The following is a 112,620-nucleotide window of genomic DNA, read 5'->3' as shown; positions in this document are numbered from 1 at the left end:
GCTGGCACATGGCGGTATCGTTGTTTGCGTAGTTCAAGCCATAGCCTAACGCCTGGCGCGGCAGCTGCAAGCACAATGCGGGGCAACGGCAAAAAAACGGAACACACCAATGCCCATCCTTTGTCTGCATACGGCGCACAGCAACGCCGTGATCTTCGAGCAGGCTGCTGCCGAACTGGGCTGGCCGGCCCACTCAATCGTTCATCAGGTGCATGAGGAACTGCTGTTGGAGGCGGAGGCTGCTGGCGGCATGAATGCGTCGCTTCGGCAGAAAACGGCAGGGCAGCTCGATGCGCTGGCAGATCCTGCCGATATCGATGCCGTGCTGCTGACCTGCTCGACCCTGGGCCCGGCCGTGGCGGATTGCCGCAGTGGCAAGGTCTGGCGTGCCGATGGCATGCTGGCCCGCAAGGTGGCCGCTGCCTTGCAAAATGACCCCGAATCGCGCATTGCACTGCTGTGCGCCGCTCCCACAACGTACGAAGCCACGCGCAATCTGTTCATGGGAGAACTGCAGCAAGGCAACGCAGATCAACGCATGCAGCTGCAGTGTGTTGAAGGGGCCTGGGCTCTTTTTCGCAGTGGTGATGTCGCCGGCTATGTGGCGTGCATGGCCGATGCGGCTGTTCAGGCCCATGCTGCCGGTGCTACCCAGGTGGCCCTGACCCAGGTGTCCATGGATGGCGTTGCCAGGCACTGGAAGCCAGATGCCTCCATGCCTGTGCCCTGGACGGTGGCAGGGAGTGCACTGCAGGCACTCATGGAAATACGGGATTAAAGACCAGTTTTCATGAAAAAAGGCAGCCAAAGCTGCCTTTTGCATGCATTGAGCGAAAGATCCTCAGCTGCGTTCGGACCAGAGCTTGCCGCCTGTGGCCCAGTTTTCGCGCTTGATGTCGGTGATCAGGATGTCCACCGATTCGGGCGAGCCACCGAGGACTTCGACCGAGACGCGCGTGATCTCTTCGACCAGCTTGCGCTTTTGTTCGACGGTGCGGCCTTCCATCATTTCGACGTGGTATGTGGGCATGTCAATCTCCTCAGGGATCAAGTTCTAGGGGGTTGGGTCGGCGACATCATATCGGCCGACGCGGGTGGTCGAGGCTTGTCGGTGCCAAGCGCGCAGGCGGGGCACAGGCAGGCCTTGTTGCGCAGGGGCTCCGGAATGCGGGCCAGTGCATCGGGTGCCACCGGGGTGTCCATGCACCAGCAGTTCAGCGGATCAACGCCCGCAAGAATGGCGCATTGATTGCTGCGGCCGCACAGCGGACACAGGTTGGCATCGGGGGGAGGGGCGCTCATCGTGGTTCCGAGTGTAGGCCCATGAAAAAAGCACCTCAGGCAAGCCTGGGTGCTTTTGCAGCCTTGGGCGCCGCCAGGTGTCAGGCGGCTGCCTTGACCTTCAGGCGCCAGGCATGCAGCAGGGGTTCGGTGTAGCCACTGGGTTGCTCCTTGCCCTTGAAGACCAGGTCACAGGCGGCCTGGTAGGCCATCGAGGTGTCGAAGTGGCCGGCCATGGGCTTGTACAGTGCATCGCCCGCGTTCTGCTGGTCGACCACGGCGGCCATGCGCTCGAAGGTCTCGCGCACCTGGGCCTCGGTCACGATGCCGTGCTGCAGCCAGTTGGCGATGTGCTGGCTGGAGATGCGCAGCGTGGCACGGTCTTCCATCAGGCCCACGTTGTGGATGTCGGGCACCTTGGAGCAGCCCACGCCCTGGTCCACCCAGCGCACCACATAGCCGAGGATGCCCTGGACGTTGTTGTCCAGCTCCTGCTGCTTTTCAGCCGCGCTCCACTTGTCTTCCTTGACCACGGGCACCTGCAGCAGGTCGGCCAGGATGGTGGCGCGCTCGGCGTCGGCATTGGTCTGCTCCAGCTGCTTTTGCACTTCGGCCACGTTGACCTGGTGGTAGTGCAGGGCGTGCAGCGTGGCGGCCGTGGGCGAGGGCACCCAGGCAGTATTGGCGCCGGCCTTGGGGTGGCCGATCTTTTGCTCCAGCATGGCCTTCATCAGGTCGGGCATGGCCCACATGCCCTTGCCGATCTGCGCCTTGCCGCGCAGGCCCAGGCCCAGGCCCACGAGCACGTTGCTGCGCTCATAGGCGGCCAGCCAGGCGCTGCCCTTCATGTCGGCCTTGCGGACCATGGGGCCGGCATACATGGCGGTGTGCATTTCGTCGCCCGTGCGGTCCAGGAAGCCGGTGTTGATGAAGGCCACGCGCGATGCGGCAGCGGCAATGCAGGCCTTGAGGTTGACGCTGGTGCGGCGCTCCTCGTCCATGATGCCCAGCTTGACGGTGTTTTCGGGCAGGCCCAGGACCTTTTCCACGCGGCCGAACAGCTCGCTGGCGAAGGCGGCTTCCGCGGGGCCGTGCATCTTGGGCTTGACGATGTAGACGCTGCCCGTGCGCGAGTTGCGGATGCCGTTGGCGCCCAGACCCTTGATGTCATGGACGGCAATGGCCGTGGTGACCATGGCGTCCAGGATGCCCTCGGGAATTTCCTTGCCGTTGCCCCAGAGGATGGCCGGGTTGGTCATCAGGTGGCCGACATTGCGCACGAACATCAGCGAACGGCCATGCAGCTTGACGGGCTTGCCATCGGCGCCCGTGTACTCGCGGTCGGCGTTTAGGCCGCGCGTCATGCTCTTGCCGCCCTTGTCGAAGGTTTCGGTCAGCGTGCCCTTGAGGATGCCCAGCCAGTTGGCATAGCCGACCACCTTGTCCTCGGCATCCACGGCGGCCACGGAGTCTTCCAGGTCCAGGATGGTGGACAGGGCGGCTTCGACCACCACGTCGGCCACGCCGGCGGCATCGGTCTGGCCGATGGCCGTGGTCTTGTCGATGCGGATGTCGATGTGCAGGCCGTTGTTGAGCAGCAGCACGGAAGAGGGCGCTGCGGCATCACCCTGGTAGCCGACGAACTGGGCGGTGTTCTTCAGGCCCGTGGTGCCGCCGCTCTTGAGCGCGACGACCAGCTGGCCAGCTTCCACGCGATAGCCGGCGGCATCCTTGTGCGAGCCCGATGCCAGCGGGGCTGCCTGGTCCAGGAAATCACGTGCGAAGGCGATCACCTTGGCGCCGCGCACGGGGTTGTAGCCCTTGCCCTTTTCCGCGCCACCGTCTTCGCCGATGGCGTCCGTGCCGTACAGCGCGTCATACAGCGAACCCCAGCGCGCGTTGGCGGCGTTCAGCGCATAGCGGGCGTTGAGAATGGGCACGACCAGCTGGGGGCCGGCCTGGATGGCCAGTTCCGCATCCACATTGGTGGTGGTGGCCTTGGCATCCTTGGGCTGCTCGACCAGATAGCCGATCTGCGTCAGGAACTGCTGGTAGCCGGCCATGTCGGTGATGGGGCCGGGATGGGCCTTGTGCCAGGTGTCCAGCTCGGTCTGCAGGCGGTCACGCTCGGCCAGCAGGGCGGCATTGCGAGGAGCCAGATCTTTGACGATCGCGTCGAAGCCTTTCCAGAACGCCTCGGGAGCGACACCGGTGCCCGGGAGCACTTGTTCATTGATGAAACGGTGCAGCTCTGTAGCGACCTGCAGGCTGTGGGCTTGGGTGCGATCGGTCATGGTGGGAACCCCGGGTTGGATGGATGGAAAGGCTTGGCAGACCCTTTTCGGGCCTGACTATAAGGAATACTTTATTAGATTTATTTGCGTACATAAATAGACCATAAATCTTAAAACTCGTGACTTTTACGCAAAAATGTGGGAAGGTTATGCGCGCGCCAAAACCGGCCGGCTTTGGCGCGCAGCCCATGCATGGTGCACATGGAGGACAGCCAGTGCCCACTATGCAAAAAGGCGAGTCACAGGAGACGGGTGTGCGGTCGCATGCCCCACAAGAACACGGAAAAGAAACGGACAGCGGTCATGGACAAGCTCAAGGCATTCGAGTCATTCGTATCGGTGGCAACGCGCGGCAGCCTCACGGCAGCGGCCAAGGCGGAAGGCGTGGCGCCGGCCATCATGGGGCGGCGCCTCGATGCCCTGGAAGAGCACCTGGGCGTCAAGCTCATGGTGCGCACCACGCGGCGCATCTCCCTCACGCATGAGGGCAGCGCCTTTCTTGAGGATTGCCAGCGCCTGCTGTCCGATGTGTCCAACGCCGAGGCCAGTGTCAGCGCGGGCGGGGTCAAGGCCACGGGCCACCTGCGCATCACGGCGCCGGCGGGCTTTGGCAGGCGGCACGTGGCGCCCCTGGTGCCGCTCTTTCGGGATCTGCACCCGGATGTGACGATTTCCCTGAACCTCAGCGACCGCGTGGTCGATCTGGCCGGCGAAGGCTTTGACTGCGCGGTGCGCGTGGGCGATCTGCCCGACTCGGCCTTGGTCAGCGTGCGCATTGCCGACAACCGGCGCCAGTGCGTCGCCACGCCTGCCTATCTGGAGCGCCGAGGCACGCCGCGCCACCCCAGCGAGTTGACCCAGCACGACTGCCTGACGCTGTCCAGCGACGCCTCGCAGACGCGTGGCTGGGCCTTTCGCATCCCCCATCCCGACAGCGGCACCAGCGAGGTCGTGCACTTCAAGCCGGGCGGCCCGCTGGACTGCTCCGACGGCCAGGTACTGCACGACTGGTGCCTGGGCGGCTGGGGCATCGCCTGGCGCAGCACCTGGGAGGTCGAGGCCGAGATCACCTCGGGCCGCCTGGTGGCCGTGCTCGAAACATTCGCGGCACCGCCCAATGGCATTTTTGTCGTCTTTCCCCAGCGCAAGCACATGCCGCTGCGTGTGCGGCTGTGGATCGACTATCTCAAGCACCACTACGAGCAGCCGGATTTCTGGCGGCGTACCCACGCGGCCTGAGCGGGCCGCCCAGCAAGGAGGAATGAGCATGGCAGTGTCGATAGCGACGAAAGCGGTATCCGCAACGCAGGGCGCGGCCCCAGGACGGCGGCGCTGGATGCGCATGGCGCTGGGAGCCGCCTGCCTGGGCATGGTGGCGGGCTGCGCCGTCCAGGGGTCGGGGCAGGGCCGGCCGGACGGGATGCGGCAGGGCGCGGTGCCTGCCGGCATCGTGAGCGTGACCTTTGACGATCCTTCGCGGTTCGACGCCGGGCGCAACGGACCCCAGGAGTCCGAGAAGGCGCGCCGCGCCTGGGTCGATGCGCTGGCCCAGTTCCTGGCCGAGCGTGCCGCGCCCAGACTGCCCCAGGGCCAGCGGCTTGAAGTTCACCTCACCGATGTGCAGCGCGCAGGCGGCTTCGAGCCCTGGCGCGGGCCCCAGGCTGCCGATGTGCGCATCGTGCGCGACATCTACCCACCGCGCATCGACCTGCGCTTCAAGCTGCTGGGAGCCGATGGAAAGCTTCTGCGAGAAGGCAGCCGCCAGCTGCGCGACGCCAGCTTCATGATGCGCCCGGACCTGTATCCCAACGATCCCCTGCGCTACGAAAAGACGCTGCTGGACGACTGGGTGCGCGCGGAACTGGGGCGCTGACCGGACCGCAGTGGTCTACCGATTGCCTCGGACATCACGATGGCAGTCCCCGTTTCTGGCGTAATGGACACTTGGCCCAAGAGGCCCAATTTCTATACGGATTCCCCATGACGATAGAAGCCATCCTGGCCAGCCTCCACCTGCTGGCCATCCTCACCTTCGTGGTGTTCCTGTCCAGCCAGGCGGCGCTGTGCCGCAGCGAGTGGATGAACGCCGCCGTGGTGCAGCGCCTGGCGCGGCTGGACATGATCTATGGCCTTGCCGTGGTCTTCCTGGTGCTCACCGGCATCGCCCGTCTGGTGTGGGGCGTCAAGGGCATGTCCTGGTACGTCTCGCAGCCACTGTTTCATCTGAAGATGACTTTGTTTGTCGTCGGCGCGCTGCTGTCGATCAAGCCCACGCTGGCCTTCCGGCGCTGGCGCCGCGCGCTGGATGCCGGCCAGGGCCTGCCCCAGCCGGCCGAGGTCGCCAGCACGCGCCGCTGGGTGATGTGGCAGGCCCATGTGGTGCCCGTGATCGCCGTCGTCGCGGTGTTCTGGGCGCGGGGCATGTAGGCTCCGTTTCCCTGTCCGGCGGCACGGGGTGGGCCTGCCACGTAGAATCCGCCGATGCTCTCCGTCAAACAGGAACTGCTCGCGGCTCTGGCCGGCGAGCTTGAAACTTTGTCGCCCGGCGCCGGTGCCCGTGCCGCTTTTGAATCCCCCAAGGTGGCTGCCCATGGCGATTTCGCCTGCACGGCCGCCATGCAGCTGGCCAAGCCGCTCAAGCTCAACCCGCGTTCGCTGGGCGAGCAGCTCAAGGCTGCGCTGGAGGCCACGCCGTCCTTCCAGCGTTGGGTCGATGCCATCGAGATCGCCGGCCCCGGCTTTCTGAACATCCGCCTCAAGCCCGCCGCCAAGCAGCAAATCATCCGCGAAGTGCTGGAGCAGGCCGAGAAGTTCGGCTGGCTGGCCGACCGTGGCGCAAAGATGCTGGTCGAGTTCGTCTCCGCCAACCCCACCGGCCCGCTGCACGTGGGCCATGGCCGCCAGGCCGCGCTGGGCGATGCCATCTGCAACCTCTATGCCACCCAGGGCTGGGGCGTGCACCGCGAGTTCTACTACAACGACGCGGGCGTGCAGATCGACACGCTGACCAAGAGTACGCAGCTGCGTGCCAAGGGCTTCAAGCCCGGCGACGAATGCTGGCCCATCGATCCCGAGAATCCGGCAAGCAAGGCCTTCTACAACGGCTCCTACATCCAGGACATCGCCGACGACTTCCTGGCCCGCAAGACCGTCAAGGCCGATGACCGCGAATTCACGGCCAACGGCGATGTCGAGGACTACGACAACATCCGCCAGTTCGCCGTCGCCTATCTGCGCAACGAGCAGGACAAGGACCTGCAGGCCTTCAACCTGCACTTTGACGAGTACTACCTCGAATCCAGCCTCTACACCAATGGCTATGTCGAGGACGCGGTGCAGCGCCTGATTGCGGGCGGACACACCTACGAACTCGACGGCGCGCTCTGGCTCAAGTCCACCGACTACGGTGACGACAAGGACCGCGTGATGCGCAAGCAGGACGGCAACTACACGTACTTCGTGCCCGATGTCGCCTACCACATCCAGAAATTCAAGCGCGGCTACTCCAAGGTCGTCAACATCCAGGGCACGGACCACCACGGCACCATCGCGCGCGTGCGCGCCGGCCTGCAGGCCGCCGACGTGGGCATCCCTGCCGGCTATCCCGACTATGTGCTGCACACCATGGTGCGCGTGGTGCGCGGCGGCGAGGAAGTCAAGATCAGCAAGCGCGCCGGCTCCTACGTCACGCTGCGCGACCTGATCGAGTGGACCAGCAAGGATGCGGTGCGTTTCTTCCTGCTGTCCCGCAAGCCCGACACCGAGTACACCTTCGACGTGGACCTGGCCGTGGCCCAGAACAACGACAACCCCGTGTACTACGTGCAGTACGCCCATGCGCGCATCTGCTCGGTGCTGGCCGCCTGGGGGGGGGACGCGGCCACGCTCAAGGACGTGGACCTGTCGGCGCTGGAAGGCCCGCAGGCCCAGGCGCTGATGCTGCAGCTGGCCAAGTACCCGGCCATGCTGACCTCGGCCGCAGAAGGCAATGCACCGCACGACGTGACGTTCTACCTGCGCGAACTGGCCTCGCTGTACCACAGCTACTACGACGCGGAACGCATCCTGGTGGACGACGAAAAGGTCAAGCTCGCCCGCCTGGCGCTGATCTCGGCCACGCGCCAGGTATTGCACAATGGCCTGGCAGTGCTGGGCGTCTCGGCCCCGCAACGCATGTAACTTCGAGCGACAAGCGATCTATGAAGACACAGCAACGTGGGGGCACCGTCATCGGTCTCATCATCGGCATGATCGTCGGGCTGGCAGCAGCCCTGGCCGTCGCCGTCTATGTGACCAAGGTGCCCGTGCCCTTTCTCTCCAAGGGCGGCAAGACGGCCGACCAGGACGCGGCCGAGGCCCAGCGCAACAAGAACTGGGACCCCAACGCGCCGCTGCAGGGCAAGAACCCGGCGCCGCCACCACCGGCCGCCGTCACGCCCAGCCTCCCTGGCAGCACCGCACCAACCGCCCCCACCCCGCCCGCCGTGGCAGGAGGCGTGACTCCGCCACCCGCGCCCGTGGACCCGGCCAAGCCGCCCGCCAAGCCCGAAACCAAGGCCGATGGCAAGAGCTCGGCCGATCCGCTGGGTGACCTGGTCAAGTCGCGCTCCGCCGCTGCCGAGAAGGCGGAAAAGGCAGAAAAGGCCGACGCCGCCTTCAACTACTTCGTGCAGGCCGGCGCCTTCCGCAGCCAGGGCGATGCCGATGCGCAGCGCGCCAAGCTGGCCATGCTGGGGTGGGAGGCGCGCGTGAGCGAGCGCGAGCAAAACGGCATCACCATCTTCCGCGTGCGTGTGGGTCCGTTCACCAAGCGCGACGATGCCGAGCAGCTCAAGCAAAAGCTCGATGGCGCCGGGGTCGAGTCCACGCTGGTGCGCGCCGCACGCTGAAAGCGCGTTGCAACAAGAGCGCTGAACTTTTGGCGGGCCCCTGCCTCCTAACCTGCAGCATTGAACGAGGAGTTTGTTTTGATGAATCGCCGCGACTTTTCCCTGGCTGCCTCGGCAGCCGCTGCCAGCGCACTGACGCTGGGCACTTCCGCCGCCCAGGCCCAGGCCGCAGCGCCCAAGGAGGGCAAGGACTACATCAAGCTGGCCAAGCCCGCACCCACCAGCGCCGGCGCCGGCAAGGTCGAGGTGGTCGAGTTCTTCTGGTACAGCTGCCCGCACTGCAATGCGTTCGAGCCGACCTTTGCCGCCTGGAAGAACCAGGCCCCGGCCGACGTGGTCGTGCACCGCGTGCCCGTGGCCTTCAACGCCAGCTTCGTGCCCCAGCAAAAGCTCTACTACGCCTTCGAAGGCATGAACCTGCTGGACACCATGCATGCGCGCGCCTTCCACGCCATCCATGTGGAACGCAACCGTCTGGCCAAGGACGAGGACATCTTCGCCTGGGTGGGCAAGCAGGGCGTGGACGTGGCCAAGTTCAAGGAGGTCTACAACTCCTTCAGCGTCTCCAACCAGGTTCGCAAGGCCACCCAGCTGCAGCAGGACTATGACGTGGAAGGCGTGCCGGCCATGGGCGTGGCGGGCCGTTACTACACCGACGGCACCAAGGCCGGCAACATGACCAATGTGCTGCGTGTGGTCGATCAGCTGATCGCCACCAGCCGCAAGGGCTGAGGCCCGGGCCTCGGCCCAGCCAAGCCGCGACAGGCCCGCCATTGCGCGGGCCTGTCGCTTTTGGAAACCTCTTTTTGTGCCTTTGTGTCAGCGCTTTCCGTGCGCGTTGAAAGACGCCAGGAACGGTTGCGCGCGACACCCCCTACAATGGATGCAAGAAGCGTGCCCTCCATGAAACAACGACTTTCCTCCCTCCTGCTCGCCGCCGCCCTGGCGGCTTTCGCCGGTATGGCCCAGGCCGAAAAGGCCGACAGCACCAAGCCCATGAACATCGAGGCTGATGCGCTGCGCCATGACGAACTCAAGCAGACCAGCGTCTTCACTGGCAACGTGGTGATGACCAAGGGCACTATCGTGCTGCGCGGCGCCCAGCTCGATGTGCGGCAAGACCCTGAAGGCTTTCAGTACGGCGTGGTGACGGCCGAGGCGGGCAAGCGTGCCTTCTTCCGCCAAAAGCGCGATACCGTGCCGGGCCAGCCCGAGGAGTTCGTGGAAGGCGAGGGCGAGGTCATCGAATACGACGGCAAGGCCGACCTCGTGAAGTTCATTCGCCGCGGCGAACTGCGCCGCTATCGCGGTGGCCAGCTCAGCGACGAGATCACCGGCTCCATCATCGTCTACAACAACCTCACCGACGTGTTCACCGTTGACGGGCAAAAGACCAGCGGTGGCCAGCCCAGCTCCACGGCCGGCCAGGGCGGGCGCGTGCGCGCCGTGCTGGCGCCCAAGGAAGGCACGCCGGGCTCGCAGCCGCGCGCCCCCGCAGCGGGCACGCCGGGCACGTCCCTGCAGCCCAGCAACAGCCTGGACAGCCTCGGCGGTACCAAGCGATGAGCGGGCAAGCCGCAGCCCCGGCTGCCACTGCACGCGCCGACCAGGGCAGCAGCCTGCAGGCACGCCATCTGGCCAAGTCCTACGGCAGCCGCAAGGTGGTCAAGGATGTGTCGCTGTCCGTGAAAAAGGGCGAGGTCGTGGGTCTGCTGGGCCCCAACGGCGCGGGCAAGACCACCTCGTTCTACATGATCGTGGGCCTGGTGCGCAGCGACGGCGGCGACATCTTCATCGACGGTCAGGCCGTGGGCAACATGCCCATCCACCAGCGCTCGCGCCTGGGCCTGTCCTACCTGCCGCAAGAGGCATCGATCTTCCGCAAGCTCAGCGTCGAGGACAACGTGCGCGCCGTGCTGGAGCTGCAAAGGGACGAGCAGGGCCGGCCGCTGGCGCGCAGCGTCATCGAGGAGCGCCTGACGGCGCTGCTGCAGGAATTGCGCGTGGACCATCTGCGCGCATCGCCTGCGCTGGCGCTGTCGGGCGGCGAACGCCGCCGCGTCGAGATCGCGCGCGCCCTGGCCACGCAGCCGCGCTTCATCCTGCTGGACGAGCCCTTTGCCGGCATCGACCCCATCGCCGTGATCGAGATTCAGCGCATCATCGGCTTTCTCAAGGCGCGCGGCATCGGCGTGCTCATCACCGACCACAACGTGCGCGAGACGCTGGGCATCTGCGACCATGCCTTCATCATCAGCGACGGCCACGTGCTCGCCCAGGGCACACCCGAGGAGATCGTGGACAACGCCGAAGTGCGGCGTGTCTACCTCGGCGAACACTTCCGGATGTAGCGCCATGCCCTGCCTGGCCCGTCTGCGAGACTGTCTGCGCGAAGGAGCTGCCGCTTGAAGCCCGGTCTGTCGCTGCGCGTCTCCCAGCATCTTTCGCTCACTCCCCAGCTGCAGCAGTCGATACAGCTGCTGCAGCTGTCCACGCTGGAGCTGGCGCAGGAAGTGGAGCAGATGCTGGGCGACAACCCCTTCCTGGAGCTGGCGAACGAGGAGGGCGATCACGATGCGGCTGCCGGCACCCGCGAGCCTGCCGCGCCCGGCGCCGAGGCCACGGAGTCCTTCCAGGAAAGCCGCGCAGACCAGCCTTCGGCGGCGGTGGAGTGGGAGCCCTCGTCGGACGCATCCTCCGGCGATGCCGTGGAGACTTCCGGCACGGCCGAGTCCCTGAGCTGGGAAGGCGACGGCCAGACCACCTCGGGCAACGATGACCGCGACTGGGGCAGCGATGCGCCCTCCAGCCGCACGCGCGGGCAGGGCGAGGAAGACGAGGCCGATGCCACCGAACTGGCACGCAGCGCCGAAAGCCTGACCGACCACCTGCACCGCCAGGCCCTGAGCCTGCGCCTGGGCGAGGTGGACCGCGCCGCGCTGCGCTTTCTGATCGAGAACCTCAACGACGACGGCTACCTGGAAGACCCGCTCGACGAGCTGGCACAGGGCCTGGCGGGCGACGATCTGGAGGAGTGCGAGGAACTGGTGCACCGCTTCACCGTGGCGCTGCGCCTGCTGCAAAGCCTGGAGCCCGTGGGCGTGGGCGCGCGCGACCTGGCCGAATGCCTGACGCTGCAACTGCGCGACCAGCTGGCCGATGCCGAGCGCGAAGGCAACGGCAGTGCCGAGGACGAAGACCGGCAGGCCGTGCTGCGCACCGCGCTGGACATCTGCGCCCAGCCCATGGACCTGCTGGCGCGGCGCGACCTGCGCAAGCTCGCCAGCCTGTGCGGTGCGCGCGAGGAGCGGCTGCGCGAGGCGCTGGTGCTGATCACCCGGCTGGAGCCACGCCCGGGCCGGCGCTTTGCCGACGTGCAGCGCCAGATCGTCGTGCCCGACGTCATCGTGCGCCCCGTGCGCAGCGGCGCGGGCCGCATGGACTTCAGCGTGCAGCTCAACCCCGACGTCATGCCCAAGCTGCGCGTGCACGACATCTATGCCAGCGCGCTGCGCAGCCACAGGGGCAGCGAAGGCCATGCAGCGCTGCAGCAGCGGCTGCAGGAGGCGCGCTGGTTCATCAAGAACATCCAGCAGCGCTTCGACACCATCCTGCGCGTGTCGCAGGCCATCGTGGAGCGCCAGAAGAACTTCTTCGTGCATGGCGAGCTGGCCATGCGCCCGCTGGTGCTGCGCGACATTGCCGATGCGCTGGGCCTGCATGAATCCACCATCAGCCGCGTGACCACGGCCAAGTACATGGCCACGCCGCAGGGCACCTACGAGCTCAAGTACTTCTTCGGCTCGGGCCTGGGCACCGAGGCCGGTGGCAATGCCTCCAGCACGGCCGTGCGCGCGCTGATCAAGCAGTTCGTCGCGGCCGAAGACCCCAAGAAGCCGCTGTCGGACAACCAGCTCGCCGACATGCTCAAGGAGCAGGGCATCGAATGCGCGCGGCGCACGGTGGCCAAGTACCGCGAGCTACTCAAGATCCCGCCGACCACGCTGCGCAAGGCGCTGTAGCCCAGGCGCGCAAACTCGCCATCGTGGTGTCTATGGCGTTCGGCCGGCCACGTCATCCCACTTCAAGCCGAATTTCAGCAGGTACTTGCGCAGGCGGTCGGCATCGTTGACCACGCTGCGCTGGGTGCGTGACCGGTCGAACAGGCGGCGCCCCGCATCGGACAGCGAAGGCGACTCCCGGCACACGCGCAGCACCGCTTCGAGCTGCATGCGGTCGAACAGATCCAGCGGCTCCAGCACTTCGGCAGACAGCAGGCTTTGCAGGCTGGCGCCGGCCGGTTGCACGGCATCGCCTCTTTGCCACAGCCACTTCAGGCGCTGGATCTCGGCATCGACCAGGGCCGTGGAGATGCGCCCCCCGTCGGCCAGCGTGGCCAGGCGCGTCATGCTGGCCGACAGGTCGCGGAAGTTGCCGCTCCACAGCGCCTCGGGCGAGCGCGCAAAGCGCAGATAGCGCTCGCGGGCCTCCACGTTGAAGCGCACCATCTGGCCGGTCTCGTCGGCCGAGCGCGCGAGCAGGTGGTCCATGTTGGGTTCTATGTCCTCGGGGCGCCCGGCCAGGCCCGGCAGCGCGTAGGACCACAGGTTGATGCGCGCGAACAAATCCTCGCGAAAGCGCCCCTGCGCCACGTCGATGCGCAGGTCGCGGTGCGTGCCGGCGACCAGTTGGAAGTCGCTGCTGACCTCGCGGTCGCTGCCCATGGGATAGAAGCGCTTTTCCTCCACCGCCTTGAGCAGCATAGCCTGTTCGTCCAGGCCCAGCTCGCCGATTTCGTCCAGGAACAGCACGCCCTGGTGCGCGCTGCGCAGCAGGCCGGCGCGGTCGGCCGCAGCGCCCGTGAACGCGCCCTTCTTGTGGCCGAACAGCACCGAGGCCGCACCATCGCCGCGCAGCGTGGCGCAATTGACCTCCACGAAGTCGCCCTGGACCTGGTGCCTGGCCTTCTTCAACTCGTACATGCGCCGCGCCAGATGCGACTTGCCCGCGCCCGTGGGACCCGTGAGCAGGATGGGCGCGCGCGAGCGCACGGCCACGCGCTCGATCTCGTCGATCAGCGCGTTGAACCCGGCATTGCGCGTGGCGATGCCGCTCTTGAGAAATTGCACGGCCTCGCTCTGCTCGGCGCCGAAGCGCTGGGCGATCACGTCGTAGCGCGACAGGTCCAGGTCGATCAGCGCATAGCTGCCCGGGTCGCCCATGCGCTGGCGCCGGGGTGGCGAGGTCTGGGCCAGCACGCCGGGAATGCGGCGCGACTCCACCAGCAGGAACAGGCAGATCTGTGCCACGTGCGTGCCCGTGGTGATGTGCGTCCAGTACTCCTCGCGCTCGGGGTCGAAGCGATAGGCCTGCGTCCAGTCGAACAGCCGCGCATAGACCTCGCCGAAATCCCAGGGATCGGCAATGTCCATGGGCACGAGGTTCACCTGGGTCTCGGGCGATGCCGTGGCGATGTCGCCCTGCAGTAGCTGCGCCAGGGCCAGATGGGGCGGCGTGTAGAGCAGCTCCAGCCGCTCCACCACCAGATCCTCGTGCTGCATGAGGGAGAGGGTCGGCCGCCATTTTTCCCAGCGCCCCGCGCCCCTGCCGGAGTCCAGCTGCGTACCCAGAAAGCCGATGACGACCTTTTTCTTTTCCATGTTTTTGTCTAGTTGAATAGCTGAAATTCTAGTTTCTTTGGATCGAATAAGAAATCAAGAAAAGTGTGATTTGAGATTTATCCAAATAAATCAATGGGTTGAAGAATTGTCTGGCGCCTGATGCCAGGCTGGCACGCATCTCGCAATAACCAAGGCATCCAGTGCAAGCGGTGACCGCTCACAGGCCGGGGTTGGGGCAAAGGCCCGCCCCGCCGGTGCCGGAAGTCCGGGCCCCCAGGGGCTTGTCGATTTCCCGCATGCCGCACGCCGCAGGCGCTGGGTAACGGCAAGGTTGTGGAAACCGTCTCGCAAGGGACGCCTGGTTCGACTCCAGGCTTGCCAGCCACTGGTAGCTCAGTCTGGTAGAGCACCCTCGCAAGAGGACTGTCGCAGGTTCGATTCCTGTCCACTCTTCCGGCCGCAAGGCCGGGCTATTGAAACGGTCGAAAGACCACCCGCCGAACGCGGGAGGTGGCCACCGGGTTGCGATGCAGCCCAAGGCCGCCACCCGTCAGCGGCGGCGGCTGTGCCAGGTCCCGGCACGGTCCGCGCCCGCAGCCAGCCACGCTGCAACCTGTTTCCAGGGTTGCCGCCACGGCGCACTGCAAGGCCCGGGCCGTGCCCCCTGGAACCCCGCCGCTGCTGTAACGGCACCCCTATTGATTGCGGCGAAGACGCCGAACGAGGAGAAGAAGAAATGCTGAAGATCCAACGCATCACCGTCAAGAAGAACGAACGCGCCCTGCTGCTGCGCAATGGCGATTTCGAGCGCGTGCTGCACAGCGGCCGGCACTGGCTGGTTGCCGGCACCGACCAGCTGCGCGTGGAAACCTTTGCCCTGGAGCAGCCCGCCTTCACGCACGGCCTGGCCGACTACCTGATGGCGCAGGAGCCCGCCGTGGTGGCCGCCGAATTCCTGCGCGTGGAACTGTCCGAGACCGAGGCGGGCCTGCGCAGCGAAAACGGCGTGCTGGTCGAGATCCTGCCGCCTGGCACGCGCCGCCTGTACTGGAAGGGACTGGTGGATGTGAGTGTGCAGGTGGTCGACCTGCAGGCCGGCGCCGAGCTGCCCGCCGCCCTGGCGGCGCGCCTGACCCAGACGCAGCTGCGCCAGCGCAGCGTGTCCGGCCTCAACGGCGTGCTGCAGGTGCAGGTGCCCGCAGGCCAGTGCGCGCTGCTGACCATCGACGGCAAGGTGGACCGCCTGCTGCAGGCCGGCAGCCATGCGTTCTGGAAGTTCGGCCGCAGCATTGCCGTGGAGCTGGTGGACCTGCGCCTGCAGGCCGTCGAGGTCTCGGGCCAGGACATCATGACCCGCGACAAGGTGAGCCTGCGCCTGAACCTGAGCGCCACCTATCGCCACACCGACGTTCTGCGCGCCTTTGCCCAGCTGCAAAAGCCTGCCGAGCACCTGTACCGGGAGCTGCAGTTCGCGCTGCGCGCCGCCGTGGGCACTCGCACCCTCGATGAGCTGCTGGAGAACAAGACGGTGATCGATGACGTGGTGACCGCGCACATGGCGGCCAAGCTGCAGCCCTTCGGCATGGTGGTGGAGAGCGTGGGCGTGAAGGACATCGTGCTGCCCGGCGAGATGAAGGCCATCCTGACCCAGGTGGTGCAGGCCGAAAAGCAGGCCCAGGCCAACGTGATCCGCCGCCGCGAGGAAACGGCGGCCACGCGCTCGCTGCTCAACACCGCCAAGGTCATGGAGGACAACCCCGTGGCCCTGCGCATGAAGGAGCTGGAGACGCTGGAACGCGTGGCCGAGCGCATCGACAAGATCTCCGTGTTCGGCGGGCTGGATCAGGTGCTCAACGGGCTGGTGAAGATGCGTTGACCGGCAGGCTGGTCGGGGCACAACGGACAACGAAGAAACTAAAGAGAGGTACGGCCATGGCCGCATTCGAAGAACTATGGAGCTATGAGGTGGGCAAGGCGGGCTGGGCGACGTTGAAGTTCAGCACGCCCGAGGAGGAACTGGTGTGTGCCGTGTCCTACCTGCACGATTCGCTGGGTGATCTGGCCGCCATGGCGTTGGCTTTGGCCAAGGGCGCGCACCGGGCTGCCGCCGTGTTCATGGACGAGCCCGGCGAAGTGCACCTGAGCATGGAGGGTGACCGCGACACCCTTTCATACGAGCTGCGTCAGTACGCGGACTGGGCCAGCTGGGGCATCACCGCCATGGATGACTATGAAGTGCTGGCCCGTGGGCAGGTGGCCCGCGAGGACGTGGTGCGCAGCGTGTACCGCGTGCTGGACGGTATTTATTGCGGCATGGGTGTCGAGGAGTACCGAAAGCGCTGGCTGGAGCATGAATTCCCGCTGCGGGACTATCAAAGCCTGGGCAGCGCCATCCGCAAGCGGGACCTGTCTCGCCTGATGCGTGGATGAGCCGGGCGACAGCAAGACCTAAACAAGACGAACAGACAAGAAGACTGAAGGACAACGCAATGAACTACCTGCAACACAACGTGGAAAACGGCGTCCCCATCAAGATGTGGACCAAGGGCGTGCCCGTGGAGGACGAGGCGCGCAGGCAGCTGGAGAACGCCGCGCGCCTGCCCGTGGTGTTCAAGCATGTCGCGGCCATGCCCGATGTGCACCTGGGCATAGGCGCCACCGTGGGCTCGGTGATCCCGACCATCAAGGCCATCATCCCGGCGGCCGTGGGCGTGGACATCGGCTGCGGAATGATGGCCGCCAAGACCACGCTGCGCGCCGAGGACCTGCCCGACAACCTGGGCCCGCTGCGCTCGGCCATAGAGCAGGCCGTGCCGCATGGCTCGGTGCCGCGCCACCGGGGCCGCGATCCGGGCAGCTGGGAGAACCCGCCCGTGTCGGTGGACCAGGTCTGGGCCACGCTGGCCGATGAGTTCGACCTGCTGTGCGAGCTGCATCCGCGCCTGGCCAACACCAACAACCGCAAGCACCTGGGAACGCTGGGCAGCGGCAACCACTTCATCGAGATCTGCCTGGACGAGTCGGGCTTCGTGTGGTTCATGCTGCACTCGGGCTCGCGCGGCGTGGGCAATGCCATCGGCACCCATTTCATCGAGCTGGCCAAGAAGGACGCAGAACTCCATCAGCGCAACCTGCCCGACAAGGACCTGGCCTACTTCGAGGAAGGGGCCCGCTACTTTGGCGACTATGTGCGCGGCGTGTCCTGGGCGCAGAAGTTCGCCATGCGCAACCGCGAGGTGATGATGGCCAACCTCATCGCCACGGTGCGCAAGGTGATCGCCAAGCCCTTCGAGTCGCATGTGGAGGCGGTGAACTGCCACCACAACTATGTGCAGCAGGAGCGCCATTTCGGCCAGGACGTGTTCATCACCCGCAAGGGCGCGGTGAGCGCGCGGCGCGGCGAGCTGGGCATCATCCCGGGCAGCATGGGCGCGCGCAGCTATATCGTGCGCGGCCTGGGCAACCCGGAGAGCTTCGAGAGCTGCAGCCACGGTGCGGGCCGCGTGATGAGCCGCACCAAGGCCAAGAAGATGTTCAGCGTGGAGGACCACATCAAGGCCACCGAGGGGGTGGAATGCCGCAAGGATGCCAATGTGGTGGACGAGATTCCCATGGCCTACAAGGACATCGATGCGGTCATGGCCGCGCAGCAGGATCTGGTCGAGGTGGTGCACACCCTGAAGCAAGTGGTGTGCGTGAAAGGGTGAGTGGATGAGGGCCCAGGCTCTCATCCTCCAGAAAAGAAAGCAGGATGAGAGCATGAGGGAAGAGAAGGTATTGAGCGCGCATCCGGTCTCCGACGCCATGCGCGCCACGGTGCTGGCCAACCTGGCCGAGGTGGAGCGCAGGCACGAGGTCACGGTGCTGTTTGCCTGCGAGTCGGGCAGCCGGGGCTGGGGCTTTGCCTCGCCCGACAGCGACTACGACGTGCGCTTCATCTATGTCCACCGCCTGCCCTGGTATCTGACCGTGGCGCCGGGCCGCGATGTCATAGAGCAGCCGCTCAGCGGCGAGCTCGATGTCAGCGGCTGGGAGCTGCGCAAGGCGCTGGGGCTGCTGCGCGCCTCCAACCCCACGCTGCTCGAATGGCTGCGCTCGCCCGTGGTCTACCGGCAGGAGCAGCCCTGGGCCGAGCGCCTGCATCTGCTGGCCGAGCAGGGCTTTTCGCCGGTGCGCGGCTACCACCACTACGTGGCCATGGCGCGCAAGAACCTGCGCGCCCACCTGCAGGGTGATGTGGTGCGCTACAAGAAGTACTTCTACGTGCTGCGCCCCTTGCTGGCCGCGCGCTGGATACGCGAGGGGCGTGGTGCGCCGCCCATGCGCTTTGCGCAGCTGGCGGCGGGCACGCTGGAGGATGCAGGCCTGCTGGCCGAGCTCAACGAGCTGCTGGAGCTCAAGATGCGCCTGGGCGAGGCCGCCAAGGGGCCGTGCCGGGTGCGGGTCCATGATTTCCTGGAGCGCGAGCTGGCCCATGCCATGGCCCATGCGCCCGATCCGGGGGAGCAGGCCGATGCGGCGCCGCTGGACCGCTATCTGCGGGATGCCGTGGCGCGCTTTGGCGGCAATGAATGAAAGAGAAAAATGAAAGTGATCGAGATCGACGGCTCCGCCGGGGAGGGCGGAGGCCAGATGCTGCGCAGCGCGCTGGCGCTGTCCATGTGCACGGGTCAGCCCTTTGCCATGCAGCGCATCCGTGCCGGGCGCGCCAAGCCGGGCCTGATGCGCCAGCACCTGGCCTGCGTCAATGCCGCCGCCGAAATCTGCGGCGCGCAGATGCAGGGCGCCGAGATGAATTCGCAGACGCTGCAATTCACACCGGGGCCGGTGCGTGCGGGCGAGTACCGCTTCGTGATCGCCTCGGCGGGCAGTTGCACCCTGCTGCTGCAGACGCTGTGGCCCGCGCTGATGCTGGCCGATGGCGAAAGCCGCCTGACCCTGGGCGGCGGCACCCACAACCCGGCCGCGCCGCCCTTCCACTTCCTGGAGCGCAGCTATGCGCCGCTGCTGCACAGGCTGGGCGCGCGCTGCGAACTGCGGCTGCGCCGGCTGGGCTTTTATCCGGCCGGTGGCGGCGAGATGGACGTGACGATCACGCCGGCAGCCAATGGGCTGGTGCCTTTCGATATCACCGAACGCGGTGCCCCCGTGGCCAGCCATGCCGAATGCTTTGCGCCCGCGCTGCCACGCGCGGTGGCCCAGCGCGAACTGGACCATCTGGGCCAGGCCCTGGGCTGGTCTGGCGAGCAGCTGCAGGTGGCTGCGGTGCGCCAGAACGAAGGCCCGGGCAACGCGCTGCTGGCCACGCTGGCCTATGAGCACCTGAGTGAAGTGTTCACGCAGTTCGGCATGAAGGGTGTCAGCGCCGAAAAAGTGGCGCATGACCTGGCGCGCGAGGTGCGCCGCCACCAGGGCAGCCAGGCCGCGCTGGGCCCGTACCTGGCCGACCAATGGGCCCTGCCGCTGGCGCTGGCCGTCTGGCGCAGCGGGCGCGGGGCCAGCTACACCTGCACGGAACTGACGCCGCATGCGCGCAGCAATTTCGAGGTGATCGAGCGCTTTGTGCCTGTGCGCTTTGTGCCCGTGCGCTTTACCACGGACGCAACGGGTGACGGCTGGCGTGTTTCGCTCTCGCCAGCCTGAGCGGCCTCAGCGATCGGCCCGCACCAGCGTGCTCTTGCCGAACAGGCTCTCCAGCAGGTCCACCACCAGTTCGGCCGTCTGGTTGCGCACATCCAGCGCGGGATTGAGCTCCACCAGATCCATCGAGCCCAGGCGTCCTGTGTCGGCCAGCATCTCCATGCACAGCTGGGCCTCGCGGTAGCTGGGGCCGCCGCGCACGGGGGTGCCGGTGCCGGGCGCGATGTCGGGATCGAGGTAGTCCACGTCGAAGCTCAGGTGCAGGTGGGTGTCGCTGCCTTCCAGGTCTTCCAGCGCGCGGCGCATGACCTCGCGCATGCCCAGCTCGTCGATGGCGCGCATGTCATAGACCTCCACGCCCAGCGAATGCAGCAGGCGCTTTTCCTGGTCATCCACGCTGCGCAGGCCGATCTGGCACAGCGAGGCGGCTGCCAGTGCCGGATCGCCGCCCTGGGACAGCGCGGTGAGCGCCGCGGGCCCCAGGCCGCACAGGCTGGCCACGGGCATGCCGTGCAGGTTGCCGCTGGGCGAGATATCGGGCGTGTTGCAGTCGGCGTGGGCGTCCAGCCAGATCACGCGAAGCGCGCGGCCCCGTCGGCGGCAGTGGGCGGCCACGGCGCTGATCGAGCCCATGGCCAGGCTGTGGTCGCCGCCCAGCATCAGCGGCAGCTCGCCATCGTCCAGCGCCTGGCCCACGGCCTGGTGCACGGCGTCCATCCAGGCGCGGGCCGGTGCGAGGTGGCGCAGCCCCTGCTCGGGCGGTGTCTGCGGATTGGGCGGGCCTGCCAGATTGCCGATGTCGCTCACCTGGCAGCCCAGCTGGCGCAGCGCCGGGCCCAGGCCGGCCACGCGCAGTGCGTCCGGCCCCATGGCGCTGCCCAGGCGGCTGGCGCCGATGTCGGTGGGCACGCCTATGAGTCTCAGGGCGCGTGCGGTCTGCGGGGTCGTATGGGTGTTCATGCTCATGGGACCCATGGTATGCAGTCCCCGTGTCAGCCAAAGCCGCGTTCTGCCTGCCCGGCCTCGCGCACCAGCCGGTACAGGTCGCGGGGGTCGGCCAGCGCAGGCACCAGGTCGATCGACTGCATCAGTCCGGTGTCGTGGGCCAGCGCACGCAACCAGCGCAGGGCCGAATAGTCCTCCAGCGCAAAGCCCACGGAGTCGAACAGCGTGATCTCCGTGTCATGCCCGCGGCCCGGCGCCTGGCCGTTGATGACCTGCCACAACTCGGTCACGGGCGCGTCGGCGGGCAACTGCTGCAGCTCGCCTTCCACACGCGTCTGGGGTGTGAATTCCACGAAGATGCGCGCGCGCCGCAGCAGTGCCAGGGGCAGCTCGGTCTTGCCGGGGCAATCGCCGCCGACGGCGTTGATGTGGGTGCCCGGGCGCACGTCGGCATCGGCGATCACGCAGGCGCGGTGCTTGGCGGCCGTCACCGTGGTCACGATGTCGGCGCCCTCCAGGGCCTCGGCGCTGCTGGCGCAGCAGGTGATGCGCTGGGCCGCGATGCCCGCATGGCCCAGGTTGTCCACGAGTTTGCGCATGGCCTGGACATCGATGTCGAAGATGCGCAGCCGTTCCACGCCCAGCAGGTGGGTGAAGGCCAGGGCCTGGAATTCGGACTGCGATCCTGCGCCGATCAGCGCCATGCTGCGGCAGCCCGGCCGTGCCAGCCGGCGCGCGGCCAGCGCCGAGGTGGCGGCGGTGCGCAGCGCCGTGGCCAGCGTCAGGTCGGACAGGAAGACCGGCAGGCCCGTGGCCACGTCGGCCAAGGCGCCGAATGCCATCACCGTGGGCAGGTCCCGATCGGCGTTGTCCGGGTGGCCGTTGACGTACTTGAAGGCGTAGTCGAGCGCATCGGACACGGGCATGAGCTCGATCACGCCGCCGGGCGAATGGTGGGCGATGCGGGCCGATTTCTCGAAATCGGGCCAGCGCGCGAAGTCTTCCTCGATGGCATCGGCCAGGCCGGCCAGGCAGGCGGCAACGCCGACCTGCGCCACCAGGCGTGCGGCCTGCGTGGCGCCGAGGAAATCCGTGTGGACGGGCGTGGTTCGAGGCTTCATGGTGCTCTCCCTCGCGGTTGCTTCCACTGTAGGCCCGGGCCGAAGCGCAGGCAAGCGGGTTTCGGCTGGCGCCTGCGCGGGGAATCGCGGTGCGCGTATGCTCGGCACCCAAGCTATGAACCAACTGCATCTGTTTTTGCCCTGCGCCGCCGGCGTTGAGGGATTTCTGGCCGACGAGGTCCACGCGATCACCGGCCTGAGCGGCCACGACCTCATGGTGGGCCGTGGCGGCGTGATGGTGCGCGGCCTGTGGCGCGACGCCCTGCTGCTGAACCTGCACAGCCGACTGGCCCAGCGCGTGCTGGTGCAGCTGTCGCAGACCCTGTACCGCAACGAGAACGACCTGTACCGCGCCGCCAGCGAAGTGGCCTGGGAGATCTGGTTCTCCCCGCGCGAGAGCTTCAAGATCGAGGTCACGGCCCAGCACAGCCCGCTGACCAGCCTCAACTTCGCGGCGCTGCGCGTCAAGGACGCCATTGCCGACCGCTTCCGCGACAGGAAGGGCGTGCGCCCCGACGTGGAAACGCGCCACCCCGACGTGCGCGTGCACCTGCACCTGACGACCGACGAGGCCACCATCTACATCGACACTTCGGGCGAGGCGCTGTTCAAGCGCGGCTGGCGCGAGGACAAGGGCGATGCGCCGCTCAAGGAAACCCTGGCCGCGGCCATGATCGCCGCCACGGGCTGGGACCCGCATGGCGACGATCCCCAGCCACTGTACGACCCCTGCTGCGGCAGCGGCACGGTGCTGATCGAGGCCGCGCAGATTGCACGCCGCATTCCGGCCGGCATCCTGCGGCGCTTCGCGTTCGAGAAGCTGGTGCCCTTCCAGAGGCATGTGTGGGAAGCCATGCTGGACGAGGCCGAGGCCGCCATCCTGCCCGACAGCCCCGTGGCCATCTATGGCTCCGACGTGTCCCACCGCATGGTGGACTTTGCCCAGCGCAACGCCGAGCGTGCGGGCGTGGGCCAGACCGTGCAACTGCGCGGTGGCGACGCGCTGCAGCGCATGCCGCCCTGCGAGCAGCCCGGCCTGATGCTGCTGAACCCGCCCTATGGCGAGCGCATTGCCGCAGCCGGCTCGGCCGGCCGCAGCGCCGGCGAGCGCATGGAGGTGGTCGAGCGCGCGGGCCGCGAGACGGCCCAGACCGAGGACGGCGTGGAATTCTTCAGCCAGCTGGCCACCCACTGGAAGAAGAACTACAGCGGCTGGAGCGCCTGGATGCTCACGCCCGACCTCAAGCTGCCCGGCAAGATGCGCCTGAAAGAGGCACGCCGCACGCCCATGTGGAACGGCCCCATCGAATGCCGGCTGTTCCGCTTCGACATGATCCGTGGCGCAGTCAAGCCCAGAAAGGCCGCCGAAGGCCCGGCAGAGGGCGCCGCGCCATGAAGATCGTGCTGCGCTGGCCGCAGTGCAACGACGGCTACGAAGGTCCCCTGCCCCGGCCCGTGGTGCTCGATACCAATGTGGTCCTTGACATGCTGATCTTCGACGATCCGCATGTTCCGCCGATCCGCGAACTGGTGGAGCAGGGACAGATGCGCTGGATTGCCGACCAGGCCCAGCGCCTCGAGCTCGAACGCGTGCTGCACTACAGCCAGATCGCGCCGCGCGTGGCTTTCTACGGCAAGACGGTCGAGGGCGTGCTCTCGGCCTTTGACGGAGCGGTCGAGTACGTGGCCGATGCGCCGCGCATCCGCTTTGCCTGCACCGACCCCGACGACCAGCATTTCCTGGACCTGGCCAGCCAGCACCAGGCGCTGCTGATCAGCAAGGACAAGGCCGTGCTCAAGCTGCGCAAGCGCGTGGCCGGCCTGGGCGCCACCGTGGGCAACATCCTGCTGGCCGAGCAGGAAGAGGCGCTGGCCGCCTGACGCCCTGGCCGCTGTTGTGCAGCAACCACCCAGGCGGCAACGGGGCAACAGCCTGGGTGCGGCCCACTGGACGGCTTTCTCCTAAACTGGCGGCCATGCAGCAAGGCGCAAGCCCTTCTGCCAGGAGGACGGCCTCCCCCACATCGGGACATGCATGCGCCGGGACGACCCGGCTCCACAAGGAGTTTTCCATGGCATGGGTCTATCTGTTGGTGGCGGGGCTGCTCGAAGTGGTCTGGGCGTTCTCGATGAAGCAATCGCACGGCTTCACGCGCCTGGTGCCCAGCGCCATCACCATCGTCACCATGATCGCCAGCTTCGGCCTGCTGGCCGTGGCCATGCGCAGCCTGCCGCTGGGCACGGCCTACACGATCTGGACCGGCATCGGCGCCGTGGGCGCCTTCCTGGTCGGCATCACGGTCCTGGGCGAGCAGGTCAGCGCCATGCGCATCGGCGCGGCCGTGCTCATCGTCTCGGGCCTGGTGCTGATGAAGCTGTCCTCGGACTGAGCGGGGCCGCTCCCTGCCGGCCAGGCCGGCAGGAGGTCAGGGACCGGGCTCAGAACCTGGCTCAGAAGCGGTATTTGACGCCCACCATCAGATTGCGCGGCGTGCCGTAGTGGCTGTAGTAGCCCGCGTAGCTGAAGTACTTGCGGTCCAGCGCGTTGTTCAGGTGCACCGACGCACTCCAGTGCCGGTCGATGTCATAGCGTGCCATCAGGTTCACCACGGCATAGCTGGCCTGCCGCACCGTGGCGTCGCCTACCTCGCTTTGCCAGTTCACTCCGCCGCCCAGTGTCAGCCCCTGTAGTGCGCCGCCCAGGCGGTAGCTGCTGAAGAGCTTGACGCTGTTGCGCGGCAGCATGGTGTTGATGCGCTGGCCCTCTGCATTCGTGGTCAGGGTGTTGGCATAGCCGGCAGAGACCTGCCAGCCCGGCGCCAGCTCGCCGCTCAGTTCCATCTCCAGCCCCTGGGAGGTGGTGTTCTGCTCGGCCTTGTAGACATTGCTGCCCGGGAATTGCGCCTGCCACACCGCCAGGTTGTCCTGCTTGAGGTTGAACAGGGCCAGGCTGGAGTTGAGCTTGCCGTCCAGGTGCCTGCCCTTGATGCCGACCTCCAGTCCCCGGCCTTCCATGGGCGCCAGCGTGGCATTGTTCTCGTCGCGCACCCAGGAGGCCTGGGGATTGAAGATCTTGGTGTAGCTGGCGTACAGCGCCCACTGGGGCGTTATGTCGTAGACGGCGCCCACGTAGGGGATGAAGGCGCCGTTTTCCCGGGCGCGGGTGGCGGTGGCCTCTCCGGTGTCGGGCGTGCTGGCGGTATCGCGCCCCCAGTAGATCTGGCGGCTGCCCAGGATCAGGCGCAGCGGCTCGGAGATGCGGAAACGTCCGGTCAGATAGCCTGCGTACTGGTGCTCCCTGGTGGAGAACCGGCCGCTGGTCGCGAAGTCGGGCACGGGATTGCTGCCGTCATAGGTGAACAGGTTGTCTATGCGGCCTGCGGCCGAGCCGGAGTAGTCGTAGAGCCAGCTGCCGGAGGTGGGTCCCTTGTCCTCGAAGCGCGACAGCGTCAGGCCGGCGATCAACTCGTGCTCGCGGCCGAACAGCTTGAGCGGGCCGGTCAAGTACATGTCGAGGTTGTGCTGGCGCGGCTGGCCCTGAAAGCGCACGGGCAGCAGGCTGGTGCCGCTGCCATCGGCCTGCAGCGTGCCGTTGAGGTAGGTGTAGACCGAGTCGTAGCGGTCCTGGCCGTAGGCGTACTCGACCTTGCCGGTCCAGCCGCCGCTCAGCTCGCGCTCGATGGAGGTGAAGAAGCCGCTTTGCTCATGGTTGTTGTACGACCAGTTCGGCGATCCGTTCAGGGCGCGGGGCAGCCGGGTGGCACTGCCGTCCGGAAACCGCGACGGCAGGCCCGAGCGCATCGGCGCATCCACATCGTTGCGCAGGTAGCTGAAGCCCACGGTCCACAGGGTCCGGTCGTCGAGATCGACCTCGGCGATGCCGTACAGCAGGCGCGAGTCCTGGTGGTAGCGCTCCAGCCAGGCATCGCCCGATTGGTAGTCCGCAACCAGGCGCGCGCGGGCCGAGCCGTCCTGGTTCAGCGGGCGGGAGATGTCCAGGCCCGCGCCTCGGCGTCCCCAGCTGCCGGCATCGACATTGAGTTGCGTCTGGGGCCTGGCCGTGGGGCGCTTGCGGATCAGGTTGATGGTGGCCGAGGGGTTGCCCATGCCGCTGATGAGGCCCGTGGCGCCGCGCACGATCTCCACGCGGTCGTACATGGCCATGTGCTGGGTGTATTGGTTGAGGCCGGCGGCCGTGGGCACGCCATCGATCTCGTAGTTCTGGATCTCGAAACCCCGCGACCAGTAGCCGTCGCTTTCGGCACCCAGGCCGTCGCGCGTGACGATGATGCCGGGCGCGGCCTCCAGCATGTCGCTGAGCCGCGTGGTGCCCAGATCCTCCAGCCGCTGGCGCGTCATCACGGTCAGCGCCTGGGGCGTCTCCTGGGGAGCCAGGTTCAGGCGCGTGGAGCTGCTGGACGATGCCGTGGTGTAGGAGTCCGTGCCCTCCGTGGTCGAGCCCGGGGCCTTGCCGGACACGGTCACCGTGGCCAGGCTGACGCCTTGCTCCGGCAAAGGCGCTGCCGACGCAGGCAGGGCGCTGGCCTGGGGCGCTGGCCGCACGCCGAGCACGCCCTGGGCATCGCGCGTGAGCACCAGGCCGCTGCCGGCCAGCGCGGCCTGCAGCGCCTGCTCCGCCGTGTAGTTGCCCTGGATCGCCGGCGCCTGCTTGCCCGAGGCCAGGGCGGGGTCCAGCGACAGCGTGCGGCCGCTGTGCTGGCCAATGGCCAGCAGCGTCCGGGCCAGTGGCCCGGCTGGCAGGTCATAGCGTTGGCGCTGGCCGGCTTCGGCGCCGGAGGCTACCGCGGCCTCCTGGGCGGTCTGGGCCTGGGCGGGCAGGGTGGCGATGAGGGCGGCCAGGGCTGCGGCATGGGCCACGGGGCGCCATGCGAAAAGAGAGCGGGACATGCTTGTGGACTCCGGAGAATGGGGGATGACACAGGACATGTCGCGCGAGCGGGCCGGATGTGATCACCCCTGGCGCAGTTTTTTTTGGAGCCCCGCGTTGACCGGGCCTCAGGCCGCATCGATCAGCGTCAGCCAGCCGCCGCGATAGCGCGTCACGCGGATGGGCAGGCTGCTGGCCAGCGCCTGCAGCGCACGGTCGGTATCGTCCAGCGGGAAGGTGCCCAGCACGCGCAGCCGGGAGGCGGCAGGGGCGACGCGCAACAGGCCGGTCCGGTAAGGCCGCAGGGCGTCGACCACCGAGTCCAGCGGCCAATCGTCCACGGCCAGCATGCCGCTTTGCCAGGCCGCTGCCGCCTCGGCGCGCGCCAGGGCCTCGGAAATGGCGGCCCCGTCCATCCAGGCGCTGGCGCCGGCCTGCAGCGGGGACTGTGCGCCCAGCCGTGTGTGCAGGTCCACGTCCTGCGCGAGCGCGGCCACCTGCGTGCGCTCTTCCTGCAGGCGCACCATGAAGCGCGCGCCTTGCGCTGCCGGCACCTGGGCCTGGCCATGCCGGGTCTGCACGGTGAAGGGGCTGCCGGCCGGCACCTGCGCGATCAGCGCGCCCTGGCGCAGATGCACGCGGCGGCGGTCGGCGCCCAGGTCGATATCGATGGCGCTGCGCGCGTCCAGCAGCAGCCGGCTGCCGTCGGCCAACTCCAGGCTGCGCCGCTCGGCCGTGGCGGTATGGGCATCGGCCAGCAGGCCGGGCAAAGGCGTGAATCGGTGGGCCACCAGGCCTCCCAGGGCCGCGCCCGCAAAGGCCAGTGCGCCGCCAGCAATGCGCCTGCGGCGGCGGTCGGGCTGCAGCAGTGCGTTCAGCGCTGCATCGGCTGACGCATGGCTGGAGGTGTGGGGCGCCAGCGGTTGGAGCACGCGCTCCAGCGAGCCGCTCACCTGGGACCACGCGGCTTCGTGGGCCGGGTCGGCCTGTCGCCAACGGTCCAGGGCCTTGCGCTGGTGCTCGGTCATGGCTCCCGAGCGCGACTCCACCAGCCAGGCGATGGCCTGCTGGCGCAGGGCGGCGGCCGAGGTGGCACTCATTGCGGCAGCGCCGTTGCGCAGTCCAGTGCGCAGCAGGCGGCTATGGCGCGCCCCATGTGGCGCCGCACGGTGATCTCGGCAATGCCCAGGCGCAGCGCGATCTCCCGGTAGGGCATGTCGTGCAATTGGTTGAGCAGCAGCACGCGGCGCGTGGTGGGTGGCAGCGACTGCAGCACGCGGTCCACGGCCTGCAGCGCCTGCACGAGGGCATAGCGCTCCTCTTCCGAGGGCTGGTGGACGGCGGGCTGGGCCGCCAGCGCCTCCAGGTAGGCCTGCTCCAGGTCGCGCCTGCGCCAGAAGGAGAACAGCGTGCGCTTGGCCATGGTGGTCAGGTAGGCGCGCGGGTTGTCCAGCGGTGGAAGGTGGCGGGTGGTGAGCAGTTGCACGAAGGTGTCGTGCGTCAGGTCCTGCGCCTGTGCGGTGTCGCCCAGCTTGCGGCGCAGCCAGCCTTGCAGCCAGCCATGGTGGTCTGCGTAGAGCACGGCGACGGGAGGTGGCGGCAGGGGATGGGCGGGCATGCGGCGAGACAGGTGATGGGATGGGAATGCGTCTCAATTATCACGCCATGCCCTCATTCCCCGTGATTCACCTCGCCCGCGAGGCCCTCAGCGGCCCGTGCCCAACTCCAGCGTCAGGCGCAGCATGTCGCGGTGCTGCACGCCGCGCTCCCACAGCTGGGTGGTGTAGTGCCTGAGGAAGAAATCCCGGTCTATGCCCGTCACGCGAAAACCCGCGCGCTGGTAGAAGACCAGCTGGTCGCCGAAGCTGCCCGTGCCGACCTCGATGCGCGGCGCTCGCTGGGAGCGCGCCCATTCGATGGCACGCCGCAGCAGGGCGCTGCCCAGGCCCCGGTGGTGCAGCGATTCCGCGACCGCGATGTTCATCAGCTCCCAGGCGGGTGGGCCTGAGGCCTCATCGCCGCTGGCGCGCAGCGGCACCAGCACGCACATGCCCAATACCTCGCCGCGCCCGCCGGGACGCGGCGGCTGGCCTTCGCGCTGGAAGGACTCGCGCGCGGCAAAACAGGTGGAGCCCGCCAGATAGCCGCGCACCTTCTCCCGCGACGGATCCGCCGACAGCAGCAGCGGCCACGGCGCTTCGGCCGGGTTCAGCGGCTCTATGTGCCAGGGTGCGAGAGAAACGGAAGGCGCGGTCATAAGCCTGAATCATCCCATGCCTGACATTGGGACGCAGTTGGGCGCCTCTGCGGGATCTTGACGTGCGCTTACAACTGTGCCTTTGCATGGGCGGATCTAGTGGTTTATACTTAGATCTAGGGTAAACGCTTAGAGGGTTTTCCCGGCATTCGCGGCACTTGAGATGCATGCCGCCAGTGATTGTTGAGCGTCTCAGTAAGGAAGTTCACCATGCGCCAAGCAATCTATTCCCTGATCGATTTCATCCAGCAAGCCCGCAACGCCGAGCTCGAAATCGCCAACCAGTAATCCGGTTGGAGGCAGGTGCGCCCCGAAGCGCGCCCACCGATGCGATCGCCCCATTGCCGATGATGGCCTTGGGGCTTTTGTGTTTCTGGGCGCCGGGCTGCCCGAACCCTGGCTACAGGCCCAACACCAGCCTGCCGCTCCTGGCGCGCGAGCAGCAGCTCATCATCTTGGTGCAGGCCGCGCGCTCGCCGCGCGTGAGCACCATGTCGCGGTGGTCCACCTCGCCGTCGAGCACGGGCACTTCGCAGGACCCGCACAGCCCTTCCCGGCAGTCGCTTTGCACTTCGATCTTCGCGCTGCGCAGGGCGTCCAGCAGCGTCTGGTCGTTGCGCACCTGCAGCACAAGGCCCGAGGCGCGCAGTTCCACCTCGAAGCCCTGCTCCCTGGCAGGGTCCAGCGCCCCCACGGTGGAGACGAAATGCTCCACGCGCAGGCTGTCCTCGGGCCAGTGGCGGCTGGCCGCCTCCAGGCCGTCCAGCAGGCGCGCCGGTCCGCAGGCATGGATGCGGGCTCCGGCGCGCGGCGTGGCCAGCAGGGCGGCGTAGTCGGCGCGCCGGCCTTCCTCCGCCACGTACAGATGCAGCCTGGCGCCATGCTCGGCCAGCAGCGGCGCCAGCAGCGCCATGCCCGCGCGGCGCCGGCCGCTGTAGTGGATCTCATAGGACAGGCCCAGCGCCCTGGCGCGCCGTGCCATGGTCGAGATGGGCGTGATGCCGATGCCGCCGGCCACCAGGATCAGGTGGCTGGCGCCTTCGTCCAGCGGGAAATGGTTGCGCGGGCCCCGCAGCTGTACGGTGGCGCCGCGGTGCAGATGCTTGTGCACCCAGGCCGAGCCGCCACGGCCGTTGGCCTCGCGCAGCACGGCAATCTCGTAGCTGCCGGTGTCCTGCGGGTCGCCGCACAGCGAGTACTGGCGTGACAGGCCCGTGTCGCCGCATTGCAGGTCGATGTGCGAGCCCGGCGTCCAGCGCGGCAGGGCGTGTCCATCGGCGGCCTTCAGGCGCAGGCGCAGCACGCCTTCGGCGGCAGCCTCGGCCTCGGCCACGACCATGGGCCGGCTGGCGCCGCCCTGCAGGGCTTCGCCGATGCGCACGGGCTGGCGCGCCTGCAGCAGGGCGGGACGGGCGCGCTCGGGGTTGAGGGCCGGGTCCCACTCCACCCACAGGTGCTCGGGGCCCCGGAACGAGGTGTTGGGCACGTAGGTGAACCGCTGCTCGGCCAGCCGCATGTGGGGAAGGCGGCGCGTGAACTCCTCCAGGAAGATCTGCATCTCCATGCGCGCCAGGTTCTTGCCCATGCACTGGTGCGAGCCATAGCCGAAAGTCAGGTGGTCGCCGGCGTTGTCGCGGTGGATGTCGAAGAAGTCGGCATCGGCGAAATGCCGCTCGTCGTGGTTGGCCGACGAGGTCACGATGAGCAGCTTCGAGCCTGCGGGCACGGCCACGCCGCCGATCACCACGTCGCGCGTGGCCAGGCGCCGCCAGGCGGCCACCGAGCCGTTGTGGCGCAGGCATTCCTCCACGGCATTGGGGATCAGCGCGGGGTTCTCGCAGATCTGCTTCCAGGCGCCGGGATGCTGCAGCAGCAGCTTGACGGCGTTGGCCGTGGCATTGGCCGTGGTCTCGTGCGCGGCCACGATGCCGGCCATCATCATGGAGTGCAGGTAGGAGTCGGTGACGACCTCGGGAAGCTCCTTTTGCTTGCGTATGCCGTATTGCATCCAGCCCGGCGCATCGGGGTTCTCGCGCATCTTGGCCAGCACCTTGCCGGCCAGCTGCCAGAAGTTGCCCACCGCATGGGCCACGGCCACCTGCTGCTCTGGCCGGGGCCGGCCCCAGGTGTTGACGGTGTGGGCGATGGAGTACTCGCGCAGCCTGTCCATGTCCTCCTCGGGCACGCCGAGAAAGTGCAGGGCCACGGTCAGCGGCACCTCCCACAGCATCTGGTCCACAAGGTCGGCGCGGCCGTCGTCGATGAAGCGGTCCACATAGGCGCGCGCCAGCTCGCGCACCATGGGCTCGTGGTGGCGCAGCTCCTCGGGCGTGAACGGGTCCATCAGCGCGCGGCGGCGCGGCATGTGGGCGGGCTCGTCCTCGTTGACCAGGGTGCGGTTCAGCGCGAAGCCGTAGGAGGCCAGCACGGCATTGGCCTCCTCGCCCGTGGGCGTGATCTTCTCCAGCGCGATCGAGGGACTGAAGGCGATGTTGTCGCGGAACACCGCCTTGATGTCGTCGAAGCGCGTGACCACCCAGTAGCCCAGTTGCGGGCTGTAGAACACCGGCTCCTGCTCGCGCGCCCAGCGCACATATTCGGGCGGGTCCTGCTGGTAGCCGTCGCTGAACGGGTCGAAGGCCGCGGCACCCGCGCTGACGGGGCAGCCCGTGGGGCCGGTCTGGCCGCTGGGCTGGCGGTGGTCGAAGGGGCAGCGCGCGGAGGCTGGCGCAGAGGTGGAAGGGGTGGCGTTGGAGGCAGCGGAGGCAGTCATGGCAGGTTCGCAGGCAGGCAGGCGCGGAGGGTCAATCCAAAGTGATGTTCTGGTCGCGGATCAGCTGGTGCCAGCGCGTGCTTTCGCTGGCCAGCAGCGCGGCGAACTGCTCGGGCGTGTTGCCCACGGGCTCCACACCGAAATCCACGAGCTTCTGGCGCACGGCGGGCTCGTTGATCGCGGCCACGACCTGCCTGTGCAGGGCCGCGATGACCGGGGCCGGTGTCCTGGCGGGCGCCACCAGTCCCACCAGGGCGGCGGCCTGCACCTTGGGCAGGCCCAGCTCGGCGAAGGTGGGCACGTCGGGCAACTGGGGCAGGCGCGTGGCGTTGGCCACGGCCAGCGGGCGGACCTTGCCGCCCTTGATGAAGCCTGCGCCCGCGGCCAGGTCCACCATCATCACGGGCACCTGGCCGCCGGCCACGTCGCCCAGGGCCGGTGCCGCGCCCTTGTAGGGGGCGTGCACCAGCTTCAGGCCGGCCTCCACCCTGAGCAGTTCCATGGCCAGGTGGTGCGGGCTGCCGGCGCCGGCGGAGGCGTAGTTCACGCCGTCCTTGCTGGTGCGCGCCTGGGCCAGGAAGTCTTTGGCCGTGGCCGCTGCCATGCCGGGGCCGGCCACCAGGATCATCGGGAAGCGGCCCATCAGCGTGACCGGCGCGAGGTCCCTGGCGGGGTTGTAGCTGAGGCTCTTGTAGAGCACGGGATTGAAGACCAGGGTGCCGTTGTCGGCCGACAGCACGGTGTAGCCATCGGCGGCGGCACGCGCGGTTTCCGAGGCACCTATGGCCGTGTTGCCGCCCGGGCGGTTGTCCACCACGATGGGCTGGTGCACCTGGCCGCCCCAGGCCTGGCCTATGGTGCGGGCCAGGAAGTCCGAGCCGCCGCCGGCCGCGTAGGGAACGATCCAGCGCACGTTCCTGCTGGGGAATCCGTCCTGGGCCAGCGCGCCGGGCAGGGCGGTGGCCGATAGCAGGCCTGCGGCCAGTGTGGTGAGGAAAAGGCGCTTGTGCATGGGGCTTGTCTCCGGTGAGGCCTGGGTGGAATCCATGGAATCTTGTTTTGCGTAATTTTTCTACGCATTGCGTAAAAACACCGCCCGGGATTACCCGCAAGCTGCGGCACAATGCCCCGCCAGCCCTTAAAACAGGCCTTTCCAGACCCGCCCTGCCGCCATGACTTCCACTGCTGCCTCCGAGATTGACGAGCCCGCGCCGCCGCGCGAAAGGCGCCAGCGCGTGCAGGCCGCCGAGACCTGCCTGGCCGTGCTCAAGGCGCTGGCCACGCTGGGCGGACGCGCCAGCCTCACGGCCATCGCGGGCGCGGTGGAGGAAAGCCCGGCCAAGGTCCACCGCTATCTGGCCAGCCTGATGGCCGAGGGGCTGGTGGAGCAGGACCGTGGTGGCACGCAGTACGCGCTGGCGGCCGAGGCCATGCGCGTGGGCCTGGCCGCCATGCGGCAGTCCGACCCCATCCGCCTGGCCGAGCCGGCCCTATTGCACCTGCGCGAGGCCTTGCAGGTCACCAGCTTCGTGGCCGTGATGGGCAACCTGGGGCCGACCATCGTGCGCTTCGAGGAGCCGGGCCTGCCGGTCACCGTCAATGTGCGCGTGGGCTCGGTGATGTCGCTGCTGTGGTCGGCCACGGGGCGCGCCTTCTTCGCCTTCATGGACGACGATGCCCGCGTGGATGCGCTGCTGGCCCGGGAGCTGGCCGAGGCGCCGGCCGCGCGGCGCGCGCTGCTCGATGGCGCGGACCCGCTGGGCACGCTGCGCCGCGAGATCCGCGCTGCGGGCTGCGCCTCGGTGCGCGACGTCAACCTGCCGGGCATCAGCGCTGTGGCGGCGCCGCTGCACGACTACACGGGCCATGTGGTGGGCGTGCTGTGCGCGCTGGGCGCCAGCGGCGGCTTCGACCCGGAGCCGCAGGGCGCAGTGGCCCGGGCCCTGCGCGCCGAAGCGGCGCGCGTCAGCGCCTCGCTGGGCCACCTGCACGGCTGAAGCCCGGCTGAGGCCCGGCTGAGGCCTGCAACCCGCTGCCGCTACGGCGTCACCAGCGTGTAGGCCATGCGCACGCGCTGCATGTCGCGGCCCAGGCGGCGGCTTTCGGGCAGGCGGCGCACCCAGGCCAGCTGTTTCACGGTGCGCGCCATCAGGGCGCGGGTTTCGGGCTCCATGGACTGCACGAAATCCCGCCAAGCCGTGCGCGCGGTCTGCATGGCGCCGGCCTGCTCCAGTATCCAGGCCGTGGAGTGGGCGTAGCACAGGGCATCGCGCACGCGGCACAGCGCCAGGGGCAGGTGGGCGGCAGGGTCGTCCTCGAAGTCGATGAAGCCGATCACGCCATCGGCACAGCAGACCATGTTGCGCGCAAAGGCCTGGCTCAGGCAGTCGCCGCTGCCATGCACCTGCTGCAGCGTCTGCAGGCCCTGCAACCATAGCGCCAGCGTGCTGCCGTCGCCCCGGGGCAGGGCGGCTTCCATGGCATTGCCCAGCGAGGGCGCTTCCACGCCGGGGCTGCCCAGGTGGCGCATGGCAAAGCCGTCCTCGCACTCGGCCAGCACGGCAGGCACGCGCAGGCCGCGTTGCGCGAGCTGGCGCAGGCGGCGTACCTCGGTGCGGATGGCTTCGTGGCCGCCGGGATTGGGCACGGGCCGCAGCACGGGCAGGCGCAGGCACAAGGCGAGCAGGGCCAGCGCGCGATAGCGCCATGCCGGGTTGCTGGCGCCCGCGCGCTTGACCCAGATGGTTTCGTCTTCCCGGTCATAGCGCTGGATGCTGAGGGGCTGGCTCAGCACATGGGCGCGCAAAAAGGCGTCGTAGTCTGGCGGCTCGGGAGGCGGGACGGCGGAGGACGGTTCGGACACGGCAGGCTCTGGAAAGTGAGTGGCTGGCGCGCAACGCCAGCCGGATGCGGCAATTGTGCCGTGCCAGGACTTGCCGCTTGCGCCGGCCGGCGGTGGCGCCAGGGTTTGCACTGCGGCAAGGCCGGTGGATTTGCCGCTTGGCAGCCGGAAAATTGAGACAATCGTTTCATCTTTAGCAGTGCCGAAAACCATTCATGAACACAGAAGACAGTGGCAAGCTGGTGGCCGCCCTGGTGCGCGGCATCTCCGTGCTCCAGTGCTTTTCCAACAAGCACCAGGAACTCAGCGCCCGTGAACTGATGGACATGACGGGCCTGCCCAAGCCCACGCTGTTCCGCCTGATCGACACCCTGTGCGAACTGAACCTGATGCGCTACTCCGAGCGCCTGTCCAAGTACGTGCCGGGCGTGGGGCTGCTGAACCTGTCCTCGCCCGTGCTGGCGCGCATGCACATGCGCCAGTTCGCGCGGCCGCACATGCAGGAGCTGGCCAATCACCTGGAAGGCCAGATCCAGCTGGCCGTGGGCCACGGCCGCCAGCTGTGCCTGGTGGAGCTGGCCAACGGCCTGACCAACAAGGTCTTCCTGCCCGAGATCGGCGTGCACATCTCGCTGTCGCGCACCGCCACGGGCCGCGCCTACCTGCTGAGCCTGCCCGAGCCCGAGCGCGAGGCCTTCATCGCCGAGCTGCAGGCCGACGATCCCGCACGCGCCCAGCAACTGCGCGAGCGGCTCGACGATGCGCGGCGCGACCTGGCCGAGCACGGCTTTTGCCGCAGCCACGGCGACCTGCACCGCGAGATCCAGTCCATTGCCGTGCCCATGTCCACGGCCAAGGACGGCGAATACTGGGTGTTCTCGGTCTCCCTGCCCATCTACAGCCCGCAGAGCCGCGCGCTGGAAAGCGATGCCGGGCCGCGCCTGATCACGCTGGTGCGCCTGGTCGAAGGCATGCTGGGCGCCTCCAGCCTCTCGTGAATCAGCGGGCGCTGCGCCAGACTTCCTGCGCGCGGCCTGCGCTCACCTTCTCCCGCACGCTGGCGGTGTCGGAGCCTGCGGCATTTGCAGGACCCGGCGCATAGGCCTGGCCGTCAAAGCGCGGCGCGGGGCTGGCCTGCAGGGCGCCGCCTTCGGGCTGCAGGTAGACGCCGCGCGCCTGCAGGTGCGGGTGGCGGGCTGCTTCCACAGGGCTGAGCACGGCGCCGAAGCAGGCATCGCTGCCCTCCAGCAATTGCTGCCAGTGCGCGCGGGGCCGGGAGGCGAACAGCGCCTGCAGCTGCGCGCGCCGCGCCGGCCAGGCGGCGCGGTCCCACTGCGGGCCCTGGAACGCAGCGGCACCGGCCAGGCCCAGCCTGTCCAGCAGCAGGGCGTGGAACTGCGGCTCGATGGCGCCCACGGTGATGAAGCCGCCATCGGCACAGGCATAGGTTTCGTAGAACGGTGCGCTGTCATGGATGCTGTGGCCGCGCTCGTCGGCCACCAGCCCGCGCTGGCGCGCATGCAGCATGAGGTTGAGCATGTGCGCCGCACCATCGACGATGGCCGCGTCCACCACCGTGCCGCGCCCCGTGGCGCGCGCCTGCACGATGCCGGCCAGCAGCCCCGTCATCAGGTACATGGCGCCGCCGCCGATGTCGCCCAGCGTGGCAAACGGCGAGACCGGCCGGGCATCGGCCGGCGCGCATCCCCACAGCGCGCCCGAGACGGCCGCATAGTTGTTGTCGTGGCCAGCTGCCTGGGCCAGCGGGCCGTCCTGGCCCCAGCCCGTCATGCGGCCATAGACCAGGCGCGGGTTGAGGGCCTGGCAGGCCTCGGGTCCCAGGCCCAGGCGCTCCATGGTGCCGGGCCGCATGCCTTCGATCAGCGCATCGGCATCGCGCACCAGGGCCAGCACCAAGTCACGCCCTTCGGGCGACTTGAGATCGGCGAACACCGAGCGCTTGCCGCGCGACAGCGCGGAGGCGCCCGCAGCAGGTCCGGTCTCGGGCCGCACGATGGACACCACATCGGCCCCCAGGTCCGCCAGATGCATGGCGCAGAACGGCCCCGGGCCGATGCCGCCAATCTCCAGCACGCGCACGCTGTCCAGCACCTTCATGGCGTCTCCGTCGAAAACAGTTCAGTCGAGTTGCAGCTGGCGGCTGGTGATCAGCGCGCCCCAGCTCTTGCGGTCGTTGTCCACCAGCTGGATGAACTGCGCCTGGGGCATGCCGCCGGGGCGGCCGCCGAGCTCGCGGTAGCGGCGCGCCACCTCGGGGTCCCGGAGCACGGCGACAAGGCCGTCGATGAGCTTGCGCACCACGGCGGGCGGCGTCTGCGCGGGCAGGAAGAAACCCATCCAGCCGACCTTGTCGAAGTCCTGCAGGCCCAGTTCGGTGGTGGTGGGCACGTTGGGCAGCTCGGGCTCGCGCTGCGCGCCGGTCACGGCGATGGGATGCAGCTTGCCCGCCTTGATATGCACCAGCGATGCCGTGAGGTTGTCGAACATGAACTGCGTTTCTCCCGAGACGATGGCCGCCGTGGCCGGTGCCGAGCCGCGGTAGGGCACATGCACCACGTCCACGCCCGTGCGCTCGCGCAGCAGCTCGCCCATGAGGTGCGTGGTCTGGCCCACGCCGGCCGAGGAGAACGACAGCTTGCCCGGCGCCTGCCGCGCGGCCTTGAGCAGATCGTCCAGCGAGCGCACCGGCGATGCCTGCGGCACGACCAGCACGTTGGAAAACGAGATCATGTCCGTCAGCGCCACGAAGTCCTCTGGCCTGTAGGGCAGCTTCTTGTAGGCCGTGTAGTTGATGGCGTTGGAGCCCGTGTTGCCCACCAGCACCGTATAGCCGTCCGGCTGCGCGCGTGCCACCTGGCTGGCACCGATGGAGCCGCCCGCGCCGGGCCTGTTGTCCACGATGACGGGCTGGCCCAGCCGCTCGCCCAGCTTGAGCGCCAGCAGCCGCGCGGGAATGTCGGTGGAGCCCCCGGCCGCGCCCGGCACGACCAGGGTGATGGGCCGCGTGGGCCAGGCATCGGCTGCAATGCCTGCCGTGGCGCACAGCCAGGCGGCAGCCGCCAGCGTGAGGCGTTTGAACATGGTGTTTCTTCTCCGCGCGTGTGCTGGGCCAGGGCGCTTCTCAGCGAGGACTCATCCGAATGGCACCGTCCAGGCGAATCGTCTCGCCATTGAGCATGGGATTTTCAAGAATGTGCAGCGCGGTCATCGCGTACTCGGACGGGTGGCCCAGGCGTGCGGGGTTGGGCACGGAGGCGGCCAGCGACTGGCGGATGTTGTCGGGCAGCTTGGCCAGGATGGGCGTGTCGAACAGGCCCGGCGCAATGGTGCACACGCGGATCATGCGCGTGGCCAGGTCGCGCGCGGCGACGATGGTCATGCCGATGATGCCGGCCTTGGCCGAGGCATAGGGAATCTGGCCGATCTGCCCCTCGTAGCCCGCCACCGAGGCCGTGAGCACGCAGGCGCCGCGCTCGCCTTGCACGGGCTCGTTGCGCGCCATGCTGGCGGCGGCCAGGCGCAGCGTGTTGAAGGTGCCGATCAGGTTCACGCGCACGATGCCCGTGTACTTGTCCAGCGAGCCGGGGCTGCCGTCCTTCTCCACCAGCCGCACCGGCCCGCCCACGCCCGCGCAGTGCACCAGGGCGCGGAACTCGCCGAAGTCCTCGGCGGCCGCAATGGCGGCGGCCATCTGGTCGGCGTCGGCCACGTCGGCCTTCACGAAGCGCAGGCGGCTGCCGTGGCGCTGGCGGGCGGCGTCCACCATGGCCGCGCCGCGGTCCTCGTTCAGGTCCACCACCACCACGTTCAGGCCGCGTTCCAGCAGCGCCTGGGCCGATGCCTCGCCCAGGCCCGATACGCCGCCCGTCACCAGGGCCGTCATGTTCTCTTGCAGTTGCATGGATGTGTCTCCCGTGCCTGGCTCACAGGCGTTCGATGATGGTGGCGTTGGCCATGCCGCCGGCCTCGCACATGGATTGCAGGCCATAGCGCGCGCCGCTGTCCTCCAGCGCGTGCAGCATGGTGGTCATCAGGCGAATGCCCGAGGCCCCCAGCGGATGGCCCAGGGCGATGGCGCCACCGCGCGGGTTCAGCCGCTCTGGGTCGGCGCCCAGTTCCTTTTGCCAAGCCAGCGGCACGGAGGCAAAGGCCTCGTTGATCTCGCAGTGGTCCATCTGCTCCAGCCGCATGCCGGCCTTGGCCAGCACGCGCCGCGTGGCGGGAATGGGGGCCGTGAGCATGTACAGCGGATCGTCGCCCACCACGTCCAGCGCCACGAAGCGCGCACGCGGGCGCAGGCCCAGTTGCTGGGCGCGCTTTTCGCTCATCAGCAGCATGGCGCTGGCGCCGTCGGTCATCTGCGAGGCATTGCCCGCCGTGGTGTGCCAGCGGATCTGCGGAAAGCGCGCCGACAGCTCGTCGTTCTGGAACACGGCCTTGAGCGCGCCCAGCTTCTGCGCCGTGGTGCCCGGGCGGATGGTCTCGTCGGCCGTGACGAGGCCGGCAGGCGTGGTGATGCCCACGATCTCGCGCTCGAAGTGCCCGGCCGACTGGGCCGCATGGGCGCGCTGGTGCGATCGCGCGGCATAGGCATCCAGTTCCTCGCGACCCAGGCCCCAGCGCGCGGCCACGAGGTCGGCCGACACGCCCTGGCCCACCAGCCCCGGCGCAAAGCGCGCATCGAAGCGCGCGCCCGTGGTGTTCTGCCCCATGCGCGAGCTGCCCATGGGCACGCGGCTCATGGACTCCACGCCGCAGGCGATCACCATGTCCTGCGTGCCCGACATGATGGCCTGCACGGCAAAGTGCACGGCCTGCTGGCTGGAGCCGCACTTGCGGTCGATGGTGGTGGACGGCACATGGGCCGGCAGGCCTGCGGCCAGCCAGGCCAGGCGGCCCGGCGTGCCGGCCTGCTCGCCGGCCTGGCTCACGCAGCCGGTGATCACATCGTCCACCGCGCCGGGGTCGATGCGGTTGCGCTGCACGAGCTGCTCCAGCACCTGGCTGAGCAGATCGACGGGGTGGAGCTGGGCCAGGGCGCCATCGGGCTTGGCCCGGGCCATGGGACTGCGGATGGCATCGACGATGACAGGAGTGTTCATGCGGATTTAATGAGACTGGAGGTTCATGAAATGAATGATAAGTCTCGAAATTTGCATTGAACAAAGCGTTTTCCCGGATGAAAAACCGAGCGTAAACAAAAATACTTGCTGAAAACCCGATGAATTCGAGACGGCGGATTCAAAAAAGCAAAGGAGACAGGCGTGCATGACTTTCACAGCTGGGCCGATGCCCGGCCCGACCGCGTTGCGCTGACCATGGGTGACAGCGGCCAGCAGCACACGGCGGGCGCGCTGGCGCAGCGCTCGCGCGAGGTGGCGCAGTGGATGGCCGGGCAGGGCCTTGCGGCCGGCGACACGGTGGCCGTGCTGATGGAAAACCGCGTGGAGATCCTGGAGCTGGTGCTGGCCGCGCGCCTGGCGGGCCTGTACGCGGTGGTCATCAGCACCCACCTGACGGCGCCCGAGGTGGCCTACATCCTGGGCGACAGCGGGGCGCGCCATGTCTTTGCCTCCGCCGCCACGGCGGCGCAGCTGCCGGCCGCGCTGGCGGCCACCGTGCATTCGGTGGACGGAGACTGCGCATCCACGGGCCTGCCGTCGCTGGCCGATGCCCTGGCCGCCTGGCGTGCGCAGGCGCCCGCGCCCATCGATCTGTCAGGCCGTCCGCTGGGGCGCGACCTGCTGTACTCCTCGGGCACCACGGGCCGGCCCAAGGGCATCAAGAAGGCGCTGCCGGCGGCGCTCTACCGCACGCAGGCCGATCCCGAATTCCTGGCCTGGCAGCGCAACATGGGCTTTGATGCCGACACGGTCTACCTCTCGCCCGCGCCGCTGTACCACGCAGCGCCGCTGCGCTACTGCCTGCGCACGCTGGACGGCGGCGGCGCGGTGGTGATCACGGCGCGCTTCGACGCTCAGCAGGCGCTGGCCATGATCGAGCGCTACCGCATCACCCACAGCCAGTGGGTGCCGACCATGCTGGGCCGCCTGCTGCAGCTGCCCGAGGAGGTGCGGCACGGCTATGACCTGTCCAGCCACCGCTGCGCCATCCATGCGGCCGCGCCCTGCCCGGTGGCCGTCAAGCAGGCGTTGCTGGACTGGTGGGGCGACATCCTGCTGGAGTACTACGCAGGCTCCGAAGGCTGCGGCATCACCCTGATCAACTCCGCCGAATGGCGCCGGCGCCCAGGCTCCGTGGGCCGCGCCAGCTACGGGCGGCTGCGCATCGTGGGCGACGACGGGCAGGAGCTGCCTGCGGGCCAGATCGGCCGCGTGTTCTTCTCGGACGTGGCGCCCTTCGCCTACCTCAACGACCCCGCCAAGACCCGCGAGGCCATCGACGAGCGTGGCTGGGCCACCTACGGCGACCTGGGCCATGTGGACGAAGAGGGCTACCTCTTTCTCAGCGACCGGCGGGCCGACCTCATCCTTTCGGGCGGCGTCAACCTCTATCCGCAGGAGATAGAGAACGCGCTGGCCACGCACCCGGCCGTGCAGGAGGTGGCCGTGGTCGGCGTGCCCGAGCCCGATTTCGGCGAGCAGCCCATGGCCGTGGTCGTGCTGCGCCAGGGCCATGCGGCAAGCGCCGAGATGGCGCGCGCCATCGTCGCCGAGGCCGGCGCCACGCTGTCGCGCCTCAAGCGCCCGCAGCGCCTGCAGTTCGTGGACGAGCTGCCGCGCCTGCCCACGGGCAAGCTGCTGCGCCGCGTGCTCAAGGACAGGCTGCGCGAGCAGCCCCACGCGGGCTTCAACCTGCGCAGCGCCTGAACGGCCCTTCACCGTCTTTCCTCACCGACAACCACCGGATACCGACCCATGCAAGACCTGACCGAGCGCTCCGTCTACCGCGAAGACCATGAACAGTTCCGCGAGCAGGCCCGCCGCTTCTTCGAGCGCGAGATCGTCCCCCACCATGCCGAATGGGAGCGCCAGGGCATCGTGCCCAAGGAGGTCTGGCGCAAGGCCGGGCGCGAAGGCCTGCTCAACCCCATGCTGCCCGAGCCCTACGGCGGCGGCGGCGACTTCGGCCATGCCGCCGTGCTGCTGGAGGAGATCGCGCGCACGGGCGCCAGCGGGCTGGGCTTTCCGCTGCATTCGGACATCGTCGCGCCCTACATCCATGCCTATGGCAGCAAGGCCCAGAAGGACCGCTGGCTGCCGCGCATGGCCGCAGGCGAGCTGATCGGCGCCATCGCCATGACCGAGCCCGGCGCGGGCAGCGACCTCAAGTCCGTGCGCACCACGGCGCGGCGCGAGGGCGACCACTACGTGCTCAACGGCCAGAAGACCTTCATCACCAACGGCATCAATTCGGAACTGGTCATCGTCGTCGCCAAGACCGCGCCCGAGATGGGCGCCAAGGGCGTGTCCCTGATCGTGGTCGAGGACGGCATGCCCGGCTTCTCCAAGGGCCGCAAGCTCGAGAAGATCGGCCTCATGGCGCAGGACACCTCGGAGCTGTTCTTCGACAACGTGCGCGTGCCGGCCGACCACCTACTGGGCGAGGAGAACGCGGGCTTCAGGTATCTGATGCACGAACTGGCCCAGGAGCGCCTGGTGGTGGCCGTGCGCGCGGCCGCCTCCATCGAGGCCTTTTTGCACAAGACCATTGCCTACACGCGCGAGCGCAAGGCCTTCGGCCAGCCGGTGTTCGACTTCCAGAACACGCGCTTCAAGCTGGCCGAGGCCAAGGCCAAGGCCACCATGCTGCGCGTCTTCGTGGACGACTGCATCGCCCTGCACCTGCGCCGCGCGCTCGCCCCCGACCGCGCCGCCATGGTCAAGCTCAATGCCACGGCGCTGCAAAACCGCCTGCTCGACGAATTCCTGCAACTGCACGGCGGCTACGGCTACATGACCGAATACCAGATCGGCCGCGCCTGGACCGATGCGCGCATAGGGCGGATCTACGGGGGGAGCGACGAGATCATGAAGGAGATCATCGCAAGGACTCTGTGAACCCCCTGAGCCGCTGCGCGGGCGTGAGGCGCCCTGATCCGGGGGCGGCCAGCCGGGGCGATGTGTGGCGGCAGCACATCATGAAGGCCTTTGCTCCGGCCGCTTGTCCTAGGCTTTTCCCAAGCCCGTTCCGGGTGGGAGAGTCGGCAACTTCCCTTTGGCAATCCTATTTTTCGGCAGAAACTGGAATTTCCATGGGGCGGCTCATTCTTCCATGATCTTTCCGTATCGAAAGACCGGGAGGGCGCCCCGACAGGGCGCGAGCACCAATGACACGCCGAGTCACCATCCATACGCCATTGGGCGATGAATTGCATTTCCGTGAATTGCGCGGCCCGGAAAACATCAGCCAGCTCTTCAGCCTCGATGTGGAAATGCTCAGCGAAAGCGAAAGCATTGATCCCAAGGCCCTATTGGGCAAAAACGCCACCATAGAAATAGAAACCCAGGGCGGCGGCAGGCGCTTCATCGACGGCATCGTCACCCGCTTTGGCATGCAGGGCCAGGACCACCGCCACTATGCCTACAAGGCCCGCCTGAGCCCCTGGCTGTGGCTGGCCACGCGCAAGAGCGACTTTCGCATCTTCCAGAACCAGACCGTGCCCGACATCATCGAGCAGGTATTGGGCGTCTATGGCCATCCCCTGCAAAAGAAACTCACGCGCGCCTATCGCAGCTGGGACTATTGCGTTCAATACAACGAAAGCGATTGCGACTTTGTCTCGCGATTGATGGAGCACGAAGGCATCTACTACCACTTCGCGCATGCCATGGGAGAACACACCCTGGTGCTGTGCGACGACATCATTGCCTCTCACAGCGCATTGCCAGGCGGCGAATCCATTCCCTTCTATCCCCCCGAAAAAGCCGCTGCAGGCGACCAGGAAAACATCCACGCCTGGCAGCTGGAGCAGGAAATCAAACCGGGCCGCCATTACAGCGACGACTACGACTTCAAGAAGCCCCGGGCCGACCTCACCCACCTGCGGCGCGACCCACCAGGCCATGCGCACGACGGCCATGAAACCTACGAATGGCCGGGCGGCTACACGGAGTACGGCGATGGAGATGCCTACATCCGCGTACGCCTGAAGGAAAGCCTCACGGGCCACAGCCGGGTGCGGGGCCATTCCTGCCACCGGGCGCTGGCCACGGGCTACACCTTCAGCCTCTACAACTATCCGCGCGGTGACCAGAACCAGCAATACCTGATCACCGGCCTGAGCTACCACCTGAAAGAAAACCCTCGCGTCAGCACGATCACCAGCGTACGTGGCGCCCCATCCGCACCGAGTGCCCGGGACGGCGGCAAGGAAGAAGGCTCCTTCCAGCGCTACGAGTTGCAGGCCCAGCCCACGAGTCTTGCCTACACGCCCGCGCGCACCACGCCCAAGCCGCGCACCACCGGCCCGCAGACCGCCGTCGTCGTGGGCCCTGCTGGACAGGAGATATGGACCGACGAATACGGCCGCATCAAGGTGCAGTTCCACTGGGACCGCCTGGGCAAGAAGGACCAGAACTCCGGCTGCTGGATACGTGTTGCCACCCAATGGGCGGGCACAGGCTTTGGCGTTGTCTCCATCCCGCGCATCGGCATGGAAGTCATCGTGGACTTCCTCAATGGCGACCCCGACTACCCCATCGTCACGGGCTGCGTCTACAACGCGGCCAACATGCCGCCCTGGGCGCTGCCGGCCAACGCCACGCAATCGGGCATCAAGACGCGGTCGAGCAAGGGCGGCGCACCGGGTGCCGGCATGAAGAACGGCCCGGGTGACGCCAACGCCATCCGCTTCGAGGACAAGGCCGGGCAAGAACAGCTGTGGCTGCATGCGCAAAAGGACCAGCTCACCGAAGTCGAGAACGACGAGGACAAATGGGTGGGCAACGACCGGCGCAAGACGGTGGACCGGGACGAGACCAGCGTGATCCACCGCGACCGCACGGAGACCGTGGGCCGCAACGAGAAGATCGACGTGCATGGCTGGCGCACGGAGGTGGTGGACCTGGACGAGACCCTCACCGTCCACCAGAACCGCACGCGCACGGTGGACCTGGATGAAAGCATCCGCATCTGCAAGAACCGCACGAAAACCGTGGATGCCAATGGGCGCGACAGCATCGGCCGCAACTGGACCCTGGCCACGGGGCGCATGAAATCCGAAACCGTGGGCATCGGCTACACGCAGGGCACGGGCCTGTTCAAGATGGTCACCGTGGGGTGCGCCTACAACCTCAACGTGGGCGCGGTGCTGATGAGCAACGTGGGTGTCCTGCGAAGTGACAGCGTGGGGATGGACTGGAGCCGGACCGTGGGGCGCAACCGCAGCGCGCAGATTGGCAACGATGAAGGCCTCGTCGTGGGCCACAACCGCAGCAGCACCATCCAGAACAACGACAGCACCGAGGTAGGGCAGGACCAGGCGGTCAACGTCGGCAACGACCACGCGCTGCGGGTGGGCGCCAACAGCCTGGTCGATGCGGGCGGACAGCTGGCCCTGGCGGCGGGCACCACGCTGACGGTCGATGGGCAACAGGTCATCGTCACCGGCACCCAAAGCATCCGGCTGCAATCGGGGGCGAGCTCCATCGAGATCTCTCCGGCCATGGTCGAGATCAAGTCGCCGCTGGTGAAGATCAACTGCTGAACCCGGGGCACTCGCATGGGACAACCTGCAGCAAGAGTGGGCGACGTGCACGCCTGCCCCGCCCACGGGGGCGGGGCCATTCTCTCCGGCCAGGCCGATGTGCTCATAGGCGGCATGCCGGCGGCCAGGGTCACGGACCAGGCGCTGTGCCCCCGTTCGCCGCCCGACGCCATTGCCGAAGGCGAAGCCACGGTACTGATCGGCGGCAGGCCCGCAGCCCGCATGGGGGACAGGACTGTGCACGGCGGCGTGGTCGTCTCGGGCTGCACCACCGTCTGGATCGGTGCGAATGCGGGCCGGTGCCTGGCCGAAGCCGCGCAATCGGGGGCCGCCTTCGTGTCGGCCATGGAGGACTGAATCGCCATGTCCACCTTGATCCCCTCAGGCCCCGGCACGCCGGACGACCTCCAGATGGCACGCCAGGCCGTGCTCGAAAAGGTGGCGGCGACCTATGACGGCCTGCTCTACGCCATCGTGGACGCGGCGGCGGATGAGCACCTGCATGACGCCCTTCTGGCCGAGCCGCCGCAGTCGTGCATCACCTGCCTGTATGACGGCATGCCCGCCGCCCGCTATGCGCGCTACGCGCCCTATCTCATGCGGGTGCATGCAGGCAGTCCGCTATTCCAGCGCTGGCCGCTGGAGGGCTGGCAGGCGCACTGGGGCATTTTCCTGATCAGCCGGCTGCCCGCCCCTGCGCTCAAGCGCCATCTCAAGCGGTTTCTGCAGGCCAGGGGAGACGGCGGCCAGCGGCTGTGGCTGCGCTTTTACGACCCGCGCGTGCTGCCTCGCCTGCTGGCGCAGTTCGACCCGGCGCATCTGGGGGACTGGTTCCGCGGCCACAGCATCCTCGCCTGCCTGGCACCGCATCCCGAGGGGATCTGGGTCGGCATGGCGCAGCGCAAGTTTCTGGACCATGTCACAGGCCTGGCGCGCCTGGACAACAGGCAATGGGAGGTGCCTTCGCCATGATGGAAATTTCAACCCTGGAAATGCAGCGCACGCGGCGCCGCAACCTGGTGCCCAGCGAGGGAGGGATTGCCGCCATCGTGCGGCAGACCTGCCATCTCAGTGAGCAGGATTGGCCGCATGACAGGCTGCTGACCCATACCCGGCGAGGCCTTGACCGTGCGGTGGGCTGGGGCCTGTCGACGCCGGACGATGTCATCGGCTTCCTGGCCTTGCGCCACCAGTTTGGCGAGCGCTTCGACGAATTTCCCGCCGTGCGCAAGTTTCTCTCGCGCACCGACCTGCCGCCTGACGGACGCATCCAGTTGATGATGCTTGAACTGCCGATGGGCATCTGGGACGTGGTGCGGCGGCGCACACCTGCTGGCGAATCCTCCTCGCCCCTCGGCGGGCCTGGCGCATGAGCTGCGAACAACTGGTCCCCGCCTTCATCGCCCTCAACCGCCTGAAGCGGTCCAGGCAGCTGTGCAAGGCCGTCGTGCTCATGGGCTTTGACAAGGTATGCGGCACCCGGGACTTCGACAACGAACTGGACCGCAGGGCGCTGTGCGAGCTGTTTTGCTGCTGCATGACTGGCGGCCTGGGCCAGCGCTGCGTGGCCGGCGTGGTCATGCAGGCCGACGGGTTTGAAGGCTACCGGGGCTACTACAAGCAGGAAGTACCGTACCTGAACAAGACCCCCGTCATGTCGCGCAACGAGCCCGTGCGCCCCACGCGCAGCCGGCCTGCGGGCTCGCGCATCCCGGATGTGGTCGTGGTGAAGAACCCGCGCCTGCCGCCTGTGCTGGACAACGTGCAGCGGGTCTATGAGATGAAGTTTCCGGGGGATGGCTTTTCCAATGCTGAAGGGCCAGACGGCAAGAGTCAGTTTCATGCGTACCGAGAAATTTTCGAAGACAAGTTTCTCCAGAAGGCCTTGGACGCCGGAAGCTGCGCTTGCGACAGCGATGGAGAAAAGTCGAACGAAAGTGTGTTGAACCAGGCAGCGCGATGGCAGGCCAACAGGGAAAAGGCCATCTCTTTGGCAGAGCGGGTGAATGCGGATACGTCGGCTGCGGTGGGGGCTGCGGCCGGTGCGTCCGCACTGGGGCGGGTACTTCGAGGTGTAGGCGCGGTAGGGACTGCACTGGCAAGAGTCCTTGGGTTGTCATTCTGAAACGATGGCTTCGGTACGGTGAGATATGGAGGATGAATATGGCAAAAGATTTCAAAAAACCTTTGAGCACCAGAGAGCTGCAAAAAGCCACCGTGGCGACGATGGATATTCTCAAGGCGCTGGTACTGTGCAATCAGTTCGGTGATGTCTGTGCAAGAGCCGGCTGGACCATTGAAATGGTGTTCCATGAGGGAGATTCCTTGGCTGTGCGTGAACGTGCATGGAAAGTGGTTGATCTTTTTTGTGAGGCCGTAGGGAAGGAGAAATTGGTTTATTGGTATGACGGAATGCCTGCCATGCTGACCAGCGCAATGGCACAAAAGAAGTTGACCGCGAAGAAGCAGAAGAGCCTAGACAATCCTAAAGATTATGCACTGATTTTTCATATGGCTTCCGGAAAGCCAAAGCCGCCTGAACTGTGGGAAAACAATGCACAAGACTTTCGCCTTTACTGTTGTATCAACAACGACGAAGGGCTTTGGATGAAGGATCGCTATCAATCACCTGGAATAGGGCCTGCCATGTCTTTCATCCGCATGGCATTTCCTGCATGGTGGGTTTTGAATCAACCGTCCGAGCGCAATGTCGGTTGGATCACCTCTCAAGTGGTGGAATTGATGCAGCCTTTCTGGGCTACGGCGGGTTGGGGCATCATGTCTGCTGTGGAAGAGCGCAATATCGATCCCGACGGAAAAGGTCAGCAAATACTCTATCCTTATCTTCAGCGATTTCCAGGCTTGAATGCTTTAGGTAGCCACGCCTTGCAGAGTCATGACTTCAACAACGCTATGTACAGCATCAACTGGCTGAGTTTTGTCAGCGATGCATTGCTGGAGAAACTGGGTGGGCGGGAGGCCGTACGAAAGAAGGTGCAGGCCAGCCAATACCTTTCCGCCGGGGATGTGGGCAACTGCCTGGGGATTCGTGCAGGAGACTTTCCGGGGCTTGGGGATATGGACCAGGGGCTGACGCTGCCCGCCTTTGGCGAGGCGGCTCGCCTGCTCAAGCCGGCTCGTGCCAAATTTCGGCTCAACAGTTTTGTTGCCCCACCGCCTTCCGGCTCTAACGATGAACATGCATGGCTGCTGGCATGCGATGCCTATATGAGCCGGTTTGATTTGTTCTGATTTCTGGTGTTTTGAAGTAATGGAGAAGATAGCGATGGCTGCGGAACATGATTTCAACTGGCCTTGCGGCAATGATAAAGCGAATGTTGCCACCGTGGCGACGATGGATATTCTCAAGGCGCTGGTATTGCAGAACCAATTTGGGCGCATTTGTGCAAGAGCAGGCTGGACCATCGAGATGGTGTTCCATGACGGGGATTCATTGGCCGTGCGTGAGCGTGCATGGAAAGTGATTGATCTGTTTTGTGAGGTTGTTGGCGCAGACAAGCTTGCAATATGGTGGGGTCTGGCGCCTATGTCACTGACCAGCAAGCAAGCACAAGCGAGAATTGCCAAACACAAGCCGAGTACGCTTAACAATCCCGAAGGGTTTGCGATGATTTTTGATCTAGCTTCGGGAAATCCAAAGCCACCAGATGACTGGGTTGAAAATGCTCAAGACTTTCGACTTCACTGCCGTATAAACAACGATGAAGGTATTTGGCTACATGACCGCCATATCTCGCCTGGCATAGGTCCTGCCATGTCTTTCATTCGCATGGCATTTCCAGCATGGTGGATTCTTGACCAGCCACCTGAGCACAACGTGGGCCGGATCACTACCCAGGTGGTGGAGTTGATGCAACCCTTCTGGGCTATTGCCGGATGGGGTGTCATTCCTGCAGTGGAAGAACGCAATATCGGACCTGTTGGCAAGGGCCAGCAAGTGCTATATCCCTATCTGAAGCGGTTCCCAGGATTGAATGCCATAGGAAGTCTTGCATTGTTCGATCATGATTTCAACAACGCCATGTACAGCATCAATTGGCTCAGTTTTGTCAGCGATGCATTGCTGGAGAAACTGGGTGGGCGGGAGGCCGTGCGAAAGCAGGTGGAGGCCAGCCAATACCTTTCCGCCGGGGATGTGGGCAACTGCCTGGGGATTCGGGCAGGAGATTTTCCGGGGTTGGGGGACATGGATAAGGGACTGACACTGCCAGCCTTTTGCGAGGCAGCGCGCCTGCTCAAGCCGATTCGTGCCAAATCCCGGCTCAACAACTTCATCGGACCGCCGCCTTCCGGATCCGACGACGAAGACGCGTGGCAATTGGCATGCGATGCCTATATGAGCCGGTTTGACGGGTTTTGAATGGAAAGCACCATGAAGCCACAGCCCATCGCCCCGTTGATGGATGCCGTGTTGCGCACGCTGGGGCGGCATAGCCGGCAGGACTACCTGCGCCTGGCTCTCCGCCAGGCGGGATTGAGCGATGCGCACCTGCTGAAGATCGATCACGCCCCGCCTTACCCGGTGACATGGGCGGAGAGGGGGCTGGGCCTGGTCCTTCAACGCCTGGCCTGGGGCGACATGCCAGGCGCTCCGACATGGGGCGTGCACAGCGTGACCCTGGATGCGCAGCGCTGGAAGGGGTCCTGGCCCATGGGCCTGGATCGGGAGACCGTGACCGCGCAGGAATTCGTCAGCCTGCTGGCTCAGGACCCGGCCGAGGCGCTGTGCCTGCCCCAGATGGCCTGCTGCACGACCCGCGGTTTCGACGAGCAGACATGGGCACTGGTGGCAGTCTTTGGCGGCGCCAGCGGCGCTTTGCAGAATTTGACGATGAGCCGGGTCGGGGAATGGGTGGGGCTTTCCATGCTCGCGGCCTGGCAGGGAGCCGGGTAGCGGGTGGGCCATGTGGGCCATGTAGGCGATAGGGCCCCGTGGGCGCCAGTTCCGACCGGGCGCCACGGGCATGGCGGCGCGGCTACACTGCGGGCCATTCATTCGAGGGGCTGGCCGTGGCCGGTTCCTTCTCCCTGTTTTCCCTAGAGATTTCCGCCATGTCCAACGACGCCCACGAAGCCACCGCCCTGCCCGACGAGCCTGCCCTGACGCCCGAGGCGCTGGAGGAGCTTGACGATCTGCTCGACGAGCTGCGCACGCGCGGCGAGGAGATTCCGCAGTGGGAGTTCTGCGACGGTTTCCTGACGGCGTTGATCTGCACGCGCCGCGAGGTGCCGGCCGCCGAGTGGCTGCCCATGCTGCTGGGCGACGGCGGCACGCTGGAGGTGGCCGAGGGCCAGCCGCTGCCGCTGATGGAAGTGTTCAAGGACGCGGCGCAGCAGGCGCGCTTTCTGGAGCTGGTGGGCCTGCGCATGGACGAGATCCGCACCCAGCTGGACGCCGACGTGAAGACGCTGGAAGACGACCGCACCTTCCAGCCCGAGGCCATGGACATGCGCGGCGCCATCCTGTCGCTGCCCGAGGAAGAGCGTCCCGATGACGGCGAGATTCCCTCGTTCGGCCAGATCTGGGCGCTGGGCTTCATGTTCGTGGTCGAGAACTGGGCCGAGGAATGGGCCGCCCCGCGCGACAAGGAAGCCGCCGGCTGGCTCAACGAGGCGCTCAACGCCGTCGTGGCCCTGACCGAGGACGACACCGGCAAACCCGAAGTCTGCATGTACGACGAGGACGGCCCCGCCAGCACCAGCCAGGAGCGCGTGGAGCAGTTCGGCGAGGCCATCTGGGCGCTGTACGACCTGCGCCAGATCTGGAAGAGCATGGGCCCGCGCCAGGAAACCATCGTCAAGGGCGAGCAGCCGGGCCGCAACGACCCCTGCCCCTGCGGCAGCGGCAAGAAGTTCAAGAAGTGCCACGGCGCCTGAGCGCCCGCGCCACAGGCTTTGGATGCACGGGCCATGAGACATATCGGTGAACGCATACGCGCCCGCCGCGCCGAACTGGGCATGACCCAGGGCCGGCTGGCCGAGGCCGCAGGCATCACGGCCTCGGCCGTGTCGCAGATCGAATCGGGGGCCATCCGCACCCTCAAGAACGACACCCTGGCCCGCGTGGCCCTGGCGCTGCAGACCACGGCGCTGGAGCTGACGGCCGGCCTGGAAGACGACAACGCGCCGCTGCCCGTGGACGAGCAGCGCCTGCTGGAAAGCTACCGCGCCCTGCCTGCACCGCTGCAGGAGATCGCGCACAAGCTCATAAAAGCCTTGCGCTGATCAGCGCATTGAGGCGCTGCAAGGCATGGACCACGGTGGCCTGGCGCACGGCGGCGCGGTCGCCCTCAAAGCGCAGGCATTCGCTGTGCGTGGTGCCGTACACGTTCCAGCCGAACCAGACCGTGCCCACGGGCTTGGCGGCGCTGCCGCCGCCCGGCCCGGCCACGCCTGTCACGGCCACGCTGCACTGCGCGCGTGAGTGGGCGATGGCGCCTTCGGCCATGGCGCGCGCCACGGGCTCGCTCACGGCGCCGTGCTCGGCGATCAGCGGCTCGGGCACGCCCAGCAGGTCGTGCTTGGCCGCGTTGGAGTAGCTGACAAGGCCGCGCTCGAACCATTCGCTGGAGCCGGCGCGGTCCGTGCAGGCCGCAGCGATCATGCCGCCCGTGCAGCTTTCGGCCGTGGCCAGCATCCAGCCGCGCTGCAGCAGCAGGCCTGCCAGGGTTTCGACGAGTTCGTTGGATGCGTTCATGCCCGTTCCTTCAGCCAATGAAATGGCGCCACAGGGCGATGACCAGCAGCGTGCAGAAGGCGGCCACCAGGTCATCGAACATGATCCCCCAGCCGCCGCGCCAGCCGAAGCCCTTGAAGCACCGGTCGGCCCATTTGACGGGCTGGGGCTTGGCGGCGTCGAAGAAGCGAAACAGCGCAAAGGCGATGAGCTGGCCCCAGAAGCCCGTGGGCATGACCAGCCACAGCACCAGCCAGAAGGCCACGATCTCGTCCCAGACCAGGTTGCCCGGGTCGGCCACGCGCATGTGGCGCGCCGTGACCGTGCAGGCCCACCAGCCCAGGGGAATGCTGCCCGCGATCAGCAGGCCGATCTGCTGGGGCGTGAACCAGTGCTGCAGCAGCAGGAAGGACAGCCAGGCCCACAGCGTGCCCACGGTGCCGGGCGCGATGCGCCCCAGCCCCGAGCCCAGCCCCATGGCGATGAAGTGGGCTGGGTGGGACATCATGAATTCCAGCGTGGGGCGAGCCATGCCGCCCTGCGGCGGGCCTTCCGGTGGGCGCGCCGCAGAGGCAAAGGTGGGGGTAGCAGGATCGCCGGAAACCTCCGGCCGCAGCGGCGCGTCACTCATGGGGCCAGATCATAAGCGCGGCCCTGGTGCTTCACTGACGCTCTTCGACCGCCAGATCCTGCGGATGGCGGATCTGGTGGCGGGCCTCGAAGCTGGCGCTGGCGCCAGCGGCCAGCGGCTGCTGCCAGGCGATCATGCCGTTGCGGTCGTTCCAGCGCGTGGTGGCCGGCTGCGGGTTGTATTGGGACTGCACGCGGATCTGGTCATTGCGCGAGATGGGTGCGGCGTCCACCACCTGCAGCTCGATGGCGCGGTCATGGCGGTTGTCCACCTGGAAGCGCCGCGTGACCTGGCGTTCGGTGCTGCTGCTGAGCAGGCCACCACTGCCCGTGGCCGAGTCCACGGGCAGGTTGCGCACGACCACCTTGTCGTCACGGCCGAAGGACAGGCCCTGGGCCAGCGCGGCGGCGTTGCCGAAGTCCAGCCGGCCCTGGCCGGCGAAGGCGCCGTCGCGGAACAGGGCCACGGGGCCTGCGGGCCAGACGCCGGCCGGCACGGCCAGCTGGGCCACCAGGTAGGCGGCCTCTTCCACGGCGGGCGCCGTGCGCGTGAGCAAGGTGGCCGGCAGGTTCTGCGAGCCCAGGGCCAGGGTCACGCGCTCGCTGCTGGAGGGCACGCTGATGCGGTAGGGCACGGAGAACTGCGTGGCGTAGGCGGTGTTGAGGCTGGCGACATCGAGCACCGGCAGTTCGGCGGCCTCGCTGCCCGCCCCGGGCTTGCGGGCGCGCTCCAGCATCATCGCAGGGGCCGCCGGGGCCGGCGCTGGCGGAGGGGCCATGGCGGCCACGGGGCGGGGCCGTTCCACATCCAGCGTCCAGGGATTGGGCAGGCGTGCCTGCGTGCTGCGCGAAGGCTGGCCGGTGGACAGCAGCAGCTGCACCTGGCTCCAGTCCTCGCCGCTGTTCTGGGCCACCAGGGCCAGGCGTTCGATGGCCACCGTGCCCTTGGCCGGGTCCAGCTGGGCGCGGTAGGTGGGCTGCCAGCTCGGGCCGCGCACCTGGTAGGTGAGCTGCACATTGGCATCGGCCGGGCTGGCCAGTTGCACGGTGACCTTCATCACCTGGGCGTTGCCTGCGCCCGTGCGGTCGCGTTCGAGCTGCAGCGGCCTGAGCTGCTCCTGCAGCGCCTGCTTTTGCCGCAGGATCTGGTGGGCGCGCAGCGTGTTGCCACGGCTGGTGCTGCGCAGCGCCTCGGTGGCGGCGCCCAGCTGGCTGGCGGCGGGCAGGGCGGGGGCTTTGGCGTCATCGCCGGGCTTGGCCAGGCCCTGCAGGTAGTCGCCCACGAGCTTGGCGGCGGACTCGTCGGCCTCCAGCGCGGCCAGCTGGTCTTCCAGCGTGCGGATCTGCTGCTCCAGCGGGCTGGCGCAGGCCTTGGAGGCCAGTTCGCGCGGCTGCGACTGCAGCTTGTAGTCGCCCAGGCGCACGCCGGCATCGGCGCTGACCTGCAGGCTCTGCGGGTCGATGGAGCCGGGCAGGCACTCGAACACCAACTGGCGCGTGGCGGCCGTGATGCGCGCCGTGCGCTCCACCGAGGCCACGCCCGCATACAGGGTGACGCGCGCGATGGGGGCGCGGGCGATGGTGGCTTCCTGGGCTTGTGCCTGGGCCTGGACCGGGGTGCCTGCCAGCAGGAAGCAGGCGGCGGCCAGGGCAGAGAGGGCGGGCAGGGCGGAGCGTTGAACCATGGGCAGTCCTTCTCGGATGAAAGTGGTTTGGCGCGGCGTCAGGCCGCAGCGAAGTGGTCGAATGAGGTCCACCGGGGCGCCATGGCCGCTCCGTCCGGGCCGATCAGCCGCAGGCCTGGCTGCTCCTCGATGCAGCCGATGCGCGTGACGCGCGTGGCGCTGTCGCGGCCTGCGGCCTGCACGGCATCGCGCCGGTCGGCCGGGGCCGTGAAGCACAGCTCGTAGTCGTCGCCGCCGGACAGGGTGCACTGGTGCAGCAGGTCGATGGCCAGGGGCGTGTGCCGGCCGGCATCGAGCAGCGGCGTGATCAGGCGCGTGTCCAGGCTGGCTCCCACGCGGGATTGCTCGAGGATGTGGCCCAGGTCGCCCAGCAGGCCGTCGCTCACATCCAGCGCGCTGCTGGCAATGCCGCGCAGCGCCTGGCCCAGGGCCACGCGCGGCGTGGGCGCTTCCAGGCGCTGGCGCGCGGCGGCCAGCGTGCCGGGTGGCAGGGTGGTGTGGCCCAGCAGGGCTTCTAGCGCCAGGCGGGCATCGCCCAGGCTGCCGCTGACCCAGATGTCGTCGCCCGCGCGCGCGCCGCTGCGCAGCAGGGCCTGGCCGGGCGGCACCTCGCCGAAGACGGTGATGCAGATGTTCAAGGGCCCCTGGGTGGTGTCGCCGCCGACCAGCTCGCAGCCGTGGGCGTCGGCCAGGGCCAGCAGGCCGGCTGCAAACGCCTCGGTCCAGGCCGCATCGGCACGCGGCAGGGACAGGGCCAGGGTGAAGGCCAGCGGGCGCGCGCCGCAGGCCGCCAGGTCGGACAGGTTCACGGCCAGGGATTTGTGGCCCAGCAGGCGCGGGTCCACGTCGGCGAAGAAATGCCGGCCCTCGACCAGCATGTCGCTGGAGACGGCCAGCTGCATGCCCGGCGCCGGGGCGAGCAGGGCGCAGTCATCGCCCACGCCCAGGGCGGCGCGGCGCACGGGGCGCTGGAAGAAGCGGCGGATCAGGTCGAATTCACCCACGGTGGCGGCTTTCGGATGCGTTTGGCGATCGGGCTATTGTGCTGCGAGGTTCGTGCTGCCCCGTATCAGGTGGTCTCGCCCGCACCGGGCCGATGCTCCAGCGCCAGCGCGTGGAAGGCCTGGGCGGCCGGCGACAGGCTGCGCTGGCGCCTGCGCACCAGGTACAGGTCGCGCCGGCGGTCGGCATCGGCCAGCGGGCGCGTCACCAGGCCAGGCTGCACGAAGTGGAACAGCGCCAGGGCCGGCACCACGCTGATGCCCAGGCCCGCGCGCACCATGCCCATCACGGTGGCCAGGTGCTCCACTTCCAGCAAGGTGTTGAGGGGCGGGGCCTGCTCCTGCGATTCCAGGTACTGGCGCACGCTGCTGTGGCGGGCGAGCTGGATGAAGGGCTGGTCCCGCAGGTCGGCCATGGTCGGCGCGGGCAGGGCCGCCAGCGCATGGTCGGCGCGGCAGACCAGATGCAGCCGGTCGGCGCAGAACCATTCGGCCTGCAGCTCCTCGGTGTCGGCGCGGATGGCGGCCAGCGCCAGGTCGGCCTGGCCCGAGGCCACCTGGGCGATGCAGGACTCGGACAGCAGGTCCGACACCTGCAGCTGTATGCCCGGATGGCGCGCATGGAACAGCGCCAGCACGGGCGGCAGCCAGGCCGCCGCCAGCGAAGGCAGCAGGGCGATGGACACGCGCCCGCGCTGCAGCGCCGCCGCCTCGCGCAGGCCCTGCACGGCATCGCCCAGGTCGGCGCGTATGCGCTGCGCGGCATCGAGGAACTGCGCCCCCTCCTGCGTCAGCGCCACGTGGCGCGTGCTGCGGTCGAACAGGCGCACGCCCACGCCGTCTTCCAGCCCCTTGATCAGGGCGCTGAAGGCCGGCTGCGACAGATGGCAGCGCTGCGCGGCCAGGGTGAAGCTGCTGAGCTGGGCCAGGGCGATGAAGGCATCGAGCTGGCGGGAGGAGATATTCATCGAGTTTTTGGATGAGTTGATCCGAATAATCGATTTCACAGATTAGCAGCCCTTGCCTACATTGGCCTGCATGGACCACCTGGAAAACTCCTTTGCCCCGGACAAGCCCCCGCTGTGGGTGGGCTGCGCAGCCGGCTTCTCGGGCGACCGCACCGATGCCGCCGCGCCCGTGGTGCGCGCCCTGGCGGCCAGCGGCCAGAGCGCCTGCCTGATCTTCGAGACCCTGGCCGAGCGCACGCTGGCGCTGGCCCAACTCGCGCGGCGCGAGCAGCCCGACGCGGGCTATGAACCCCTGCTGGAGGACCTGCTGGAGCCCGTGCTGGCCGACTGCCTGGCGCATGGCATACGCATCGTCAGCAACTTCGGTGCGGCGAATCCCGAAGGCGCGGCGCGCTGCATCCAGCGGCTGGCGCAGCGCCTGGGCCTGCGCGTGCCGCGCATCGCCGTGGTGCATGGCGACGACGTCAGCGGCCCGGCGTACCGCGGGGCGCTGCGGGCCGCGCTGGGCGCAGAGTTCCCCGAGGATTCGCTGGTCAGTGCCAACGCCTACATCGGCGCGTGCGCGATTGCCGAGGCCCTGCAGGCCGGCGCCGAGATCGTGGTGGCCGGCCGTGTGTCCGACCCCTCGCTGACCCTGGGGCCGGCCATGGCGCATTTCGGCTGGGCCTGGGACGACTGGGACCGCCTGGCGCGCGCCACCATGGCCGGCCACCTGCTGGAATGCGGCGCCCAGGTCACGGGCGGCTACTTTGCCGACCCGGGCTTCAAGGACGTGCAGGGCCTGGCGCGGCTGGGCTATCCCATCGCCATCATCGAGCCCTCGGGCGACTGCACCATCACCAAGCCCGAAGGCACGGGCGGCCTGGTCAGCGAACGCACGGTCAAGGAACAACTGCTGTACGAGGTGCACGACCCGGCCGCCTACCTGACGCCCGACGTGGTGGCCGACCTGTCCGAGGCCGAGGTGCACCAGGTGGGGCCTGACGCCGTGCGCCTGAGTGGCGTGCGCGGCCATGCGCACAACGGCCACTACAAGGTCAATGTCTGCCATGCCTCGGGCTGGCTGGCCGAGGGCGAGATCTCCTATGCCGGCCCGCGCGCCCTGGAGCGCGCCCGGCTGGCCGGCGAGGTGCTGCGCGAGCGCCTGGGCGGCGAGGCCGCAGGCGACCTGCGCCTGGACTGGATCGGCGTGGCCAGCGTGCTGGGCGACGACGCCGGCCGCTGGCGCGACGCGCAGCCGGCCGGCGCAGCCGCCCCCCAGGACGTGCGCCTGCGCGCCGCCTGGCTGCGCCCCACGCAGGCCCAGGCGCGGCGCCTGCCGCGCGAGGTCAATGCGCTGTACACCTGCGGGCCGGCCGGCGGCGGCGGCGTGCGCACGGCGCTGCGCGCGCGGCTGGGCACGGTGTCCTGCCTGCTGGCGCAGCAGAGCGTCGCCACCGGGTGGAAGTGGGCCGAGGGAGAGGTCAATAAAGGAGTCGAGAAAGAAGCCGGGGAGCACGCCGCATGAACACACTGCCAACCACGATGCCCGTCACCGTGCCGTTGTACCGCCTGGCGCACGGGCGCACGGGGGACAAGGGCAACCGCTCCAACATCAGCCTCATCGCCTGGAATGCCGCCTGCTGGCCCGTGCTGGTGGAGCAGATCACCGAAGAGCGCGTGGCCGCGCACTTCGCCGCCCGGCGCCCGGCGCGCGTGCAGCGCTTCGTGCTGCAGCGCCTGCAGGCCATGAACTGGGTGCTGGACGCGGTGCTGGACGGCGGCGTCAACGACGCGCTCAACCTCGACAGCCACGGCAAGGCGCTGTCGTACTGGCTGCTGCAGATGCAGGTCCACATACCGGCTTCGCTGCTGCCCCACCTGGCGCCGGAGTAGCCGGCAGGACCCGCCCGTCACACATTCATCACAACAAAGGAGACAGACATGAACCTTTCGCACAACTTCCCCCGCCGCCATGCGCTCGTGCTGGCCGCCTGCGCGCTGGCAGCCGCCGCCGCACCGGCGCTGGCACAGGACTATCCGTCCAAGCCCATCACCTTCGTCGTGCCGTTTGCGGCCGGCAGCGCCACCGACCAGCTGGCACGGGCGCTGGGCCAGGCCGTGACCACGGCGACCAAGCAGGCCGTGGTGGTCGAGAACAAGGGAGGCGCCAGCGGCATGATCGCGGCCCAGCAGGTGGCGCGCTCGGCGGCCGATGGCTACACGGTGCTGATCACCACCAACACCACGCATGCGGCCAACCAGCATCTGTACAAGAAGCTGCCCTATGACGCGGTCAAGGACTTCGCGCCCGTGGCCGGGCTGGGCAAGGGCGGCCAGGTGCTGGTGGTGCGCGCCGATGCGCCGTACAGGAACGTGGGCGACCTGCTGGCGGCGGCGAAGAAGCAGCCGGGCAAGCTGTCGTTCGGCAGCGGCAGCTCCTCCAGCCGCGTGGCCGGTGAAATGCTCAAGCAGCTGGCCGGCGTGGACCTGATGCACGTGCCCTACAAGAGCAATCCGCTGGCCATCACCGACCTGCTGGGCGGCCAGATCGACCTCATGATCACCGACACCTCCACCGGCGTGCCCCAGGTCAAGTCGGGCAAGCTGCGCGCCCTGGGCTACTCCACCACCAAACGCAGCCCGCAGCTGCCCGAGGTGCCCACGCTGGAGGAAGCCGGCGTCAAGGGCTACGACATGGGCTACTGGTTCGCGGCCTACGCGCCCGCTGGCACGCCCGAGGCCGTGGTGGCCCGGCTCAACCGCCTTCTGTCCGACGCCGTGCACAGCGCGGGCGCCAAGTCCTTCTTCGAGATGTCCGGCTCCGAGGGCTGGACCGCCACGCCCCAGGAGCTGGCCGCCTTCCAGGCGGGCGAGACCCAGAAGTGGGGCCAGGTGATCAAGGCCGCCGGCATCCTGCCCGAGTAGGCCGTTCCCCGCTCTCCCGTTCCCTTTTTTTCCGAACCGTCCTAGGCCGCCGCAATGCACGGCGGCCAGGGCGGAGCCTTGCCTGTGCCATGACCCCAAGGAGACAACATGCACATCAGATCCACCCATCCACTGGCCCTTGCCCTGGCCGCATCCGGCCTGCTGACCGCCTGCGGCGGCAGTGACTCGCCCGCCGGCTCGCAGGCGCCGCGCATGCAACTGAGCATCAGCGCCACCGAGGACTTTGCCGGCAGCTACGGCAGTGTCGGCGCCTACGAGAAAGTGACCGGCGTGCTGCGCGGCGAGCTGGACCCGGCCGACCCGAAGAACGCCGTGATCCAGGACCTGGCGCTGGCGCCCGTCAATGCGCGCGGCATGGTCGAGTACAGCACCGACTTCGTCATGCTCAAGCCCAAGGACATGTCCAAGGCCAGCGGCGTGCTGCGCTATGACGCGCCCAACCGCGGCAACATCCTGACCATGCCCAACCCCACGGCCACGCCCGGCGATGCGGTCTACCTGGAGCGCGGCTATGTGCTGCTGTACTCGGCCTGGCAGGGCGACGTGCCCAAGTCCACGCCCGCGCGCCTGACGGTCACCGTGCCCGTGGCCCGCAACAAGGACGGCAGCAGCATCACGGGCAGCTACCGCACCGAGCTGGTCCCGGCCGCCGCCGTGCCCTCCATGACCCTGCCCGGCGGCGTGTTCAACGGGACCATGATCCCCTACGAGCCCGCCAGCCTGGAAAACACGCAGGCCGGCTACTCGCTCACGCGCCGCATCAACGAAGCCGATGCGCGCCAGACCGTGCCTGCGGGCGACTGGAAGTTCGCCAGCTGCGATGCCGCCGCCAATCCCTTCCCCGGCACGCCTGCGGCCACCAGCGTCTGCCTGAAGGGCGGGTTCGATCCGCAGTACCTCTACGAGCTGGTCTACGTGGCCAAGGACCCCAAGGTCATGGGCGTGGGCCTGGCCGCACTGCGCGATACGGTGAGCTTCTTCCGCGCCAAGTCGGCCGACGCCGACGGCAAGGCCAATCCGCTGGCCGGGCGCATTACGCACACCATCGGCCAGGGCACCTCGCAGTCGGGCAATGCCATGAAGACCTTCCTGCACCTGGGCTTCAACCAGGCGCTCGATGGCGGCAAGGTTTTCGACGGCATGTATGCCCACGTGGCCGCGCGCCAGACCAACATCAACACGCGCTTCGCCGTACCCGGCGGCGGGGGCGGCCTGCGCACCGACCACACGGCCTTCGGACAGACCGCGCCGCGTGGCCTGGACAAGGACTACAGCGACGAGGTCAGCGGCCGCCAGGGCGGCGTGATGAAGCGCTGCGAAGCCAGCAACACCTGCCCCAAGTTCTTCCTGGGCCTTTCGGGCACGGAGTTCTGGCAGCTGCAGGGCTCGCCCGTGCTGACCGATGCCAACGGCCTGCGCGACATCGCCCAGCCCGCCAATGCGCGCATCTACTACTACGCCAGCACCCAGCACGGCGGCGCAGGCGGCACGGCCAGCATCGGCTATGCGCCCACGCGCAATGTCTATCCGGCCGGCACCGTGGTGCAGTTCAACGACACGTTCCGCGCGCTGTTCATCGCGCTGGAGGACTGGGTGGTGCGCGGCACCGAGCCGCCGGCCAGCCAGGTGCCCAAGCTGGCCGACGGCACCCTGGTGCGGCCCGACAAGCTGGTCTTTCCCGCCATGAAGGGCCTGAGCTGGAGCGTGGGCGGCGTGCAGACCGCCATCCCCGAGTTCGGCTACCTGGCGCGCCACAACGGCTTTGCGCTGCTCGACTTCGGCCCGCAGTACGTGCCGCAGGACGAAAGCGGCATCGCCACGCTGCAGCCGCCGCGCGCCACGGGCAAGGACTACGCCATCCTCGTGCCCCAGGTCGATGCGGCCACCGGCCTCACGCGCGCCGGCATCCGCAGCGTGGAGGCGCGGGCACCGCTGGGGACCAGCATGGAGTTCAACTACGTGGCCACGCCGGGCATCGTGGACCTGTCCAACCTCACGGGCAGCTTCATCCCCTTCCACAAGACGCGCGCGGCGCGGCTGGCGGCCGGTGACGGGCGGCCTTCACTGGAGGAGCTGTATGTCGACCAGGCGGGCTACGTGAGCGCCGTCACGGCTGCGGCCCAGGACCTGGTGCGCCAGCGCCTGCTGCTGCAGCGCGACGCGGACGCGCAGATCACCGCCGCGCGTGCGGCGGCGGTGCTGCCTTGAGCCTGCGCTGAACGCCGCCCTCAGACGGCCTGGCCGCGAAAGCGCATGGCCGCCTGGCGCGAGACCTCGGCCAGCAGCTGCTCGCTGCGCTGGCGTTCGCGCAGCCAGCGGGCATCGTTGCTGCCGGCGGCCACGTCGCTGCGCAGCAGGTGCAGGGCGGGCGCGGCGCCATGGCGGGCCGCGTAGTCGGCCACGGCATCCATGGTCTTGAGGATGTGGTCGGCCAGCGGCATGTGCTCGCCCGTGGCCGGGTCCACGTACACGGCCTCCAGGCCGAAGCGGCAGGCCTGGAAGCGGTTGTAGGTGTAGACCAGGTAGTCGTCCTCCACGGGCGTGAAGGGCTGGGTGTCCATGAACCAGGCAGCCAGCGCCTGCACATAGCCGGACAGGGCGGCTGCGCGCTCGATGGTCAGCGGCGTGTCGAACACGCGGATCTCGATGGTGCCGAACTCGGGCTTGGGCCGGATGTCCCAGTAGAAGTCCTTCATGCTCTTGACCACGCCCGTGCGCGTCATCTTGTCGAAGTACTGCTCGAACTCGCTCCAGTGCAGCACGCAGGGCGCGCGGCCCGACAGCGGAAAGGCGAACACCGAGTTCAGCCGCGCCGAGTCGAAGGCCGTGTCGTGGCCCTGCACATAGGGGCTGGAGGCCGACAGCGCAATGAAGTGCGGGATGTAGCGCGACATGCGGTGCAGCATCAACAGTGCCGCGTCGGCGTCGGGGCAGCCGATGTGCACGTGCTGGCCGAAGATGGTGAACTGCTTGGACAGGTAGCCGTACAGCTGCGACAGCTCCTGGAAGCGCGGCTTGTCGTAGATGCGCCGCTCATGCCACTGCTGGAAGGGGTGGGTGCCGCCGCCCACCACGGCGATGTTGAGCTTGTCGGCGCTTTTGACCAGCGCATCGCGGATCTGGCTGAGCTGGCCCAGCACCTCCGAGGCCGAATGGCAGACGCTGGTGGAGATCTCGATCATGCTGTTCGTCATCTCGGGCACCACGCTGCCGGGCAGCGGGTTCTTGAGCATGAGGCGCAGCATGTCCTCGGCGTAGGGGGCCAGGTCGTAGTCGTGGGTGTTGACCAGCTGCAGTTCCAGCTCCACGCCCAGGGTCAGCGGTTCGGACGAGTTGAAGGCTTCAAGACTCACGTTCATCTCCTGCGGTATTCGTGCGGCTCAGCGGCTTCCAGGGACGGGAGCTTTCGCCGGAGCGGTAGATGGCCACGGTGGCGAGGGCGGCACCCAGCACCTCCATCACCAAAATGGTGGGCAGGGCCACGCCTGCGATCTGCGCGCCCAGCTCGGGCGCGGCGGCCACGAACTGCGATGCAATCAGCAGCGCCACCGATGACATGGGCGCCATCGCGCAGCCCACCCAGAAGGCCTGGCGCCAGTTGGCGCCCGTGCCCACATTGCCCACGGCCACGCCCAGGGTCTTGGCGACCAGGCGTGCCAGGATCACGGCGCCCACCACGCCGGCCACCGGCGCGCTCCAGTCGGCCTGCGCGGCCACGGTGGAGACCAGCACGAACATCAGCATGGTCAGCAGCGAGGCCGCCGTGCCCAGCTGGCGGGGCCAGGCCCAGGGGCGCGGGTTGAACTGCTTGAGCAGGATGCCGCCCAGCAGCGCCGCCAGCGGCGCCGAGCCGCCCAGGTAAGAGGCTACGGGCACGCTGGCCGAGATCAGGGTGAGAAAGAGGATGGAGGTGTTCTCGCTGGCCGGGCTCATGAAGCGCAGCGCCAGGCGCATCAGCACGGCCAGCACCAGGGCCACGGCCACCGAGACGCCCAGCACCACCAGCACCGGCATGATCGAGGCCACGAAGCCCGCCTTGGGCTGCGTCAGCATGCCCGCCTTGGCGCTGCCCAGGGCCAGCGCATACAGCGTGGACAGGGTGGCCAGCACCAGGCCGCGATCGGTCACGGCGCCTGCGGCACGCATGTCGGCCACCACGCGCGTCAGCACCAGGGGCGAGGCCGCCATGGCCACCAGGGCCAGCGGCCCGGCCACTTCGGGGGCCACGCCCAGCCAGCCCAGCACCAGGGAGACCAGCACATAGGTCAACGCGGATTCGGCCACGCTTTGCACCAGCACCATGGGGTTGTGGCGGAACCAGCGCAGCGTGATGCGCCCGCCGCATTCGAACAGCACGATGGCCACGCCCAGCTCCAGCAGGAACAATCCCGTGCCCTGCAGCGGCCAGGCGGTATTGGCGCCAAAGCCGATCAGCCCGGCAATGCCGCCCACCAGCGAATAGCCGACCACCTTGGGCAGGGCCGCATGGCGCTGGCAGGCGTAACCCACCATGGTGGCCACGGCCAGCAGCAGGGACCATTGCACCGTGGCCAACCCGGCCGATGGCCGCAGCCACGGTTCCCAGAAGCTCAGCATGTCATTCATAAGCGAGGTCCTTTGCGCGAGCCAGTGGCCCGCAAGCGAAGCTCCGCAGAGCCTTCCCTGCGGCGCGGGCAAGCCCGCGTCCCGTGCGCATGGCACGGGGACACTTCGTTGGCGATCCACTGGCGTGACTGCCGGGCTGCAAGGCCGGGCGGGCACGCCAGCACGTGGGTTCCGCGTGGTTCCCGAGGTCCCGCAGGCTCAGGGGCGGAAGAAACTCAGCGGCGCTGTGCGCAGACGGCGGCGGATGGCCGAATAGATGCGCGAGCGGTCGACTCCGCTGACATTGTGTGCCCTCATCGCAACGCGGAATGCCAGATAAAAGCTGACAGTGACATTCAACGCGCCATTGACCGGCAGTAGGGCAACCGCCCACCAGAACATGTCGGAGTGCAGCACCTGCCAGCCCAGGGCCGCCATGGAGGCACCGATCTGGCCTGCCGACAGCGTGACGTGGCGCACCTCCAGCCCCAGGCCGAAGAAGGCAGCGAACGCGGGCACCAGGCCCAGCATCATGCCCAGCGAGACGTTGGCGGCAAAGCCCGAAATGTTCTTGCGCCAGAAATGCGCCCAGCGGTCGGCGCGCTTGGCGCCCAGCCAGCGCGTGATGCCGGGGTTGTAGCGGATCACCGAGTCCAGCCGGCGCAGCACGAACCAGTTCTCGGCCCAGCCCGCGATCAGGCTGCTGGCGAACAGCAGCACGCCCGTGAAGGCCGCGAACAGCGGCGACATGCCCAGCAGACTCAGCGAGTCGAGCACGGCGATCGCATGCGGCCCGTCGATGGGCGTGTGGCCGAACAGCTGGGCATAGCCCAGCGACAGCAGCAGCACCATGGGCAGCACCACCAGCACGTTGCCCAGCACGGCCGCCACCTGCGAGCGCACCAGGTGGGCGACCTCGTCCACGAACTCTTCGATGGCCTCGCTGGCGCGCAGGTCCTTGAGCTTGGCGGCCATGGCCGGTGCCGTCATGGCCGGCTGCTTGGTCGCCACCGTGAAGTGCAGCAGCTGGATCAGCACAAAGCTGATGGAGTAGTTGATGCCCGCCGCCAGCCCGCCCCAGAACGCCGACAGCCCCAGCGCGTAGAGCGCGAACTTCAGCAGCGTGGTGAAGGCCATCACGAAGCCGCCGCCGGCGGCCTTGGTTGCCATGGACAGGTATTCGCGGCCGGTGCGGGTGATGTAGTGCTCGCCCGTCTCGGCGCTGCGCTCGGCCACCTTGGCCGCCAGCAGCGAGGTGTTGGTGGACAGCAGCGCGCGCAGGCTGCGCCGCTCTATGCCCACGGACACCAGGTTGGCCAGCAGGTCGGCCGTCTCGGTGGCGCGGTTGTCGGCCACCAGGCAGTCCAGCAGCCGCCTGACGCGCAGGATGCGCGCGCGCAGCTGGCGCAGGCGGAACACCAGGCCCACCGAAATCCCTTCAGACTCGAAATGGGTGTAGACCGATGTCACGGCCGCGCGGCAGGCATCCAGGCGCTCGCGCAGCCGGGCCTCGGCCGCATCGCGCCGGTCATTGGTGCGCAGCGCGTGCATCACCTCCACGCGCAGGCTCTCGGCGTCGTGGATCAGGGCGTGGAAGGGCTGGTCGTCGCGCGCCTGCTCGTCCATGCGCAGGCGCAGTTCGGGCGAAAAGCCCGTGGACAGGATCTGCCCCGTGCAATAGGTGATGGAGCCCAGCAGGCTGTTCTGCCAGAAGCTGCTGCCCTGGCCCTCGCTGCCATCGGTCAGCAGCAGCGCGATGCGTTCGAGCAGCGGCGCCTCCAGCGCGTGCAGCCAGCGCGCGTCGAATTCGTCGGGCATGGCCAGCATGAACAGCTCGGAGGCATCCACCGTCTCAGGCGTGCTGGGCAGCAGCTTGTAGCGTGCGCGCTCGGACAGCTCGCTGAACATGTTGGTGCGCGGCGCAAAGCCGAAATCGGCCAGCAGCGCCGTGATGTCCACGGTGTCGATGAAGCGCAGCCACCAGGCATGCAGGCGCTGGCGCACGGCCGGGTCGGCCTCCACGGCCTCCACCAGCAACTGCACACGCTGCACGGCGCCGTCCACCGATGGCTTGGGCGCGCGCACCCACTCCAGCAGGTGGATCAGCCAGATATGGCGGTGCGCGAGGTCGGCCTCGGGGTCGAGTGCGGCCAGAAGGCCGGGCAGGTCTTGGGTGATTCGCTTCATGTAGGGGTCTTGCGGCAGGGCGGAAGACTAGCGCCTCCCCCGAGGAACGCGCTCAGTGCAGCACGCGGTTGTCAGGGTCTGGAAAGCTGTCGCCGCCGGCACCGGATATCAGCTGGAATCGCGGAATGCTGCACTCGAAGACCTCGCCCTCGTGGCTGATGCACAGATAGCTGCCCTGCATGCTGCCGTTGGGCGTGCGCAGCTGGCAGCCGCTGGTGTACTCGAAGGTCTCGCCGGGCTGCAGCAGCGGCTGGCGGCCGATCACCCCCAGGCCCTTGACCTCTTCGACATGGCCCAGTTCGTTGGTGATGATCCAGTGGCGCGCGATCAACTGGCCCGGCACCTGGCCGGTATTGGTCACGGTGATCGTGTAGGAGAAGGCGTATACGCCCGCCGCTGGAGCGGATTGCTCTGGCAAAAAGGCGGGGCGGACCTGGACCTGGAACTCGTTCATGGGCATGGCGGCAATGGTAACTGCCCGCAATGTACCGGCTTGCGAACGTCCCCACGCGCCGCCGCCCATGGCTTTGTGCCGTCGCTGGTGCCGGCATGGGCTAGCTGCGACAATCGCAGGCCATGAGCCCCACCTACCGCATCGCCCCCTCCATCCTGTCTGCCGACTTCGCCCGTCTGGGTGACGAGGTCAAGAATGTGATCGCCTCCGGCGCCGACTGGATCCACTTCGACGTGATGGACAACCACTACGTGCCCAACCTCACGTTCGGTCCCATGATCTGCGAGGCCCTGAAGCCCCATGCGAAGACGCCCGACGGCCAGCCCGTGCCTATCGACGTGCACCTGATGGTCTCGCCCGTGGACGAACTGGCCACGGCCTTCGCCAAGGCCGGCGCCGACTACATCAGCTTCCACCCCGATGCCACGGCCCACGTGCACCGCAGCATCCAGAACATCCGCGCCCAGGGCGCCAAGCCCGGCCTGGTGTTCAACCCCGCCGCCCCGCTGGACGTGCTGGACTGGGTCATCGACGACATCGACCTCATCTTGCTGATGAGCGTGAACCCCGGCTTCGGCGGCCAGAGCTTCATCGACAGCACGCTGCGCAAGATCGAGGCCGCGCGCAAGCGCATCGAGGCCAGCGGCCGCGACATCCGCCTGGAAGTGGACGGCGGCATCAAGGAAACCAACATCCGCCGCGTGGCCGATGCCGGTGCCGACACCTTCGTGGCCGGCAGCGCCATCTTCGGCAAGCCTGACTACAAGGCCGTGATTGACGCCATGCGCGGCGCCCTGGCCGCCTGAGCTTCGGCCTGCCTCCAGCAACGAAAAGGGCCCGCGAATTGCGGGCCCTTTTTGTTGCCAACGGCGCTTTCAGCCGCCCAGCTCATGCTCTCCGGGCATGACGAAGATGCTCTTGCCCTGCGTGTCGAAACCGGGCGGCGCAAAGCGCGCCACCGGGACATGGTTGTGCTGGATGGAGCTGACCTTCCACGCGAATGTGCGGCCCTGGCTGGTGAAATTCACGGTTTCGCCGCAGGCGATATTGATGGGCGCTTTCTGCGATAGATCGACAGTACGGTAGACGCCCGCAGGCGCGGGCGATCCGTAATAGGATTTGCCGTTTGCAAAGCGTTCCGCATGGGCCGGCAATGCAGCCATGACGATTGCTGCGGTGCCCAATATGAATATGGATTTCATTGAATATGCCTCCGAAATAGGGCGGATACATGGGCGGATTCATGAAATCCGCCATGAACTGTATTCAGTCCATGGCGGAGACTGTAGAGTCATCGGCTTCTATATATCCGGGCAGCCGGATGACATTTCAGCCATATTGCCGCAAATGCGTGGAAATCTTCAGAAACTGTGGCGCATGCCGAGTTCAGCGCCTGTGGAGCTGCCGCCCGCAGCCAATCCGGTGGTGCCGCCATTGAGGCTGAAATTGGCCCCGCCCTTGTTGGTCACGCGTGCAAGGGTTCCGTACAGCGCCGTGCGCCGCGACAGGTTGTGCACATAGCCGATCGCATACCTGTTGGCATCGCTGCCATTGAAGGCCACCGGGCCACGGCGCGAATCGGTGCGCACATAGGAGGCGCGGATGTAGTTCGCCCCCACGGGCACGGTAAGGCCGACCTGCCAGCGGTCCTCGGAGCCCGCGATGCGGGTTCCATAGGTGCCATAGGGCAGGTCCTCGCGCTGGAAATACCCCATCAGCTTGGCAAAGCCGAAATCGTAGGAGGCGCCTGCGCCGTATTGCTTGAGCTTGGTGCCCGCAGCATTCACATCGGTCGAGCCATAGGTGAGCGCCAGGTTCAGAGGACCGTTGTCGTAGGTCAGGCGGCTGCCGAAATGGCGGCCGGCGCTGCTCACGGGGTCTTCGTCCAGGGCATACATCACTTCTGCCTGGAAACCGCTCCATTTGGGAGTGAAGTACTGGATGGCGTTGTCGCTGCGGTAGTAGTTCGAGAAGGTGCCGGGCAGGCGGCTGATGATGTTGGAGTTTGCCAGGCCGATCACGTTGAACGGGTCGAACTTGGTGGGATTTTGCGCGGCCGGCGTGAAATCGCGGCCCAGGCGCAGCTCGCCGAAGCCGCCCGCCAAGCTCACCGTGGAGCGGCGCTGGAAGAACTTGCCATTGGCGTTTGTCGTGCCGGTGTCGGCATAGAGGTCTGACTCCAGCCAGAACTCGGCTCTCAATCCGCCGCCCAGATCCTCGGTGCCGCGAAAGCCAAACCGGCCCGATGACAGCCCGCTGTTGTTCATGGTCATGTTGCTGGGCAGATCGCTGTTCTTCACGTAGCGCCCATTGACGTCAACGATGCCGAACAGGGTGATGGATGACTGCGCGCTGGCCGCCAGCGAAATGACGGGCAGTGCGGCCGCCAATATACGATTGAATTTCATGCCTGGTCCTTGTATTGAATGTGGATTCCATGCGCATCCATTTAAAAACGGATGCTGTTGTAAATACTAGAATTCACAGGCCGACACCAGGAGTCTTGAAAAGGAATCGATGGGGGGTGGCAAGCCAATCACAGGTTTTTTGGGCTCGACATGTTCCGTCCGGCCAACACCAATGGATTGCAATTCCATTCATGGCAGTTATCTTTCTTCAATATGTCTTGAATGTCACTTTTCTGTTGGGTAGATGGATTCTGGAGATTGATAGCATCCCGTGGGTTGAATCCGGTAAAGAAGAAAAAATCAATTCGTATCGGGTTGTTGATACGGCTGTGAGCGGGTATCGCAAGATAGGAGGGGACAGAAAAATGCGGCGCGAGGATGTCAAGCTGAGGATGCTGGCCAGGCGAGGGGACACGGGCGCCAGGCTTCAGCTCGGGGAGGCGTATCTGACCGGGGGCCCCGGCGTTTCCAGGAGCATCCCGGTGGGGTTGGAGTATCTGCAGGCCGCACTGCCTCAGGCCAGGCGCCAGGCCTCGGTCTGCATAGCCTTGCATCTGCCGCTCAGGGAGTTGCTGGAGCACGGGCTGCTGGAGACCCTGAGGATCGCGGCGGAGTATGAGGATGTCGGGCGCCAGAAGCTTGCCGCATGGCATCTCATCCGGGGAGAGCTCGATCTGGCGCTGGAGTGCCTTGGCAAGTGCAGCGCCGCCCTGCCAAGCCATCTGGCAAGCAGCGTGTCTGCGCACACATCCGGCGAGCTGCTGCAGGCGTTGCAGATCCTGCGCGCCATACAGCCGCTGGACATTGCCGAAGTCATGGCCTGCGAGGCCCGGCAGGCCATGGCCAAGGGCCAGTCGCACCGCGCCGTGCGGATGCTGGAGCTCCTGCGCGACCTGCCTCATGCCGCTCATGGTCCGGTCATGCAGCAGCTGATTGCCGACCTGGTCCACCAGGCGGAGGTGGCGGGCCATGGCCTGGGACGGCTGACCGTGGGCTGTATCGAAGCCAGCCTGGACCGATGCGCCGCCAATGGCGACGTGCGCGCCTGCCACGTGCTTGGACGGGCGCTTTCGGGGCTGCCCTGTGCACACCTGGCTCCCGAAAACCTCGTGAATGCGCAGAACCTGCGCAAGGCCGCAGCCCTGCTGCTGCGCGCTGCCGATGGCGGCATCGTCACCGCCTGGCTGCACCTGTTCCGCATCTGCTCCGACTACCGCAGCTCGGTGGCCAATCCCACCCTGGCACGCTTTTGCCTGGAGAAGGCGGCACGTCACGGGCTGCCCGAGGCCGAGCGCCGCCTGGGTGCACTGGTGCTGCGCGATGCCACGCACATCGAACCCATGGAACAGGGCGTGGCCCTGCTCCATGCTGCAGCGGCCAAGGGGGACGTGCTGGCCGGGCTGCTGCTGCGTTCCTTGCTGCTGCCCGTGGGCGGTGACAACGAGGAGGAGGCCCTTGCGGCCATCGAGGCCGTACAGCCAGATGCCCCGCTGCTGGCCATGCGCCTGCGCCTGGCGCGCGTGTTCGGGCTCACCAAGCTGGAGGCGCTGTCGGTCAATCCCTCGACCGCCATGCGTCCCTGGGGGCTGGTGGTGGGCCACAACCCCCTGGTGGCCAAGGCCCGGCTGTGCGAGCCCCGTGCCGTGCCCGCGACCACGCCCGATGCCCAGCGCTGCCTGGAGCAGGCCGCGTCCATGTTCTCGGCGCAGCACGGGGAATCCCTGGCGCCGGAAGGCTCGCTGAGGGCCCGATCCCTGCAGATGCGGCGGCTGTTTCACCGCCTGCAGATCAGTGAAACGGTCTTCTTCGCTTCTGCATCCTCACAGCAGCGCGATGCCATTCGCATTGGCACGAAATGGGCCAGGCGGCAGCAGCAGATCCTCCGCCAGGTGCTGGCCTGAGCCTCGCCTGTGCCCGCGTGCGAAGGAAAAGACATGAAGATCCTGATCGTGGATGCCCACCCGCCGTCGGCGCAGTACCTGTGCCAGGGCCTGTGCCAGGACGGATTCAACGTCGATGTCGTGCATGACGGTCTGCAGGGCCGCAACCTCGCACTGAGCCGCGCCTACAGCCTGCTCGTGCTGGATCTGGACCTGCCTGGCCAGAGCGGGCGTGCGGTCCTGCAGACCCTGCTCCAGGCGGGCGACACGCCCACCATCGTGGTCACCGCAAACGACAGTCTGGAGGACCAGGTGTTCTGCCTGCAGAACGGCGCCGATGACTACCTGGTCAAACCCGTCAGGTTGCCGGTGTTCCTGGCCCGTGCACGGCTGCGGATGCGAGGCTCTGCCGGCCAGGAGGGCCTGCGCCTGACATTGGCGGATCTGGTGCTGGACCTGTCGAAAAAGCGGGTCGAGCGTGCCGGCCGGCGACTGGACCTCACTCGCCAGGAATTCGCCGTGCTGTGGCTGCTGCTGCAGCGCCAGGGCGATGTGGTCACGCGCGCCGAACTGGTGCAGCAGGTCTGGAGCCTGCCCGTCGATGCGCTGAACAACGTGGTGGATGTGGCGGTGTGCAGGCTGCGCAGCAAGCTCGATGATCCCTATGCGGTCAAGCTGCTGCACACGGTGCGCGGCATGGGCTACCTGCTGGCGTTGCGCGACGGGGATCCCGCCAAGTAGCCCTCATCTGCACTGCTTTGCTCTGGAGCGCCCGCTGCCACAACGCCGGCGTTCAGCCCAGCCACTGCCGGATGCGCCCCGCCAGCGCCTGGGCACTGATGCCGTAGCGCTCATGCAGCGTGGGCAGGGCGCCCGCGTCGAGGAAGGCGTCCGGCAGGCCCGCCAGCCGAAAGCGCGCGGGCCGCACATCGCGCTCCAGCAGGGCGCCGGCCACGGCCTCGCCCAGGCCGCCCACCACCGAATGGTTCTCCGCCACCACCACCAGCCGCGGCCCGCTGGCCACGGCCTGCACGATGGCCTGCACATCCAGCGGCTTGATGGTGGCGCAATGCAGCACGGCGGTGCCCACGTTGTCGGCGGCCAGCAGCTGGGCGGCCTCCAGCGCGCGCATGGTCATGAAGCCGCTGGAGATGATGAGCACCTCGCGGCCCTCGCGCAGCATCTTCGCCTTGCCCAGCTCGAAACGGTAGTCGTACTCGTCCAGCACCAGCGGCACGTTGCCGCGCAGCAGCCGCATGTAGACGGGGCCGCGGTGCGCCGCGATCTGGGGCACGGCCTGGGTGATGTCCAGCGCATCGCAGGGGTCGACGATGGTCAGCCCCGGCACGGCCCGCATCATGGCCAGATCGTCCGTGGCCTGATGGCTGGGGCCGTAGCCCGTGGTCAGGCCGGGCAGGGCGCAGCAGATCTTGACGTCCAGGTTGTCCTCGGCAATCACCTGGTGGATGAAGTCATAGGCCCGCCGTGTGCCGAAGACGGCATAGGTGGTGGCAAAGGGCGTCAGCCCCTCCTTGGCCATGCCGCCGGCGGCGGCCATGAGCAACTGCTCGGCCATGCCCATCTGGAAGAAGCGCTCGGGGTGGGCCTGGGCGAACAGGTGCAGGTCGGTGTACTTGGCCAGGTCGGCTGTCATGCCCACCACATCGGGCCGGCTGGCGGCCAGCTCCACCAGGGCCTTGCCGAAGGGCGCGGCCTGCACGCGCTGGCCCTCGGCGGCGATGGAGGCGATCATGGCCGAGGTGGTCGGCCGGGGCTTGGGGGTGGCAAGAGGCATGTTCATGGCAGGGCGGGCTCCAGGGGTTGCGATGCGTCCAGGATGGCGATGGCCTGCTGCCACTCGGGCGGATCGACGCGGATGAAATGGTTCTTCTCGCGCTGCTCCAGGAAGGGCACGCCCTTGCCCATCAGCGTGTCGAACAGGATGACGCGGGGCCGCTCTGCGGCCAGCGTGCGCGCCGCGTCGAAGGCCTGGACGACCTGGGCCAGGTCGTTGCCGTCCACGCGCTGCACATGCCAGCCGAAGGCGGCCCATTTGTCGGCCAGCGGCTCGAAGCCCAGCATGCGCGTGGACGGGCCGTCGGCCTGCTGGTTGTTCACGTCCACCAGGCAGATCAGCCGGCCCAGCCCGTGGTGGGCGGCGGACAGCGCGGCCTCCCAGGTCGAGCCCTCGTCCAGCTCGCCGTCGGACATGGAGTTGTAGACAAAGGCATCGCTGCCCTTGTGGCGCAGCGCCAGCGCCATGCCCACGGCGATCGGCAGGCCCTGGCCCAGCGAGCCGCCCGAAATCTCCATGCCCGGCGTATAGCTGGCCATGCCCGACATGGGCAGGCGGCTGTCATCGCTGCCATAGGTCTGGAGTTCCTCGTCGGACAGGATGCCCGCCTCGGCCAGGGCCGCGTAGAAGGCGATGGCGTAGTGGCCGTGCGAGAGCAGGAAGCGGTCGCGGCCCTCCCACCCGGGCTCATCGGGCCGCAGCCGCAGCGCGTCGCCATAGGCCACGGCCAGCACATCGGCCCAGCCCAGGGCCTGGCCTATGTAGCCCTGGCCCTGCACCTCGCCCATTTGCAGGGCGCGGCGGCGTATGCGCCAGGCACAGGCCGCGAGTCGGTCCAGGCGCTGTTGCAGTTCTTGGTTCATGCATCGTCTCCTCGGGATGGAAGGGCGCGCGGCTCAGCGCAGGATGCTGGCCGGCACATAGGACACCAGCGCCAGCACCGCCAGCGCCACCAGGTAGAAGGGAATCAGCTCGCGCACGGTCTGGCCCACCTTGACCCGGGCCAGCGAGCTCGTGATGAACAGCGTCGTGCCCACGGGCGGCGTGTACAGCCCCAGGGCCAGGTTCACGACCATCATGATTCCCAGCTGGGTCATGTCCATGCCGATGCTCTGGGCCAGCGGCACGAACACCGGCGTGAGCAGCAGCACGGCGGCCGGCAGGTCGATGAACATGCCGATGAAGAGCATCAGCAGGTTCATCAGCACGATCACCAGCCAGGCCGAATGCACATGCGACTGCACCCACTGCACGATGCCGTCGGGCATGCGGTCGAAGGTCAGCAGCCAGCCGATGGCCGACGAGGCCATGATCACCAGCAGCACCACGCCGGTGGCCAGGCCCGCATGCACCACCGCATCGTTGAGCCGGCGCCAGCCCAGGTCGCGGTAGATGGCGGCCGACACCAGGCCCGCATACAGCGTGGACAGCACGGCCACCTCGGTGGGCGTGGCGATGCCGAAGCGCAGGAACACGATGATCAGCACCGGCAGCAGCAGGGCCGGGCTGGCGTACAGCAGGTGGCGCCGGAAGGCGGGCCAGGCAAAGGGCGTGGTGTCGCGCGGAAAGCCGCGCCTGCGGCCCACCCACCAGCACACGCCCATGAAGCCCGCGCACATCAGCAGCCCCGGCACGATGCCCGCCACGAACAGCGCCGCAATCGATGCATTGGCGCTGAGCGCGAACAGGATCATGGGGATCGACGGCGGGATCAGGATGTCGATGGTGGCCGCCGCCGCCAGCGTGGCCGCCGAGAACGCGGGCGGATAGCCCAGCCGCCTGTGCCACGGGATCATCAGCGAGCCGATGGCCGAGGCATCGGCCACGGCCGAGCCTGACACCCCGCCGAACAGCGTGGACGACATCACCCCCACCTGGGCCGGCCCACCGTGAAAGCGCCCTATCAGCGCCGACAGCACGCCCACCAGGGCCTCGCCCAGGCGCCCGCCCATCATCAGCGAGCCGGTGAGCATGAAGAACGGGATGGCGATCAGCGGAAAGCTCTGCACCTGGGCCACCATCTGCTGCACCAGCAGGTCCAGCGGCACGCGGTCCGAGGTGGCCGCCGCCGCCATGGCGCCCATGAGCAGCGCGTGGGCAATGGGCATGGCGATCACGGCGCCCGCCATGAAGACGAAAAGCATGATGAAGGACATGGACCTGCCCCCTTCACCAGTGCACGGCGGCCACGGGCCGCGCGGGTTCGGCATCGGCACTTGCGGCATCGGCCGCATCTGCAGCCCCTGCGGATGCCCGGCCCCCGCCCGCCACGCAGGCGCGCCAGGCCGACTGAAGGGCCAGCAAGGCCAGCAGCGCCATGCCCACCATCACGCAGCCATAGGTCAGCGAGCCGGGAATGCCCAGGATCTGGCTGCGCTCGTCATGCACGATCTCCAGCATGTTCAGCGTGGAGCAGGCCAGCGTGGCGTACAGGGCGGCCACGGCCAGCCAGCCCAGCACGGCCGTGGCGCGCTGCACGCGGGCCGGCAGCGCCTCGACCAGAAAGCTCGTGGTGATGTGGGCACCATGGGCGGCGGCCAGCACCACGCCCGACATCACCAGCCAGGGAAACAGCAGCTCGGGCACCTCGTTGGCCCATTGCAGGCTGGCGCCGCTGGCATAGCGCAGGGCGGTGTTGCACACCAGGATCACGAAGATCACCAGGGTGCTGGCCCACAGCACGGCGCGGCACAGGCCCGTGACCAAGCGTTCGATGAGATTCATGGACGGCTCCCTGCGCTTCACTGCGCGCCTGCGGCCTTGACGACCTTGGCGATATAGGGGCCCGCAGGGCTGGCCAGCCACTTGTCCTGCACCTTGGCCGTGGCCTGGGCGAAGGCCCGCGCGTCGATGGTGCTCACCTCCACGCCCTTGGCGCGGATGTCGTCCAGCAGCTTGTCGTCGGCCTCGCGCGCCAGCTGGCGCTGGTAGGCCGTGGCCTCCTGCGCGGCCTCGGCCAGCAGCGTGCGGTCGGCGGCCGGCAGCCGGTCCCAGCTGCGCTTGCCCATGATCAGCGGCGTCATCTGGAACATGTGGCCCGTCAGCGTCAGGTGCTTTTGCACCTCGTACAGCTTGCTGGCGTGGAAGTTGGCCAGCGGGTTCTCCTGGCCATCGACCACGCCCTGCTGCAGGGCCACGTACAGCTCGGCGAACTTGATCTGCTGGGCCTCGGCGCCCAGGGCCTGGATGATGTCCACCAGCACCGCGTCGGGCGGCGTGCGCATCTTCAGGCCCTTGAGATCGTCCACGCTGCGCAGGGGCCGCTTGCTGTTGGTCATGTGGCGTATGCCGTTGTCCCAGTAGCCCAGCACCACCATGCCCTTGGCGGCCGATTTGTCGGCCAGCTCCCGGCCCAGCGGCCCGTCCAGCACCTGGAAGGCACGGGCCGGCGTGGCGAAGAGAAACGGCATGCCATAGGCCGCGTACTCGGGCACGGCCGCTGCCACCGCGCCCTGGGAATTGGCCGACAGGTCCAGTGCGCCCGTGCGCAGGGCCGTCACCATGGCCGCGTCGTCGCCCAGCTGGGCCGAGGGCGCGACCTGCACCTCGATGCGGCCCGCGCTGCGCGCCTTCACCAGTTCGGCGAATTTCAGCGAGGCCAGGTGGCGCGGATTGTCGGGCGCCGCGCCGTGGCCCAGCGTGAGCTTCACGGCCTGGGCGCCGGCCAGGGCCGGCAGCAGCAGGGCGCAGGCTGCCAAGGCCCTTGCGGCCAGGGCAGCGCGTTGGAAATGCTTGTTCTGCATGGTCTTGTCTCCTTTGCTTTTTGGGGGGCCATGCGCGCCATGGCCAGGCCGGTGGGGTGCGGGTGATGCAGTCAGTGGATGAGCATCCCGCCGTTCACATCGAGCGTGATGCCCGTGCAATAGCCGGCCAGGTCGCTGGCCAGGAACACGCAGGCGCCGGCCACATCGTCGGCGCGGCCCAGGCGTGCCAGCGGAATCGTGGCGGAGATCTCGCGCTTGCGTTCGGGGCCGAGCTTGCCCTGGGTGATATCGGTCTCGATCAGGCCTGGCGTGACGCAGTTGATGCGTATGCCATCGCCGCCGAACTCGCGCGCCATGGCGCGGGCCAGGCCCAGCACGCCGGCCTTGGCGGCCGAGTAGTGCGGACCGCCGAAGATGCCGCCGCCGCGCTGGGCCGAGACGGAAGAAATGCAGACGATGGCGCCCGCTTGCTGCCTGCGCATGGCCGGCAGCACGGCCTGGGACATGTACAGCGTGCCGCGCAGGCTCACGTCGAGCACGCGGTCGTAGTCGGCCCCGCCGATCTCCAGCGTGCCCACGGCCTGCGTGATGCCCGCGTTGTTGACCAGCGCGTCGATGCGGCCAAAGGCGCGCAGCACGGCGGCGGCGGCCGCCTCGCACGAGGGCTTGTCCGTCACGTCGGCCACCAGCCCCAGGTGCCCGTCGCCCAGCCGCGCGGCCGCGCCGGCCGGATCGGCCCGCTCCAGGTCGAGGATGGCCACGCGGGCCCCCTGGGCGGCCATCTGGCGCGCCGTGGCAAAACCGAGTCCGTTGATCCCTGCGCCGCCGGTGATGATGGCGACCCTGTCCTTGAGCAGCATGTGCCTGTCTCCGCTGTGGTTGTGGTGGATGCAGCCATCTTGGGCTGTCGCGAGCATGAAGACAAACGATGTTTCATCAGCCTAAGATGACGGTTCTTCAGCTCAAGTACGGGGTCTCCCGGGGTCTCCCGGGGTCTTCCGGTGTCCGCCCGTGAGCTGCCCGCGTCCTCGAGGAACTTGCCATGGCGTCCATTCCCAGCAGTGCCCACCTGCAGGCCTTCGAGGCCGTGGCGCGCCGGCGCAGCTTCGCGCTGGCGGCCTCCGAGCTGCACCTGACGGCCTCGGCCGTCAGCCACCAGGTGGCCAAGCTGGAGGCGCAGCTGGGCGTGCGCCTGTTCGAGCGCAGCGCGCATGGCGTGCGCCTGAGCCGCCCGGGGCAGGCCTACCTGGAGCGGGTGGGCGGCGCGCTGGCGGCCATCGTCTCGGCCACCGAGGACCTGCGCCACAGCATGAGCAACAGCCTCTACGTGCACTGCGCGCCCAGCATCGCCAGCCTCTGGCTCATGCCCCGGCTGCGGGACTTCGCACGGGCCTGCCCGCACATTGCGCTGAACCTGTCGGCTGCGCATTCGCACAGCGACTTTGCGCTGGGCCAGGCCGATATCGACATCCGCTACGGCATTGCGCAGTGGCCGGAGCTGGAGGTGGAGCCCCTGTTCGAGGAGCACATCCTTCCGCTGGCCAGCCCCGCCTTCGTGGCCGAGCATGGGCTGCAGCGCGTGCAGCAGTTGCTGCATGTGCCGCTGATCCAGAGCAACGTCAGCATCGTCCAGTGGTCGGACTGGTTCCAGTCGTTCTCGCAGCTGCGCGCGCCAGAGCGCTTTGCCGTGCGTTTCGACCGCGCCCAGATGTCGCTGGACGCGGCCACGCAGGGCCTGGGTGTGGCGCTGGAAAGCGCCATGAATGCGGGCGGCCACATTGCCGACGGCCGGCTGGTGGCCCCCTTCGGCGTGGACCGGGCCCTGCGCGTCAAGGCCCACTTTGCCGTCTACCCCGCGCGCAACGCCAGGCGGCCCGCCGTGGCGGCCTTCCTGGCCTGGCTGCATGCCGAGGCTGCCCGCACCGAGCAGCAGCCCTGCCGCCAAAGCCCGGACTGAGTTGGCCGCCAGCCCCGAAAAATGGCAGAACGGATATTCCTGCATCCATTGCGAAAAACCTGCGATGCAATTTCTCTATGAATGAGCCAGTGTGGGGCAAATGGTTTTATTGCCCCTGTTTTCGGTGAATGACGACGTGATTGCCAGCAGGGATTGGCAATAATTCGGGACAGCCATACACACAGGGAGTGCCACGCTGAAATGGCCAAATCAGCAAGACGCCGATTTATCGGACTGATCACGGTGAGCTACGGATTGTTCGCATTCGGCTGGATCCTTCTGTCCGACAAGCTGTTGTTCGCATTGGCAGGGAGTGCGGATATCGGCTGGCTTTCCGTCGTCAAAGGGCTGTTCTTTGTGCTGGCCACGGACTTCCTGCTGTTCTTCGCGCTGTGCTCGGTGCCGGCCGCGCACAGCGGCGGCGCCTCCGCCATCACCCAGGAAATGGGGCCGCGCCGTTTTCCGGTCTGGGCCTCCTATCTGTTTGCCCTGGCCATGAGCCTGGCCGTGCTGGCCGCCAGCAGCACGCTGGCCAGCCATTTCGGTGAACGCTCGCTGCTGCTGCTGTTCATGCTGCCCGTGCTGGTCAGTGCGCTGATCGGCGGCCTGGGGCCGGGCCTGCTGGCCACGGCCTTTGCCGCCTACAGCCTGGACCAGACCGACGGCGTCGCTGTGCGCGACTGGGCGCAGTGGGGCGTGGTGGCCGTCAACGGCCTGGCCGTGAGCGTGCTGGCTGAGACGCTGCAGCGTTCGCTGCGCAAGGCCAACATGCAGCGGCAACTGCTCGACTCGGTGATCTCGGGCACCTCGGACGCGGTGTTCGTGAAGGACCTGCGCGGGCGCTACCTGCTGGTCAACCGGGCCGCCGCCAGCCTGGTGGGCCGCCAGGCCGAGGACATCGTGGGCAAGGATGACTTCGCGCTCTTTCCTTTCGGCATCGCCAGCGCCATCCGCAGGAAGGACCAGGCTGTGCTGCGCCAGGAGGTGGCCACGCATGAGGAGCAGCTGACGGTGGAGCCGGGCAGGACGCTGGACCTCCTTGTCACCAAGGGCCCGGTGCGCAACACCGCAGGCCACATCGCGGGCCTGTTCGGCATCTCCCGGGACATTACCGAGCGCAAGCGCTTCGAGCGCGAACTGGCCCAGGCCGCCGTGGTGTTCGACAGCAGCCACCAGGGCATCATGGTGGTCGATCCGGGGCGGCGCATCACGCGCGTCAATCCGGCCTTCACCCGCATCACCGGCTATGCGCCCGAGGACGTGATCGGCAAGACGCCGCGCGTGCTGTCCTCGGGCCTGCACGGGCCGGAGTTCTACCGGCAGATCTGGGCCTGCATCGAGCGCGACGGCTTCTGGCACGGCGAGATCTGGAACCGCCGCAAGACGGGCGAGATCTTCGCCGAGATGCTGTCCATCTCCGCCGCGCAGGGCGCCGGTGGCGAGATCGAGCACTACATCGGCGTCTTCACCGACATCAGCCACATCAAGGCGCACGAGGCCGAGCTCGAGCGCGTCACCCACTATGACCTGCTCACCGGCCTGCCCAACCGCCGCCTGCTGATCGACCGGCTCAACCAGGCCATGCTGCGCACGGCGCGCGAGGGTCGCTCCCTGGCCGTGTGCTTCCTGGACCTGGACGGCTTCAAGGAAATCAACGACCTGCACGGCGCGGCCGCAGGCGATGCGCTGCTGGTGGGCGTGGCCGCCCACCTCAAGAGCGTGCTGCGCTCCGAGGACACGCTGGCCCGGCTCGGCGGCGACGAGTTCGTGCTGCTGCTGTCGCACATCGGCTCGGCCGAGCACTGCTCCACCATCCTCGACCGGGTGCTGGAGGCTGCCAGCCGCCCCGTGCCCGTGCAGGACCGGGTGCTGTCCGTGACCGCCAGCGTGGGCGTCAGCCTCTACCCCGACGACCAGGCCGACCCCGACCTGCTGCTGCGCCATGCCGACCAGGCCATGTGCGTGGCCAAGCAGGCCGGGCGCAACCGCTACCAGCTGTTCGATCCGGAAAACGACCGCAAGGCCCATGCGCGCCGCCTGCAACTGGGCTGGCTGCGCCAGGCGCTGGAGAAGGGCGAATTCCTGCTGCACTACCAGCCCAAGGTGGAGCTGGGCGGCGGCAAGCTGGTGGGCGCCGAGGCCCTGCTGCGCTGGCACGATCCGCGCCAGGGCCTGCGCGCGCCGGGCGAGTTCCTGCCCTTCATCGCGGGCAGCGACCTGGAGCGGCCGCTGGGCGACTGGGTCATCGGCGAGGCCGTGGCCCAGGCGGCGCGCTGGTTCGGCCAGGGCCTGGACCTGTGCGTGAGCATCAACGTCAGCGCCAACCAGCTGCTGGACGGCGGCTTCCACGCCAAGATGGCCCAGGTGCTGGCCCGCCACCCGGACCTGCCGCCGCACCTGATCGAGCTGGAAATCCTGGAAAGCGCCGCCATTGCCGACATGGAGCAGGCCATCCAGGTGATGGGCCAGTGCCGGCAGCTGGGCATACGCTTTGCGCTGGACGACTTCGGCACCGGCTACTCCTCGCTCACCTACCTGCGCAAGCTGCCCGTGCAGTCGCTCAAGATCGACCAGAGCTTCGTGCGCGACATGCTGGCCGACCCGGACGACCTGGGCATCGTCGAAGGCGTCATCCAGCTGGCCAGCACCTTCCAGCTCGAATCGGTGGCCGAAGGCGTGGAAACGCCCAAGCATGCGCGCCGCCTGCGCGACATGGGCTGCCACGTGGCCCAGGGCTACGGCATCGCCCGGCCCATGCCCGCCGACCAGCTGCCCGCCTGGGCCGCGCGCTGGCAGGCCGGGGACAATTGGCTGGCGCATGGGCGGCATATGCCGTCCGAGGCCTGAGCTTCGCGTCCCGGCGCCAGTGCCGGTGCTGGTGCCGGCTATGTCAACTCGGCTGGACGGGTTTCCATGGCATTGCGGGTGGGCAAGGTGATGCAGAACAGGGCCCCTCCCGCGGGGCCGTTGCTGGCGACGACGGTGCCGTCCATGGTGTCGATGATCTTGCGGCAGATGGCCAGGCCCAGGCCCGTGCCGCCCGAGCCGTCCTTGGTCTTGCTGGACTGCACGAAGGGCTGGAAGATCTTGTCCAGTTCCTGCGGCGGAATGCCCGGTCCCTGGTCGGAGACGGCAATGCAGATATCGCCTTGTCCGTCGATGCGGCCCTGCACATCGATGCGCCCGCCGATGGGCGAGAACTTGATGGCATTGGCCAGCACATTGCGCACCACCTGCTGAAAGCGCACGGGGTCGGCCTTGGCGATCAGCGGCGTGTCGTCGAGCTCCAGCCGCAGGTCGATGAGCTTGTGCTGCTGCTGCGGCTCCAGCTCGCGCACCACGGGCCGTATCAGGCTTCTGAGGTCGGTGCGTTCCAGGTGGATGGTTCCCACGGCGCTTTCCAGCTTGGCCACGTCCAGCAGGTCGTTGACCAGGGCCAGCATGCGCTGGCCGGCTGCATGGATGTCGTTGAACATGTCTGCCATCGCGGCATTGCCGTGAGAGCGCAGGCCGCCCAGCTCGGCAAAGCCCATGATGGACTGCAGCGGGGTGCGCAGCTCGTGGCTCATGTTGGCCACGAATTCCGATTTCACGCGGAAGGCCTCTTCGGCCGCGTCGCGGGCTTCGTGGATGGCATGCTCGGCCGCGCGGAATTCGCTCACGTCCACAAAAATGCTGAGCACGCCGGTGATCCGGCCCTGGGCATCCTTGACTGCCGCCTTGGAGATCTGCACGTCGCGGTAGCTGCCGTCCACATGGGGCAGCCGGGCCTCCAGCACCATGGGCTGGCCTGAACGCATCACATCCTCATTGCCGTGCATCTGCAGCAGGTCATGGTCGCCAGAGTGCAGGCCCTCGACCTCATGGCCAAGCACGGCGTAGCGGCACCTGCCAAAGAAGTCTTCCCAGGCCTTGTTCACCAGGGCCACGCGCTGGCCCGCGTTCGTGACCAGCATGGGCAGGGGCGTGGTCTCGAACAGCAGGTGCTGGAAGGCCAGCTGGGTCTGCAGTTCCTGCTGGGCCTTCCAGCGGGCGGTCACGTCCACGGCGCTGCCGGCAAAGCCCACCAGCCGGCCCTCGCGCAGCAGGGGAACCACGGCGATGTCGCAGAGTATTTCCCTTTCGTCGGGAAGTCGAAAGCGCGCCTGGCAGTTGCGCAGGGCCAGCTTGGCCTGGGGGTCGAGCAGTGCCTGGATCTGGGGCCTGCAGGCTTCATGCACGATGCCCTCCAGCGGCTGCCCTACCGCCTCGGCGCTGGGCTGCCCGGTCCACTGCTCCCAGCGGGCGTTCACGAAGGTCAGCCTGCCATGGCTGTCGGTGCGGAAGATCAGCTCCTGCACGCTGCGCATGAGCACGGCCATCTCATGCTCGCTGCGGGCTATGCGCGCCTGGGCCTTTTCCATGGCCTGCTGTGCCGACTTCTGGACCCTGCGGGTCTTGAGCACCGACGCGCTCAGGCCGAGCACCAGGGCAAGAAGCGCAAGTCCGGCAACGAAGAAGGCGAAGGCATCGTCACGCCAGCGCGCGATCACCGCCGCGTAGGGCTCCTCCACCACCAGCAGCAGGGGCCAGTTGCGGACCGTGCGAAAGGACACGATCTCATGGGGGCCGAGCAGGCCGGCGCCAATGTAGGAGCCGAATTCGCTGCCTGGCAGCCATTTCTGGAAGATGGGGGTCTTGCGCGCAGAGGCCGTTTGTACGCCCCCGCCTGCGTTCGTGCTGGCCAGCGGTTGGCCGTCGTAGCTCAGCAGCACCGCCTCGTAGCTGAGGGTTTCCAGCGTGGCCTGGTAGAAGTTGGCCACGGCATCGGGATTGATCAGGCCCACCAGCACGGCGGGTGCGCCGCTGTCGTTTTCGAAGGCCAGGATCTGGGGCAGGTAGTGGACGCCCCGCGGTATTGCATGCGGGGCCAATGTCAGGGAAGAGAGGCTGCGGCCGCTGACAAGGCGTCCCAGTTGCACCTTGCCCAGGACCGGAGCCGATGCATTGGCCGGCAGCAACTGCTGCACCTCGATCTGCAGGCCGGCTTCGCCCGCCTGCGTGCTCGCCAGGATGTGGCCCTGGCCATCGAGCAGCGCCATGCTGCGCAGAACCGGCAGTTGGGCGACCACTTGCGCCATGGCCGCCTCGCGCGCGGCGCGCGGGCTGTCGGCGGACAGGATGACCGGATTGTGGGCCAGGCTCGCCAGGGCGACATCGCCGGTCTCGAAGGTCTTGCCGGTCTGGTCTTCCAGTACACGGCTGAGCAGTGCGGCCTGGGATCTGCTTTGCTCGGCCTTGGTGTGCAGTTGGCCCCAGATGAAGAGCACAAGCCCCGCCAGCACGCACAGCGCAAAGCTCAGGATCCAGGCTTTGATGTGGGCGCTGCGCCTGGCCCCCAGGAAGCGATGCATGGCGGCTCTGTGCGGCATGGTGATGGGCTCCTGCGCAAGGAGGGTCAGGGGGCAACGATCGCGGTCAGGCCGTTGTTGCGCGCCGCCCGGGCCAGCCGGCCGTCGCGCCGGATGTCGGAGACGAACTGGTCCAGGCGAGCGAGCCACTGGGTGTCGGCCGGACTGGTCGCGTAGCCGTATGGAATTACATGAAACGGCTTGGGCGGCGCGATCAGCCGGGCCCAGTCGGAGCTGTCGAGCAGCCTGCGGCTATAGGGGTAGTCGGTCATGAACACGTCCACGCGCCCCGCCATGAGTTCTTTTTCCCGGCTCTGGGGTGGCTCGGTGGGCACGAGGCGCGCATGCCTGAGCGTCTCGCGCATCACGGGCTCCATGAAGGTGCCGCGCTGCACGGCGACCTGCACGCCAGGCTGGTCGATGTCCGCCCAGGATTGCACGGTCTGATTGCTCTTGGTGGTCACACCGTAGATGTCGCTGCTCAGATACGGCTGCGTGAAGCGCAGCTGCTTTTGGCGCTGGGCAAAGATGCCCACGGCGAACATGGCGACATCGCAGCGCGACTCCAGCAGGTCAGGTATCAGCCTGGGAAAGGAGGAGTCCACATACTGCACCCGCACGCCCAGGTCCTTGGCCAGCTCCACCGAGAGCTCCGCATCGATGCCCGTCAGCCTGCCTGTGCGCGCGTCACGGAACGTGATGCCGTAGTAGTCTGGCCATATGCACACACGCAGGGCGCCCGTGGATGCAATCCGCTCCAGCACCTCGCCAGCTGCGGCAGAGCCGGACCATGGCACCAGACACAGCAGCAATCCGGCAGCGGCTGCCAGACGGGCCAGCACGCGCCGCTGAGGCGGTGCGCCGAAACAGGTCGATGAGGGGCGCATTGCGGGCTTTCAGGGTGTGTCGATCAGTTCGGTGAAGGACGGAGCCTGCCGGGTCAGCGCCAGGCGCAGCGCATCGAGCTCTTCGATGTTGTCCATGAAAGCGTCGACGATTCCGGGATCCAGGGCCTTGCCCCGTTCCGCCGCGATCATCTCCAGGGCCTGCTCCCGCCCGAACGCCGGCCGGTACACCCGGTCCATGGTGAGCGCGTCGAAGATATCGACGATGGACGTGATACGAGCCGACAGCGGGATCTCTTCGCCTGCCAATCCCTGCGGATAGCCCTTGCCGTCGAAGCGTTCGTGGTGGCTTGCGGCGATCTCGGCGGCCATCTGGAACACGGGGATGCGTGACTGGCCCAGCAGGCGTGCGCCGATCTCGGCATGCCGGTTCATGACGAGGCGCTCCTCGGGACCCAGCGGACCCTCCTTCTTGAGGATGGTGTCCGGGATGCCGACCTTGCCTATGTCATGCATCGGGGCCGCCTTGCGCAGCAGGCTGGCGAATTCGATGCGGCAGCCCAGGCGCAGGGCCAGGGCCTCCGACAGGTAGCCGATGCGGACGATGTGCGAGCCGGTATCGTCATCCTTGAGCTCTGCGGCCATGGCCAGGCGCAGCAGGGTCTCGTGGTGGGCACGTGTCACTTCCTTGAGAAGGTCGTTGCGCTCGCGGTACATGCGGCCGAAGTCCTGGATGAGCAGCTCCATCTGCTCCACGGCCGCAGGATCGAAACGTCGCGATGGCTCCCTCGGGGTGCCGGTCTGGTACTGGGCCATCAGGCGATCCTCTGCAGGCTTTCGATCGTCTCCAGCAGCTTCAATGTGCTGAAGGGCTTGACCAGGTATTCGTCGGCTCCGGCGAGGATGCCCGCCTTGCGGTCTTCGGCGCCGCCCCGGGCCGTCAGCAGGATGACCAGCGTATGCAGCAGCTCGTAGGAGCTCTTGATGCGGCTGCAAACCTCCAGGCCATTGATGGTGCCCGGCATCATGATGTCGAGCAGGACGATGTCGGGCCTGAGCCTCTGGGCCATCGTCCAGGCCTCATCGCCGTCACAAGCCTCTACGACTTCGAAGTCACGGAGTTCCAGCGTCATGCGCAGCAGCTTGCGGATGTCTGCATGGTCTTCGACGATGAGTATTTTTTGCATGGGGAGATCTTTCATGCCGAAACGGAAATTTGATCCGACATGTGAATCATAAATATCAATTTCATCAAATTTTATTGAATTTTTCTATCAGATCCGTGCCTGGCAAGGTGCTCCGATGGGCGCGACCCATGCACGATCGCGACAAGTCGCAGGCAGTCAAAACGCGCTAGGGGGGGCAGAAGGCGCAACTGAGCCGCCAGCCGGGCAGGTGGCAGCCCTGGGGCAGGTTCGTCGCAGACCTGCCGCTGCGCCTGTGCGCAGGGCCCGTTCCTAGGCCTCGTCCTTCCACAGTGCATCGAGGTCTGTGAAGCCCCATTTCGCAGGGTCTTCCCGGCTGACGATCTTCTCCGTGCACCCAGGCCGGGCCAGGTCAACGGTCTCCGGTGCCATCCGCATGCCGCTGGCCGTGGAATAGAACACCTTGACCTGCGGACAGGTCAGGGACTGGCGGCCAGGGTCGATGACCACCCCCAGCCTGCCCGTGGTCAGCCGCACCAGGGAGCCCACCGGATAGATGCCTATGCTTTTGACGAAGGCCTGGAAAACGGTCTTGTCGAAGTGGCCGGCACTCCATTCGGCCATCTTGTGCACCGCCTCCGCAGGATCCCAGCCGCGCTTGTAGGGGCGGTCCGAGGTGATGGCGTCGTAGACATCGCAGACCGCGCCCATCTTCGCGAACAGGCTGATGTCCTCGCCGCGCAGCCTGTGGGGGTAGCCCGTGCCATCCACCTTCTCGTGGTGGTGGAGGCAGACGTCCAGCACGACCGGGTCATCGACGCCACCGGCCTTGAGCAGCTCCAGCCCTCGCGCCGGATGCTCACGGACCTCGGCAAACTCCCTGTCGGTCAGGCGCCCCGGCTTGTTCAGGATGGGGGCGGGGATCGCCATCTTTCCGATATCGTGCAGCAGGCCCGCATAGCCCGCCTCGCGCACCTGCTGCGGTGGCAGGTCGAGCTGGCGTGCCAGCACGATCATCAGGGCGCAGACCGCCACCGAGTGCATGTAGGTGTAGTCGTCGCTGTTCTTGAGCCTGACGATGCTGATCATGGCGCTGGGATTGCGGATGATCGAATCGGACACCTCGGCGACCACGTAGCGGGCCTCGTCCTGGTTGATCTCCCTGCCCATGCGCACCTCGCGGAACATGGCGGTGATCGCCTGCCTGGACTGGTGGCAGATGCGGGCGGCCCGCTTCACCTCCTCCTCGAAGGCAACGGGCCGCAGCTCGCACTCCAGCTCGGCCAGCTGCGAGATCTCGGACAGTTGGGCGTCGATCACGGTGTCCACCTGCTCGCGGGTGAAAGACGGCCCGCCTTGCGCAACATCCAGGCCCTTGGCGGTATCGATCCACACTTCCTGAATGGGGGACTGTAGGATCCTCGCCAGGTCGGCAGGGTCTTCCAGCTTGAAGCGGCTGCGCCAGAACGGGTGTTCCATCCAGCTGCCGCAGAGGCTTTCCAGAAACATGCCCAGCCGCAACTGGCGCACGCTGATGCGCTTGATCATGAACTCGGACCCCGCAACGGTTCACATGGATGCACCATCTTGCCGCCTTTTGCCTGCTTCGGTACGAATCCAGGTCAGAAGGCCGCCCATTCTTCATCCTTGACCTGGGGCTGCGCACGGGCGGGCGACAGGCGTGGCGGCCTGGAGGGCTGCGCTTGCCTGGGGGCCATGGCCTGGGCGGTCGCGGCGCGCGGCCCGCCAGGCTGGCTTGCGCCATGCCCGGGATGCATCTTGAAGGTGGAGACGATCTGCGCCAGGGCGGCGGCCTGCTGCTCCAGGCTGCCTGCAGCGGCCGAGCTTTGCTCGACCAGCGCCGCGTTTTGCTGCGTCATCTGGTCGAGCTGGCTCACCGCCTCGCCGACCTGACGGATGCCCACCGCCTGCTCGGCCGATGCGCTGGAGATCTCGCTGATCATGGTGTCCACGCTGCGCACCTGCTCCACGATGCGGCCCATCTGCTCGCCGGCCCGGGTCGCCACCTCGGTGCCCTGCTCGACCTTTTGCAGGTTGGCGCCGATCAGCTCCTTGATCTCCTTGGCCGCCGTGCCCGAGCGCTGGGCCAGCGCGCGCACCTCGCTGGCGACCACCGCGAAGCCCCGGCCCTGCTCGCCGGCCCGCGCGGCCTCCACGGCTGCGTTGAGCGCCAGGATGTTGGTCTGGAAGGCAATGGCGTCGATGACGTTCGTGATCTCGGCAATCTTGCGCGAGGCCTCCGAGATGTCCTGCATGGTATGCACCACCAGGGCCACGGACTTGCCCCCCTCGACAGCCGAGGCCGAGGCGGCCGAGGCCACCTTGTTGGCCTGCTGGGTCGTGTCTGCATTCGTGCGCACCGTGGCTGTGAGTTCCTCCATCGAGGCAGCCGTTTCCTCAAGGTTGCTGGCCTGCTGCTCGGTGCGCTGGCTCAGGTCCAGGCTGCCAGAGGCGATCTCGCTCGATCCCGTGGCAATGGAGTCGCTGCTCTGGCGTACACGGCCCATGATTTCACGCAGCTTGTCGTTCATGCTGCTCATGGCGGAGAGCAACTGGGCTGGCTCGTCCCTGCCCTGCACCACGATGTTGGCCGTGAGGTCGCCGTGCGCCACGGTGTCCACCACCGAGACCGCCATGCGCAGGGGCTCGGTGATCGAGCGCGTGATCGCCCAGGCCAGCACGGCGCCCAAGACCACGGCCAGGGCGGCCAGGCCGCCGAGCAGGTACAGCGCCAGGTGGTAGTCCTTCTCGGCCTGCTCGGTGGCCTTGCGTCCGCCTTCCTGGTTCAGCGCGATGTCCTGGCCGACGACGTCCATGAGTTGGGCGAATGCCTGAGCGGCCGCGCCCGTGGCCATTGCGCGCGCCTGGGCTGCCTGCTCGGGCCCTGCGCTGGACAGCTCCACCATCTTGCGGTCAGCGGCGCGGGCCGCGTTCCACAGCACCAGCATCCTGTCATACAGCTGCCGCTCCTCAGGCGAGGACACCAGCTTTTCATAGACGGCCAGCTCCGACTCCAGGGTTTTTTGGGCCTGCAGCAGCAGGTCCTCCTGGGCGCGCTTCCTTTGCGCGTCCTCCTCGATCACGTGGCGCAGCCCCGCGCGGCGTGCCGCGTTGGCCGTGGCCCGGATCGAGGCCAGCACATTGGTGGAAGGCAGCCAGTTGGTGCCCAGGTCGTTGGCATTGAACTGGACCCGGGCGATCTGCAGGGAGCCGATGGCCGCCACCGTGCTGAGCAGCAGCAGGAGCAGGGTGAAGGCAACGATGAGCCGTGTGCGGATGGACAGAAGGCGGAGGAACATGGTGGGGGGCTCCCGGGATGCGGTTGGTAATTTTGATCAATATGATTTATTTGATAATTTACCAAGCTTGCGCCCATCTTGAGTGATTGAATTTATCAATTCAGTTTTACTGGGCCATTGCTCCGGGATGCGCTGCGCCCGAGCCACCCCGCAGTCCTCTACCTCTCTGGATAAGCCGTCGCCACAGTGCAGCAGCGCTTGGTGACGCGCTCCGGCTGGCCCGCGCGGCGAGGCATCAGCCCCACCAAAAAATGTAACAACCAGTTGTGCTGCTCTTTGCTCTCTGTTAAATTTTTATCAAATTCATCAAATAAATTTGATTGGAGTGATAAAGATGCCGCATGCACTGAAGACCGACACCACCAAGCAATGGCTCTCCTTCCGCGTGGACGATGAGGAGTTCGGCATCGACCTGCTGCAAGTGCAGGAGATCCGGTCCTACGAGTCGCCCATGCGCATTGCCAACGGCCCCGCCTACTTCAACGGCGTGCTGGAACTGCGCGGAGAGGTCATTCCCGTCATCGATCTGCGGCTCAGGCTGGGCCTTGCGCCCAAGCCGTACGACGCCTGCACCGTGACCATCATGCTGCGCCTGCCCGGCGGAGTGACGGGCATGGTGGTGGAGGGGGTCACCGACGTGGTGACGCTCATGCCGCAGGACCTGCGCGCCGTGCCCGCCATGGGCGGGGGCCTCGTCAATGACTGCCTTCTCGCCCTGGGCGTGCTCAATGAGCGCTCGCTGCTGCTGATCGATGCCGACAAGCTCCTGGCGACGGCCACGGCAGCCCTGCCGGACTGCGCTTCGAGCTGAGCCATGTGCTCCGGCACGCCCCTTTTCCCCGCCCGTACACCGCAATTTGCCCATCCCACTGGAGACGCGTCATGAATCCTCGCTTCTGGACTGTCAAGACCAAACTTTCCGCGGCCTTCACTTGCCTGGCGCTTGTCACCATGGTGGTGTCCCTGCTGGCCCTTCAGGCGTTGAGCGAGGCAAATCAGAATCTTGTCCGCTTCGTCGAAGGCGTCAACGCCCGTGCACACCTGGCAGAGAGGGTTCGCACAGCCGTGGACCGCCGGGCGATCGCGGCGCGCAACCTGGTGCTGGTGACCTCGCCTGCAGACCTGGCGGCGGAGAAGGATGCCGTGACCTCCGCGCACACCGACGTCAACACCTCGCTGGCCGAACTCCAGGCCAAAATGGCTTCGAAGGATGTTGCGGCCGATGCACGTGATCTGGTTGCCAAAATTGCGGGCGTGGAGCAACGCTATGGACCGGTCGCTACCGACATCGTGTCCCTGGCTCTGCAAAACCAGAAGGAGGCAGCGATCCGCAAGATGAACGAAGAGTGCCGGCCCTTGTTGGCGCAGCTGATCGAGGCCACCCGCCAGTACAGTGAACTGACCCGCCTGCGTTCACAGCAGATGATCGAGGAGGCCGCGCAGGCCTACGCGCACCGCAGAAACATACTGATCGCCGCCAGCGTCATGGCCTTTGTCCTGGCTGTGCTGATGGGGCAACTGATAGCACGCGGCCTGACGCGCGCCCTGGGTGCGGAGCCGGCACAACTGGGCGACGTCGCGCAACAGATTGCCCAGGGCAATCTCAGCCCTGAATTGCTTCGCCACCAAGCCCCTGAAGGCAGCGTCCAGGCATCGCTCAATGCCATGCTCAAGAGTCTGGTCTCTGTCGTCCATGAAGTTCGCAACAATGCCGACGGGGTCGCCGGCGGCAGCACGGAAATCGCCAATGGCAATGCCGACTTGAGCCAGCGCACCGAACAGCAGGCCAGTGCCTTGCAGGAGACTGCAGCGTCGATGGAGCAGCTGTCGACCACCGTCAAGCAAAACGCGGACAACGCCAGGCAGGTCAATCAACTCGCCTTGGGAGCAAGCCAGGTGGCCACCAAGGGCGGCGGCTCCGTGCAGGAGGTCGTCAATGCGATGCAGGACATCAGCGAAAGCTCGCGCCAGATCGGCGAAATCGTGGGCGTGATCGACGGCATCGCGTTCCAGACCAACATCCTGGCGCTCAACGCCGCGGTCGAGGCGGCCCGCGCGGGCGAGCAGGGAAAAGGCTTTGCCGTGGTGGCCGGTGAGGTGCGCAACCTGGCGCAGCGCAGCGCGCAGGCCGCCCGGGAAATCAAGCAGCTCATCGCCACCAGTGCCACACGCGTCAAACAGGGTACCGAGCTGGCTGACCAAGCCGGAGCCACCATGGCGGAAGTGCTGCATTCCATCCAGCGCGTGACCGATCTCATGGGTGAGATCAGCAGTGCCAGTGATGAGCAAAGCGCGGGGGTAGCGCAGGTCGGCAAGGCCGTCAGCCAGATGGACCAGGTAACGCAGCAAAATGCGGCGCTGGTGGAGGAAAGTGCGGCGGCAGCGGCCAGCCTCAGAACGCAGGCACAGCAGCTGGTGCAGGCCGTGTCGATCTTCCAGCTGGGAGGCCATGCGGCGCAGCTTTCCCCGACCCCGCCGCTCCCGCAACCGACGGTGCGGGCGCGCAAGCCCGCACCCGCGACAGCGGCACTCCCCGCACGCCAGGCTGCCCGCGCCGTACAGCCTGTGCAGCCCGTGCAGCCCGTGCACAAGCAAGCGCAGGAGCAGGACGACTGGGTGTCGTTCTGATCAACCTCCCCCTTGCGTGCCGCCCTGGCACTCGTCAGACCGCATCGCGGCACACCGGGATACGGGGCCACGGCCATGCAGGGGCTGCCAGGGGACGCAAGGCCCTAGTCCCAGGGCCCGCGCAAGTTCTGATATTTTCAACGCTGTTCCTGCGCAGGCAGCCCCCGGCTTTCGACACCCCCATTTCATGATTTCAAACTTCATTCCGTTGAACCCACAGCAACTGGACGCCGCCATCGTCGATCTCGACGGCACCATGGTCAACACCCTGGGCGACTTCGCCGAAGCCCTCAACCGCATGCTGGCGGACCTGCAACTGCCGGCCATCGCCCCGCAGGCCATCGAGAACATGGTGGGCAAGGGCTCGGAGCACCTGATCCGCTCGGTGCTGGCCCATGTGGGCGCGGCCGATGTGGATGCCATCTACGGCCAGGCCTGGCAGCGCTACGAGCACCACTACCTGCAGCTCAACGGCCAGTTCGCCGAGGTCTATCCGGGCGTGCTCGAAGGCCTGCAGGCCCTGCGCGCACGCGGCCTGCGGCTGGCCTGCCTGACCAACAAGCCGCTGTCCTTCGCGCAGCCGCTGCTGGCACAAAAAGGCCTGGCGCCGCTGTTCGAGCAGGTCTTCGGCGGCGATTCCTTCGAGCGCAAGAAGCCCGACCCGCTGCCCCTGCTCAAGACCTGCGAGGCCCTGGGCACCTCCCCCGCGCGCACGCTGATGCTGGGTGACTCCAGCAACGACGCCCAGGCCGCGCGCGCCGCGGGCTGCCCCGTGGTGCTGGTCAGCTACGGCTACAACCACGGCCAGCCCGTGCGCCAGGTCGATGCCGACGGCTTTGTCGATGCGCTGACCGAACTGGCCTGATTTGCACAGTTCCAGTTTTTTGGAAAAAGAATGGGATTTGGCGATGGTTAACGCACTTTGACGGTGCGATTTATGTTTTTGCTAGAGTCGTCTGCTTTGCCATCCTGGCCGCGATCCGGCCACAGACAAGGAGGAAGCACGCCACATGCACGGACTGCACCTGACCGCCGATCTCTACCAATGCCAGGGCGACGCGCGCCACATGCTCGACGCCGATGCCATCGCCGCCCTGTGCCGCGCACAGACCGCGCAGGCCGGCCTGACCCTGGTGGAGGACCGCTGGGTCAAGTTCCCGGACTACCAGGGCCAGCCCGGCGGCGTCACGGGCACCGTGCTGCTGGCCGAATCGCACCTGGCCATACACACCTGGCCCGAGACCGGCTGCGTCACCGTCGATGTCTATGTCTGCAACTTCTCCGCCGACAACTCGGGCAAGGCCCGCGCGCTGATGGAGGGCGTGATCGCCGCCTACGCGCCGGGCCGCGTCGTGCGCCAGCAGCTCATGCGCGGCGACATCGGCCCCGGCGTCCAGGCCACGGCGGCGGCGGCCGATGAGGGCGATTGGGCGCTGGAGGCGCTCACGCCCCATGCGCGCTTTGGCTGGCGCGCCACGCGGCGCGAAACCGTGCAGACGCCCCATCAGGAACTGGAGCTGCTGCACACGCCGCAGTTCGGCAAGGTGCTGCGACTGGATGGGCGCTTCATGACCTCCGAACGCGAGGAATTCTTCTACCACGAGGCCCTGGTCCATCCCGCTGCCCTGGCCCACCCGGCGCCGCGCAAGGCGCTGATCCTGGGCGGTGGTGATGGCGGCGCGGCCGAGGAGCTGCTCAAGCACCCGTCCATGGAGCAGGTGGTGGTGGCCGAGCTGGACGAGGCCGTGGTCCAGGCCGCACGCACGCACCTGCAGCAGGTGCACCGGGGCGTGTTCGATGACCCGCGCCTGCAGCTGCGCATAGGCGACGGCATGGCCATGGTGGAGCACACCGAGGAGCGTTTCGACCTCGCGCTCATGGACCTCACCGACCCCGACACGCCTGCCAGCGCGCTGTACTCCGACCAGGCCCTGGCGCGCATGAAGCGCGTGCTGGCGCCGGGCGGCGCCCTGGTGCTGCACCTGGGCAGCCCCGTCTTCCATGGCGAGCAGGTGGCGCGGCTGGTGGCCAGCCTGCGCGAGCGCTTTGCCATCGTGCGCTGCTACGGCCTCTACATCCCCCTGTACGGCGCCTACTGGGGCCTGGCCGTGGCCTCCGACACGCTGGATGCGGCGGCGCTGCCCCTCGCCCAGCTGCGCCAGCGCCTGGCCGAGCGCCGCCTGCCCGACCTGCGCTACTACAACGCCGAAGTGCACCCCGCACTGTTCGCGCTGCCCAACTATTACCGCGACCTGGTGCAGCCCGCGCCCCTGGCGGCGCTGCCCCCGCGCGCGGTCCGCGTCGCCTGAGCCCAGCCCGTTCCGGCAACGGGCCGCGCCCGGCCCGCCCTGGCCGGGCTGCGGTGGCAACTGCGCGCCCGGCAGGGCAAATTTGACACAGTGCTGCAATCTGGTGGCAAGTCTGCTGTAATGAAAAACGGCGGGAAGGCCCGTGCGCCCGCCATTTTTCCGGCTTCCTGGTAAGTATTTCCGGGATATTGCGTGCTTGCAAAAACCATATCAACAGATAAAGCGCCAGACGCCCTGTATCAAAATGACTGCTTCCCTTTCAAAAACAAGAATATCCGCGTCCAAATACCATGATGATTCCTTGCTGCGGCTTTGGAATTGGGCTTTGTTGGCGGGACTGGTATTGAGTTTCCCCCTGAGCTTTGTCTTGCCGCAGAGCCTGAGCTGGGAAAATGGATTCCTGGAGAATATCCAGGCCGTGACCCTGCTGCTGGGCATGGTGGCGGCCCTGGTTGCGGCGCGGCGGCAAAAGGGCTCCTTTGCAGCGCCACTGTGGTGGATCGCCTCCCTGTTCTGGCTGGCCTTTCTGGGGCGTGAACTGGCCTGGGGCGCGGCTTTCCTGCCCAGCCTGGAGGCTGGCAAGTGGGGGCCGGTGATCAGCTCCCAGGTGCTGTGGTACCGGCCCGCCGTCAAATGGGTGGTGGGTGCCATGCTGCTGCTGTGCTGCTATTGGTTTGTGCGCCACGGTGTCTGGAACAAGGTCATCAAGCGCCTGGTGCGCGAGAAGGCGCTGCCGATATTCAGCCTGGCGATATTTGTCGCGGCCATGGTGATATCCACCAATGCGGAAGGTCATGGCTTCATTGTCCTGCAGCAATGGTTTGATTATCAGGTGATCGTGCTGGAGGAGCTGGTGGAGACCTTTGGCTATATGGCACTGTGGCTGGCACAGTGGGCGCTGGTCAGGTATGTTTCTGGCTGGCAGGAAGATATTTGAGCCAATATTGATCAAACCGGCCGCCTGCATATTCCCGGTGTAATGGGGCAGATTCAGGGGCCGGTAAGTCGCCAGTAAGACGCAATCGGGGAGCATGGCCGTTTTCCCCGAAGGTTTGCCGCTCTCGCGGCGGACCGACGGAGCCTGAAACGACAGAACGTGCCATCGCAATGCAAGCCTCCATCTACCAGGACGTGATAGGTATCCAGGCGGCGGGCCAGGCGTATTCCCTGGGTTCGCGCTTCCAAGAATGCAGCCAGCACCGTGCCGTGCGGCTGGAGACGATCTTCGAGCTGCTCATCCTCAAGTTCCGCGAGGATCTGCTGCAGGCGCTGGCCGAGGAGCCGCCAGGCCCCGCACGCCACCTGCGCGCCTACGTGCGCTGCGTCTGCGAGCATGCCCTGTCCCGCCAGCGCGGCCAGAAGACGGCCGCACAGTTGCTGACCCGCGCAAGATTCCAGAACATATGGTTTGATTTCGTGGACGCGGCATGCGCCGACGATCTGGTGTCCGAGGACATTGCCCTGCAATGCCGCGCCATGGTCGAGGACCTGTGGGTCATCCATGTGCTGGTCGAGCCCATGGCGCCGCAGCGCATCACCGGGATCAGGGAGCATTTGCTGTCCCTGTGCGGCAACGACGGAAACCATGAATCGCATCGCATTAATTGAGGACCATGCCAGGCTGGCCACGCTGGTCAGCCGCTCGCTGGCCAACTCCGGCATAGAGACCGACGTCTTCCACCAGATCTCCACGGCCTGGCTGGCCCTGCAGGACATCGACTACGGCGTCATCGTCATCGACCGCGGCCTGCCCGATGGCGACGGCCTGCAACTGGTGCAGCGCCTGCGCGCCGCAGGCCGCTCCACGCCCTGCCTGATGCTCACGGCCCGTGACGCGCTCAGCGACCGCGTGGGCGGCCTGGAAGCCGGGGCCGACGACTACCTGACCAAGCCCTTTCCCATGGAAGAACTGATCGCCCGCGTGCGCGCCCTGCTGCGCCGCCCGGCCCTGGTGCAGGAGCTGGCGCCGCAACTGGGCGACATCAGCATCAGCCCGCAGCAGGCCTGCATGCACTGCGCGGGCTCGGCCATCGCGCTGCCGCCGGCGGAGCTGCAGATCATGCTCAGCCTGGTGCGCAAGGCCGGCGCCACGGTGCGCCGCTCCACGCTGGAGGCGGCGGCCTGGGGCATGAGCAGCGTGGTCACGCCCAACGCCCTCGATGTGGCCCTGCACCGGCTGCGCCGCAAGCTGGCCGCGGCCGGCTCGTGCATGGAAATCGTCAACATCCGGGGTCAGGGCTATGCGCTTCGCGAACCTTTGCTGGCCCGGTAGCCTGCGCTCGCGGCTGCTGGCCGTCTATGGGTTGAGCATGGTGTTCAGCGCGCTGCTGGTGGGCGCGCTGGTGATCCTCGTCGCCAAGCCCTTCGACAGCTACGCGCTGCAGCGCGGCATGGGGCATGCGGCCGAAAAGCTGGCCGAGTGGGTGAGCTTCGACGCCAAGGGCGTGCCCCAGGGGTTCAGCGAGCGTGAACTCAAGGCCTGGATGCTGACCAGCCTGGGCGAGGAAATGCAGCTGCGCATCACCGACGCCCGCGGCCGTGTGGTCTTCGCCCCCAACGGCGAAATGCAGCCGCTGACGCAGACCGGCCAGGGCTTCGACCCCGAGCTCAAGGCCTTTGCCTACGAGCGCGGCGGCGTGGTCATGCGCGCGGGCACGGCCACGCTGGTCCACGACGGCACGACGTGGCACGTGCAGATAGCCGTCAGCGACCGCATGGTGGACTGGCTGCGCGAATCGGTGGGCCTGCCCGCGCTGTGGCGGGGCATGGTGGCCATCGGCGTGGTCTTCCTGGTCGTGTTCCTGTTCTCCACGCACCGCACGCTGCAGCGCATGCTCAGGCCGCTGGGCGTGGCCGCGCAGGATGCCCAGCGCATCACCCCGCAGACGCTGGGCACGCGGCTGCAGCCCAAGGATCTGCCGCGCGAGTTCGCCCCCCTGGTCGAGGCCTTCAACCACGTGCTGGACCGGCTGCAGGCCGGCTTCAGGAACCAGCAGGAATTCCTGTCCATGGCTGCGCATGAGCTCAAGACGCCGCTGGCCCTGATGCGCGTGCAGATCGAGCTGGAGCCCGAGGACCGGCGCAGCCCCGAGCTGCTCAAGGACGTGGACCACATGGCGCGCCAGGTCCAGCAGCTGCTGCACCTGGCCGAGGTCTGCGAACACCAGCGCTACCGCATGGAAGACATTGCGCCGGCCGACATCATTGGCGAGGTCTGCGACTTCATGGCCCGCGCCTCCGAAAAATGCGGCGTGCACATCCACTGCGAGGTCAAGGAAGGCTCGCCTGCCTGGCGTGCCGACCGGGGCGCGCTGTTCGTGCTGCTCAAGAACCTGATCGAGAACGCGGTGCAGCACAGCCCGCAGGGCGCCACCGTCACCGTGAAGGCCTGCGGCCTGGGCTTTTCGGTGCTGGACCAGGGCCGTGGCGTGCCGCCCGAGGACCTGCCGCGCATCTTCGAGCGCTTTTGGCGTAGCAGCGAGCGGCGCGACCTGGGCGCAGGCCTGGGCCTGCCCATCTGCCTGGAGATTGCGCGCGCCCACGGCTGGACGCTCACGGCCCTGCCCGGTGCCACGGGGCTGGAGATCCAGGCGCGCTTTGCCGGGCCCGTGCAGGAGCCCGCGCAGCCGTTCAACCGCCCAGCAATGCCTTCTTGAGCTGATCGTCGGCCGGGTGCGGGCCCAGCCAGATGCCCAGCAGCGCCTGGAAGAACTCGGGCTCCTGGAAGGGCGCGCCCTGGGCCTGGCCCTTGACGAAGACCTGGGCACCCTGGCCCGGCACCCAGTCCACCGAGAAGTTCTCGCCCGGCAGCAGCTTCTTGTGCTGCGTGAAGATGTCGCTCATGCGCAGCACGCCGGGCACCAGGCGCGAGAAGCGGGCGCGCTCCATGTTGTCCTCGATGCCGCGCGCGAACAGCTTGCCCAGCTCGGCCGAATCGATCTCGCGCAGCATGGTCACGCTCACGCGCTTGGGGCCGGGCAGGGCCGCGATCTCCTGCAGGCTGGCGGCCGGCTTTTCCAGGTACAGGCCCGCCGTGTAGACCTTGAAGATGGCCTTGTAGCGAATGCCCGCGCCATTGAGCTGCAGCGTCTGGCCGCCCACCCCCGCCTGGGCGGGATAGGCCACGCCCGCGACGGTGCGCGCAGGCTCCTGGGCAGTGGCGGCCAGCGGCATCGCCAGCGCCATGGCCAGGGCGGCTGTCTTCATCCAGCGGGGCAAGGCGGTCATGGTGTCTCCTGCGGGGGGCGGGCTGTGGCCCGGTTGCGGTTTGTTACGTCCGGGCGACATGTTGTGGGGATCGGGTGGGGGTGGCAACAGGGTTTTCGCGGGCCGATGGAGGGTGGCTATCATCCTGCTCGGTCCGCTGTTCTTGTCGTGGGTGTATGCCCACGGCTCTGCGGTTATGGACGGGATGGGGCTATCCGCGAGGGCGTCCGCACGGCTTTGCACGTGTTCTTAACATCCCGTCCACCTTGTCTGTGCGTTGCACCGCTGGTTCTCTTTGCAAGCCCCTGTCGGGGCGTTTCTTTTCGAGGCCGGGTTTCGGCCCGGCGGCCGACCTCCTTTTCTTTGATTCGTCAAAGAAAAGGAGGCAAAAGAAAGACGACCCGAATGTCCGCGACCCCTTCGCTTCGCTGCGGGGCAACCTGCGCCGTGGCGGTTGCGGGGTTCGCCGTGAAACTCTCTTCGCGCTGCGCGCTACGTTCAAACAATCACGGCGAGTCAGATGACGAAGCAGTCCTGTCCTGCGGCAGGACTGCAACCCCGCAACCGCCACGGCGCAGGCGCGGACATACGGGGAGTGGGTGCGGGCCTTCGCTGCGCTCGGCCTGGGGCTTCGGGGCGCTTGCCTTCTTGAAAGCCTCTATCATTGCGGCGGCCCCCTGTTCAGGGGCTGGTGCGTAAGAACACTTGACTGTTGAGCGGTGCGGCCTCGCCGTTAAGGAGGCCTTGTCACGTCTGAATTGTTGGACCGTGGGTGCATGCCCACGTCCCTGCGGTTACGGGCGGGATGGGGCTACCCGCAAGGGCGTCCGCACGGCTCAGCACGTGTTCTTAACATCCCGTCCACCTGTTTGTGCGTAAGAACACAGACGGGTGGTTCCCGTCTCGCTGAGGAGTAAATCATGTACGTCATGTACGGCACTTCTTTTTCTGCCTTCCCCTCCACCCATCAAGCGCCCCACGCTGGCGCGTCTGCTGTGGGAGGGGTTGCGCCATGAGTACCGCTTCCACAACCCTGACCCAGCCCACGCCGCAGCAGTTGAGCCATGCCGTGACCGAGATCGGCCGGCTGACGCTGCAGGGCAGCAGCGAGGTGTACTCGCTGGGCCAGCTGGCGCTGGCCTGGCTGGAGCGGCCCGAGGGCCATCGCAATCTGGAGGTGGTGGCCAATGCGCTGCAGGCCATTTGCGGGGCTGCGCAGCGGATGGAGGAGCTGGTGGAGGACGAGGTGAGCTACGTGCATTGCCTGCAGGAGGATCCGGCGTATCTGCGGCGGATGGCTGCGGCTTCGGCGGCGTTTGAGCGCTGATTCTCTTTGCAAGCCCTGTCAGGCCTTCGCTTCGCTTGGCCTGGCGTTTCAGCCCAGGACGTTCTTCAGCAGCGTCTTTTCCTGCTCCGTGAGGGCGGCGATGCATTCGTCGCCCAGGGCCTGCAGCAGCCGGGTGCTGTCGGCGTTGGCGATGTCCAGGCCCAGGCGCTTTTGCTGGGCTGCGGGCTGCGTGAAGTTCAGGCGCAGGTAGCTGCTGGTGCCCAGTTCCTGGCGGGCCGCCTTGACGGCCTGGACCTCCTGGGCGGCCATGACCAGGTCCAGCAGGGGCTTGACCAGGGTCAGCCCGCGCCGGGGCATGGCCACGGGGTCCTGGCCCTGCTGGGGGTTGGCGGTGCCTATGCTGATCATCACGATGTCGGCGGCCGGCCCCCAGAGCTGGCGGGCGGCCTGCAGGGCCAGCAGGTCGGGCGCGTTGGCGGCGAGTCCGCCGTCCACGAAGACATTGCCTGCTGCGGCGTGCGCGGGAAAGTAGGTGGGGGCGGCCGATGAGGCCAGCATGGCGTCCATCAGCGTCAGGCCCAGCCGGTCCCTGTCGGGCAGGGCGCCGCTGGCCAGCAGGTGCAGCTGCGATGAATTCCAGTTCACGGCGGGCAGCAGCAGCGGCACCTGCAGCTGCCCCAGGGCGGACTGCTCCGCTTGCGGCATGGCCTCCTTGATCGCTGCGCGCAGCGCGGCGCTGTCATAGAGCGCCTTGCCCATGGCCTGGCGCAGGCCGGGCAGCCATTTGGAGGGAAAGATGGCGGGGCCGTGGTCCAGCAGCAACTGCTTGATGCGCGCGGGCTGGCAGCCGCTGGCCAGGGCGGTGGCGATGATTGCGCCGATGGAGGTGCCGGCGAACAGGTCCACTTTCTCCAGCAGGTCGCCGTTGCCGAATTCGCGGTGGATGCGCTCCAGCACATGGGCGCTGAAGAGGCCGCGATAGCCGCCGCCCGACAGGCTCAGGACGACCCGGCGCCGGCGCAGGCCCTGGCGCACCGCGCTGGACAGGGGCGGTACGTCGAAGTCCATCACAGCGCGTGCACGGTGACGCCCCGGGCGGCGGCCTGCGTCAGGTAGAGGTTGGCGGGTTCGGTGTAGCAGACCTTGAGCAGGTCGGCCGTGGCGATGAGCAGCCGCAGGTCCTGCGCCAGCGGCGCCGTGCCCCGCGGGCCCTGGCTGTCCAGCGGCGCGAAGTTGCGCCATTCGATGAAGCGCTCCAGCACCTTGTTGTCCACGCTGGTCAGCATGGAGGCGCCTTCGGCGCGCAGGTTGGCATACAGCGCGTCGAGCAGGGAGAACCATTCGTTGCGGTCGCGCAGGTCGTGGAATGCCTCGGCCACGGCCGCCTTGGCGATGGCCATGGACAGGTCGCTGACGATGCAGTTCAGCGGCCGGATGGTGGAGAACCACTCCAGGGTCGCGGGCTCCTGGTTCGCCATCCACAGCAGGCAGCGGGGGCCCAGCAGGTAGCGGCTCATGGCGCGCGCCGGGCGGGTACGTCGATATCGCCGCGCGCCCCGGACATTTGCGCAGCGGACAGATCCACGGCCTGGCGCGGCAGCGGCAGCGATCTGCAGATGTCGGCCACCGTGCGGGGGGCGCGCTCGTTGGCGGACAGGGCCACCATGTGCTCCTCGCTGACGATCACGTAGCGCTTGCGGCCCTGGGAGATGAGGGCCACCCCGTCGTGGTCGGCCTGTTTGAGCACCGCGCCGTACTGCGCCTTGAAGACCGAGATTGGCATGGGCGTGGTGTTGCGCGGCATGGCCGATCCGACCTGATGGCTCAGGTCCCGCAGGGCGCGGTTCAGCGGGTCGCGCTCGCCCTCGGGCAAGGCAGCGTCGGTGCGGGCGGAGAAATGGGACGGCATGGTCGACCTTTCTGGTCAGGTTGTGCTGCCATTGTTGGTCAGGCTGACCATGGTGTCAATTGTGGCGCTGGCAGGCCCCTGCGGCGCCCCCGCAAGGCGCCGGTCCGCACTTGTACCCAGCCGCGTCTGCGCTACACTTGCCCGCTATGTTCATTCATCGCATGTTCATTGCAGGTTGTGGAGACCGGGGAGCCTGGCCCTGGCGCAAGCCTGTCCAACTGAACAGCTGAAGCACCCGGGGCGCGACCCGGCGTGCACCCGAGGCCCTACGGGCCAATCGAATGAATCGGCGCAATCCATACGCAGCCCGCACCCACACCAGGTCTGCCAGCGCCACGCAATCCGGAGCCTTCCCCCGTGATCACCGAACTCGAATTCAAGAGCCTTGCTGCGCAGGGCTACAACCGCATCCCTCTGATGGTCGAGGCGTTTGCGGACCTCGAAACCCCCCTGTCCCTCTACCTCAAGCTGGCCCATGCGGGCGGTGACGGCAAGCACAGCTTTTTGCTGGAGTCCGTGGTGGGCGGCGAGCGCTTCGGGCGCTACAGCTTCATCGGCCTGCCTGCACGCACGCTGCTGCGCGCCAGCGGCTTCGGCGATGCGGCATGCACCGAGGTGGTGACCGATGGCCAGGTGGTGGAGACGGCCAAGGGCAATCCGCTGGACTTCATCGCTGCCTACCAAAAGCGCTTCAAGGTGGCACTGCGCCCGGGGCTGCCGCGTTTTTGCGGCGGGCTGGCCGGCTACTTCGGCTACGACGCCGTGCGCTATATCGAGAAGAAGCTGGAAGATTCCTGCCCGCCCGATACGCTCAACTGCCCCGATATCCTGCTGCTGCAGTGCGAGGAAGTGGCGGTGATCGACAACCTGTCGGGCAAGCTGTACCTGATCGTCTATGCCAACCCCGGCGAGAGCGAGGCCTATACGCGCGCCAAGAAGCGGCTGCGCCAGTTGAAGGATCTGCTGCGCTACTCGGTCAGCGCGCCGCAGATCAAGGCGGGGGAGAGCCATCCGGCCCAGCGCAGCTTTGCCAAGGAAGACTACCTGGCGGCCGTGGAGAAGGCCAAGGAGCTGATCGCCGCGGGCGACTTCATGCAGGTGCAGGTGGGCCAGCGCATCCACAAGCGCTTCACGGCCAGCCCCTTGAGCCTGTACCGCGCGCTGCGTTCGCTCAATCCCAGCCCCTACATGTACTACTACCACCTGGGCGATTTCCATGTGGTGGGCGCCAGCCCCGAGATCCTGGTGCGCCAGGAGAACACGGACGAGGGCCAGAAGGTCACCATCCGCCCGCTGGCCGGCACGCGCCCGCGCGGCGCCACGCCCGAGGCCGACAAGGCCACCGAAAAGGAACTGGTGGCCGACCCCAAGGAACGCGCCGAGCACGTGATGCTGATCGACCTGGCGCGCAACGACATCGGCCGCATCGCCAAGACGGGCAGCGTGAAGGTGACCGAGGCCTTTGCCGTGGAGCGCTACAGCCACGTGATGCACATCGTCAGCAACGTGGAGGGCATTCTGCGCGACGGCATGGACAACATGGACGTGTTCAAGGCCACCTTCCCGGCCGGCACGCTGACGGGCGCGCCCAAGGTGCATGCCATGGAGGTCATCGACCAGCTGGAGCCCACCAAGCGCGGCATCTACGGCGGCGCCTGCGGCTACCTGAGCTTTGCGGGCGACATGGACCTGGCCATTGCCATCCGCACGGGCGTGATCAAGGACGGCACGCTCTACGTGCAGGCCGCCGCCGGCGTGGTGGCCGATTCCGTGCCCGAGATGGAATGGAAAGAGACCGAGCACAAGGCGCGCGCACTGATGCGCGCGGCCGAGCTGGTGGAGGAAGGACTGGAATGAGCACGGACCGCGCCAAGCAGGCCATCGACCTGGTGCAGCACTGCACCGACATGCTGGATGTGCGCCGCAATGTGGATGCGCTGGACGATGTGCTGGTGCCGCTGCTGGTCACGCGCATGGGCTACATGCAGCAGGCCGCGCGCATCAAGGCCGATGCGGCCCAGGTGCGCGACGAGGGCCGCATCGAGGCCATCGTGCGCCGCGTGCGCGAGCGCACGGCCGCCGAGGGCGGCCAGCCCGACATGATGGAGGCGGTGTACCGCCACCTCATGGAGGAATGCATTGCCTACGAGCACCGCGAGTTCGCGCGGCTGCGCGAAGGCGGTGCGCAGGACGATCGTTCCTAGGGCCTGTTCACACTCATGCGGGGATCGCGTTGCCCGGCAGCCAGCGCAGCGCATGGCGCGCTGCCACCCATTCCTCGTTGGTGGGCTCCACGCCCACGATGACGGCGCTGCCGGTGGCCGAGATCACGGCCGCATCGCGCGCATTGGCCTCGGCGTCCAGCCGCAGGCCCAGAAAACCCAGGCCCTCGCACACGCGCCGCCGTATCTCGGCGCTGTGCTCGCCCACGCCTGCGGTGAACACCAGCAGGTCCAGGCCGCCCAGCACGGCGACCAGGGCGCCGATCTCGCGCACGATGCGCCGCACGTACAGGGCCAGCGCATCGCGCGCACGCTCGGCCTGGGCATCGGTGCCCGACTCCAGCGGCAGCAGCACGCGCGGCTCGGACGAGGTGCCCGAGACGCCCAGCAGGCCGGACTCGTGGTACAGGATGCGGCCCACTTCCTGCAGGCTGAGCTTTTCGATTTCCATCAGGTAGATCACGGCGCCGGGGTCCAGCGCGCCGGTGCGCGTGCCCATCATCAGGCCGTCCAGCGCAGAGAAGCCCATGGTCGTGGCCACGCTTTGCAGGCCCTGCATGGCGCACAGGCTGGCGCCGCTGCCCAGGTGGGCCACCAGGGTGCGCCCGCGTGCCAGGTCGCCATGGCGCTCGGGCAGGGCGGTGGCCATGTATTCGTAGGACAGGCCGTGGAAGCCGTAGCGGCGCAGCCCGCGTTCCCAGGCCGCATGCGGCAGGGGCAGCAGTTGCTCGACCTTGGGCAGCGTGTGGTGGAAGGCGGTGTCGAAGCAGGCCACCTGCACCAGTTCGGGCCGCTCGCGCAGCAGGATGTCCATGGCCTCCAGCGCAAAGGGCTGGTGCAACGGCGCCAGCGGGATGAAGGCCTTGAGGTCGGCCAGCACGCCGGCATCGACGCGCACGGGCTCGAAGTAGCGGCTGCCGCCGTGCACCACGCGGTGGGCGACGGCGGCCACGCGGGCGCCGTCCAGCTGCGCCAGGCGCGCGGTGATGCGCTCGCGGATCAGCTGCAGCGCGGCGCGGTAGGGGTGAGCGGCATCCAGGGCAATGGCAAAGGGCGGCACGCCGCTCTCGCCGAAGTCGGGCGCGGGCCCGCCTATGCCCTGGACCTTGCCGTTCCACAGCGGCTTGCGCGGCAGCGGGCGCTGGGCACCGTCGAAGACGGCGAACTTGATGCTGGACGAGCCGCAGTTGAGCACCACGACCAGTTCGCGGGCGGGGGAGGATGCGGTGTGGGCAGGGATCATGGCGGGGAGTTCCGGTAGCGGTGGGCCAGCAGCAGGGCAATGGCGCAGGAGGCAATGCGCGAGGCGCGGCTGTCGGCGCGGCTGGTCAAGATGACGGGCACCTTGGCGCCCATGACGATGCCGGCGCTGGCCGCCTCGCCCATGTACATGAGCTGCTTGGCCAGCATGTTGCCGCTTTCCAGGTCGGGCACGACCAGGATGTCGGCCTGGCCCGCCACGGGCGAATCGATGCCCTTGGTGCGCGCAGCGGCCATGGACACGGCGTTGTCGAAGGCCAGCGGCCCGTCGAGCACGCCGCCTTCGATCTGGCCCCGGTCGGCCATCTTGCACAGCGCGGCGGCGTCCAGCGTGGCCGGCATGTGCGGGCTCACGGTCTCCACGGCGGCCAGGATGGCGACCTTGGGCTCGGGCACGCCGATGGCATGGGCCAGGGCGATGGCGTTGCGCACGATGTCGGCCTTTTGCTGCAGGTCGGGCGCGAGGTTGATGGCCGCATCGGTGACGATGAAGGGGCGCGGATAGTGCGGCGTCTGCAGCACGAAGCAGTGGCTGACGCGGCGCTTGGTGCGCAGGCCGGCGGCGGCGGCCACGACCTCGGCCATGAGCTCGTCCGTGTGCAGACTGCCTTTCATGATGGCCTCGACCTCGCCGCAGGCGGCCAGCTCGGCGCCGCGCGTGGCGGCGGCGTGGCTGTGCGGCACGTCCTCGATGCGCAGGCCGCCCAGGTCCAGCCCGTGCTCGGCCGCCACGGCCTCCAGCCGCGCACGCGGGGCCACCAGCACGGGGTCGATCAGGCCTTCGCGGCGCGCGTCCAGCGCGGCCGAGAGGCTGGGCTCGTCGCAGGGATGGACCACGGCCACGCGGATGGGCGGCAGGCCGGCCACATGGGCCAGCAGGCGCTGCAGGCCGTCGCGTCCACCGGCCTCCAGGCGGATCTCGGGCAGGCTGGTGCGCTGGCGCTCGATGTGGCGCGCAGGCGCATGCACGGTGGCCTGGCCCTCGATCACGGCGGCGCCATGCTGGTTGGTGCAGGCCACGGCCAGCGTGACCTGGCGCTGCTCGGCCTGCTTGGCCAGCACCTCCACGCGCACGGTCAGCCGGTCGCCTGCGGCCAGCGGCGCCAGAAAGCGCAGCGTCTGGCCAACCAGGGTGGTGCCCGGGCCGGGCAGGCGCGTGCCCAGCACCGAGGCCAGCAGCATGCTGCCCCACATGCCATGGGCGATCAGGGCCGTGTCGTCATCGTCGGCGCCGGCAACCGTGCCGGCACCGGCACCGGCAGCGGCACCAGCGCCGTCGGCCACGGCCGCGCCCGACAGTGCGGCAAAGAGGCGCAGGTCCTGCGTGCTCAGCGTGCGTTCCAGGCTGGCGCTGTCGCCCACGTCCAGTTCGTCAAAGCTGTGGTTGCGCAGCAGGGCCAGGTCTTCGGGCGGCAGGGCCGCATCGGAATCGGGGGAGAGGTTCATCGCTTTTTCCGGGGGCTGGGGTGTGCGCGGCTGGCCTGGGCGCGTGCGGGGCGCTTGGCGGCAGGCGCGGAGTCGGGAACAGGTGCGGGCTCGGGTGGCGGTTCAGGAGCTGCAGCAGGAGCGGCCACGGGAGCCGCAACAGGAGCGGTCAGAGGCGCTGCCGAAGGTGCCGTCAGGGGTGCCGTCACAGATTCGGGTTCAGGCTCGGCCACCGAGGCTGGCGCGATGGCCGGGTGCCGCTCGGCCTGCTCTTTCGCCTGCCTGGACTCGGCGGCCTCCAGCGCCTGCACGAAATGCCCCATGGCCTGCAGCAGGCGCTGGTGCTCGGCATCGCTGAGGTTGCCGCCCTGGTTGGCCAGCTCGTCCACCGTGGTCATGCCCCAGCGGATGTCGGCGGCGGGCGAGGCGGCCAGCAACCGGGGGATGGCGGCCATGGCGGCGTCGGGCTCGCGCTGCATCAGCAGGGCCTGGCGGCGCACGATGCGGCGGAACTGCGCCATGTCAGGCGGCACGCCGCCCAGGTGGTCCTGCAGCAGCCGCCAGGCGTGGCGGAAGTGGCGCTCATCGGCCTCGCCGCGTGCACGCAGCACGTGGAACAGGGCGCGTATGACGGCCTCGTACAGCCCGCCCTGGGCCACGCTTTCGTGCAGCCGCGCCAGCTCCTGGCGCATGTACTGGCAGTGCTCGGGCGATTCGCCGGGGTGCGGGCGCGGCGGGCCGTCGTCCTGGCGGCTCTGGCCGGCCAGGGCCTGGACCAGGGGCGAGCCATAGATGGCGTGGAACAGCCGCGCCTGCATGGCATCGCGCTGGTCGCGGTAGGTGTCGAGCAGATGCACCACGGCCTGCGACATGGCCTGCTGCGCCTTCAGGAAGGGGTTGTCGGGCTCGACGGGGTGGCGGTCCTCGCGCGCATGCTCGGCGGCCTGGGCCACGACGGGTGCCAGCGGGTGCGAGTCCGACCAGCATTCATAGCCCACGCGCAGCGGGTGCATGGCCTGCAGCCAGCGCGCAGACAGCGGCGTGGACAGCGCCTGCACCCAGGGCTGCACGGTGTTGCGGTACAGGGCCAGGTTGATTTCGGAGACGCGCGCGGCAGCGGCGAAATGGCGCTCGCTTTCGGGATCGGGCCGGACGATGGAGCGCACCTCGGCCAGGTCGCTGCGGCGGATCTTCATCAGGTAGGCGGCGTCGGTCAGATCCTGTGCCGGCACACCGGCCGGGCGGTCGGCGATCTCGGCGCGGTAGATGCCGGCGGGCAGCAGGTCGATGATGTCGATGTGCGCCGCGAACTCGCGGTGCTCCTTGCGGCCCACGGCGCCCGAGACAAAGATGCCCAGGTGGCCGATGCTGTCATGCGTGGCGAAGACGATGGTCTGGTCGTGGGCGGCGATGTCCTCGTCGTCGCGGTACAGGTCGGTGATCCAGCCCAGGGCCTGGCCCGGCGGCGTGATGTTGTCGCCATGCGAGCAGAACACCACGATGGGCGAGCGGATGTTGCGCAGGTCGATGCGCACGCCGTCCGAGGTCGTCAGCTCGGCCGTGGCCAGCCGGTTGCCGATGAACAGGTTGTCCACGATGTACTGCATCTCGCGGCCTTCCAGGAAGACATAGCCGCCCCAGTACTTCTCGAAGCCCAGGTAGCGCGGCCCCTCGGTGTCCACGTCGGCATAGACCTGGTACTGCTTTTCCCACAGCGTGTTGGCCGGGTTGAGGTTCTCGAAGTTCTGCACCAGCCATGCGCCGTCGAAGCGGCCCGCGCCCAGGTCGCTGGTCAGCGCCGTCATCCAGCTGCCGCCCATGAGGCCGCCGCCATAGCGCATGGGGTTGTCGCCGGCCCAGTACGACAGCGGCGCACCGGCCACGATGATGGGGCCGAACAGCTCGGGCCAGACGGCGGCCGTCATGAGGATCTGCCAGCCGGCCTGGCAGTTGCCGATGACGGCGGGCTTGCCCCGGCTCTCGGGGTGCAGCTCGGCGACCTTGCGCACGAATTGGGCCTCGGCGCGCATCACGTCCTCGACGGTCTGGCCGGGCACGGGGTCGGGCAGGAAGCCCACGAAGTAGCAGGGATGGCCGGCCTTGAGCGCGGCGCCGATCTCGCTGTCGGGCTTGAAGCCGCCGATGCCGGGGCCGTGGCCCGCGCGCGGATCGACGACGATGAAGGGGCGCTTGGCCGGGTCGATGACCGTGCCCTCCATGGGCGCGATGCGTGCCAGGCCGTAGTTGACGGGGCGCGGCAGGTCCAGGCCCGACATCACGATCTCGGCCCGGAAGCTCAGCACATTGGGCACTTCCTCGGCCAGATGCTCGCGGTACTGGTTGCCACGCTGGCGCCGGATGTCGGCATACAGCAGCGAGCGCTGCCAGGCATCGGTGGCGTATTGCGCGGCTGCCTGCGACAGCTTCATCGGATCGCCCCACATCCCTCCCACGTCCACGGTGCCGTGGCTCTGCAGGTTCTCGTTCATCTGGCCCACTCCTTTACCGGCATGTCATGCCCTGCTCTTAGATTGCGTGTGATTGCTTGTGGCTGGGTGCGGATGGCCGCCCCCCGCCCATGCGGCCCCGAACCTGCGGGACCGCGTGGCGGCTTCCTTGGGGGCCTGTCAGCCCTGGGCTGTGGTGTCGCGGGCCGTTTCGGCGGCGGCTGCCGCAATGGGCTGCTGCGCCGCATGGGCGGGCTGGGCCACGGACTGCACGGCCGAGGTCCAGCGGGCGAGCAGGTCGCTCCACGGCACGGCGGTGTCGGCCGCGCCCTGGGTGCTGTTGCCCAGCGTGGCTGCCACCTGTTGCTGCCAGTCGTGCACGGCCTGCTGCACGCCCTGGGCCAGGGTCATCTGGCTGGCCATGGCGGTCTGGGCCAGGGCCTGGGCATGGCCCATGCGCAGGTGGGCGTGGCGCCAGAAGGCCTGGGCGGGCAGGGTGGCCAGCTCCTGCCAGCTGCTGGTCTGCTGCACGCCCTCGATCTCGCTGCCGGTCTCGGCGATGCGCTCGGGGCCGTTGCGTGCGGCATGCTCCAGCCACTGTTGGCCGCTTTCCTGCAGCAGCCGGCTCAGGTGCAGCTGCAGTTCAAGCTGTGCCTTGAGCAGATGGAGGGGAATGGTCTGTGCGCTCATATGAAACTCCTTGCTGGTTGAGATGGAAAGATGCCTTGGCGGCGGGAACGAAATCAGGCCATCTGGCTGATGGTCTTGCGAAAACGGGTGAGCGTGAGGGCGAACAGCACGGAGCCGATCGCGGCCAGCGCGAGGAAGGGCTTCCAGACCACGTCCAGCCCCGCTCCGCGGTAGAGGATGGCCTGCGACAGCTCGACAAAGTGGGTGGTCGGCGCGGCCAGCATGATGTTCTGTACCAGCTCGGGCATGCTTTCGCGCGGCGTCATGGCGCCCGACAGCAGCTGCAGCGGCAGCAGCACGAGCACCAGCAGCATGCCGAACTGTGGCATGTTGCGCGCCAGCGTGGCAAGGAAGATCCCCAGCGACGTTGTGGCGAACAGGCACAGCGCGGCCCCCGCCAGGAACAGCGGCAGCGAGCCTTCGATGGGAACGCCCAGGGCGCCGCGCACCACGAGGTTGAGCGAGGCAAAGGCGGTGACCAGCACGACCAGTCCCATGGACCATATCTTGGCCAGCATGATCTCGGTCGGTGTCACCGGCATGACCAGCAGGTGCTCCACCGTGCCGTGCTCGCGCTCGCGGATCAGGGCCGCGCCCGTGAGGATGATGGACAGCATGGTCACGTTGTTGATGATCTGCATCAGCCCGCCGAACCAGACCTTGTCCAGCGCGGGATTGAAGCGCGCGCGCACCACCAGGTCCACCGGCAGGGCAGTGGCGCCCCGAAAGCGCCGCACGAACTCGCTGACCTCGGCCGTGACGATCTGCTGCACATAGCTGTTGCCCGTGAAGGCCTGGCTCATGCGCGTGGCGTCCACGTTCAGCTGCAGCTCGGGGGCGCGGCCCGCCAGCACGTCGCGCTGGAAGTTGGGCGGGATGTTGAGCACGAAGGTGTAGGTGCCCGAGTCCATGCCCGGGTCCATCTGCGTGCGGTCGATCATGGCCGGCGGCGCGAACTGCGGCGGATAGAAAGCGCCCGCGATGCGCTGCGACAGCGGCGAGCCGTCCTCGTCCACGATGGCGATGGGCGCGTTGTGCAGGCTCTCGGGCATGGCCGTGGCCGCCGTGTAGATGGAGACCGTGAACACATAGGCGATGAGCACCAGCAGCACGGGGTCGCGCCACAGGCTCCACAGCTCCTTGACGCCCAGCCGGTAGATGTTGGAGAAAAGGCGGGTGCGCATGTCAGCTCTCCTGCTTTCTGGTCAGTGCAATGGCCAGGCCCAGGATCACCGGCACGGACAGCAGCAGCGGCCCGAACGAGCCGGCCAGCTCCCGAAATCCCAGCGCCTTGCTGAACACGCCGCGGCTGATGGCGATCATGTGGCTGGCCGGATAGACCTCGCCGATGATGCGGCCCGCCCCCTCCAGCGAGGACACGGGATCGACCAGGCCCGCGAACTGCGTGGTGGGAATCAGCGTGCCGATCAGCACCAGGAACATCGAGGCGATCTGGCTGCGCGTCAGCGTGGAGGCCAGCAGGCCGAAGCCCGTGGAGGCGCCGCTGAAGATCAGCGCCGCCAGGGCCAGCGTGGCAAAGCTGCCCGTCACGGGAACGCCGAACAGGGTGACGGCCATCAGGCACATCAGCAGGAAGTTCAGCATGGCCAGCACCACATAGGGCAGTTGCTTGCCCAGCAGGAATTCGGTGCGCGTGACCGGCGTGACGTAGAGGTTGGTGATGGAGCCGCTTTCCTTCTCGCGCACCACGGCCAGCGCCGTCAGCATGGCCGGCAAAAGCAGCAGCAGCAGGGGCATGACGGCCGGCACCATGGCCGGCAGGCTGCGCACGTCGGGGTTGTAGCGAAAGCGCGTCTGGATGTCGATGAGGCCGGCCGGCGTCACACCCAGGCGCTCGCGCGCCTGCTCGGTCAGCCAGTGCTGGTGGATGCCCTGCAGGTAGCCGCGCACGGTCTCGGCGCGCGTGGGCATGGCGCCGTCGAACCAGGCGCCCACCTGCACGGAGCCGCCGCGCAGCACATCGCGCGCAAAGCCCGGGGGGATCTCGATGGCCAGGGTCAGCTCGCCGCTGCGCATGCGGCGGTCCAGTGCGTCGTAGTCGGTCAGCGGCGGCTGCTCGATGAAGTAGCGCGAGCCCGACAGGCTCATCGCATAGCTGCGGCTGATGGTGGTCTGGTCGCGGTCCAGCACGGCAAAGCGCAGGTCCTCCACGTCCAGGCTGATGCCGTAGCCCATCACGAACATCAGGATCAGCGAGCCCACCAGGGCCAGCGTGGCGCGCACCGGGTCGCGCTGCAGCTCCAGCGCTTCGCGCCAGACATAGCTGAGCATGCGCTGGGCGCTGAAATGGCGGCGGCGCGCAGTGTGCGTTTCCACGGCAGCGGGGGTGGCTGGTGCGGCCTGCTGTTCCTCGGCCGGGGCCTCGCCGCCACCGGCCTCGACCAGGTAGCCGATGAAGGCTTCCTCCAGCGTGGCCGCGCCGCGCTTGGCCACCAGGCGCGCGGGCGTGTCGCTGTCCAGCACCTTGCCCGCATGCATCATGGACATGCGGTCGCAGCGCTCGGCCTCGTTCATGAAGTGGGTGGAGATGAAGATGGTCACGCGGTCGCGCCGCGACAGCTCCACTAGCAGGCGCCAGAAGCCGTCGCGCGCCACGGGGTCCACGCCCGAGGTGGGCTCGTCCAGGATGAGCAGCTCGGGCTTGTGCACCATGGCCACGGCCAGCGACAGGCGCTGGCGCATGCCCAGCGGCAGGGCGGCCGGCAGGCTGTGCTGCGCGGCCTGCAGGTCAAAGCGCTGCAGCATCTCGGCCACGCGCGCGGGGATGTCCGCCTCGGGCACGCCGAACAGGCGCGCATGCAGCACCAGGTTCTGGTGCACGGTCAGCTCGCCGTACAGCGAGAACGCCTGGGTCATGTAGCCCACGCGGCGGCGCGTGTCGATGTCGCGCGGGTCCACGGGCTGGCCGAACAGCCAGGCCTGGCCCTCGCTGGCCGGCAGCAGGCCGGTCAGCATCTTCATGGTGGTGCTCTTGCCGCAGCCGTTGGAGCCCAGGAAGCCGAAGATCTCGCCACGGCGGATGCGGAAGGACACATGGTCCACGGCGACGAAGTCGCCAAAGCGCATGGTCAGGTCCCTGGCCTCGATGGCGATGTCGTCCTCGCCGCCCTCGGGCAGGGGGGCGATGGTCACGGGCGCATGGCCGCGCTTTTTCTCTTCGGGCAGCAGGGCGATGAAGGCCTCTTCCAGCGAGCGGCTGTCCGTGCGCTGCAGCAGCTCGGCCGGCGTGCCCGTGGCCAGCACGCGGCCCTCGTCCATGGCCACCAGCCAGTCGAAGCGCTGGGCCTCGTCCATGTAGGCCGTGGCCACCAGCACGCTCATGCCGGGGCGCTGGCGGCGGATGCGCGCGATCAGGTCCCAGAACTGGGCGCGCGCCAGCGGGTCCACGCCCGTGGT

General features: G+C 67.7%; 104 protein-coding genes and 1 pseudogene (2 of these 105 only partly in view). 53 read left to right on the top strand and 52 right to left on the bottom strand.

The annotated features are described in order from the left end of the window. Positions 1-10, bottom strand: the 5' end (the start) of a protein-coding gene (locus AC57B5_RS18780) for a class II glutamine amidotransferase (protein WP_099735233.1). It extends 758 nt beyond the left edge of the window; the window shows 10 of its 768 coding nt (coding positions 1-10); the start codon lies at positions 8-10; the stop codon falls past the left edge of the window. A gap of 99 nt (positions 11-109) precedes the next feature. On the opposite strand from AC57B5_RS18780, the gene AC57B5_RS18775 reads away from it, so the two are divergent. Continuing rightward, positions 110-778, top strand: coding sequence for a hypothetical protein (locus tag AC57B5_RS18775; protein WP_496400100.1), 669 nt, complete (start codon positions 110-112; stop codon positions 776-778). Positions 779-841: 63 nt separating this feature from the next. On the opposite strand, the gene AC57B5_RS18770 is transcribed toward AC57B5_RS18775, so the two are convergent. The 3 genes from AC57B5_RS18770 to AC57B5_RS18760 form a co-directional block, all read right to left on the bottom strand. Further along, a complete protein-coding gene (locus AC57B5_RS18770) occupies positions 842-1,030 on the bottom strand; it encodes a 4-oxalocrotonate tautomerase (RefSeq protein ID WP_012202595.1) in 189 nt (62 codons plus the stop codon). A 17-nt stretch (positions 1,031-1,047) separates the two neighbouring features. Next, the gene (locus tag AC57B5_RS18765; RefSeq protein ID WP_496400099.1) at positions 1,048-1,302 is read right to left on the bottom strand and encodes a cysteine-rich CWC family protein; all 255 of its coding nucleotides are present in this window, start codon (positions 1,300-1,302) and stop codon (positions 1,048-1,050) included. Between the two features lie 80 nt (positions 1,303-1,382). Next, entirely contained in the window at positions 1,383-3,575 is a 2,193-nt protein-coding gene (locus tag AC57B5_RS18760) for a malate synthase G (RefSeq protein WP_496400098.1), read from the bottom strand. Between the two features lie 303 nt (positions 3,576-3,878). Between AC57B5_RS18760 and AC57B5_RS18755 the strand changes: the two genes are divergently transcribed. The 9 genes from AC57B5_RS18755 to AC57B5_RS18715 all read left to right on the top strand — a co-directional run bounded on the left by AC57B5_RS18755 (position 3,879) and on the right by AC57B5_RS18715 (position 12,486). Then, on the top strand, positions 3,879-4,814 hold the full coding sequence (locus tag AC57B5_RS18755; RefSeq protein WP_013804758.1) for a LysR family transcriptional regulator: 936 nt from the start codon (positions 3,879-3,881) through the stop codon (positions 4,812-4,814). Positions 4,815-4,842: 28 nt separating this feature from the next. Beyond that, the gene (locus AC57B5_RS18750) at positions 4,843-5,448 is read left to right on the top strand and encodes a DUF3016 domain-containing protein (protein ID WP_454710351.1); all 606 of its coding nucleotides are present in this window, start codon (positions 4,843-4,845) and stop codon (positions 5,446-5,448) included. A 107-nt stretch (positions 5,449-5,555) separates the two neighbouring features. After that, the gene (locus AC57B5_RS18745; RefSeq protein WP_012202600.1) at positions 5,556-6,002 is read left to right on the top strand and encodes a DUF2214 family protein; all 447 of its coding nucleotides are present in this window, start codon (positions 5,556-5,558) and stop codon (positions 6,000-6,002) included. A 54-nt stretch (positions 6,003-6,056) separates the two neighbouring features. After that, positions 6,057-7,754 carry an arginine--tRNA ligase gene (argS, locus tag AC57B5_RS18740; protein WP_043825927.1) on the top strand — a complete coding sequence of 566 codons (1,698 nt, stop codon included), beginning with the start codon at positions 6,057-6,059 and terminating at the stop codon, positions 7,752-7,754. 20 nt (positions 7,755-7,774) lie between these two features. Continuing rightward, positions 7,775-8,464 carry an SPOR domain-containing protein gene (locus tag AC57B5_RS18735; RefSeq protein WP_012202602.1) on the top strand — a complete coding sequence of 230 codons (690 nt, stop codon included), beginning with the start codon at positions 7,775-7,777 and terminating at the stop codon, positions 8,462-8,464. A gap of 81 nt (positions 8,465-8,545) precedes the next feature. Then, complete coding sequence (locus AC57B5_RS18730) at positions 8,546-9,196, top strand: thiol:disulfide interchange protein DsbA/DsbL (RefSeq protein ID WP_065347443.1); 651 nt, start codon at positions 8,546-8,548, stop codon at positions 9,194-9,196. A gap of 171 nt (positions 9,197-9,367) precedes the next feature. Beyond that, positions 9,368-10,030, top strand: a complete 663-nt coding sequence (gene lptA / locus AC57B5_RS18725) for a lipopolysaccharide transport periplasmic protein LptA (RefSeq protein WP_013804753.1) — start codon at positions 9,368-9,370, stop codon at positions 10,028-10,030. Then, positions 10,027-10,815 carry an LPS export ABC transporter ATP-binding protein gene (gene lptB, locus AC57B5_RS18720; RefSeq protein WP_012202605.1) on the top strand — a complete coding sequence of 263 codons (789 nt, stop codon included), beginning with the start codon at positions 10,027-10,029 and terminating at the stop codon, positions 10,813-10,815. Before lptA ends, lptB begins: the two co-directional genes overlap by 4 nt. 54 nt (positions 10,816-10,869) lie before the next feature. Further along, entirely contained in the window at positions 10,870-12,486 is a 1,617-nt protein-coding gene (locus tag AC57B5_RS18715; protein ID WP_199960487.1) for an RNA polymerase factor sigma-54, read from the top strand. 30 nt (positions 12,487-12,516) lie between these two features. Here AC57B5_RS18715 and rtcR read toward each other — a convergent pair whose 3' ends face one another. Continuing rightward, complete coding sequence (rtcR, locus tag AC57B5_RS18710; RefSeq protein WP_454710347.1) at positions 12,517-14,124, bottom strand: RNA repair transcriptional activator RtcR; 1,608 nt, start codon at positions 14,122-14,124, stop codon at positions 12,517-12,519. A gap of 697 nt (positions 14,125-14,821) precedes the next feature. Between rtcR and AC57B5_RS18705 the strand changes: the two genes are divergently transcribed. From AC57B5_RS18705 to rtcA, 5 genes are read left to right on the top strand one after another with little or no spacing between them, the layout of a single operon-like run. After that, entirely contained in the window at positions 14,822-15,961 is a 1,140-nt protein-coding gene (locus tag AC57B5_RS18705; RefSeq protein ID WP_454710345.1) for a slipin family protein, read from the top strand. 56 nt (positions 15,962-16,017) lie between these two features. Continuing rightward, entirely contained in the window at positions 16,018-16,515 is a 498-nt protein-coding gene (locus tag AC57B5_RS18700) for a hypothetical protein (RefSeq protein WP_043820033.1), read from the top strand. 59 nt (positions 16,516-16,574) lie between these two features. Further along, positions 16,575-17,792: an RtcB family protein gene (locus AC57B5_RS18695; protein WP_454710342.1), complete on the top strand. Its 1,218-nt coding sequence runs from the start codon at positions 16,575-16,577 to the stop codon at positions 17,790-17,792. A gap of 52 nt (positions 17,793-17,844) precedes the next feature. After that, positions 17,845-18,660 carry a nucleotidyltransferase domain-containing protein gene (locus tag AC57B5_RS18690; protein WP_454710341.1) on the top strand — a complete coding sequence of 272 codons (816 nt, stop codon included), beginning with the start codon at positions 17,845-17,847 and terminating at the stop codon, positions 18,658-18,660. Between the two features lie 9 nt (positions 18,661-18,669). Further along, positions 18,670-19,728, top strand: coding sequence for an RNA 3'-terminal phosphate cyclase (gene rtcA / locus AC57B5_RS18685; RefSeq protein ID WP_496400097.1), 1,059 nt, complete (start codon positions 18,670-18,672; stop codon positions 19,726-19,728). Between the two features lie 6 nt (positions 19,729-19,734). Here the strand turns inward: rtcA and rocF are convergent, their stop codons facing one another. Beyond that, positions 19,735-20,700: an arginase gene (gene rocF / locus AC57B5_RS18680; RefSeq protein ID WP_012202613.1), complete on the bottom strand. Its 966-nt coding sequence runs from the start codon at positions 20,698-20,700 to the stop codon at positions 19,735-19,737. 17 nt (positions 20,701-20,717) lie between these two features. Further along, positions 20,718-21,791, bottom strand: coding sequence for an ornithine cyclodeaminase (ocd, locus tag AC57B5_RS18675; RefSeq protein ID WP_012202614.1), 1,074 nt, complete (start codon positions 21,789-21,791; stop codon positions 20,718-20,720). Between the two features lie 115 nt (positions 21,792-21,906). Between ocd and AC57B5_RS18670 the strand changes: the two genes are divergently transcribed. The 3 genes from AC57B5_RS18670 (at position 21,907) to sugE (ending at position 24,181) form a co-directional block, all read left to right on the top strand. Continuing rightward, entirely contained in the window at positions 21,907-23,187 is a 1,281-nt protein-coding gene (locus AC57B5_RS18670) for a THUMP domain-containing class I SAM-dependent RNA methyltransferase (protein ID WP_012202615.1), read from the top strand. After that, positions 23,184-23,672, top strand: a complete 489-nt coding sequence (locus tag AC57B5_RS18665; RefSeq protein WP_012202616.1) for a putative toxin-antitoxin system toxin component, PIN family — start codon at positions 23,184-23,186, stop codon at positions 23,670-23,672. The genes AC57B5_RS18670 and AC57B5_RS18665 overlap by 4 nt, the downstream gene beginning before the upstream one ends. A gap of 191 nt (positions 23,673-23,863) precedes the next feature. Then, positions 23,864-24,181 carry a quaternary ammonium compound efflux SMR transporter SugE gene (gene sugE, locus AC57B5_RS18660; protein WP_012202617.1) on the top strand — a complete coding sequence of 106 codons (318 nt, stop codon included), beginning with the start codon at positions 23,864-23,866 and terminating at the stop codon, positions 24,179-24,181. 61 nt (positions 24,182-24,242) lie between these two features. On the opposite strand, the gene AC57B5_RS18655 is transcribed toward sugE, so the two are convergent. From AC57B5_RS18655 to AC57B5_RS18630, 6 genes are all read right to left on the bottom strand, one after another. Beyond that, complete coding sequence (locus AC57B5_RS18655) at positions 24,243-26,699, bottom strand: TonB-dependent siderophore receptor (protein ID WP_454710335.1); 2,457 nt, start codon at positions 26,697-26,699, stop codon at positions 24,243-24,245. Positions 26,700-26,807: 108 nt separating this feature from the next. Beyond that, positions 26,808-27,779, bottom strand: coding sequence for a DUF4880 domain-containing protein (locus tag AC57B5_RS18650; RefSeq protein WP_454710333.1), 972 nt, complete (start codon positions 27,777-27,779; stop codon positions 26,808-26,810). Further along, complete coding sequence (locus AC57B5_RS18645; RefSeq protein WP_096914556.1) at positions 27,776-28,297, bottom strand: sigma-70 family RNA polymerase sigma factor; 522 nt, start codon at positions 28,295-28,297, stop codon at positions 27,776-27,778. The genes AC57B5_RS18650 and AC57B5_RS18645 overlap by 4 nt, the downstream gene beginning before the upstream one ends. Positions 28,298-28,384: 87 nt before the next feature. Then, positions 28,385-28,936: a GNAT family N-acetyltransferase gene (locus AC57B5_RS18640; RefSeq protein ID WP_034389533.1), complete on the bottom strand. Its 552-nt coding sequence runs from the start codon at positions 28,934-28,936 to the stop codon at positions 28,385-28,387. 400 nt (positions 28,937-29,336) lie between these two features. After that, positions 29,337-31,709, bottom strand: a complete 2,373-nt coding sequence (locus AC57B5_RS18635) for a cytochrome P450/oxidoreductase (RefSeq protein WP_496400096.1) — start codon at positions 31,707-31,709, stop codon at positions 29,337-29,339. 31 nt (positions 31,710-31,740) lie between these two features. Continuing rightward, positions 31,741-32,721, bottom strand: coding sequence for a Bug family tripartite tricarboxylate transporter substrate binding protein (locus AC57B5_RS18630; protein WP_034389537.1), 981 nt, complete (start codon positions 32,719-32,721; stop codon positions 31,741-31,743). A 160-nt stretch (positions 32,722-32,881) separates the two neighbouring features. On the opposite strand from AC57B5_RS18630, the gene AC57B5_RS18625 reads away from it, so the two are divergent. Further along, positions 32,882-33,706, top strand: a complete 825-nt coding sequence (locus AC57B5_RS18625; protein ID WP_496400095.1) for an IclR family transcriptional regulator — start codon at positions 32,882-32,884, stop codon at positions 33,704-33,706. A gap of 41 nt (positions 33,707-33,747) precedes the next feature. Here the strand turns inward: AC57B5_RS18625 and AC57B5_RS18620 are convergent, their stop codons facing one another. Next, positions 33,748-34,572, bottom strand: coding sequence for a BUD32 family EKC/KEOPS complex subunit (locus AC57B5_RS18620; protein WP_496400094.1), 825 nt, complete (start codon positions 34,570-34,572; stop codon positions 33,748-33,750). 194 nt (positions 34,573-34,766) lie between these two features. Here AC57B5_RS18620 and AC57B5_RS18615 point away from each other — a divergent pair, with 194 nt between their 5' ends. After that, positions 34,767-35,549, top strand: a complete 783-nt coding sequence (locus AC57B5_RS18615) for an IclR family transcriptional regulator (RefSeq protein WP_315533697.1) — start codon at positions 34,767-34,769, stop codon at positions 35,547-35,549. 1 nt (position 35,550) lies between these two features. On the opposite strand, the gene AC57B5_RS18610 is transcribed toward AC57B5_RS18615, so the two are convergent. The 4 genes from AC57B5_RS18610 to AC57B5_RS18595 are packed head-to-tail and all read right to left on the bottom strand — an operon-like array spanning position 35,551 to position 39,674. Further along, complete coding sequence (locus AC57B5_RS18610; RefSeq protein WP_315533695.1) at positions 35,551-36,669, bottom strand: CaiB/BaiF CoA transferase family protein; 1,119 nt, start codon at positions 36,667-36,669, stop codon at positions 35,551-35,553. A gap of 21 nt (positions 36,670-36,690) precedes the next feature. Further along, entirely contained in the window at positions 36,691-37,653 is a 963-nt protein-coding gene (locus AC57B5_RS18605; RefSeq protein ID WP_315533693.1) for a Bug family tripartite tricarboxylate transporter substrate binding protein, read from the bottom strand. 40 nt (positions 37,654-37,693) lie between these two features. Beyond that, positions 37,694-38,473 carry an SDR family NAD(P)-dependent oxidoreductase gene (locus tag AC57B5_RS18600; protein WP_496400093.1) on the bottom strand — a complete coding sequence of 260 codons (780 nt, stop codon included), beginning with the start codon at positions 38,471-38,473 and terminating at the stop codon, positions 37,694-37,696. 22 nt (positions 38,474-38,495) lie between these two features. Further along, the gene (locus tag AC57B5_RS18595) at positions 38,496-39,674 is read right to left on the bottom strand and encodes a thiolase family protein (RefSeq protein ID WP_097204316.1); all 1,179 of its coding nucleotides are present in this window, start codon (positions 39,672-39,674) and stop codon (positions 38,496-38,498) included. 162 nt (positions 39,675-39,836) lie between these two features. Between AC57B5_RS18595 and AC57B5_RS18590 the strand changes: the two genes are divergently transcribed. The 12 genes from AC57B5_RS18590 (at position 39,837) to AC57B5_RS18535 (ending at position 51,487) form a co-directional block, all read left to right on the top strand. Continuing rightward, entirely contained in the window at positions 39,837-41,402 is a 1,566-nt protein-coding gene (locus AC57B5_RS18590; protein WP_123694656.1) for an AMP-binding protein, read from the top strand. 48 nt (positions 41,403-41,450) lie between these two features. Further along, complete coding sequence (locus AC57B5_RS18585) at positions 41,451-42,593, top strand: acyl-CoA dehydrogenase family protein (RefSeq protein WP_199960473.1); 1,143 nt, start codon at positions 41,451-41,453, stop codon at positions 42,591-42,593. Between the two features lie 269 nt (positions 42,594-42,862). Beyond that, on the top strand, positions 42,863-45,241 hold the full coding sequence (locus AC57B5_RS18580; RefSeq protein WP_496400092.1) for a type VI secretion system Vgr family protein: 2,379 nt from the start codon (positions 42,863-42,865) through the stop codon (positions 45,239-45,241). A 15-nt stretch (positions 45,242-45,256) separates the two neighbouring features. Beyond that, positions 45,257-45,598 carry a PAAR domain-containing protein gene (locus tag AC57B5_RS18575; RefSeq protein WP_128422780.1) on the top strand — a complete coding sequence of 114 codons (342 nt, stop codon included), beginning with the start codon at positions 45,257-45,259 and terminating at the stop codon, positions 45,596-45,598. 6 nt (positions 45,599-45,604) lie between these two features. Continuing rightward, positions 45,605-46,213 (top strand): DUF4123 domain-containing protein, encoded by a 609-nt coding sequence (locus tag AC57B5_RS18570; RefSeq protein WP_496400091.1) that lies wholly within the window; start codon positions 45,605-45,607, stop codon positions 46,211-46,213. Further along, positions 46,192-46,614, top strand: a complete 423-nt coding sequence (locus AC57B5_RS18565; RefSeq protein WP_496400090.1) for a hypothetical protein — start codon at positions 46,192-46,194, stop codon at positions 46,612-46,614. The genes AC57B5_RS18570 and AC57B5_RS18565 overlap by 22 nt, the downstream gene beginning before the upstream one ends. Further along, complete coding sequence (locus AC57B5_RS18560; RefSeq protein WP_496400089.1) at positions 46,611-47,366, top strand: hypothetical protein; 756 nt, start codon at positions 46,611-46,613, stop codon at positions 47,364-47,366. Before AC57B5_RS18565 ends, AC57B5_RS18560 begins: the two co-directional genes overlap by 4 nt. A gap of 38 nt (positions 47,367-47,404) precedes the next feature. Next, complete coding sequence (locus tag AC57B5_RS18555; RefSeq protein WP_496400088.1) at positions 47,405-48,493, top strand: type VI immunity family protein; 1,089 nt, start codon at positions 47,405-47,407, stop codon at positions 48,491-48,493. Beyond that, a complete protein-coding gene (locus AC57B5_RS18550) occupies positions 48,480-49,622 on the top strand; it encodes a type VI immunity family protein (protein WP_496400087.1) in 1,143 nt (380 codons plus the stop codon). Before AC57B5_RS18555 ends, AC57B5_RS18550 begins: the two co-directional genes overlap by 14 nt. Before the next feature lie 12 nt (positions 49,623-49,634). Beyond that, the gene (locus AC57B5_RS18545; RefSeq protein WP_496400086.1) at positions 49,635-50,156 is read left to right on the top strand and encodes a hypothetical protein; all 522 of its coding nucleotides are present in this window, start codon (positions 49,635-49,637) and stop codon (positions 50,154-50,156) included. A 158-nt stretch (positions 50,157-50,314) separates the two neighbouring features. Then, positions 50,315-51,139, top strand: a complete 825-nt coding sequence (locus AC57B5_RS18540) for a YecA/YgfB family protein (protein WP_013804727.1) — start codon at positions 50,315-50,317, stop codon at positions 51,137-51,139. Between the two features lie 33 nt (positions 51,140-51,172). Further along, a complete protein-coding gene (locus AC57B5_RS18535) occupies positions 51,173-51,487 on the top strand; it encodes a helix-turn-helix domain-containing protein (RefSeq protein ID WP_034389565.1) in 315 nt (104 codons plus the stop codon). Here the strand turns inward: AC57B5_RS18535 and AC57B5_RS18530 are convergent. The 5 genes from AC57B5_RS18530 to AC57B5_RS18510 all read right to left on the bottom strand — a co-directional run bounded on the left by AC57B5_RS18530 (position 51,468) and on the right by AC57B5_RS18510 (position 56,222). Then, positions 51,468-51,959: a CinA family protein gene (locus tag AC57B5_RS18530; protein ID WP_141831021.1), complete on the bottom strand. Its 492-nt coding sequence runs from the start codon at positions 51,957-51,959 to the stop codon at positions 51,468-51,470. The two genes, AC57B5_RS18535 and AC57B5_RS18530, sit on opposite strands and share 20 nt — an antisense overlap. A 10-nt stretch (positions 51,960-51,969) precedes the next feature. Next, complete coding sequence (locus AC57B5_RS18525; RefSeq protein ID WP_012202641.1) at positions 51,970-52,470, bottom strand: phosphatidylglycerophosphatase A family protein; 501 nt, start codon at positions 52,468-52,470, stop codon at positions 51,970-51,972. Between the two features lie 130 nt (positions 52,471-52,600). After that, a complete protein-coding gene (locus AC57B5_RS18520) occupies positions 52,601-54,253 on the bottom strand; it encodes a DUF4139 domain-containing protein (protein ID WP_496400085.1) in 1,653 nt (550 codons plus the stop codon). Positions 54,254-54,291: 38 nt separating this feature from the next. Next, complete coding sequence (gene thiL / locus AC57B5_RS18515; RefSeq protein ID WP_126312937.1) at positions 54,292-55,257, bottom strand: thiamine-phosphate kinase; 966 nt, start codon at positions 55,255-55,257, stop codon at positions 54,292-54,294. Between the two features lie 65 nt (positions 55,258-55,322). After that, positions 55,323-56,222: a LysR family transcriptional regulator gene (locus AC57B5_RS18510; RefSeq protein WP_096914574.1), complete on the bottom strand. Its 900-nt coding sequence runs from the start codon at positions 56,220-56,222 to the stop codon at positions 55,323-55,325. Positions 56,223-56,292: 70 nt separating this feature from the next. Here AC57B5_RS18510 and AC57B5_RS18505 point away from each other — a divergent pair, with 70 nt between their 5' ends. The 4 genes from AC57B5_RS18505 to AC57B5_RS18490 all read left to right on the top strand — a co-directional run bounded on the left by AC57B5_RS18505 (position 56,293) and on the right by AC57B5_RS18490 (position 61,358). After that, positions 56,293-57,729: an acyclic terpene utilization AtuA family protein gene (locus AC57B5_RS18505; RefSeq protein WP_496400084.1), complete on the top strand. Its 1,437-nt coding sequence runs from the start codon at positions 56,293-56,295 to the stop codon at positions 57,727-57,729. Beyond that, positions 57,726-58,097 carry an AtuA-related protein gene (locus tag AC57B5_RS18500; protein WP_013804720.1) on the top strand — a complete coding sequence of 124 codons (372 nt, stop codon included), beginning with the start codon at positions 57,726-57,728 and terminating at the stop codon, positions 58,095-58,097. Before AC57B5_RS18505 ends, AC57B5_RS18500 begins: the two co-directional genes overlap by 4 nt. 48 nt (positions 58,098-58,145) lie before the next feature. Continuing rightward, complete coding sequence (locus tag AC57B5_RS18495; protein ID WP_496400083.1) at positions 58,146-59,129, top strand: Bug family tripartite tricarboxylate transporter substrate binding protein; 984 nt, start codon at positions 58,146-58,148, stop codon at positions 59,127-59,129. A 108-nt stretch (positions 59,130-59,237) separates the two neighbouring features. Further along, the gene (locus AC57B5_RS18490; RefSeq protein ID WP_496400082.1) at positions 59,238-61,358 is read left to right on the top strand and encodes an alpha/beta hydrolase domain-containing protein; all 2,121 of its coding nucleotides are present in this window, start codon (positions 59,238-59,240) and stop codon (positions 61,356-61,358) included. Between the two features lie 20 nt (positions 61,359-61,378). On the opposite strand, the gene AC57B5_RS18485 is transcribed toward AC57B5_RS18490, so the two are convergent. From AC57B5_RS18485 to apaG, 4 genes are all read right to left on the bottom strand, one after another. After that, a complete protein-coding gene (locus AC57B5_RS18485) occupies positions 61,379-62,503 on the bottom strand; it encodes a YbdK family carboxylate-amine ligase (protein WP_013804717.1) in 1,125 nt (374 codons plus the stop codon). Beyond that, a complete protein-coding gene (locus AC57B5_RS18480; RefSeq protein ID WP_012202651.1) occupies positions 62,493-63,755 on the bottom strand; it encodes a cation:proton antiporter in 1,263 nt (420 codons plus the stop codon). The genes AC57B5_RS18485 and AC57B5_RS18480 overlap by 11 nt, the downstream gene beginning before the upstream one ends. A gap of 198 nt (positions 63,756-63,953) precedes the next feature. Continuing rightward, on the bottom strand, positions 63,954-65,921 hold the full coding sequence (gene tlpB / locus AC57B5_RS18475) for a transporter-like protein TlpB (RefSeq protein WP_496400081.1): 1,968 nt from the start codon (positions 65,919-65,921) through the stop codon (positions 63,954-63,956). Positions 65,922-65,973: 52 nt separating this feature from the next. After that, on the bottom strand, positions 65,974-66,381 hold the full coding sequence (gene apaG, locus AC57B5_RS18470) for a Co2+/Mg2+ efflux facilitator ApaG/CorD (protein ID WP_034389582.1): 408 nt from the start codon (positions 66,379-66,381) through the stop codon (positions 65,974-65,976). Between the two features lie 116 nt (positions 66,382-66,497). Between apaG and rpe the strand changes: the two genes are divergently transcribed. Further along, positions 66,498-67,181, top strand: a complete 684-nt coding sequence (gene rpe / locus AC57B5_RS18465; RefSeq protein WP_012202654.1) for a ribulose-phosphate 3-epimerase — start codon at positions 66,498-66,500, stop codon at positions 67,179-67,181. 69 nt (positions 67,182-67,250) lie between these two features. Here rpe and AC57B5_RS18460 read toward each other — a convergent pair whose 3' ends face one another. The 3 genes from AC57B5_RS18460 to AC57B5_RS18450 form a co-directional block, all read right to left on the bottom strand. Continuing rightward, on the bottom strand, positions 67,251-67,538 hold the full coding sequence (locus tag AC57B5_RS18460; protein WP_224986389.1) for a CzcE family metal-binding protein: 288 nt from the start codon (positions 67,536-67,538) through the stop codon (positions 67,251-67,253). A 198-nt stretch (positions 67,539-67,736) separates the two neighbouring features. Then, positions 67,737-68,783, bottom strand: coding sequence for a porin (locus AC57B5_RS18455; RefSeq protein ID WP_013804713.1), 1,047 nt, complete (start codon positions 68,781-68,783; stop codon positions 67,737-67,739). 128 nt (positions 68,784-68,911) lie between these two features. After that, positions 68,912-69,505: a hypothetical protein gene (locus tag AC57B5_RS18450; RefSeq protein WP_496400080.1), complete on the bottom strand. Its 594-nt coding sequence runs from the start codon at positions 69,503-69,505 to the stop codon at positions 68,912-68,914. Positions 69,506-69,517: 12 nt separating this feature from the next. Between AC57B5_RS18450 and AC57B5_RS18445 the strand changes: the two genes are divergently transcribed. Beyond that, positions 69,518-70,684 carry a hypothetical protein gene (locus AC57B5_RS18445; RefSeq protein WP_496400079.1) on the top strand — a complete coding sequence of 389 codons (1,167 nt, stop codon included), beginning with the start codon at positions 69,518-69,520 and terminating at the stop codon, positions 70,682-70,684. A gap of 33 nt (positions 70,685-70,717) precedes the next feature. After that, the gene (locus tag AC57B5_RS18440) at positions 70,718-71,404 is read left to right on the top strand and encodes a winged helix-turn-helix domain-containing protein (RefSeq protein WP_016453956.1); all 687 of its coding nucleotides are present in this window, start codon (positions 70,718-70,720) and stop codon (positions 71,402-71,404) included. 52 nt (positions 71,405-71,456) lie between these two features. Here AC57B5_RS18440 and AC57B5_RS18435 read toward each other — a convergent pair whose 3' ends face one another. The 6 genes from AC57B5_RS18435 to AC57B5_RS18410 form a co-directional block, all read right to left on the bottom strand. Next, on the bottom strand, positions 71,457-72,464 hold the full coding sequence (locus AC57B5_RS18435) for a transketolase family protein (RefSeq protein ID WP_496400078.1): 1,008 nt from the start codon (positions 72,462-72,464) through the stop codon (positions 71,457-71,459). Then, positions 72,461-73,321, bottom strand: a complete 861-nt coding sequence (locus AC57B5_RS18430) for a transketolase (protein ID WP_096914581.1) — start codon at positions 73,319-73,321, stop codon at positions 72,461-72,463. Before AC57B5_RS18430 ends, AC57B5_RS18435 begins: the two co-directional genes overlap by 4 nt. A 33-nt stretch (positions 73,322-73,354) precedes the next feature. Continuing rightward, on the bottom strand, positions 73,355-74,614 hold the full coding sequence (locus tag AC57B5_RS18425; protein WP_017406354.1) for a TRAP transporter large permease: 1,260 nt from the start codon (positions 74,612-74,614) through the stop codon (positions 73,355-73,357). 13 nt (positions 74,615-74,627) lie between these two features. Beyond that, on the bottom strand, positions 74,628-75,182 hold the full coding sequence (locus AC57B5_RS18420; protein ID WP_496400077.1) for a TRAP transporter small permease: 555 nt from the start codon (positions 75,180-75,182) through the stop codon (positions 74,628-74,630). A gap of 17 nt (positions 75,183-75,199) precedes the next feature. Further along, a complete protein-coding gene (locus tag AC57B5_RS18415; protein WP_315533659.1) occupies positions 75,200-76,201 on the bottom strand; it encodes a TRAP transporter substrate-binding protein in 1,002 nt (333 codons plus the stop codon). A 71-nt stretch (positions 76,202-76,272) separates the two neighbouring features. Then, complete coding sequence (locus tag AC57B5_RS18410) at positions 76,273-77,022, bottom strand: SDR family NAD(P)-dependent oxidoreductase (protein WP_013804706.1); 750 nt, start codon at positions 77,020-77,022, stop codon at positions 76,273-76,275. Positions 77,023-77,204: 182 nt separating this feature from the next. Between AC57B5_RS18410 and AC57B5_RS18405 the strand changes: the two genes are divergently transcribed. Further along, positions 77,205-78,119 carry a LysR substrate-binding domain-containing protein gene (locus AC57B5_RS18405; RefSeq protein ID WP_034389598.1) on the top strand — a complete coding sequence of 305 codons (915 nt, stop codon included), beginning with the start codon at positions 77,205-77,207 and terminating at the stop codon, positions 78,117-78,119. A 243-nt stretch (positions 78,120-78,362) separates the two neighbouring features. Beyond that, complete coding sequence (locus tag AC57B5_RS18400) at positions 78,363-80,966, top strand: putative bifunctional diguanylate cyclase/phosphodiesterase (protein ID WP_065347172.1); 2,604 nt, start codon at positions 78,363-78,365, stop codon at positions 80,964-80,966. 38 nt (positions 80,967-81,004) lie between these two features. Here AC57B5_RS18400 and AC57B5_RS18395 read toward each other — a convergent pair whose 3' ends face one another. The 6 genes from AC57B5_RS18395 to AC57B5_RS18370 all read right to left on the bottom strand — a co-directional run bounded on the left by AC57B5_RS18395 (position 81,005) and on the right by AC57B5_RS18370 (position 88,819). Next, a complete protein-coding gene (locus tag AC57B5_RS18395; protein ID WP_496400076.1) occupies positions 81,005-83,530 on the bottom strand; it encodes a sensor histidine kinase in 2,526 nt (841 codons plus the stop codon). A 26-nt stretch (positions 83,531-83,556) separates the two neighbouring features. Further along, entirely contained in the window at positions 83,557-84,396 is an 840-nt protein-coding gene (locus AC57B5_RS18390) for a substrate-binding periplasmic protein (RefSeq protein ID WP_496400075.1), read from the bottom strand. Positions 84,397-84,405: 9 nt separating this feature from the next. After that, complete coding sequence (locus AC57B5_RS18385; RefSeq protein ID WP_096914588.1) at positions 84,406-85,170, bottom strand: HD-GYP domain-containing protein; 765 nt, start codon at positions 85,168-85,170, stop codon at positions 84,406-84,408. Then, positions 85,170-85,541, bottom strand: a complete 372-nt coding sequence (locus AC57B5_RS18380; protein WP_043796517.1) for a response regulator transcription factor — start codon at positions 85,539-85,541, stop codon at positions 85,170-85,172. The genes AC57B5_RS18385 and AC57B5_RS18380 overlap by 1 nt, the downstream gene beginning before the upstream one ends. 270 nt (positions 85,542-85,811) lie before the next feature. Beyond that, positions 85,812-87,047, bottom strand: a complete 1,236-nt coding sequence (locus AC57B5_RS18375) for an HD-GYP domain-containing protein (RefSeq protein ID WP_099734962.1) — start codon at positions 87,045-87,047, stop codon at positions 85,812-85,814. Between the two features lie 74 nt (positions 87,048-87,121). Further along, positions 87,122-88,819, bottom strand: coding sequence for a methyl-accepting chemotaxis protein (locus AC57B5_RS18370; protein ID WP_496400074.1), 1,698 nt, complete (start codon positions 88,817-88,819; stop codon positions 87,122-87,124). A 334-nt stretch (positions 88,820-89,153) separates the two neighbouring features. Here AC57B5_RS18370 and AC57B5_RS18365 point away from each other — a divergent pair, with 334 nt between their 5' ends. The 9 genes and pseudogenes from AC57B5_RS18365 (at position 89,154) to AC57B5_RS18325 (ending at position 97,412) form a co-directional block, all read left to right on the top strand. Next, positions 89,154-89,630: a chemotaxis protein CheW gene (locus AC57B5_RS18365; RefSeq protein WP_065347166.1), complete on the top strand. Its 477-nt coding sequence runs from the start codon at positions 89,154-89,156 to the stop codon at positions 89,628-89,630. 71 nt (positions 89,631-89,701) lie between these two features. Then, entirely contained in the window at positions 89,702-91,447 is a 1,746-nt protein-coding gene (locus tag AC57B5_RS18360; RefSeq protein WP_496400073.1) for a methyl-accepting chemotaxis protein, read from the top strand. A gap of 187 nt (positions 91,448-91,634) precedes the next feature. Beyond that, positions 91,635-92,312 carry a phosphoglycolate phosphatase gene (locus AC57B5_RS18355; protein WP_043820118.1) on the top strand — a complete coding sequence of 226 codons (678 nt, stop codon included), beginning with the start codon at positions 91,635-91,637 and terminating at the stop codon, positions 92,310-92,312. Between the two features lie 145 nt (positions 92,313-92,457). Further along, a pseudogene (gene speD, locus AC57B5_RS18350) lies at positions 92,458-92,808 on the top strand (adenosylmethionine decarboxylase); the annotation flags it as partial. A 6-nt stretch (positions 92,809-92,814) separates the two neighbouring features. Beyond that, entirely contained in the window at positions 92,815-93,756 is a 942-nt protein-coding gene (gene speE, locus AC57B5_RS18345; protein ID WP_496400122.1) for a polyamine aminopropyltransferase, read from the top strand. A 244-nt stretch (positions 93,757-94,000) separates the two neighbouring features. Further along, entirely contained in the window at positions 94,001-94,693 is a 693-nt protein-coding gene (locus AC57B5_RS18340; protein ID WP_180318367.1) for a hypothetical protein, read from the top strand. 170 nt (positions 94,694-94,863) lie between these two features. Beyond that, positions 94,864-95,364, top strand: a complete 501-nt coding sequence (locus AC57B5_RS18335; protein ID WP_034389620.1) for a hypothetical protein — start codon at positions 94,864-94,866, stop codon at positions 95,362-95,364. Continuing rightward, positions 95,342-96,028, top strand: coding sequence for a response regulator transcription factor (locus tag AC57B5_RS18330; protein WP_013804692.1), 687 nt, complete (start codon positions 95,342-95,344; stop codon positions 96,026-96,028). Before AC57B5_RS18335 ends, AC57B5_RS18330 begins: the two co-directional genes overlap by 23 nt. After that, positions 95,997-97,412 carry a sensor histidine kinase gene (locus AC57B5_RS18325; RefSeq protein WP_496400072.1) on the top strand — a complete coding sequence of 472 codons (1,416 nt, stop codon included), beginning with the start codon at positions 95,997-95,999 and terminating at the stop codon, positions 97,410-97,412. Before AC57B5_RS18330 ends, AC57B5_RS18325 begins: the two co-directional genes overlap by 32 nt. Here AC57B5_RS18325 and AC57B5_RS18320 read toward each other — a convergent pair. Further along, the gene (locus tag AC57B5_RS18320; protein WP_047219814.1) at positions 97,387-97,983 is read right to left on the bottom strand and encodes a chalcone isomerase family protein; all 597 of its coding nucleotides are present in this window, start codon (positions 97,981-97,983) and stop codon (positions 97,387-97,389) included. The genes AC57B5_RS18325 and AC57B5_RS18320 overlap by 26 nt on opposite strands. Before the next feature lie 991 nt (positions 97,984-98,974). Here AC57B5_RS18320 and AC57B5_RS18315 point away from each other — a divergent pair. Further along, positions 98,975-99,289: a hypothetical protein gene (locus AC57B5_RS18315; RefSeq protein WP_034389625.1), complete on the top strand. Its 315-nt coding sequence runs from the start codon at positions 98,975-98,977 to the stop codon at positions 99,287-99,289. 48 nt (positions 99,290-99,337) lie between these two features. Here the strand turns inward: AC57B5_RS18315 and AC57B5_RS18310 are convergent, their stop codons facing one another. From AC57B5_RS18310 to AC57B5_RS18300, 3 genes are read right to left on the bottom strand one after another with little or no spacing between them, the layout of a single operon-like run. Beyond that, entirely contained in the window at positions 99,338-100,318 is a 981-nt protein-coding gene (locus AC57B5_RS18310; protein ID WP_496400071.1) for a CBASS cGAMP-activated phospholipase, read from the bottom strand. Further along, entirely contained in the window at positions 100,318-100,767 is a 450-nt protein-coding gene (locus AC57B5_RS18305) for a hypothetical protein (RefSeq protein WP_496400070.1), read from the bottom strand. Before AC57B5_RS18305 ends, AC57B5_RS18310 begins: the two co-directional genes overlap by 1 nt. Next, the gene (locus AC57B5_RS18300; protein ID WP_013804688.1) at positions 100,764-101,159 is read right to left on the bottom strand and encodes a hypothetical protein; all 396 of its coding nucleotides are present in this window, start codon (positions 101,157-101,159) and stop codon (positions 100,764-100,766) included. Before AC57B5_RS18300 ends, AC57B5_RS18305 begins: the two co-directional genes overlap by 4 nt. A 357-nt stretch (positions 101,160-101,516) precedes the next feature. Here AC57B5_RS18300 and trpE point away from each other — a divergent pair, with 357 nt between their 5' ends. After that, a complete protein-coding gene (trpE, locus tag AC57B5_RS18295; RefSeq protein ID WP_013804687.1) occupies positions 101,517-103,016 on the top strand; it encodes an anthranilate synthase component I in 1,500 nt (499 codons plus the stop codon). After that, complete coding sequence (locus AC57B5_RS18290; protein ID WP_016449526.1) at positions 103,013-103,363, top strand: chorismate mutase; 351 nt, start codon at positions 103,013-103,015, stop codon at positions 103,361-103,363. The genes trpE and AC57B5_RS18290 overlap by 4 nt, the downstream gene beginning before the upstream one ends. A 13-nt stretch (positions 103,364-103,376) precedes the next feature. Here AC57B5_RS18290 and AC57B5_RS18285 read toward each other — a convergent pair whose 3' ends face one another. The 6 genes from AC57B5_RS18285 to rbbA form a co-directional block, all read right to left on the bottom strand. After that, the gene (locus AC57B5_RS18285; RefSeq protein WP_496400069.1) at positions 103,377-104,624 is read right to left on the bottom strand and encodes an acetate/propionate family kinase; all 1,248 of its coding nucleotides are present in this window, start codon (positions 104,622-104,624) and stop codon (positions 103,377-103,379) included. Beyond that, a complete protein-coding gene (locus AC57B5_RS18280; protein ID WP_496400068.1) occupies positions 104,621-106,087 on the bottom strand; it encodes a bifunctional enoyl-CoA hydratase/phosphate acetyltransferase in 1,467 nt (488 codons plus the stop codon). The genes AC57B5_RS18285 and AC57B5_RS18280 overlap by 4 nt, the downstream gene beginning before the upstream one ends. After that, positions 106,084-108,555, bottom strand: a complete 2,472-nt coding sequence (locus tag AC57B5_RS18275; RefSeq protein WP_496400067.1) for a DUF3141 domain-containing protein — start codon at positions 108,553-108,555, stop codon at positions 106,084-106,086. Before AC57B5_RS18275 ends, AC57B5_RS18280 begins: the two co-directional genes overlap by 4 nt. A 138-nt stretch (positions 108,556-108,693) precedes the next feature. Continuing rightward, the gene (locus AC57B5_RS18270; protein WP_034389636.1) at positions 108,694-109,203 is read right to left on the bottom strand and encodes a hypothetical protein; all 510 of its coding nucleotides are present in this window, start codon (positions 109,201-109,203) and stop codon (positions 108,694-108,696) included. A gap of 53 nt (positions 109,204-109,256) precedes the next feature. Beyond that, the gene (locus tag AC57B5_RS18265; RefSeq protein ID WP_012202690.1) at positions 109,257-110,387 is read right to left on the bottom strand and encodes an ABC transporter permease; all 1,131 of its coding nucleotides are present in this window, start codon (positions 110,385-110,387) and stop codon (positions 109,257-109,259) included. Position 110,388: 1 nt separating this feature from the next. Further along, a protein-coding gene (gene rbbA, locus AC57B5_RS18260) for a ribosome-associated ATPase/putative transporter RbbA (RefSeq protein ID WP_043820141.1) crosses the window boundary here: on the bottom strand, positions 110,389-112,620 show its 3' portion. It continues 525 nt past the right edge of the window; only the last 2,232 of its 2,757 coding nucleotides appear in the window; its start codon lies beyond the right edge, outside the window; its stop codon occupies positions 110,389-110,391.

The organism is Delftia sp. BGA-UO-ETr-SB1, from assembly GCF_059567865.1.
Note: the sequence above shows the minus strand (reverse complement) of the source record. Positions and strands in the feature narration are given on the sequence as shown.

Bases quoted from the DNA above. Each gene is read 5' to 3' on its own strand.
- AC57B5_RS18775 (WP_496400100.1), top strand. From the start codon at position 110: ATGCCCATCCTTTGTCTGCATACGGCGCACAGCAACGCCGTGATCTTC.
- AC57B5_RS18770 (WP_012202595.1), bottom strand. From the start codon at position 1,030: ATGCCCACATACCACGTCGAAATGATGGAAGGCCGCACCGTCGAACAA.
- AC57B5_RS18765 (WP_496400099.1), bottom strand. From the start codon at position 1,302: ATGAGCGCCCCTCCCCCCGATGCCAACCTGTGTCCGCTGTGCGGCCGC.
- AC57B5_RS18760 (WP_496400098.1), bottom strand. From the start codon at position 3,575: ATGACCGATCGCACCCAAGCCCACAGCCTGCAGGTCGCTACAGAGCTG.
- AC57B5_RS18755 (WP_013804758.1), top strand. From the start codon at position 3,879: ATGGACAAGCTCAAGGCATTCGAGTCATTCGTATCGGTGGCAACGCGC.
- AC57B5_RS18750 (WP_454710351.1), top strand. From the start codon at position 4,843: ATGGCAGTGTCGATAGCGACGAAAGCGGTATCCGCAACGCAGGGCGCG.
- AC57B5_RS18745 (WP_012202600.1), top strand. From the start codon at position 5,556: ATGACGATAGAAGCCATCCTGGCCAGCCTCCACCTGCTGGCCATCCTC.
- argS (WP_043825927.1), top strand. From the start codon at position 6,057: ATGCTCTCCGTCAAACAGGAACTGCTCGCGGCTCTGGCCGGCGAGCTT.
- AC57B5_RS18735 (WP_012202602.1), top strand. From the start codon at position 7,775: ATGAAGACACAGCAACGTGGGGGCACCGTCATCGGTCTCATCATCGGC.
- AC57B5_RS18730 (WP_065347443.1), top strand. From the start codon at position 8,546: ATGAATCGCCGCGACTTTTCCCTGGCTGCCTCGGCAGCCGCTGCCAGC.
- lptA (WP_013804753.1), top strand. From the start codon at position 9,368: ATGAAACAACGACTTTCCTCCCTCCTGCTCGCCGCCGCCCTGGCGGCT.
- lptB (WP_012202605.1), top strand. From the start codon at position 10,027: ATGAGCGGGCAAGCCGCAGCCCCGGCTGCCACTGCACGCGCCGACCAG.
- rtcR (WP_454710347.1), bottom strand. From the start codon at position 14,124: ATGGAAAAGAAAAAGGTCGTCATCGGCTTTCTGGGTACGCAGCTGGAC.
- AC57B5_RS18705 (WP_454710345.1), top strand. From the start codon at position 14,822: ATGCTGAAGATCCAACGCATCACCGTCAAGAAGAACGAACGCGCCCTG.
- AC57B5_RS18700 (WP_043820033.1), top strand. From the start codon at position 16,018: ATGGCCGCATTCGAAGAACTATGGAGCTATGAGGTGGGCAAGGCGGGC.
- AC57B5_RS18695 (WP_454710342.1), top strand. From the start codon at position 16,575: ATGAACTACCTGCAACACAACGTGGAAAACGGCGTCCCCATCAAGATG.
- AC57B5_RS18690 (WP_454710341.1), top strand. From the start codon at position 17,845: ATGAGGGAAGAGAAGGTATTGAGCGCGCATCCGGTCTCCGACGCCATG.
- rtcA (WP_496400097.1), top strand. From the start codon at position 18,670: ATGAAAGTGATCGAGATCGACGGCTCCGCCGGGGAGGGCGGAGGCCAG.
- rocF (WP_012202613.1), bottom strand. From the start codon at position 20,700: ATGGGTCCCATGAGCATGAACACCCATACGACCCCGCAGACCGCACGC.
- ocd (WP_012202614.1), bottom strand. From the start codon at position 21,791: ATGAAGCCTCGAACCACGCCCGTCCACACGGATTTCCTCGGCGCCACG.
- AC57B5_RS18670 (WP_012202615.1), top strand. From the start codon at position 21,907: ATGAACCAACTGCATCTGTTTTTGCCCTGCGCCGCCGGCGTTGAGGGA.
- AC57B5_RS18665 (WP_012202616.1), top strand. From the start codon at position 23,184: ATGAAGATCGTGCTGCGCTGGCCGCAGTGCAACGACGGCTACGAAGGT.
- sugE (WP_012202617.1), top strand. From the start codon at position 23,864: ATGGCATGGGTCTATCTGTTGGTGGCGGGGCTGCTCGAAGTGGTCTGG.
- AC57B5_RS18655 (WP_454710335.1), bottom strand. From the start codon at position 26,699: ATGTCCCGCTCTCTTTTCGCATGGCGCCCCGTGGCCCATGCCGCAGCC.
- AC57B5_RS18650 (WP_454710333.1), bottom strand. From the start codon at position 27,779: ATGAGTGCCACCTCGGCCGCCGCCCTGCGCCAGCAGGCCATCGCCTGG.
- AC57B5_RS18645 (WP_096914556.1), bottom strand. From the start codon at position 28,297: ATGCCCGCCCATCCCCTGCCGCCACCTCCCGTCGCCGTGCTCTACGCA.
- AC57B5_RS18640 (WP_034389533.1), bottom strand. From the start codon at position 28,936: ATGACCGCGCCTTCCGTTTCTCTCGCACCCTGGCACATAGAGCCGCTG.
- AC57B5_RS18635 (WP_496400096.1), bottom strand. From the start codon at position 31,709: ATGACTGCCTCCGCTGCCTCCAACGCCACCCCTTCCACCTCTGCGCCA.
- AC57B5_RS18630 (WP_034389537.1), bottom strand. From the start codon at position 32,721: ATGCACAAGCGCCTTTTCCTCACCACACTGGCCGCAGGCCTGCTATCG.
- AC57B5_RS18625 (WP_496400095.1), top strand. From the start codon at position 32,882: ATGACTTCCACTGCTGCCTCCGAGATTGACGAGCCCGCGCCGCCGCGC.
- AC57B5_RS18615 (WP_315533697.1), top strand. From the start codon at position 34,767: ATGAACACAGAAGACAGTGGCAAGCTGGTGGCCGCCCTGGTGCGCGGC.
- AC57B5_RS18610 (WP_315533695.1), bottom strand. From the start codon at position 36,669: ATGAAGGTGCTGGACAGCGTGCGCGTGCTGGAGATTGGCGGCATCGGC.
- AC57B5_RS18605 (WP_315533693.1), bottom strand. From the start codon at position 37,653: ATGTTCAAACGCCTCACGCTGGCGGCTGCCGCCTGGCTGTGCGCCACG.
- AC57B5_RS18600 (WP_496400093.1), bottom strand. From the start codon at position 38,473: ATGCAACTGCAAGAGAACATGACGGCCCTGGTGACGGGCGGCGTATCG.
- AC57B5_RS18595 (WP_097204316.1), bottom strand. From the start codon at position 39,674: ATGAACACTCCTGTCATCGTCGATGCCATCCGCAGTCCCATGGCCCGG.
- AC57B5_RS18585 (WP_199960473.1), top strand. From the start codon at position 41,451: ATGCAAGACCTGACCGAGCGCTCCGTCTACCGCGAAGACCATGAACAG.
- AC57B5_RS18580 (WP_496400092.1), top strand. From the start codon at position 42,863: ATGACACGCCGAGTCACCATCCATACGCCATTGGGCGATGAATTGCAT.
- AC57B5_RS18575 (WP_128422780.1), top strand. From the start codon at position 45,257: ATGGGACAACCTGCAGCAAGAGTGGGCGACGTGCACGCCTGCCCCGCC.
- AC57B5_RS18570 (WP_496400091.1), top strand. From the start codon at position 45,605: ATGTCCACCTTGATCCCCTCAGGCCCCGGCACGCCGGACGACCTCCAG.
- AC57B5_RS18565 (WP_496400090.1), top strand. From the start codon at position 46,192: ATGGGAGGTGCCTTCGCCATGATGGAAATTTCAACCCTGGAAATGCAG.
- AC57B5_RS18560 (WP_496400089.1), top strand. From the start codon at position 46,611: ATGAGCTGCGAACAACTGGTCCCCGCCTTCATCGCCCTCAACCGCCTG.
- AC57B5_RS18555 (WP_496400088.1), top strand. From the start codon at position 47,405: ATGGCAAAAGATTTCAAAAAACCTTTGAGCACCAGAGAGCTGCAAAAA.
- AC57B5_RS18545 (WP_496400086.1), top strand. From the start codon at position 49,635: ATGAAGCCACAGCCCATCGCCCCGTTGATGGATGCCGTGTTGCGCACG.
- AC57B5_RS18540 (WP_013804727.1), top strand. From the start codon at position 50,315: ATGTCCAACGACGCCCACGAAGCCACCGCCCTGCCCGACGAGCCTGCC.
- AC57B5_RS18535 (WP_034389565.1), top strand. From the start codon at position 51,173: ATGAGACATATCGGTGAACGCATACGCGCCCGCCGCGCCGAACTGGGC.
- AC57B5_RS18530 (WP_141831021.1), bottom strand. From the start codon at position 51,959: ATGAACGCATCCAACGAACTCGTCGAAACCCTGGCAGGCCTGCTGCTG.
- AC57B5_RS18525 (WP_012202641.1), bottom strand. From the start codon at position 52,470: ATGGCTCGCCCCACGCTGGAATTCATGATGTCCCACCCAGCCCACTTC.
- AC57B5_RS18520 (WP_496400085.1), bottom strand. From the start codon at position 54,253: ATGGTTCAACGCTCCGCCCTGCCCGCCCTCTCTGCCCTGGCCGCCGCC.
- AC57B5_RS18510 (WP_096914574.1), bottom strand. From the start codon at position 56,222: ATGAATATCTCCTCCCGCCAGCTCGATGCCTTCATCGCCCTGGCCCAG.
- AC57B5_RS18505 (WP_496400084.1), top strand. From the start codon at position 56,293: ATGGACCACCTGGAAAACTCCTTTGCCCCGGACAAGCCCCCGCTGTGG.
- AC57B5_RS18500 (WP_013804720.1), top strand. From the start codon at position 57,726: ATGAACACACTGCCAACCACGATGCCCGTCACCGTGCCGTTGTACCGC.
- AC57B5_RS18495 (WP_496400083.1), top strand. From the start codon at position 58,146: ATGAACCTTTCGCACAACTTCCCCCGCCGCCATGCGCTCGTGCTGGCC.
- AC57B5_RS18490 (WP_496400082.1), top strand. From the start codon at position 59,238: ATGCACATCAGATCCACCCATCCACTGGCCCTTGCCCTGGCCGCATCC.
- AC57B5_RS18480 (WP_012202651.1), bottom strand. From the start codon at position 63,755: ATGAATGACATGCTGAGCTTCTGGGAACCGTGGCTGCGGCCATCGGCC.
- tlpB (WP_496400081.1), bottom strand. From the start codon at position 65,921: ATGAAGCGAATCACCCAAGACCTGCCCGGCCTTCTGGCCGCACTCGAC.
- apaG (WP_034389582.1), bottom strand. From the start codon at position 66,381: ATGCCCATGAACGAGTTCCAGGTCCAGGTCCGCCCCGCCTTTTTGCCA.
- rpe (WP_012202654.1), top strand. From the start codon at position 66,498: ATGAGCCCCACCTACCGCATCGCCCCCTCCATCCTGTCTGCCGACTTC.
- AC57B5_RS18460 (WP_224986389.1), bottom strand. From the start codon at position 67,538: ATGGCTGCATTGCCGGCCCATGCGGAACGCTTTGCAAACGGCAAATCC.
- AC57B5_RS18455 (WP_013804713.1), bottom strand. From the start codon at position 68,783: ATGAAATTCAATCGTATATTGGCGGCCGCACTGCCCGTCATTTCGCTG.
- AC57B5_RS18450 (WP_496400080.1), bottom strand. From the start codon at position 69,505: ATGGCTTGGCAGGGCGGCGCTGCACTTGCCAAGGCACTCCAGCGCCAG.
- AC57B5_RS18440 (WP_016453956.1), top strand. From the start codon at position 70,718: ATGAAGATCCTGATCGTGGATGCCCACCCGCCGTCGGCGCAGTACCTG.
- AC57B5_RS18435 (WP_496400078.1), bottom strand. From the start codon at position 72,464: ATGAACATGCCTCTTGCCACCCCCAAGCCCCGGCCGACCACCTCGGCC.
- AC57B5_RS18430 (WP_096914581.1), bottom strand. From the start codon at position 73,321: ATGAACCAAGAACTGCAACAGCGCCTGGACCGACTCGCGGCCTGTGCC.
- AC57B5_RS18425 (WP_017406354.1), bottom strand. From the start codon at position 74,614: ATGTCCTTCATCATGCTTTTCGTCTTCATGGCGGGCGCCGTGATCGCC.
- AC57B5_RS18420 (WP_496400077.1), bottom strand. From the start codon at position 75,182: ATGAATCTCATCGAACGCTTGGTCACGGGCCTGTGCCGCGCCGTGCTG.
- AC57B5_RS18415 (WP_315533659.1), bottom strand. From the start codon at position 76,201: ATGCAGAACAAGCATTTCCAACGCGCTGCCCTGGCCGCAAGGGCCTTG.
- AC57B5_RS18410 (WP_013804706.1), bottom strand. From the start codon at position 77,022: ATGCTGCTCAAGGACAGGGTCGCCATCATCACCGGCGGCGCAGGGATC.
- AC57B5_RS18405 (WP_034389598.1), top strand. From the start codon at position 77,205: ATGGCGTCCATTCCCAGCAGTGCCCACCTGCAGGCCTTCGAGGCCGTG.
- AC57B5_RS18395 (WP_496400076.1), bottom strand. From the start codon at position 83,530: ATGCCGCACAGAGCCGCCATGCATCGCTTCCTGGGGGCCAGGCGCAGC.
- AC57B5_RS18390 (WP_496400075.1), bottom strand. From the start codon at position 84,396: ATGCGCCCCTCATCGACCTGTTTCGGCGCACCGCCTCAGCGGCGCGTG.
- AC57B5_RS18385 (WP_096914588.1), bottom strand. From the start codon at position 85,170: ATGGCCCAGTACCAGACCGGCACCCCGAGGGAGCCATCGCGACGTTTC.
- AC57B5_RS18380 (WP_043796517.1), bottom strand. From the start codon at position 85,541: ATGCAAAAAATACTCATCGTCGAAGACCATGCAGACATCCGCAAGCTG.
- AC57B5_RS18375 (WP_099734962.1), bottom strand. From the start codon at position 87,047: ATGATCAAGCGCATCAGCGTGCGCCAGTTGCGGCTGGGCATGTTTCTG.
- AC57B5_RS18370 (WP_496400074.1), bottom strand. From the start codon at position 88,819: ATGTTCCTCCGCCTTCTGTCCATCCGCACACGGCTCATCGTTGCCTTC.
- AC57B5_RS18365 (WP_065347166.1), top strand. From the start codon at position 89,154: ATGCCGCATGCACTGAAGACCGACACCACCAAGCAATGGCTCTCCTTC.
- AC57B5_RS18360 (WP_496400073.1), top strand. From the start codon at position 89,702: ATGAATCCTCGCTTCTGGACTGTCAAGACCAAACTTTCCGCGGCCTTC.
- AC57B5_RS18355 (WP_043820118.1), top strand. From the start codon at position 91,635: ATGATTTCAAACTTCATTCCGTTGAACCCACAGCAACTGGACGCCGCC.
- speE (WP_496400122.1), top strand. From the start codon at position 92,815: ATGCGCGGCGACATCGGCCCCGGCGTCCAGGCCACGGCGGCGGCGGCC.
- AC57B5_RS18340 (WP_180318367.1), top strand. From the start codon at position 94,001: ATGACTGCTTCCCTTTCAAAAACAAGAATATCCGCGTCCAAATACCAT.
- AC57B5_RS18335 (WP_034389620.1), top strand. From the start codon at position 94,864: ATGCAAGCCTCCATCTACCAGGACGTGATAGGTATCCAGGCGGCGGGC.
- AC57B5_RS18330 (WP_013804692.1), top strand. From the start codon at position 95,342: ATGAATCGCATCGCATTAATTGAGGACCATGCCAGGCTGGCCACGCTG.
- AC57B5_RS18325 (WP_496400072.1), top strand. From the start codon at position 95,997: ATGCGCTTCGCGAACCTTTGCTGGCCCGGTAGCCTGCGCTCGCGGCTG.
- AC57B5_RS18320 (WP_047219814.1), bottom strand. From the start codon at position 97,983: ATGACCGCCTTGCCCCGCTGGATGAAGACAGCCGCCCTGGCCATGGCG.
- AC57B5_RS18315 (WP_034389625.1), top strand. From the start codon at position 98,975: ATGAGTACCGCTTCCACAACCCTGACCCAGCCCACGCCGCAGCAGTTG.
- AC57B5_RS18310 (WP_496400071.1), bottom strand. From the start codon at position 100,318: ATGGACTTCGACGTACCGCCCCTGTCCAGCGCGGTGCGCCAGGGCCTG.
- AC57B5_RS18305 (WP_496400070.1), bottom strand. From the start codon at position 100,767: ATGAGCCGCTACCTGCTGGGCCCCCGCTGCCTGCTGTGGATGGCGAAC.
- AC57B5_RS18300 (WP_013804688.1), bottom strand. From the start codon at position 101,159: ATGCCGTCCCATTTCTCCGCCCGCACCGACGCTGCCTTGCCCGAGGGC.
- AC57B5_RS18290 (WP_016449526.1), top strand. From the start codon at position 103,013: ATGAGCACGGACCGCGCCAAGCAGGCCATCGACCTGGTGCAGCACTGC.
- AC57B5_RS18285 (WP_496400069.1), bottom strand. From the start codon at position 104,624: ATGATCCCTGCCCACACCGCATCCTCCCCCGCCCGCGAACTGGTCGTG.
- AC57B5_RS18280 (WP_496400068.1), bottom strand. From the start codon at position 106,087: ATGAACCTCTCCCCCGATTCCGATGCGGCCCTGCCGCCCGAAGACCTG.
- AC57B5_RS18275 (WP_496400067.1), bottom strand. From the start codon at position 108,555: ATGAACGAGAACCTGCAGAGCCACGGCACCGTGGACGTGGGAGGGATG.
- AC57B5_RS18270 (WP_034389636.1), bottom strand. From the start codon at position 109,203: ATGAGCGCACAGACCATTCCCCTCCATCTGCTCAAGGCACAGCTTGAA.
- AC57B5_RS18265 (WP_012202690.1), bottom strand. From the start codon at position 110,387: ATGCGCACCCGCCTTTTCTCCAACATCTACCGGCTGGGCGTCAAGGAG.